This window comes from Nereida ignava (assembly GCF_001049735.1).
Taxonomy (GTDB): Bacteria; Pseudomonadota; Alphaproteobacteria; order Rhodobacterales; family Rhodobacteraceae; genus Nereida; species Nereida ignava.
This window is the reverse complement of record NZ_CVPC01000005.1, coordinates 226,667-340,390: the sequence shown is the minus strand read 5'-3', so window position 1 is coordinate 340,390 and position 113,724 is coordinate 226,667. Positions and strand designations below refer to the sequence as shown.

Genomic DNA, 113,724 nt, shown 5'->3' with positions numbered 1-113,724 from the left:
AACGTGGCGCTGCAAGTCGCCGATCAAATGGCCAACTACCTGCTGACCGGCGCGGTTGAGAATGCGCTTAACACGCCATCCATTACGGCCGAAGAAGCCAAAGTCATGGGCCCTTGGGTTGAGCTGGCGTCACACTTGGGTAACTTCACAGGTCAGATGACCGACGAGCCGATCAAAGCGATCAACATTCTGTATGACGGCACCGTTGCACAAATGAACCTCGAAGCGCTGAACTGCGCTGTCGTGGCTGGCATCATGAAAAAGGCCAACCCAGATGTGAACGTCGTATCTGCACCCGTTATTGCCAAAGACAAAGGCATCCAAATCAGCACCACAAACCAAGACAAAACCGGTGCGTTTGACGGCTATATCAAAGTGACCGTTGTTACCGACAAACGTGAGCGCTCTGTAGCCGGTACGGTCTTTAGCGACGGCAAGCCGCGCTTCATTCAGATCAAAGGCATCAACATTGATGCAGAGATCGGTCAGAATATGCTCTACACCACAAACGAAGACGTGCCGGGCATCATCGGTCTGTTGGGTAACGCAATGGGTAAGAATGGCGTGAACATCGCCAACTTTACATTGGGCCGCTCGGCGGTTGGTGGTGAAGCAATCGCACTTCTATACATCGACCACCCGATTCCAGATGACGTGATCGCTGCTTTGAATACTACCGGTATGTTCAAACAAGTACGGCCTCTTGCGTTCGACGTAAAATAGCAGCCATTTCACAATTGTACGACAAAGGCCCGCGCTTAACCTCGCGGGCCTTTTTGTGTCCAAAGTTTCCAACCAGCCCAAACCGCCGTACCGCCAAAGAAAATGGATGACAGACCAACAACTTCTACCCACGCCATGCCGGACACGCCGCGAATACTCACCGCGATGACCATGAACGCCAGCCCAGCAATTGACGCGAGCAGCCGAAACCAAAGTTCTGAACGTGAGGGACCAAACATTGCGTACTCCTATTTGCAAAAAGAACTAGGGGGCACGCCGCAACTGGCCAGCCGCTAACGCTTTTTTCATCACTTTGACCGTACCGTTAGCCAACACGAAGCACCAAACGAGGACGGGGATGGATATCAACCAACGGCTTTCCGAAGAACGACGCCTGCGCCTTAAGGCGGAGCATCTGCTTGAACACAAGCAGGGCGAGCTGATGGCTGCCAATCGCAAACTTGGCCTTTATGCACGCCGACTTTCAGATGAGATTGTTGAAACGCGCAAAGCGGTTGTGTCCGCAGTCGGCGAAACCACACGGGTCAAATTGGACCTGACGATCGCTGAAGAAAAAGTTGACCGCACCGAACGCCGGCTTTGGGACAGCATTGAAACAGTTCGCGACGGTTTCGCGATTTTTGACACAGACAACCGCATGATCCTGTCAAACCCCGCCTATGTACGGCTGTTTGACGGGCTGGAAGAAGTCCAACCTGAGATCATGCTGCAACTCCCTTGCGAAGAAGGGTTGATCGACACGGGCGAGATGACGCCTTCTGACTGGCGCACAATGATGCTGCAACGCTGGATGCGCGATGAAATGGAGCCAGTGACCGTTCGGTTGTGGAACGGCGAGTATGTGCGCGTGATGGACCGTCGCGGCGCTGACGGGGACATCGTATCACTGGTCATCAACATTACCGAAACCATCACACATCAGCGCGAGATTGAGGTGGCCCAACGCAAAGCGGAAACAGCCAACCGCACCAAGTCGGCTTTTCTTGCCAATATGTCTCACGAGATCAGAACCCCCATGAACGGCATCGTCGGCATGTCCGATTTGCTGCGCGATACACAGCTTGATGACGAACAAAAACTGTTCGTCGACACAATATATAACTCAGCAGAGGCGCTGCTGGTCATCATCAATGACGTGCTTGATTTTTCCAAAATGGAAGCCGCGCGTCTTTCACTTTTCCCTGAGCCTTTCGACCTGCAAAAATTGCTATCCGAAGTCATTATGCTGCTGCGGCCTGCTGCGGAAAATAAAGGGATCGAGCTTGATCTTGATCTAAACTCCTACGTGCCGAATACTCTCATCGCGGATCCTGGGCGGCTGCGCCAGATCATCACGAACCTCGTAGGAAATGCGATCAAGTTTACCTCCGAAGGGGCCGTTTCAATTCGTGTGAGCGGAAGTTTTGCAGTATCACCCCCAACGCTCAGCATCGAAATTGAAGACACAGGGATCGGCATTCCCGCCTCTAAGTTATCTAAAATCTTTGGCGAATTTAACCAAGTAGAGGCAACTCAGAACCGCCAGTTTGACGGCACGGGGCTTGGCCTCGCCATTAGCAAACAATTGGTAGAACTGATGAACGGCACAATTTGGGTCAACTCGATTGAGGGCGATGGATCGGTTTTTGGCGTAACCCTGCAAGTTGAAACAGCCAACGATCAGCCAGTTTCCGAGCGACGAAAAATGCGGATTTTGGCCGCCGAAGACAACGCCACAAACCGTCTTGTCTTCTCCAAAATGGTAGAGCCGCTGAACGTGGATGTGACATTCGCCAATGACGGAAAAGAGGCCATCGAAGCCGCGGCCAACATTGATCCCGACCTAATCTTTATGGACATTTCGATGCCAGAAATTGACGGAAGAGATGCGACACGCGCGATCAGGGCAACTGATTGGGGTGCTCAGACTCCCATCTGCGCCCTTACTGCACACATCATGAACGGTGACGCGCAAGAGCTTTTGGAATGCGGCCTTGATCACTACCTTGCCAAGCCGCTTAAGAAAAACCAGATCGTTGAAATGATCAGCCGCTATCGACCGGACGACGCACTCCCCCTAAGCGGAGATACTGCACAAGATCAGCTAAGGTAAGGACGCACAAAGGTGAGCGTCTTGTCATCGCTTTCGCTTGGCTCAAAAACATAACCACCACTGTCGAACTGTTTAACGCCATCCAAATCTGTCACGCGGTTTTCAATCACAAAACGCGCCATCGCCCCACGCGCACGTTTGGCGTAAAAGCTAACCATTTTTGAACGACCGTCTTTGTTTTCCAAAAACTTGGGCGTGATGATGTCGATGTTAAGCGTCTTTTTGTCTACGGCCTTAAAATACTCTTGGCTGGCACAATTGACCAAAGCAGTCGCGCCAACTTCTTCTGCTTGCGCATTCAATGCTTTTGCGATCCGCGAACCCCAATAGGCGTAAAGCGTGGCGCCATGATCCGTTTTTAAACGGCTGCCCATTTCAAGGCGGTAGGGCTGCATCCCGTCAAGCGGACGCAAAACGCCGTAAAGCCCCGACAAAATACGCAGGTGGTTTTGCGCATATTGCACAGCGTCTTCGTCAAGCGTTTTGAACTCAAGGCCCTGATAAGTATCGCCATTGAACGCTAGCGCTGCAGGCCGAACCGCGTCCGTAGCGGGGTTCTTGGAGTAGGCCGCAAACCTGTCTGCGTTCAACTGTGCCAAATCTTCACTGATGTGCATAAGCTTGCGCAACTCATCAATCGACAGGTCACGTGAGACCTGAGCAAGCTCAAGCGCTTCATTGGGAAACTGTAGATCGGTCATGGCAACGCCATCTTGTGCGTCCCAGTTCAGGGCCTTGGCGGGCGAAATTGTAACCAGCATTGCTGCACTCCTCGTCGTTCATGAATGATTTAGAGGAAACTCCGCTAATCTCAAGCCTCGCGCAGCACCTCAAGAAACGCATCGCCAAACCTGTCCGCACGCTTATCGCCAAGCACCCGCTCGACACCGCTCAGATCACGCGGACGCTGCTTTACCAAACGTGCAAGCAGGGATGCAGAACAACTTAGCGGTTTGGCCGTACCATCTTCGCCGCGCATCAAATCACTTTGCACCTCAAGCAATCGATCATAAGTCGAGCCTTCGGATTTACCTGCCATCTTGCGCCGCTGCGGATGCATTGCGGCGACTTCACCCGCGATTACTTGCAAAAATTCAGCGCCGTACCGCTCAAGCTTTTTGGCACCCACGCCGCCAATTCGCGCCATATCATCCAAAGTTTGTGGCCGTGTTTGCGCCATCTCTATTAGGGTTTTGTCATTGAAAATCACGTAAGCTGGCGCATTGGCGCGCTCAGCCAAGCCACGTCGCTTAGCTTTTAGGGCGGACAAAAGCGGCGCGTCTTCTTCGCCAACCAATGTTCTTACCGCCGGACCCATACGTGTTGCTTGGATCGTGTCACGACGCAGGGTGATACCCTCCTCATCGCGCAAAATCGGGCGTGCACGATCGGTCATCGTCAGTGCACCGTGGCGCTCGGGGTTTGGGCGTACCAAATCATGCCCCATCATTTGCCGGAAAATGGCCTGCCACTCGCGCTTGCTCCACTCGGTCCCGACCCCAAAAGTTGGCAGGGTATCGTGGCTACGCGCTAACACTTTTTCGGTTTTGTCCCCGCGCAAAATATCGATCAGGTGACCCGCGCCAAACCATTCACCTGTGCGCAAAATTGCCGACAGGGCCATGCGTACGGGTGTCGTGGCGTCAAATGTATCCGCAGGGGTGTCGCAAAGATCACAATTGCCACACGGCTCGGACGTTTCCCCGAAATAAGCCAGCAGTTGAACACGGCGGCAACCGAGCGCTTCTGCCAAACCCATCAGCGCATTCAGGCGACCATGATCTGCGATGCGCCGTTCAGCTGGGGCAAGCCCCTCATCAATTTGTGTGCGGCGAAAACGAACGTCATCGGGACCAAAAAGTGTCAACGTGTCAGCCGGTGCCCCATCGCGACCGGCCCGCCCAATTTCTTGGTAATAGCCTTCGATCGACTTTGGCAAATCCGCGTGCGCGACCCATCTAATGTCAGGCTTGTCGATACCCATGCCAAACGCAACTGTTGCACAAACGATTAGCCCATCTTCTTGTTGAAATCGGCGTTCCACCTCGCGGCGGGCCTCAGGCTCCATACCGCCGTGATAATTGCACGCACTGTGCCCAGCGTCGCGCAACGCATTCGCAAGAGTTTCCGTCTTGGCGCGGGTCCCTGTGTAGACAATGCCACTCAGCCCTTTACGCGCAGCAACAAAGTTCAGAATTTGCTGTCGTGGGCTGTTTTTCACATCAAAAGCCAAGGCAATATTGGGCCGGTCAAAGCCGTGCAAAAACGTCTCTGGGGCTTCTTGCGCAAACAGCTTTTCAACAATTTCTTCGCGTGTTTCTTGATCGGCGGTCGCCGTGAACGCAGCAAGAGGTACATTCAGACCCTGCCTCAGCTCCCCAATCCGCAAGTAATCAGGCCTGAAATCATGCCCCCACTGGCTGACGCAATGGGCCTCGTCTACCGCAATGAAAGAGACATTAGACCGCTGCAACATGTTGAAAGTTGCAGTTCCCGAAAGCCGTTCTGGTGCCATATAAAGCAGCTTCAGGCGGCCCTCGGACAAGGCATCAAATACAGCCTGCGTTTCTTCTTCGGTGTTGCCTGAGGTTAATGCACCCGCCGCGACACCAGCTTCTTGAAGCGCACGAACTTGGTCACGCATCAACGCAATCAACGGTGATATCACAACAGTTAACCCGTCGCGAACCAAAGCAGGAAGCTGAAAGCACAGCGATTTTCCTCCACCTGTTGGCATAATCGCCAAGGTGTTTTTGCCCGCTATCACGGCGTCTACAATCTCGTGCTGTCCCACGCGGAAATCATCGAATCCAAACGTGTCACGCAAAATGCTCTGCGGGTTTTTCATTGAAGGCCTGTCTATATCTGCTGCTGCCTACAATGTGCCATGCCACTGCCAGTACCACAAGATATAGAGGTGCCCCGCCGCCACCCAATGAGTGCATACCCAGCAAAAAAACCAAGTGCCGTTGCGGCCACATCCAAAGGATCAAAAAAACCGTGGGCACTGTATGCGCGCAGCATATTTGGAAGCCAAACGGGCAAAATCATACTTTGTGCCAATTCAAAGCCAATACCGATCGCTGCCAGAAAAACACACCACACAAGCACCGCGATACGGCGCTCAAACAGCAGCCAACCCGCCAAAGCAAACGCCAAACTATGCAGAAACGCGGGGGCTATGCCAACAAGCAAACCACCAAAACCAAAGTCCCGCAGCACATAAACGCCACAGCCCAACCCAAATATAAAACAGACACACAAACTAACGATTAAGTAATTCATCTCTCTTATTTCACAAAAAAAACCTAATTTGCTCCTAAGAAAGAGATGCTCTGATGAGAGTTTTATTGAGTAATTGAGTATCGAGATGAAAACACAGCCAATTTCCATGAAGGAAAGGGCAGACGCGCTGCACTTGTCAGGTAAATGGCAAGAGGCGATGCCCCTCTATGCGCGCTATCTGGCACGGCATCCGGCGGACGCGGGCGCGTGGACCAACTTTGGTATATTGCTGCGGAAAACGAAGAATTACGAACAGGCTTTGCTAGCTCAAAAGCGGGCCTTCGCGCTCGATCCCCATTCGGGCGATATGCACAACAATCTGGCGAATATTCTGGGGGATATGGGTGAGCTTGAGCAGTCATGCGCGCTGCGACTTGAGCTGATTGCAAAGGCGCCAGACAGCCCCGATCAGATCGCCCTCGCCGGACGAAGCATGCGCATCGCCGGTGATCTGGACAGGGCAATCACATACCTAAGCAAGGCCGTTGAAACCTACCCCGATGATGCTGAATTGCGGATGCAGTTGGCTTTTTCACACCTAACAGCGGGAAATTATGCGGAAGGCTTTGCCCATTATCAGGCACGGTGGGAGCAAGCGGAAATAACCCCACCAAAAGTTGCAAAGCCCAAGTGGGCAGGTGAAGATATCGCCGGCAAAACGATCATGGTTTTCCCCGAACAGGGCTTTGGTGATTGCGTTTTATTCGCTCGATTTATGCCATGGTTAGCCTCGCTAGGTGCGCGCGTCATATTACTCGCAAAGCCCCAAATCGCGCCTATGCTCGCTAAAATTAAAGGTGTGGATCTGCTCATCTCGGACCCGGCTGATGCGCCGGAATTCGACGTTTGGACCAGTATGCTCGACATACCCATGCATGCTTTCGCAAGTGGTATTGGTATTCCGGAATGTACGAAACTGTCTTTACCAGATGACAGCGTCAGCCACGCCAAGCGCGATGTTTCCCCGCACCAAAACCTGTTCAAAATTGGTGTCGTTTGGTCCGGCTCTGCCACATACAAGGGCAATGACTCTCGCAGGTTTGATCATAAACACTTGCTCCGTCTGGCCGCCATTGATGAGGTGCAATGCTACTCGCTTTACAAAGGCCCCTACCTTGATGCGTTTCACAGAGATGGCACCTCAGGTCTAATTGTTGATCTCGCTTCGTCTGATCGCAGCTTTGCTGACAGTGCCGCGGTCATTGCCGAGATGGATTTGATCGTAACCATGGATACCGCCATCGCGCATATTGCAGGCGTCCTTGGGAAACCCGTCTGGAACCTGCTGCATTGGGACGGTTTTTGGCTTTATGGCAAGAGCAGCACGACAACGCCGTGGTACCCCAACATGCGCCTTTATCGCCAACCAAAACCCCGGGATTGGGATGCGGTATTCGATGAGGTTGTAAGTGATTTGAAGAGTTTAATGAGTAGCTGGAAAACCCCACATGGATAACATACTCACCCCCGTTTCGCCCGGTGAAGTACTGGATAAAATAACGATTTTGCGCCTTAAGCTTGAAAAAATCGCTGATGCAGAAAAACTTAAAAACGTGGCGTATGAACTGCGTATTTTAGAGGATACAGCGGCGCAACACATAGCCCCATCAACGCAACTCACCAAGCTGACGGACGCGTTGCAGAAGGTGAATGCCAAGCTTTGGGACATTGAGGATGACATCCGCATTTGTGAGCGCAACAGGTCGTTCGGCGATGCATTCGTTGACCTTGCCAGAGCCGTCTACGTCACGAACGATGAACGCGCGCGCCTAAAGCGCGAAATCAACGTTCACCTCGGCTCTGCAATTGTTGAAGAAAAATCCTACGCCCCAATGAGCAAAAGCGCATGAAGCCTTCAGAACACCTCCGCGAGGGGAAACGCAATCTTGCAGCAGCAGAGGCGGCCATCAACGCCGCCTTGAAAAATCGCAAGGACCGCTCGCGGGCAACACTTAATCGTCAACTGCACGAAATTCGGCTGCATTCCCCTGACTACCGCTACACGTCGCAAGCGGGCCAAGACGCAGTCATCGATAGGTTGTTTGGCGGCAAGCCTGGGACATTCGTTGATGTAGGTGGCTTTGACGGCATCACCGGATCAAATACGCTGTTTCTGGAGGTGTTTCGGGGCTGGACCGGCGCATTGGTAGAGCCTGTTCCACGCAATTTGCAAAAGGCCAAAACAGTGCGCCGCTGTCCGTGCCTTGGGTTTGCAGTGAGCAAAAATGATGGCGCGGCCAGCTTTATAGAGGTGCAGCAGGGCTATACCCAGATGAGTGGTCTCGCCGAGAGTTACGATACCAATATGCTGGCGAAAGTTCGCGCCGATCAACGGCACAAAGAAGAAGTGATTGAGGTCGAAACGCGGCGGCTGTCCACGCTTCTTCTGGACCTAGACATCCCTCACCCCGACTTCGTCAGCCTTGATATTGAAGGCGGCGAGGTCCAGTGCCTAGAGGATTTTCCATTTGCAGCGCACCGCGTCAAAAGCTGGAGTATTGAAAACAACACCAGCGGTCCCGAAATTCCTGCGATCATGCGGGCTAATGGCTACGAGCTTATTGAATTTTGCGGCCCCGATGATCTGTTCGTGCATCGTGATTTTATAAAAATCTAGCGCCGCAAATCCACTTAGAACCCGTAGAAGAAGCCCGCGTTATTTTGCAACACAATCCGTGCCGCAATCAAACCGATGAACGCCACCAATGGAGCAAGATCAAGCGCGCCCATGTCCGGCAGAAAACGGCGGATCGGCGTGTAAATCGGCTCAAGCAAACGGTTCAGCCCGTACCAGATTTGCGCAACGATCGGCTGGCCCATATTCAACACTTGAAAGTTCAAAAGCCACGACATCAAGATGTGCGCAATCATAACAAACCAAATCACATCAAGGATCAGCATCAGAATTTCGTAAAGCGATTGCATGGGTAGCGGCCCCTTTGTTTCTCTTGTTTGTGCATAGGTAAGCGCGCATCAGTTCAAGAACAACTGCTTTCCGTGACGTTAGGCACTGAAATTACCCCGTGACGCGCCTGTAAAGATACCTATCTAAGGGATGAAAGGTCGTAACCCATGTATCCCATCATTCGTGTCATCAAAGAACTTATTGCCCATCGAAACGCCGCGCCAATTTCGGTGACAGGCACGCACACCAGCACGCACCGCTGTTGGCCACAGGACATCGATTACTACTTTGAGATGAACAACGGCCGCATCCTTACGCTGCTTGATCTGAACCGCACGGTGCTGGCAAAGCGCACGGGACTGCTTAAAGTTCTCCGCGCAAACAACTGGGGCCTGACCATGGCCGGAGTGTCCGTGCGCTATCGTCGCCGCATCAGACCGTTTGAAAAGTTCGAAACCAAAGGCCGCGCGCTGTGCTGGGATGAGCGGTTCATCTATCTTGAGCAAGTGATGATCAAAGCGAATGGCGAAACCGCCAATCAGGCGCTCTATCGGTCTGCAGTAACAGGCCCTAACGGGATTGTGCCGCCCGCTTTGGTTTTGCAGCAGCTCGGCCAGGACATAACTACATCCCCGACACCACCCGAATGGGTGCAAAACTGGATCGATGCAGACGCAACCCGTCCTTGGCCACCGAAAATTTTGTCTGAGCCCTGAAAACCAAGGGTTGCCAAACGCCCCCCGTCCCGCGTCTTATTCTTTGTGATACATCTGCGGAATGTGCGGGCCTATGGCGAACACCGAATTGAAGAAGCGCGTTTGGGGCTGGATGGCTTTCGACTGGGCCGCGCAGCCCTTCTACACACTTGGGTGGACCTTCATTTTTGCACCATATTTTGCAGTGGTCGCCACGCAATACTTCATGGGGGCGGGACTTGATGAAGCAACCGCTGATGCGCAATCCCAAGCGCTTTGGTCTTGGGGACAAACTGCCACAGGCCTGCTAATTGCCATCACTGCCCCGTTCATTGGCGCCTACGCCGACAGCTCTGGCAGGCGCATACCCTATGTGGTTGGATTTTCAATTTTGTTCGTGCTCTCCGCGTGCTTCATGTGGGTTTTGCAACCTGACGGCACGGGGCTTTATTTGGCTTTGGCAATGTTTTGTGTGGCATTCATTGCCGCCGAATTTGCGCTTATCTTCACCAATGCATTGCTGCCAAGTCTTGGGCCAAGCGACGAAGTTGGCAAGATCAGTGGCGCGGGATTAGCAATTGGCTATGCCGGTGGTGTGGTCTCACTTGTGATCATGTTGCTCTTTTTTGCCGAGGGCGATGCGGGCAAAACATTCATTGGCCTTGATCCGATCTTGGGTCTTGATGCTGATGCCCGCGAAGGCACCAGATCCGTTGGGCCGTTCACAGCCCTTTGGTTTGCGCTGTTTATGATACCATTCTTTTTGTGGGTTCGCGAGGACACGTCACAACATCAGAAAACGTCTGTTTCTGCCGCCTTGAGTGAGCTGCGCTTGTCTTTTGGGGCAATCGTGAAAAGGCGTAGTCTTGCATGCTATCTCGGCTCGTCCATGTTCTACCGCGACGCGCTTAACGGCCTTTACAGCTTTGGTGGCGTCTACGCGGCATTGGTGCTCGACTGGTCCATCACAATGATCGGCGTGTTTGGCATCACAGGCGCATTAGCCGCGACATTGTTCACCTATGTGGGCGGTGTGTGCGACAAACGATTTGGTCCAAAACCCGTCATCATCTTTTGTATTTTCGCGCTCGTTTCAGTCTGCATCAGCTTGGTTGCTATGTCCCGCGAGATGTTCTTCGGAGTGCCCCTGCCCCAAGGCAGCGCAGTTCCCGACATCGTCATGTATATCTGCGGCGCGGTTATTGGTGGCGCGGGCGGTGCGCTGCAAGGGGCAAGTCGATCGCTGATGGTGCGCCACGCCGACCCAGAGCGCCCGACCGAGGCCTTCGGCTTTTTCGCCCTGTCCGGCAAAGCAACAGCATTTCTGGCCCCTGCATTGATCGGCATCACAACGACGATTACCAACTCTCCGCGTCTGGGCATCGCGCCTGTCGTGGGGTTGTTCCTTCTGGGGCTTATCTTGCTAAGGTGGGTCAATCCGAAAGGGGAAGTGTATGAGACGAGTACTTAGCGCAATTGCAGCAACAACATTTTTAGCTACCTGCGGGGCAAGTTCAGACCGTGATATTTCAGGCGCACAAACAAAGCGGCCAACCCTGACACAGGCCGAGCGCACCACACTTGCCAAAGTGCAATTCGGAGCCGCGAAAACGCCAGCAGCCACGACACCACAAGCGATCGGCGGATACGCAAAAGGCTGTTTAGCAGGTGCCGAGGCATTGACCGAGACAGGGCCAACATGGCAAGCAATGCGCCTGTCGCGCGGTCGAAACTGGGCGCATCCCAACACTATTGATTATGTTCAGAAGCTATCACGCTTTGCAGCTACCCAACCTGGTTGGGAGGGTCTTTACATCGGCGATATGGCGCAGCCCCGTGGTGGCCCAATGCTGACGGGGCATCGCAGTCACCAAACGGGACTTGGCATTGATGTCTGGATGCTTCCGCCCCAGCGGTTGAACCTCACAGCCTCCGAGCGGGAAAATATATCGTCAATCTCTACACGGCGCGCGCGAGGCGCCTATACCAACGACAACTGGACGCCTGCGCATATGAACATCCTGCGGGCTGCGGCAAAAGATAGCCGCACTGCGCGGATTTTTGTCTTTCCAGGTGCAAAAGTTGCCATGTGTGATGCTGAAACCGGTGACAAATCGTGGCTCAATAAAATTCGGCCTTGGTCGGGTCACCACTATCATTTTCACGTCCGCTTAAACTGTCCCAAAGGCGATACCGCGTGCGTTAGTCAGCCGGCACCGCCTAAGGGCGACGGTTGCGATGACGCGCGCAAATGGGTCCGCGACATCCTTGATCCGCCACCCCCTGATCCCAACGCACCGCCACCGCAGAAACGACGCGAATTAACGCTGAACGATCTGCCCGCGCAATGCACCGCGGTCCTACGCGCGGACTAGCCAACATTTAGGTTTTTCTTGCAAGGTTTGCACAACGCGCCTAAACGCAGCGTGTCCATCGTGCACGCGCTTGGGCCGAGTCTCCGCAACCTTGTAAAACGGATCTACATTATGCAACGTTCTTACCTGCCAGGCATTCTGGCTATGGCCGCTGTCGTGGTCGCTTCAAACATTCTTGTACAATTTCTTCTCGGCGATTGGCTAACTTGGGGTGCATTCACCTACCCTATCGCCTTCCTTGTCACCGACCTGATGAACCGCCTTTATGGCCCAAGCGCTGCGCGCCGCGTAGTGTTTTCAGGCTTTGTCGTTGGCGTCATTTGCTCACTGGTCGGCACGCAAGTAATGCTTGAATTCGGCCCTGCCGTAACCCTACGCATCGCGCTTGGATCAGGTACAGCTTTCCTGGTCGCACAATTGCTTGATGTCGCAATCTTTGATCGCCTGCGCAACGGCACTTGGTGGCGAGCCCCGCTGGCATCGACTGTGATTGGATCATCCATTGATACGGCGCTGTTCTTCACCATCGCATTTTCGGCAAGCCTGTCGTTCATCGAGCCTGCCAACGATGTATCATGGGCTGGCGATGTTTTGCCCATCTTGGGCGTCGGTGGACCTGCGCCGCTTTGGGTCTCGCTGGCCGTAGCTGACTGGATGGTGAAACTATCACTTGCCTTGATCGCACTTATCCCGTTTCGGCTGCTTGTCGCTAGCTTGGGCAAAGGACCGCAAAAAACTGTTTGAGATTTTAGATAGCTGTGCAAACATTCAGTTATCGGAAACAAAACGGAAGGAGGTGATCCAGTGATCAGAGAAGCATTGGAGACAGGTAACGGGACAATTCGGGAGGCGCGCCTCTAACGGCAGACCTTAGGGCGATAGCCCCGAAGTGGGACCAGCGCGACGCTGGTATCTAACCTACCCACCTCCTTGATCTCGAAAGGGCTGCTCACCAATTGGGCGGCCCTTTTTACTTTTACAACAAGACCCGAACTGGCTGCGTTTATCATGATGATTAGCAACAAAATCACCCTGCAGGATTGGGAGTTGACCGAGAGCTTTACGCGCTCGTCCGGACCGGGCGGGCAAAATGTGAACAAAGTTGCAACGGCGGTTGAGTTGCGTTTTGAGGCGGCCCGTTCGCCCAATCTTGCGCCACCTGTCAAGGCACGGTTAAAGCGGCTCGCCGGTCAAAAGTGGACGACCGAAGGTGCCATTGTGATCCGCGCAGAAGAAACCAGATCACAGGCGCGCAACCGCGAGATTGCCCGTGAACGGCTACGTGATCTGATCCGAAAAGCACTTGAAACGCCAAAAAAACGCGTTGCAACAAAGCCCACTTGGGGCAGTCAGAAACGTAGGCTTGCCGCCAAAAAGAACCGTGGCGAGGTGAAGTCTTTGCGCGGTAAAGTCAGTACTGATGATTAAACTTCGACACTCTGCGCGACTTGCTCGCCTACGTTGAACACACGCTTATACCGCGCAATTTCATCCGCCGGGCCCATCGCCTTGTTGGGATTATCTGACAGCTTCACGGTGGGCTGGCCATTGGCCTCAACCGCTTTGCAAACCATCGAAAACGGCGCAAGCCGATCACCGTCAGTCAGGCCTCGGAAGTCGTTGGTCAAAAGCGTACCCCACCCGAACGAGACGCGACAGCGCCCGTCAAACTGTTTGGCCAGTTGCACGATTTTATCTTCGTTAAGACCATCGCTAAAGATGATTAGCTTCTTGGTTGGGTCCTCGCCACGCTCTTTCCACCACGCAATCGCAGTCTCGGCGGCCGTAGCGGGATCACCGCTGTCGACGCGAATACCCGTCCACCCCGCAAGCCAATCAGGAGCACGGTCAAGGAACCCTTGCGTGCCGTATGTGTCAGGCAAGATCACACGTAAATTACCTTCGTGCTCATCATGCCAATCCGACAAAACCTGATAAGGCGCTTGGGCCAACTCTTCATCCGTTTGAGCAAGCGCCGAATAAACCATCGGCAATTCATGCGCGTTGGTCCCAATCGCCTCAAGGTCCCGGTTCTTGGCGATCAAACAGTTCGATGTTCCCAGAAACGAATTGCCCAACCCTTCGGTCATCGCCTGTACACACCAGTCCTGCCACAAAAATGAGTGGCGGCGGCGCGTACCAAAATCAGCAATCATCAGGTTGTCTACTGTGCGCAATTTTTCAATTTTGCCCCACAGCTTAGTCATGGCGCGGGCATAAAGGACCTGTAATTCAAAGCGACCCATCTCGCCCAAAACCGCGCGCCCGCGAAGCTCCATCAAAACAGACAGCGCCGGGATTTCCCACAACATGACCTCTGGCCATGACCCCTCAAAGGTCAATTCATACTGATCGCCGATACGCTCAAGATGGTATTCCGGCAGCGTGAGGGATTCAAACCAGTCCATGAAATCAGGGCGGAACATCTGGCGCTTGCCATAAAAAGTATTGCCGCGCATCCATGTGCTTTCACCGCGCGTCAAAGACAGACTACGAATATGGTCAAGCTGCTCGCGCAACTCCCCTTCGTCGATCAGCTTTGCAAGCGGCACATCCTGTGAACGATTGATCAAACTAAACCGCACTTGGGTGTCCGGCTTGTTGCGGAACACAGACTGGCACATCAGCAATTTATAAAAGTCAGTATCAATCAGGGACCGAACGATAGGGTCAATCTTCCATTTGTGGTTCCAAACCCGCGTCGCAATATCAACCATCGACCTGCACTCCCGCCTCTTTCATCCCAGCAAGGGCCGCCGCAAGCGAGCCGTCCAAATCAATCCCACGGCACAGATCAAGATCAACACGTACATCAAACCCAAGCCGTGCCGCATCAACTGCAGAAAAGTTGACGCAAAAATCAGTCGCCAAACCAACCATTGTCAGCTTCTGAATGCCGCGCGTGCGCAGGTATCCCTCAAGGCCCGTTGGCGTTGTTTTGTCGTTTTCAAAAAATGCCGAATAACTGTCGATGAGTGGGTTGGTACCTTTGCGAATGATCAGATCAGCACGCGCGTCATTAAGGTCTGCATGAAACGCACCCCCGCGGCTGGCCTGAACGCAGTGGTCTGGCCATAAAACTTGCGCGCCATAGGGCATATCAATCAGGTCATAAGGCGCACGTCCACCGTGACTGCTGGCAAACGATGAATGCCCTGCGGGGTGCCAATCTTGGGTCAACACAACACACGAAAACTCATCCATCACTGTGTTAATTCCTGCGACGACAGCCTCGCCATCTGGCACGGCCAAAGCCCCGCCTGAACAAAAATCGTTCTGCACATCAATCACGATGAGCGCTTCATTCGGCGCGCGGGTCACAGGCAATCCTTCCCATTCATACTTAAGGATAATGGGTAAAAGGCCCATCCGGCCCCGTCAATGCCAAGCCGCCTTGAAAGCCGCCATCGCCCGCCCCCAATGGCATACTTGCGCGATGCCAGCCTTAGGCGTAAATGCAGCTTTATGTATACGATTGCTGCACTCTACCACTTCACCCGCTTTGCCGATCACCAAGCCCTGCAAGCGCCTCTTAAATCCGCGTGTGACACAAACGGCATCATGGGCACGTTGTTGTTGGCCCCCGAAGGGATCAACGGCACAATTGCAGGCTCGCGCAGCGGTATCGACAACATCGTCGCATACCTCAAATCATTGCCCGGCTGCGCCGATCTTGAATGGAAAGAGTCGACGTCCCGAGACGCGCCGTTCGGACGCATGCGCGTGCGTCTTAAACGTGAGATCGTCACGATGGGCCAACCAAACGTGGATCCAAAAGCCCATGTTGGCCACTATGTTGCACCGCAAGACTGGAACGAATTGATCGAGCGCGACGACGTGGCAGTCATTGATACACGCAACGATTATGAAGTGGGCATCGGCACATTCAAAGGCGCAATTGACCCGGAAACGACCAGCTTTGGCGAATTTCCAGCCTGGTGGGAGGCCAACAAGGACCGCTTGCACAACAAGAAAATCGCCATGTTCTGTACGGGCGGTATCCGCTGCGAGAAATCAACGAACTATTTGATGAGCCAAGGTGTAAACGATGTGTTTCACCTCAAGGGCGGCATCTTGAAGTACCTCGAGGAAGTGCCTGAGGAACAGAGCACATGGGAAGGCTCGTGTTTTGTATTCGACGGCCGCGTATCGGTTGAGCACGGGCTGCGTGAAGGCCCTCACGAGATGTGTCACGCGTGCCGCAAGCCTGTTTTGCCAGAAGACAAAACACGCGCAGAATGGGAAGAAGGCGTTTCTTGCCACCAGTGCATTGGTGAGACCTCGGAAGACGATAAAACACGCTTCCGTGAACGCCAGAAACAGATACGGCTAGCCCGCGAACGCGGGATCACTCATATGGGTATTCACGGAATTGAGTGAATATTGCGGTTCTTCCGTCATATATTTATTTAGACGGATAGGCCGGTTAAGCCGTATTCATTGTTTGACATGGATTTTTTACTATTGACTCAATCTTTTTGATTGTGACGTATTGATGACACGAAGGACAATGCAATGATTGTCATACCAACTCCGCCTGTTATCAGTTCGTGGACGTGAAAAATTGACTGCATGAACATCACGAGCGATAATGCAAATATGGAGTAAAATGCTCCATGTTCCAAATATCGAAACTCCGCAAGTGTGCCTTTTTCAACGAGCATAATCGTCATCGCCCTCACATACATGGCGCCAATACCAAGACCAATCGCGATCAGGAGTATGTTGGTCGTTAGCGCAAAAGCACCAATAACGCCATCGAACGAAAAGCTAGCATCTAGTACTTCAAGGTACAAAAATGCCCCTAAACCACCTTTAGCACCAATTTCAGCGGTCCGGCCTGCTATATTATCTAAAACTGTACCGAGCCCATCAACTGCTACAAACACAAGCAGACCCATGATTGCTGACGTAACAAATTGAGCTGAATAATCATTGGGAATAATTCGTGAAATGGTAAGTACAATAATCAAAACTAACGCAATTTCCAAACCTCGGACAGAACTACAGTAGCGTAGACCTCTTTCAATTGGACCAATCCAATCAATAGTTTTTTCGCCATCAACAAAAAACTTAAGTGCTACCATCATCAAGAAGGTTCCCCCAAATGCTGATATTGGACCATGTGCTTTGCCAATAATACGCGAGTACTCATCTGGATCAGCAAGCGCTAGATGCATTGCCGCGAAAGGATTTATCCAAACAAAAATCGCAACAATGGCCAGAGGAAAAACGATGCGCATACCAAAAACTGCAATTAAGATGCCCCACGTCAGAAACCTCTGACGCCAGACCGGTGTCATTTCTTCAAGTTTGTTGGCGTTTACAATTGCATTATCAAAAGAAAGTGCGATCTCAAGTGCTGCCAAAACAATGCCAACGATTAAAAACGATATAAGGCCCGAAATAGTGCCTTCAGTAGCCCAACCAAGCCAAGCAGAGAGAAGTAGCCCGACAACAGTAGTAGCTAAGGGCCATTTTAAATATGAAGTTACGGTACGTTCGCTATTCATAAATTAATTCCCTGACATTATTTCGGGCAGCCACAGTACTAACTGGGGGAATGCAAAGATTAAGCTTAGGCCGAGGAGCTGTACCAACATGAATTGCATCATTCCTAGGTAAATGTCCTTCAAGTCCCAATTTGGCACCACTCCCTTTAGAAAATAAGCTGAAAGCGCAACTGGAGGCGATAGCCAAGCTGTTTGAAGGTTTACAGCAACCAAAATTCCAAACCACACCATGAGATCATATCTCGATAACCCATGAATATCTAAAGCCTCTACAGTAGGTAACAAGATTGGCACCACAATCAATACAATTGGAACCCACTCAAGTGGCCAACCCAGCAAGAAAATAAGAGCCATTACTAAAAGCAGAATTAGATACGGAGACATATCTAGTCCAAGCAATATTTCTGTCATCATCCGAGGCGTTCCTAGAGCACTAAATTGCGCGCCAAAGAAGTTGGAGGCAGCGACCAAGAACATGATCAGAACAGTAATTTCTAAAGCTTTGATCAAGCTGTCAAAGAAGCTAGGCAAGGTAAACTTTCGGTAGCCAACTGACAAAAGTATTGCACCAAATGCGCCCATAGCGGCAGCCTCCGCTGGCGTTGCAAGGCCCAAAAGTATCGAGCCCAACGCAAACGAAATTAAGATTGTCGGAGGCATTAGGCCCGCAAAAAACTCATCCCACAACGCAGAGAATTCAAATGTAACATTGGCATCATGAGAGTAAATATGACGCCCAAGATATGTTAAAATGAAGATAAATCCTGTAAATATCAAAGGCCAGGCTGGCGTTGCTTCACTTAGAGCAAAGTTGCTCACGAGCATATAAACGTGAAACAACACAGCTAGCGGTACTACGATCCGTAGTGCAGCCAGGCTCCGATAGGCGCGATGAGATATGATTATTACTAAAATCATGATAAACAGTCCGCCGAAGGGCATGACTGAAGCAAATTGGCCGCTAATGGATAGCCCAAAAATTCGACAGATAGTCAGGACGCCGAGACATACCAACGCAACTTCAGCACCATAGTGACTAGAAGTTCTTGGTTGGTCTTCTTTAGACAGGATTGGCCCCAGTGCGGGGTTTAGCCAACAGCGACCCAATGTGTACAATAAGTAAAGAGAAGCTAACAAAGCGCCTGGTACGAATGCTCCTCTAAAGAGATCAAGTGTAGAGACTTCAAGCACCGGCCCCATGACAATCAACATAATTGACGGAGGGATCAGGATACCCAACGTGCCACCAGCGGTGATCGTTCCGGCTGCAAGTTGCACATTGTAGCCGGAACGACTCATTGTTGCACCTGCCATAATTCCTAAAAGTGTGACCGAGGCACCAACGATACCAGTGGCAGCCGCGAAAATCGTCGAAACGATTAAAACTGCAACAAAGAGTGATCCTCGTACTCGCGCCATTATCATCTGTATCGAGGAAAAAAGTCGCTCCATAAGACCAGCCGACTCCATCACAATGCCCATAAGGACAAAGAGCGGCACGGCCATCAATTGGTCGTTCAGCATTGTAGAGTTGGTATTCAAGGTCATTAGAAGCGTAGTAAGTTTAAAGTTTGCTCCCCAAATTCCAAAAACAAAGCCTAGAAAAATCAGGGTGAATGCAATTGGGAACCCAATAAAGATCACAAACAACATTGAACCAAGCATTATTAGACCAATAACCGGCTTACTAATGCTCGATTTCGCCACCATTAAACTTTCAAACCAGGCCCCACCTGGCACAAAATCAGGCTGGAAAACTGCCAGGATTAGCCAAGCCAGAGTTATTACATAAATTGGTAACGCTTTAACAAACCAAGTTTCACGTTCTTTCCCCATCTTATGGAAAGCTCTGAAAATCTCTGGAATTCCTTGTAGCGTCAATAAGATAGCGCCTATTGGCATAGCTATTCGAGCTGGCCAAAGAAGAGGTCCCCAGGCACTGTCAACTTGCATAGTCTCACCAGTGACAAACGACAGCCACCAATATTGCGAAGCTACAATAGTAAAAAATATCATCGAAGGTATAAAAAATACTAGGTACAAAATCGCATCAACCGTGGCTTGGGTCTTAGGGCTCCAATTTCTGTATAAAAAATCAGCGCGGATGTGTACTCCGCGCATCAATCCGTAGCCTGCGGCACCCATAAACAAGACACCTGCAATCATCCTGCTTGTATCATAAACCCAAAGGGTTGGACCCAAACCAAGACTTCGAGCAAATTCTTCAAAACCTGCGTTCGAAAGAATTGAGAAAGAGTTTCGAGAGAAAACCTCGAAGACCACCGCTGCAATCAAAGGTACCATTAATACTGCTATTATCTGACCTGCACGATAATTCAGGACGTCAATGGCCGCAGTTATTGGGCGCTGCCAAGCTGTCATATCTTTGGGTGTATCACCGGGAGCTTCCGCGCGACGCTCGGCAATCAGCTCATCTGCAATTTCGAGCTCTTCTATGTTCACTTGATCCGCGGCCATAACCGTTCCCATCCTTAAGAATAATTGCAGTAATATTTTCAATTTTGATGAACGGTTTCTGCGTCACATGAACCGTTCATCAAAATTGAAGCGCGGAGCAATGATGCCCCGCGCAACTAATTAGGTTATTTTAGGGTGTCTGCGTGTGCCTTACCCAAGCTAGCATTAGCCGCTTGCGCGCCAGCCCAGAAAGGTACTGCAATGTCAGCAAAATCTTTTTGTGACTGCCAGACTTCCGCAAAGAATTCATTTGAGTCAGACGCCTCTTGAAGAGCGTTTTTCGCTGCAGCCATGTACTCAGTGAAATAGTCCGCAGGTGTATCTTCAAGGATAACACCATGGTTTTCAGTCAGGTCTTTCAACGCTTTGCCGTTTTCATAAATCCGGTAAGACATTGATTTTGATAAAGACGCTGTCGAAGCGACCTCAAGCGCTTTTTTCTCTAAATCGCTAAGGCTGTCGTAGAAGTCGCCATTGATATACATATCAGCGTTTACAACGACCTGGTGGAGACCCTGCAGGTAGTAGTGCTTCAATACCTTCTGAAAGCCAAATACACTATCTGGCTTCGGGCAACACCATTCGGCCGCATCAATGGTCCCTTTTTCGAGTGCGGGTAGAATGTCTCCACCGCCCATCGCTACTGCAGGAACACCAATATCCGCGTAAGCTGCACCAACCATGCCTGGAGGAGCTCGGAAGCGCATCTGACGGAAGTCATCCATAGATTCGATTGGCTCAGGGAACCAACCCAGGGCCTCAGGGCCAACTGGCTGCAACATGAAGCCTTTGACGTTCACACCCATCTCGTCCCAAAGGCGATCGTACAATTCCTTGCCACCACCATATTGGAACCAACTTAAGAAAGCGATGTTATCCATGCCAACGCCTGCACCAGCGACTGGTGCACCAAACAAGTTAGCCGCTACGTGCTTGCCGCCCCAGTAATGGGTCCAAGCAAAGCCGCCTTCAACAAGACCAGCGTCTACCGCGTCCATGATGTCTCGCGGACCAACAACGGCACCAGCTGGAAGTATTTCTACAGTAAGCGATCCACCGGTCAATGCTTCGACATCTTTGCCGAAGTCAGCCAGCATAGTCACTTCGTCAGATGACGTTGCAAGTACAGATTGGATCCGCAAGACTTTTTCCGCCATCGCTGACGACGCCATTAGCGCAATTGCAGTAGCACCAGCAGCTACGTATTTAATATTGAACATTTGGTTCCTCCCGTTAGTTCAAGCCCTCTTATTATTAATGACCACTCTGAGTTGAAGGCTTCACAACAGAGGGTGTAGATTACTTACTCGTCGAAATTTTCTACAAGCAAGTAAGATCGATAAGCATCAAAGCTTTGCATCCTCTAGTATGAGTTCAGCAGCTCGTTCGCCAATCATTATGCAAGGTGCATTTGTGTTGCCACTGACAATGGTAGGCATAATCGAAGCATCCGCGACACGAAGGCGATTTATTCCTCTTACCTTTAGCTTCGGATCCACCACAGAAAAATCATCAATGCCCATTTTGCAAGTTCCAGTTGGGTGGTAGATGGTAACTGCCGTTTCTCGCGCCCAAGCCAACGTGGCTTCATGATCATCAAAAGCAACACCAGCTCCCGGCGCATATTCTTCTGTAATATGGTCTTTAATCGGCTGACTTTGGGCAATCGTTCGAGCTATTTGGATCCCTTTTACAATTGTTTGGCAGTCGTTGTTTGTCGCCAAGTAATTTGGATAAATGAGTGGGTGATCGTCCATATTCGCGGACTTCAACGACAAATGTCCGGTACTTTCAGGCCGCAGTTGTAAGACTGAAGCAGTGAAAGCAGAAAACCGATGGGGCCCATCTGCTGGTTTATCAGCGCTCCAAGGTTGAATATGAAATTGTATGTCAGGTGTTTCTAGTCTTGGATCTGTTTTCAAGAACGCCGTTCCAAGGCTAGCCGCCATTGTCATTGGACCACGCTGAGACAAAGCATATTGCATCGCCATGATGCCTTGTTTGAAGATATTATTAGCTTCTACGTTTATCGTGCTGAGATTGGTTTTATATACTGGCCTCGCCTGCAAGTGATCTTGAAGGTTTTTGCCGACGGCTTTAATTTTTATTTTAGTTTCAATCCCATGCTTCATAAGTTCATCGGGGTCACCGATCCCGGAAAGCATAAGAATTTGCGGTGAACCAATGGCACCAGCGCTTAAGATTACCTCTTTGCGGGAAAAAAAATCCTCCATCAATCCATGATGCTTGACACGGATGCCTACTGCCTCACCACGTTCAACGATGACTTTTTCCGTTTGAGTATCAGTGATTATATGCAGGTTTTTTCTCGTTCGAATAGGCCTGAGATATGCAGCCGCTGAAGAGCATCTTCGACCCTTCTTCATCGTCAACTGAAAGTAACCAACCCCTTCTTGTTCACGCCCATTATAATCGGGATTACGTTTGTATCCGGCATTAACTGCCGCATCCAACCATTTATCAACAACTGGACGTGTCAGTCGCGATTTTTGCACGGAAAGCGGGCCGTCGGTGCCCCTGTCATCATCAACATGGTCTCCATTCCAAGTTTCAGAACGCTTGAATAGAGGCCCAACTTGCTCCCAACTCCAGCCATTACAACCTAACTGAGCCCAGTGATCGTAGTCTTGCCTCTGACCTCTCACATATAACAAACCGTTTATAGAACTGGAGCCACCTAGCACTCTACCGCGAGGCCACGAAATTGAGCGCCCTGCAATACCTGCGTCCGCCTCCGTTTTGTAGCACCAATCGGTTTTTGAATTACCCATGGTTCGAAAGTATCCAACAGGTATATGGATCCAGAGATTCCGATCCATTGATCCAGCTTCGACCAACGCAACTGAATAACGCCCATCATCCGACAGCCTGTTGGCGAGCGCACATCCTGCGGAGCCAGCTCCCACGATTATATAATCAAATTCACTAGACATGTGATCAGTTACACCTTAGTATCAAAAAATGAGACTTTTATTCTCTATTTCCTCTCACGTTACACCTTTTATTTTTAATTGCATCAATTTTTTGAATTTGTTGATTTGCAAGGCGAAGAAATGACGAAATCCCAGCGTATCCCCACAAATCTTAGAACCCTGAAAATCCTTGAAGTTTTGGGGAGCAGCGAGAGCGCTATGACCGCAACAGAAATCAACGCCCAATTGGACTTACCCAAACAAACGGTTCATCGACTTTGCGCAACATTGGAGCAAAATGGCTTTATCAACAGAAAACACATGAGCAAGAAATACCAGATTGCGAGGCGATTGCGGATCATGGGCGCAGGCCTTTTGCACAGTTCTCGGGATTATATCGCTCGCCATCAAATTTTATTGGGAGTCAACGAGCAAATTGGTGAAACCGTAAACTACGCTGTTCCGGGGGCAGACGGAATGAACTACCTGGATCGCGTAGAGACAGATTGGGCTTTTCGAATTCAGCAGCCAATTGGCTCTAGCGTTCCTTTCCACTGCACAGCTAGCGGCAAGTGTTTTTTAGCCAATCTCCCGAAGAGGCATCAATTAGCTCTTGTCGAAAGCCTTAACCTTACTGCAATGACGGTGAATACTATAACCGATAAAGCCGTACTCATAGATGAACTAAGCGAGATAAGAGCCAACGGCTACGCCCTTGATAGAGAAGAATTCATGCCCGGTTTGATAGCAATTGCTGTACCGATTTTCGACCTTGAAAATCGATTTGTCGCGGGGTTAGCTTATCATGGACCAACCCAACGACTGAACCTTTCATCCATGATTGAGACTAGAGAAGTACTTATAACTGCAAGCCAAAAATTAGAAAAAATACTTTTTCTGGAGTGATTTTTTGTTGTGTATCATGTCTGCCTCAAGCAAGCTTCAACGGTATTTTAGGACAAAATATACGAATTTCTAACCCACTGTTTAAGCGCTAATGGAGAACTAAGACATTATGAAAATATTTCGTTATTCAATTATATTTTTATACTGTCTCACGCTATCGGCGTTCGCCAGTCCTCGGTACTTTCTTTTCCCAGGCGAAGCTATTGAATTTTCTTCTAAATATGATCAAAATTTGAACATCTTCGGTATCGTCAACAGCATAAAAAGCTCGGACAACAGCGAGATCGGTTACGAGTTCAAATTATTAGACCGATCAAATAGCGTTACGGTAATTTACGATAGTTATCTGCCTGAACTCTTCGGACCCGGGATTCCAGCCGTCATCAGCGGTAAATTTAAAAACGACATCTTCGTTGCCACCACCATTTTACTTGAATTTAGCTCAGATTTTTTTCCAGAAGCCGCCCTTAACGAGCTCAAATCTTATGGAGTAATGATTGAAAATTAAACTGTTTGAAGAGTTAGCCCGTTAGTCTGATTGTGATCCTTTAATTACCGTATTTTAAGAGAAAAATTCAAAGATTTTAACTTAATCAAAGTAATCTTTTACATCCTAATTGGGATATCAGAACTCTAAAGTAGCCGGCCGGAAAATTTAAAAATCGAGGTTTTCAACCGACAACGCGTTGTTCTGAATAAAGTCGCGACGCGGCTCAACGACGTCCCCCATCAGCTTTGTAAAGATGTCATCTGCATCTGCCACGTCTTCAATTTTGACTTGCAACAGGGTCCGCGCATCAGGATCCAGAGTCGTCTCCCAAAGCTGATCAGGGTTCATTTCCCCTAGACCTTTGTAGCGCTGCAGCGACAGACCTTTTTCGCCCTCTTCAAGGACAGCAGCCAACAGATCAAGCGGACCGTAAATTGGTACGGTACGATCTTTGCGATACAACTTGGCAGGCAGGCTATATACTTCTTGAAGCGCCTCAGTCATCGTGCCGGTCCGACGCGATTCACCGCTGCGCAGCATAGGCCCGTCTAGAACCCGCGCTTCCTCAACGCCGCGTAAAATTCGGGTCAAACGCATGCCTTTGTCTTGGGTTGGGCGGCCCGTCCAGCCGCGCTCGTACTCAAGCGCAATCAAGTTCAAACGCTCTGCGACTTTGTCCGCAACGCCCTGCAAATCGGCGTCCAGAACGCCCGGCACAAACGCCCCAGCGATCGCAGCTTGCTCAAGAATATGACGCGGATAGTGGGTTGGGAATGCCTCCAGCACTCGGCGCACTTGACGCGCATCTTCGACGACACGGCGCAAATCTTGACCTGAAATCTCTTCACCCGATTGTAACTGCAAAACAGCACCGTCGATCCCTTGGTCAATGAGGTAATCATCCATCGCCGCTTGGTCTTTTAGGTAAACTTCGGACTTACCGCGTGCCACTTTGTAAAGCGGTGGTTGCGCAATGTAGAGGTAACCCTTTTCGATCAACTCAGGCATCTGACGGAAGAAGAACGTCAACAAGAGCGTCCGAATGTGGGCACCATCAACGTCCGCATCGGTCATGATGACGATTTTGTGGTAGCGCAACTTTTCAATGTTGAACTCGTCACGGCCAATGCCAGTACCAAGCGCCATCACAAGATTACCAATCTCTTGGCTGCCAAGCATGCGATCAAAACGCGCGCGCTCAACGTTCAAAATCTTACCTTTCAGGGGCAAAATAGCTTGCGTCTGACGGTCACGGCCAGTCTGCGCTGAGCCCCCCGCAGAGTCACCCTCGACGAGGAAAACTTCAGTTTTTGACGGGTCTTTTTCCGAACAGTCTTTCAGTTTACCCGCAAGGAAATTTACATCCATGGCCGTCTTGCGACGCGTCAGTTCACGGGCTTTGCGCGCAGCCTCTCGCGCCATTGCCGCCTCAATGATTTTGCCGACAACAATCTTGGCCTCATTGGGGTTCTCGCCGAACCACTCGAGAAGTTTCTCTCCCACAAGGCTTTCAACTGCAGGGCGGACTTCGGACGACACAAGTTTGTCTTTGGTTTGGCTAGAGAATTTCGGATCCGGCACTTTTACCGACAAAACGCAGGTCAGCCCTTCACGGGCATCATCACCCGTAAAGTTCACCTTTTCACGTTTGGCGATGCCTGTATCTTGGGCATATTTTTGAATAGTCCGCGTCAACGCACTACGGAAACCCGCCATGTGGGTGCCACCATCACGCTGCGGAATGTTGTTGGTGAATGGCAGCACATTCTCGTGATAGCTGTCATTCCACCACATCGCGACTTCAACGCCGATGTCGTCTTTTTCACCTTTAACGTAGATGGGCGTGTCCATCACAGAAGACTTTGAGCGATCCAAATATTTAACGAATTCTTTCACGCCACCGTCGTAAAACAACTCACTCTTCAATGCTTCTGCAGGACGCTCATCAACCAAGATGATCCGCACACCCGAGTTCAAAAACGCCAGTTCGCGCAGCCGCTTTTCAAGGGTTTCAAAACTGTAATCAAGATTGCTGAACGTCTCTAGAGACGAAAGAAAACGCACCTCAGTACCTGTCTCTTCAGAGGGGCCTACCCGCTCAAGATGTTTGACTGTATCGCCGCGCTCAAACCGTGCGATATGCTCGGACCCATCACGCCATACACGCAGCTCAAGCCAATCCGACAATGCATTTACAACCGACACACCAACACCGTGAAGGCCGCCCGAAACCTTGTAGGAATTGCTGTCAAACTTACCGCCTGCGTGCAGCTGTGTCATGATGACTTCTGCTGCAGAAACACCTTCTTCTTCGTGCATTCCAACAGGAATGCCGCGGCCGTTGTCACGAACCGAAATGCTCGAGTCATCGTGAATTGTAACCGTGACATAATCCGCATGACCGGCCAGCGCCTCGTCAATCCCGTTATCAACGACCTCGTAGACCATGTGGTGCAGACCAGAACCGTCATCGGTATCGCCGATATACATTCCAGGGCGCTTACGAACAGCCTCTAACCCCTTGAGAACCTTAATAGAATCGGCACCGTATTCCTGCGGTGTGACTGGCGTGTCGGACATGCGATTGTTACCTCGTATTTTCACACTTTTATACGAGGTTTAGCGCTGATTGTCACGCCTCACCGCTATATTTTGCGTCAGGTAAACGGAATGACCAACCCAACCAAAATCAGCAATACTCCACTGGTCAGATTGATCCGTTTTAGGCCTGTTTGAGAGGTCAAGACTGCGCGGATTCGCTCGACAAATACGGCCAAAATTATGTTGCCTGTCAGCGGAACAACAAACGACAATGTACAAATCATAAACGCATCGCGCCACGTTACCTGCGTCAGATCAAAGAACCCCGGTAAGACGCCAACATAGAACAAGATCGCCTTGGGATTGCCGATGATCACCGCAATACCGGCCACAAACCCCGCCATCATGCCGGGTCGAGTTAACCTGCTGTCTGAGCCAAGGGCGCGGTCATAATTACGGATCAGAGAGTATCCCATAACAAAAAATATGATCGAAGCCGCATATCGCAGGACAATCATAAATTCCTCAAACTGAGTGACAAAGACAGACACGCCAAAAATGGCCACGATTGGCCACAGGAAGTCACCCAAAGCCACACCAAGGGCGAGCGGCCAAGCGGACTGAAATCCACCAGATAACCCACGGGCAATCAAAGCCACCCAAACGGGTCCGGGCGTCATGAACAAGACAAGCAGCGAGCCCGCATAAAGAAGCGCGCCCGCCAAATCGATGGTCATGCAATGTGCCCTTCGTCATTGAGCGGCCAAAACGGATTACACGCGACCTCCCAAACATGGCCATCTGGATCAGCGAACGCCCCAGAATAGCCGCCCCAAAAGATAGCCGCTGGTTTCTTCACAGGTTTGGCGCCTGCACTTAATGCCAAGTCATACGCCGCATCGACTTCGGCCTCGGTTGGGTAGTTTTGTGACAGATTTGACGCGCCACACCCCAAATCGTCGATGCTCAAATCAAGATCTTCAGCCATTTTCCCAAGACTGTAGAGCCCAAACTTAGCGCCGCCGATATCGTAGAAAGCGACATCATCCGTCGCTTCTTCCAAAACCCAACCAAGCGCCGCGTAGAAAGCTTTCGACACAGCCAAATCGGCGACACCTAAAGTGATTAACGTAACTCTGTTTGCCTGCACTGCACCCACTCCATTACTAAACGCTCGCTTCGCGCACTGTATCCGCGTCAACTTCAAGGTACGTTGCCCGCTCTCCCAATGCATCAAACAAATGTGGTTCTGTCCCCGTCATCCACGCCTGCGCGCCCAAGGCAGTTATTTCATCATAAAGTGCCGCACGGCGTCCTGCATCAAGGTGTGCCGCTACTTCGTCCAACAACAGTAGAGGCGGCGCACCAACATCGGCAATAAGCGCCCGCGCATTCGCTAAGATCAGCGAGATTAACAGCGCTTTCTGCTCACCTGTTGAACAATCTCGCGCAGGAACGTCTTTGACCGCATAAACCGCATCAAGATCACTGCGATGAGGACCCACCAGCGTGCGCCCTGCCCGTAAATCTTGCGCACGACTGCCTTGAAATGCTTGCAGCAAGTCATCCTCATTGCCAATCGGCGCGTCCTCGACCTCAAGCAACGATAGCGTCGCTGTCGGAAAACTTGTCTGCGCCGCTTCCTGTGCTGCCGTCAGCTTCATGACCGCATCACGCCGATTGCGCATAATGGCCATGCCGCTATCCGCCATCTGCACTTCAAGCGCACGATACCAATGTGGATCCTGAACCATATCCTTCAGAAGGCGGTTCCGCTCGCGCATAGCTTTTTCATATGACAGGGTTGCTTCCGCATGTGTCGGGTGGAAGCTCATGGCCATGCGGTCTAGAAAACGACGACGCCCATCTGCGCCCTCAATCCAAAGACGGTCCATCGCTGGGATCAACCACAAGACCCGTGCAATCTGTCCAAGCGCTATCTGGGTGGCCGCTTTGCCATCAATTTTAACTTGGCGGGCAGCGTGATCTTTTGACCACGTCTCTACCTCATAACTTTGACCCGAAGCAGATAGTTCACCAGTCACCTTCCAGCCCAATGCCTCTGGACGGCGGGTCATGGCCTCGGCAGATGCGCGGCGCAAACCACGTCCTGGCGACAGTAAGCTTACCGCTTCAATCAGGTTAGTTTTTCCGGCACCGTTTGCGCCAAATATTGCCACAGGCCGCGCATCACACTCAACGACAGCGCGTTTGTGCGATCTAAAATGGGACAGGCTCAGGCGTGAAAGATGAAGTTCACTCACACGCGCATCGGCATGACGACGTAAATCGCCGATTGGTCATTGCCTTCGCGCATCAGCGTGGGATCGCCAGCTGAATTGAACAAGAAGACAGCATTCTCGCGGTCTACCTGACTAGCGATTTCAAGCAGATATTTTGCGTTGAAGCCAATCTCAAGACGCTCATCCCCATACGCAACGGCAAGCTCTTCTTCGGCCGCGCCCGCATCGGGGGCGTTCACTGACAGAACCAAACGGTCTTCATCAAGCTGCAGCTTCACAGCACGGCTCCGCTCGGAGGATACAGTTGCCACACGGTCAACAGCCTTTGCAAAGTCCGCTGCATCAACTTCCATCTTGCGCGTATTTCCCTGTGGGATAACGCGCGTGTAGTCAGGAAATGTGCCGTCAATAACTTTGGACGTCAGCGTAATCGCAGGTGTCGCAAACCGGATTTTTGTCTCCGAGACAGACACCGCGATCTGAACTTCGTCATCATCCAGAAGTTTGCGCAGCTCGTTAACAGTTTTGCGCGGCACGATAACGCCAGCCATGCCAGACGCGCCCTCAGGCATATCCGCATCAATTCGCGCCAGGCGGTGACCGTCAGTCGCGACTGCGCGGAGCACATGACCCCCATCACTGTCCGCGATATGCAGGTAAACACCGTTCAAATAATACCGTGTTTCTTCGGTACTGATCGCGAACTTTGATTTATCAAACAAACGGCGCAGCACAGGTGATGGAGCGCCGAAATTCGTTTGATACTCAGACGACGCCATAACTGGAAAGTCTTCTTTCGGCAGGGTCGCGAGATTAAAATTGGAGCGTCCAGCTTCAACGGTCAATCGGCCAGCGGCACTGTCATCCGTCAAAGTAACCATGGCACCGTCAGGCAATTTGCGAACGATTTCATGCAATGTCACGGCAGACACAGTCGTCGCGCCAGCGCGCTCAACCATGGCATCCGCTTTATCAACAACCTCGATATCAAGATCGGTCGCACGGAAAGAAACGCTGTTTCCTTCAGCCTCGATCAAAACATTCGCAAGGATCGGAATTGTATTGCGCCGCTCAACAACCGATTGCGCTTGGCTCACTGCTTTTAAAAGCGTGGCCCGTTCAATGCTGAGTTTCATCGACTCACTCCTGCCGCCAATTCTGACCGCACTAAGCACGGTGCTAGAGCGGGCAGATTACCTCATAACAGGCTCGCAGCAAGTGCTTTTCTGCTACGCTTCCAGAGTACGACGTAGCATTTCCAGATCATCAGCAATATGGCTATCAATCTGACAAAGCTCGGTGATTTTCTTAACCCCGTGCATCACTGTTGTGTGGTCACGGCCACCAAACTTGCGTCCGATTTCAGGCAATGAGCGTTGTGTCATGGTCTTGGCCAAGAACATTGCCACCTGACGAGGCCGTGCAAAAGCACGTAGGCGTTTGGGACCCACCAAGTCGGATTGGCGGAGATTATAATGATCACAAACGACACGCTGGATTTCTTCGATGCTTACTTTGCGATCACTTTCCCGAAGAGTATCAGTCAAACATTCTTGCACCAATTCAAGATCAACAGGGCGGCCCACGAGATGCGCAAAAGCGAACAAGCGCGTTAGCGCCCCCTCAAGAACGCGGACGTTCTTTGAGATACGGTGCGCCAGAAACTCTAGCACATCATCGTTGATTTTCACGTCAGGATAAGAAGCGCCATACATCTCGGCCTTGGACTGCAGAATACCAAGGCGCAGCTCAAAGTTCGTGGGGTGCAAGTCCACAATCAAACCTGACTGAAGGCGGGACTTGATACGCTCTTCAAGGTCTTTAATTTCACCAGGCGCACGGTCTGCAGAAATAATGATCTGTTTGTTGGCACTGATCAACGCGTTGAAAGTATGGAAGAACTCTTCCTGTGTGCTGTCTTTACCCGCAATAAACTGCACGTCGTCAATCATTAAAATATCAACGGAATGCAGCATGGCCTTAAAGTCCATGGTTTTCCGGCTACGGATCGCTTGGATGAAACGGTACATGAATTGATCGGCTGATAGATACAGCACGCGCTTCTCAGGCTGACGGGCTTGCAACTCATGGGCGATCGCATGCATCAAGTGGGTCTTACCTAGACCTACGCCACCGTATAAAAACAGTGGGTTAAAAGTAACATCGCCACCCTCTGCGACACGGCGCGCAGCAGCATGAGCCAACTCGTTTGGCTTGCCCACAACAAAAGTATCAAACGTGAATTGAGAGTTGAGGGGATTGCCCTGCATATCCATTTTTGGCGCTGCGGCAACGGGGCGATCCGTAGGGGTAGGAGCAGGGGTGGCACGAGGGGCGCCGCGGCTGACCTGAAAGCTCAGACGGTCAGCCTGCAGGCCGTTCATGTTCAGCTGGTACAGAATAGCATCTGCATAGTTGGATTGGACATAGTTGCCCATAAAAGCAGTTGGAACAGTGAGGGCGGCAACGCCATCATCAAAACTGGCAAAACCGATCGGCTCGATCCAGGTTTTATAATTGTTTTGACCGACAGTCTGCGCCAGCGCTTCTTGCGCCATACCCCACGTTTGCTTCGTCATTCCATTATGCCCCTTCATTTTTTTAAGCAAGCGCCTCCCACAAGCGCTCACACCGCAACTACCATCAAAACAAAGCTACGCTATTCGCGAGAACAACGCCCTCGCGGCATGCCTAACTGCGTTTCGGTTGATGAAGGACACGCACATACGACGTATGTGGCAAAGCAGGGCAAAGCCCCACTTTTTCTACGCTACTGACACCTAAATCCGCTGCTTACTGCACAACGTAAGGTCTTTGTCAGATGCGCTGTCCCCCCAGACAGTGAATCGCTGCACTAGTAGTAGCGCCCGAAAACCGGTGCTTTCAATAAGCCTTTAATATTGACAGCACGTAATTCGAAAAAGAATCTATCGCGTGTCTCCTTAATTATTTGAAAACAAAAAAGGCGCCCCAGAGGACGCCTTTCAAATCACAGTATGTGCGAAGCTTACGCGATTGCTTTAACGCGTGCGTTAAGGCGTGATACCTTACGTGCCACAGTATTCTTGTGGAAGATGCCTTTAGTAACACCGCGCATCAGCTTTGGCTGCGCGACTTTCAGAGCTTCAGCAGCTGCTGTTTGGTCACCAGAAGCGATTGCTTCTTCAACGCGACGCAAGAAAGTACGGATGTTCGTACGGCGTGCTTTGTTTACGGCTGCGCGGCGTTCGTTTTGACGGGCGCGTTTTTTTGCTTGTGGCGTATTGGCCATGGATCTTCGTTCCCTTCAAGGGTTCGGTTAAAACTAGAAGCCGCTCTTTAGGACCGAGTCGCCTTCAAGTCAACAGGGTTATCATTCTATTTGTCTCGGAATTGGGCTTCGCGCTTTTCAATAAACGCCCGCATTCCTTCTTTTTGATCTTCGGTCGAAAACAAGGCCTGAAAGAGAGACCGCTCATAGGCACAGCCCGCAGACAAAGACATTTCATCAGCAGCATGAACCGCTTGCTTGGCCGAGGTCACCGCTAATTGGGATTTATCAGCAATCTTACCCGCTACACTTAATGCCTCATCCAGTAGCTTTTTGGCGGGAACTTTACGGCTGACAAGGCCGGAAACCAAAGCTTCTTCCGCATCCATAAAGCGTCCTGTTAGATGCATATCCATCGATTTTGAACGCCCTACCAACCGCGTCAAACGCTGTGTGCCGCCGATGCCCGCGACGACACCAAGGTTGATTTCAGGCTGACCAAACTTTGCAGTATCAGCGGCAATAATGAAATCGCACATCATAGCCAGCTCACAGCCCCCGCCCAAACAATAGCCCGCGACCGCGGCGATAATTGGTTTACGAACCTGCAAAAATTGCTGGGTCTCGGGACCAAAGAAATTACTGACGTACATATCGACAAAGGACTTATCGGCCATTTCAGTGATATCAGCGCCAGCCGCAAAAGCTTTGTCAGAACCAGTCAGAACGATACAGCGTACTTTTTCATTGTTATCGGCGAGCGCAACAGCAGCGGCCAATTCACGAAGTAATTGACCATTCAACGCATTCATCGCCTCAGGGCGATCAAGTTTAATTAGTGCAATTCGATCTTGGATCGTGACGTTGATCGTCTCATAAGCCATGAAATTTTAAGCCCCATTGTTTCCCGAGTTGTAACCGCTAGAACCTTAACCCGTATCGATCAAGCTATCTTTGACATTTCGGGCAATAGAACGACGAACGTCCAGATTGAACGATGCGAGTGATTTTCCCGGTGCAGTCCTCGGTCACACAAGGCGCATCTTCGCGTCCATAGGCACGGAACGTATGCTGAAAATATCCAAGCTCTCCATCGGCTTGCCGGTAATCGCGCAGGGATGATCCACCTGCCTCGATCGCCTCACCCAACACATCACGAATAATCGGAACCAAGCTTTCAATCCGCTTTTTGGATAAATTGGAGGCCCTGCGTATGGGTGAGATCTTTGCGCGGTGAAGGACTTCACACACATAAATATTGCCCAAACCCGCAACAACGCGCTGATCAAGAAGTACTGTTTTGATTGGTGACGCACGATCCTTGATGGCTTGCACCAAATAGGATTCGTTGAACCCGTTACCAAAAGGTTCGGGTCCAATTGATGACACCAGCCAGTGATCTTCAAGGGTCGCTGTCTCACCCAGATCCATGTGTCCAAAACGGCGCGCATCATTGAAAGTAACACGCGCGCCATTCTCCATATTTAGAACGACATGGTCGTGCTTTTGTGGCGCAGGGTGCTCGTGAACGAATTCACCCACCGCAACGCCACTGATCAGCATACGACCAGACATCCCAAGATGAATAATAAGTGTCTCACCGCTATCGAGGTCCGCCAGAATATATTTTGACCGGCGCCGCAGCGCAGTAACCGTGGCACCAGTCAACCGAACCGCCATATTTTCAGGTAACGTCCAGCGAAGATTTGGACGATTTACTGCCGCATCCACAATCTTCACGCCCTCCATTGCCGGCAATAATCCGCGACGAACGGTTTCGACTTCTGGTAATTCTGGCATTTCGCTCCATCTCCCTGACAGGTGGACGCATTGTAACCACCAAATAGCAGCCTATAAGAACAAGTGCCGCAGCAAGGAAAAGACAAGCCCCATGGCCGACAATACTGAAAAAACAACGCATTTTGGCTTTGAGACTGTCCCAGAGGGCGAGAAGGCTGGCCGCGTTCAGGGCGTCTTTACGAATGTTGCGAGTAAATACGACATCATGAACGACGTGATGAGCGTTGGAATCCACCGTGTCTGGAAAGATGCGATGATGGATTGGCTCGCACCGCGTGCAGGACAGCGACTTTTGGATGTTGCCGGTGGTACTGGTGATATCTCGTTCAAATTTTTAGGGCGCGCAGGCAGCGGGCACGCGACAGTTCTGGATATTACCGAATCTATGCTGGTCGAAGGGCGTCAGCGCGCTGAAGCCAACGACATGGCCACGCAGTTGGATTGGGCTGTCGGGGACGCAATGGCGCTTCCCTTCAAGGATAACACCTTTGACGTCTACACAATCAGCTTCGGCATCCGAAACGTCACCCGCCCACAAGAGGCGCTAAATGAAGCGTATCGGGTCCTAAAACCCGGTGGCCGCCTAATGGTTTTAGAATTTAGCCAGCTCCCCAACCCGATGATGCAAAAAGCGTATGACCTGTATTCGTTCAACGTCATCCCACGCATGGGCAAACTGATTGCTAATGATGCGGACAGCTACCAATATCTCGTGGAATCGATCCGACAATTCCCCGATCAGGAAACGTTCTTATCGATGGTCAAGGCAGCAGGCTTTGAGAACGCAAGTTACCGTAATCTAAGCCTTGGCATCGCGGCTCTGCACTCTGGGTGGAAGATTTAAAATGCGCGGGCCTCACAACATTATTCGCCTCATCCGCATGGGTGCCACGCTGGAACGCACGGGTGGGATGAACGTTGTTCTTGACGCGTTTCAAGCCCCTGCCTCGCTGCGTATTGTGGCTAAATTGCTGGGCTGGCCGTTCAAATGGCTGGGTCTTAAAGGCGATCCTGAAATGCCATCTGCGGTACGCGCACTGGTTGCTCTTGGGCCAGCGTATATCAAGTTTGGACAGGTGCTTTCTACACGCCCCGACGTGGTGGGCGATGAGTTGGCAATCCAACTGCGTGTGCTGCAAGACAAGCTGCCCCCCTTCTCGATTGAGCAAGCCAAGGAAATGGTTCGAACAGAGCTTGGGCGCCCCGTTGAAGAGGTTTTCTCAACATTTTCTGAGCCTGTCGCGGCGGCTTCTATTGCTCAAGTGCACAAAGCACATTTAGCAGAAACCGGCGAAGCCGTTGCGGTCAAAGTTCTCCGCCCGGGTATTGAAAAGCGTTTTGGTAAAGACATTGATGCGTTCTATTTCGCTGCCCGCATGGTAGAAATTTTTGCACCCGGTGCGCGCAGGCTGCGCCCCCGTGAAGTCATTGAACACTTTGAAGGTGTCGTGCGCGGAGAGCTCGATTTTCGTCTTGAAAGCAGTGCCGCAGGAGAGTTTGCGGCAACCACAAAAACCGATCAGGGCTTTACAGTTCCGCAGGTCAAATGGGAACACTCGTCCCGCCGCGTCATGACCCTTGGCTGGGTTGACGGCATTCCGGCCGGCGATGTGGACGCTATTGATGCGGCCGGTCATGACCGCCACGCGTTAGGCGAGCGGGTGTTACAACTCTTTTTGCAACATGCTTTGCGTGACGGGTATTTTCACGCGGATATGCATCAGGGCAACCTGAAGATTAACGCCGAGGGTGAGATCGTTGCATATGACTTCGGCATTATGGGTCGTATTGATGAATATACCCGCCGCGTTTATGCCGAGATTCTATTCGGCTTTATCCGCAAAGATTATCGCAGGGTCGCTGAGGTACATTTTGAGGCGGGGTATGTTCCTGCTGACAGAGACATTGACGAGTTCGCACAGGCGTTGCGTGCAGTCGGTGAACCCATTTTTGGGATGGACGCTACGCGCATATCGATGGGTCGACTTCTCAACTACCTGTTTGAGGTAACAGAGCGCTTTGGCATGGAAACGCGAACAGAGCTGATTTTGCTGCAGCGTACTATGGTCGTTGTGGAGGGGGTCGCACGGACGCTGAACCCTCACATCAATATTTGGCAGGTATCTCAACCGATTGTTGAAGATTACATCAAGCAAAGCATTGGACCGAAGGCGCTTGCCCGCGATTTATTTAAGACGGCACGTGTTCTTGCCCGCTTTGGCCCCAAGCTACCGCAACTCGCTGAGGCCGCGCTGATCGCTCAGACAAACTCAGGTAGCGGTGAGGGCGAAAGAAAGCGTACTTACCTTGGCCCGCTGTTATGGGCATCTACCGGTGGTGTTATTGCACTCACCGCAGCAGCGGCAATGATGGCATTTCTAGCTTAAGCCGCGTTTGGCTCACGAATTGCGCGGACTGCACCTGCATCAACCACGGTCCCGCCACGCAGCACTAAATACGTGCCACCCTCTTGATTGCGCGCCTCCGTTACAGGCGCATAGACTTCCGCAGGCTTGGTATCCAAAAAATCGCCATTATGCTGGCTCTCAATTTCAAATGCATAAAGCCCTTTGGGCAGCTCAGTATTATCAGAATCGCGCCCGTCCCACTCTAATGTCGCCTCAGTCACTGGAATCTCACGGCGGTCAACTGTGACGCCTGATTGGTCTCTAACCACCAAAAAAGCACGATTTGCTGTCGTGACCGGACTGGCTGCGACCGAAATTGCACCCCCATCAAAAGAGGCGGGAGCCGCAACGCGTGCCTCCATGCCAACCCAATTAGCCAGTTCAGCCATCCCCATTTGACCAAACTGCGCGTTCAGCGCCTCGAGCAAATCATTCGTTTTTGTCTGCTGCTCAACAGCCGAAGATTGCGCAAGCTGCGTTGCGCAATCTTCGGATTTAATCGGGTCGAGCGGATCTTGATTTTCGACCTAAGTCGTCAGCATTTTCAAAAACGTATCAAAATCTGAATTGATCACACGATCAGAGCCGGACCCAGAACCTGAACCGTAGGCAGGTTGGATTGTTGGCGTTGGGAGAACATTCATATGAGCACCTATAATCTAATGTCTAATTGTGAAGTTCGAAGCAAACTTGGTCTAGCGGGTACATCCACCTCGGAAGCAGCATCGGTGGTGTGGATGTGAGGACCGCCGCCATCACGCTCATTCGACGTATCTGATCCGCCCTCTGAAAAATCAAAGCTAGCCATGCCAAATCCAGCACTCTGAAACTCTTGACTCAGATCTTCGATATGGCGTTTCATCAATTCCAACACCCCGGGGCGCTCAACTGAAAGCACAACCATCATACCTGCTTCGGTTGGTGAAAATGACATGCGCACACGCCCCAGTTCCGCAGGGTTGAGCGTTATCTCTGTGGTTCCATCTGACGCATTCTGCTTCGCTGATCTGTCGGGCAATGTTCAACGGTAGGTTTTGAGGTGTCGCGGCCGGTAAAATCTGTTTTGCATCGACAGGCGGCAGCGTTGAGGCGCTACTGGCTACAGGCGCAAACTCCGAAACTTCGTCAATAAAATCAGGTGCCATGCTTTGTGCTTCGGTGACTACGGAAGCCAAGAATGAAGGCCCGGCTGAAGGCAACGAAGCTGACGAAGGCGGTGTTTGGCGTGTTTACTGCTTCACCGCTTCAATTTGATCTAATTTGGGCGTCAAGCTACCTGCTTCTTCACCTGCCTTAAGGTCAGCGCCTTCAGTGCTCGGAAGAGCCGCGGCATTTATTAGAGTATCTGACTGATGCTGTTTTTGTATTTCACTCACCTTCACAGGCTTTGACGGCTCTAAAGCCTGCTCAACAGACTGAGCCTGGTACCACAAACTAGATTCTGTTCGGGTCAATTGCTCTTGCTTTGCAGCGTTCAGGGGTGATTGCTGCGCGGTTAATGGAACTAAGGCCAAGTCAGTGGCCGGGCCACTATTCTTGACCGAGGCAAAAGTAGCATCTCCCGAGCCCGCAGCAGTGCGCAAAGCTTCGGGCGGCGGAGTTGCAATTGCCACATCACTCTTGATTGCTACAGCCGTACTATCGCCGACGAGTACCTCTGACTGCACGCCAGTGCTTCTCGCTTCTGTTCCTATCATTGAACTGTCAGAAGGAGTTACTGCTACACCTAAAAAACTGTCTGACTTGTGCCTACCAAACCCATTTCTAATTGAGCAGAGACTGGCGTCAAAAGCACATCTAATCCCATCGTTTGCGAAAAGACGGGCTCATTATCATCTAACTCTGGCGCGCCAGCATCGCCCTCAACTTCGAGCAAGTTGCCAAACTCAAACCGCGCTTCGCCCATCGGCAAAGCTGTTGCTTTTTTCGTTAGGTCACCTGAGGCCGTCGGTAGTACGGAATGAAGCTGTGTGTGCATTTTTTGCCCTTGGAAGTTCGTTCTGAACCACCGCAATTAAACGCTAAATGGTTACGACATCTTTACGATTGTCGGTCAGACAAGGTGAAAGTTCTGACAATTTGAAAGGTATGTTGATGGAAATTTCATCTAGCTCATCACGTATGAATACGTGCGCCCCCCAGATTAGATGATCCACTTTGGCAGGCAGCTGTCGATCTTGAGGCCAGCTTTTTGTCTGAAATGCTAAAATCAGCCGGCTTGGGAAAAACATCAGAGGCATTTGGCGGCGGTGAAGGCGAAGACCAATTCCAGTCACTCCTCATTAAAGAGCAAGCAAACGCCATGGCTCGGTCGGGCGGAATTGGATTGGCGGAACAAGTTTTTAACAGTCTGAAAAAAAGTGAGGCACAGCAAAAATGAAGCCGGTATTGCAGGATCTGTATGATGCGTTGGAAGCCGAACGCCGCGCTTTGTTGAGCCACAACTTTGCAGAACTCGATGAGATTATTCCCATCAAGACTGCGCTCATTGAGCGACTAAACAATCAGACAGAAAATCCAAAATTATTAGCGCAAATCAGAGAAAGCAGCATGTCAAACGCACGCATTCTTAAGGCCTCTCAGCGCGGGATTGAAATGGCGATAAGGCGCGTTTCGCAGCTTCGAAAAGCGAGTTCAGGCTCAACAGTATACGGGCCAAAAGGAACGACGCAGACTATTGGCGCCTCACCTGTGGCACCTCAGAATAGATAATAAAATTTACGTAAAATCAGATAGATAAAGAGATACGGAATTAAGCACTCGTTAGCAAATCTCGCACCATTCTGGCGATGCATCTCATGATGAGGTGGCATGGCTTGATGAAAGCCATTTGGTCCAGAAGGCTGACACGTTGGGGCGACCCGGCATAACTCGCCGTGTAAAATGCGGCGCAAACGAGAGAGTGGCACATGGCAACTTTCCAAGCGCCGCCATGGTGACCACCACCACTGATAACCTTTTTACGTTTGATGATGACCGGCGCCATGTTTTGCGCAGCCATACTCACCACCTTTTCTTTCACCCAAGGCCTCTCTTAAGCGATACAACTTACTGGGGGCTTAACACCTAAATTTGTAGCTAAATGATGATCACAAATGCGCCGCAAAGCTCACGAACCAGAGAGGCTCTCTATGAAATGAGACTGTTTTCTGCATCAGTGCGATTAGTATTCTTAGCTAAGTGTATCACGAAAAAATTTATTCTATTTTGCAGCCGTTGCGCTTCACTCATCCACCGCTTCTGCAGGGCCCCAGTATATTGATGAAACAAATTTTGCTGCCTCGGGGCATAACTTTGTAGCGTATTTCGGACTTGAGCAATCAGCAGTCGGAGCACCGGAATCCAAAGCGGTTGCAGGCAGAATGGATATAACAGCCGACTATAATGGTGCGACTTTCGCATTCTCTAAAGCAGCCAACTGTGATGCATTTATGGCTAACCCTGAACAATATATCCCGCAATTTAATGGGCATTGCGCCTACGGGGTGCCCAAGGGCGGCAAGGTGCCAGAAAACCCCAATTTATGGCGTATTGTAGATGGCAAACGGTACCTCAATATCACCGAAAATATTGTGTCATTTTGGGAAGAAGACAGTACACAAAACATAAGTCTGGCAAACAGTAATTGGAATGATCTTGAACCCAAACGCGCATCTAACCGTACAATTCCAAGTTATACATCTAACGCCTCAACGGTGAAGTGAACAAAAGGTATTTCGTTACCAACTCTGGAAGCTTTTGGCCAAATCAATCGGCATAAAGTCGAACGCGAAACCGCAAACACTCGAGATTACTCAGCAGCTACGACTTGAGGCACATCAGACAGCAAAGAAGCCTTAATGGCCACTCTTTCAGAGCGGGCGAGCCGAACAATTTCAGGCTCAATGAGGGAGTTGGGGTTATCCAAGCGCAACGATCTGGAGCCCCGCCCCACGACTTTTACTCAGCTTAGTTTGGACAATATAACGGCCCCAACCAAGCTGAGCGCGATGAGGAGCAGCCAAAGTGATAACCCGCCCAAAATAATGCCGGTGGTCATCAAAACCCCCACCAACGTTTCGATCTGGTGAAAACGAAGCATCTCAGGCCATGTGTAGCCAACAACGTTCCGCCGCTGTGGGGACCATCCATTCGATCTACCGAGCAAGGCACGAATTGCGCTGCCAGAGACCCAAATACCTAACGCCTCGCACCATAAAGTTTCGTGGCGATTGGCCCCGCCTAAGCGCAACTTTTCCTGCACCGTGGTATTTGCCTGATGCCCGACTTCAATGATCTCACGCCGTCCCATCATCATGGAAAAGAGCCCGCGGACAGCATGCCCCATAGCAAAATCAGGTTCGGCCGTTAGCACAGCCTTCAGGTATTTTGGTGCCGTAGTGCCATGGGACAAGAATGCTTTGATCAAGCCATTCCAGTCCCTGACCGCTTGTGCATCAGCAGGGTCACTTGGCATTGGCAGATATCATAGGTCATCGTTACACCCTGTATGGTCACTACTTGCATGACTTTGGTCGTCACGGGCTAAGGCATCACATACACTTCACTTACACGCGACATTACGAAAGCGTGATTTGTGTCGACATTAATCGGGGGAGTGCGGCTCTTTGGGTGGATTTTGTCCGAAGCTACGCACAATCTGGTCTGTATCTTGGCCAAACCGCGGAGGTGGGCGGCGATATGTTACAGGTGTCTTAGAAAATTTTAGTGGATTTCCAAGAAGTCGGACTTCGCCTTGAGCCGCATCTTCGTGGGTCATAGCCACCACAGCACCGCGCGCGCGTGCCTGATCCGTCGAAAGAGCTTGGCCGACAGTATGAATAGGCCCTGCTGGCACTTTTACCTCGCGCAACCGCGAAAGAATATCGTCCATAGCTAGGGCTTGAAAACGCGCCTGAATTGCCGCCGTCAGCGCGACACGATTTTCAATGCGCAGCGAATTCGTCACAAAACGCACATCACCGCTTAATTGATCCAACCCTACAGCAGAGCAAAACCGCCCGAACTGCCCATCATTTCCAACAGCCAAAATTACATGACCATCTGCGCACGGAAAAACGTCGTAAGGGACAATATTTGGGTGCGCGTTACCGCGACGTTTAGGCAGATCACCAGAGGCCAAAAAATTGGTCCCCTCATTGATCAGCCATGCCATCTGGCTGTCTACCAACGACAAATCGATATGCTGTCCTTCGCCTGTTGCATCGCGATGTCGCAATGCCGCCAAAACACCAATAGTCGCATACATCCCGCACATCACATCAGTAATGCCAACACCAACTTTCATCGGCGTACCATCGGGTTCACCTGTCAGTGACATCATCCCACCATAGCCTTGCGCCATCAAATCATAGCCCGGTTGATCGCGGTTTGGACCGGTTTGCCCAAAGCCCGAAATCGAGCAGCACACAAGGCGTGGATGACGCTCTGTAAGTGTCGCAAAATCGAGGCCATATTTCTCAAGGCCTCCAGGTTTATAGTTCTCGATCACAACGTCAGCCTGCGATGCAATCGCCTTGATAAGCTGTTGCCCCTCAGGGCTACTCAGGTCCGCAGCTACAGAATACTTGTTGCGGTTGGCGGCCATGAAATAGGCACTGAGATCTTGCTCGCCATCTGTTGTTTGCGCGTAGGGTGGCCCCCACGCGCGGGTATCATCACCATTGGTTTTCGGGTTTTCGATCTTAATAACGGTCGCGCCCAAATCACCCAAAAGTTGGGTCGCAGTGGGACCTGCCAAAATGCGAGTTAAATCGAGAACGACAAGGCCGTCTAATGCACCTTTTGGTTCAGATACGGCCATCATAGGCGCCTTTCTCAATCTCTACTGCTATGACCGTGAGTGTGTCAGCCATTTGCGCTGTGTTCAACGCCTCGGTCAATTCGTTGGTACTGCGGACACAATGGCCAGCCCCACCGAACGCGCGGGCAATCGCTGCAAAGTCGGATCTACCAAAATCAACACCACGGTTTTTCATCTGGCGACCTCGCTGCTTCAATTCAATCAACGCAAGACTGGCGTCTACAAAGACAACAAAAATTGTTTTTAGCCCAAGATCAGCTGCAGTTGCTAATTCACCGGCCACCATCAAAAAGCCTGCATCGCCCGAAAATGACACGACGGTTCTATTCCGTTCAACGATACTTTGGCACATCGCCAACGGCACAGCACAGCCCATCGTACACAGTCCTGATGACTGAACTAACGCACTCGAAAACTCACATTGCCACACTTGCGACAGCAGTATCCTGCGGGCCCCACTGTCGGCTGAGGCCAATGTATCAGGCGGCAACACACGCTGGCACGTGGCAATCGCAGGCGCTGGACCCCACTCGGGTTCGGGCGCAAAAACGTGAGCTAAATCAGCCTTCACTTGCGTCAAACGTCCATCTGGCCAGTTCGTTTAAGAATACTCGGGTAGCAATTCAGACGCTGTCTAACGACAACTATACACCACATTATAAAAGCCGCGTCATGGACCCCACAGCCAATCTTTACCCCCGTGCGGAAGACGGCTTGCGATCTATGGCGGCTGTGTTTTCTGTCGCACAATCGGGCAAAGATGATGGCAAATGGTTGGATGCAAGGCCGCCATCAATGCGCTAAGTTAGGGGGCGGGGCGCAACGTGCCCCGCTCAACCACATGACAATAAAAAAGCTGCGCTTGTGGTTTACGTGTATCATCGATCAGCATCTCCTCAATAACGTCGATCGAGGTACGAATAATCTGCTTAATTGGGTTATGAATTGTCGTCAGATTGATGTTTTGCCAACTGGCCATTTCCATGTCGTTTAACCCGATCAATCCAATATCATCAGGCACTTTTAAGCCCGCTGACTGAATTGCAGAAAGCGCGCCAATAGACAGCACATCGTCCCCGCAGAAATATGCTTCTTTCGGTGTACCCTTCAAAAGCGCAACCATCTCAGCACGGCCAGCATCGAATGAATACTGCTTAGCGAAGCTTTGCGACATAGCCACGCCTTCGGCGCCAGCTACCTCTTGAGCGAATCCACTTAAACGGTCTTGCGTGGACGTTGCCCGCTCAGGCCCACCCAAAAAGCCCAAGCGTTTATAGCCCCGTTTGATCATCTCGCGCGCGGCCATACGACCCGCTTCAATGTTATCAATTCCCAGCGTATCAACTTTAGGCGAAAGCGAATGACGTCCAAACGAATTCACAACAGGCACACCTGCATCGCGAAAGGCCTCTGAAAAACTTGGCGGCAGCGTGGAAGAAGCAACAATGACCCCATCAACCGAGTAAGTACGCATCATGCGCAATGATGTCTCAGTATCCATTTCATCACTAAGGTTAAGCAAAAGTGGCCGCAGACCGCGCTCCTGCAATCCTGCGGTGAACTGGTCAAATACACTTAGAAAAATTGGGTTATGGAAGTTATTGGAAATGAGCCCAATAAGTTTTGTTCTGCCAGTTGTAAGCGACGACGCCAGAGCGTTTGGACTGTAGCCCAATAAGTCTGCTGCAGACATAACCTTGGCACGGGTTTTCTTGGAAACTGACGCGCCTTCCGTGAAAGTCCGCGACACCGCCGAACGCGAAACGCCGGCTTTCTCTGCAACATCTTTGAGCGTTACGGCCATGATCTGACCCCCTACTTATTGCCCCTATCGTCGTCCGCCACTTGGGACCAATCGGTCTGGCCAAACTTCCACGTGGCTATACTGCCCATGCCGACAAACACAATACCCCAGAAAAAATGGCCATTTGCGAACTTAAAAAACCCCCAAGCGATCGCTACGACAACCACCAAAACACGGCGCCAGACGGGCAGAAAGAAAGGAACGTCTAAATTGAACACCGCTTACGCCGCGCCTTCAAATTCGGCACCAGTTTTGGCACCCGTGATATAAGCCACAACGTCCTGACCATCGGTGTCTTTCACATCAAGGTTAGCCACAATCCGACCACGACGGAACACGACGATACGGTCAACAAGATCAAATACTTGCCGCATATTATGAGACACGAAGGGTTCTATCTGACAGCACTCTTTTCGGCGCATGTTCGTTATCAATGTTCTTGGATAGGTATTGATAGCCAACGACAGCTTGATGTCCATCGCGATCAGCAAAAGAACCCGAATATCGCAAAAATCGCTATGCAGCGGACCAACAAACCTGCTGGCGCGCTGCACAAATTTATCGTGTTACTTGGTGCCGTCGTTTTGAAGGCGCTTGAACAAAGCGGATGTGTCCCAACGGCCACCACCCATTTTCTGCACATCTTTATAGAACTGGTCGACCAAAGCTGTGATTGGTAGTGACGCGCCATTTTCCTCGGCGGTGCTTAGACAAATCGCCAGATCTTTGCGCATCCAATCAACGGCAAACCCATGATCAAAATGATCATCCAGCATAGTCTGATAGCGGTTGGACATTTGCCATGAACCGGCAGCGCCCTGACTGATCACCTCAACAACAGAAGCGCCATCGAGTCCCGCTTTGGAAGCAAAGTGCAACGCTTCGGACAATCCTTGCACCAGTCCAGCAATTGCAATCTGGTTACACATTTTGGTCATCTGACCTGCGCCACTTTCGCCAATACGACGACACAGTTTTGCGTAGGTGTTGATAACAGGCTCAATCCAATCGTAATCCGCTTGCGCACCACCACACATGATCGAAAGCTGCCCGCCCTCTGCGCCTGCTTGTCCGCCAGACACAGGCGCATCGACGAAGGCAATGCCCTTAGCTTTCGCAGCGGCGTGAAGCTCGGCTGTGACTGCTGCGGATACGGTGGTGTGATCAACAAAAGTGCTACCTTCGGACATCGTGGCGAATGCCCCATCGGGTCCAAGACAAACCGAGCGCAGATCATCATCATTACCGACACAGGCCATAACAACTTCTGCGCCCCGCGCTGCTTCTGCCGGTGTCTCACCCAAGCTGCCGCCATGCTCATCCACCCACGCCTGTGCTTTTGCCGTGGTACGGTTATAAACGGTGACGGAGTGACCTGCTTTTGCCAGATGGCCTGCCATTGGATAGCCCATGACGCCAAGGCCGAGAAACGCGAGTTTGGTGATTGATTTATCCATCATTTGGTCAAGATATCCTTTGGTGTCTGGCCCGCGAAAAATGCATCGAGATTGTCGAGGGCGCGGAACCCCATGGCATCTCGTGTTTGTCGTGTTGCACTCCCGATGTGGGGCAACATGAATACGTTATCGTAGGACGAAAACTTGGGGTTGCCACCCGGCTCAACTTTAAAACAATCAAGACCGGCGGCAGAAACATGCCCGCTATCAAGCGCTGCAATCAGAGCGTCTTCATCAACCAACGCCCCACGTGCCGTATTCACAACGACGGCCCCTTTTGGCAGCATTTGAAAACGCTCACCATTCATCAGGTCGACCGTCTCAGGCGTTGCAGGACAATGAAGCGATAAGAAATCAGACACCAACAAAAGGCTTTCGACGGTCTCGTGATAGACAGCCCCGTGCTCAAGATCAGACGAAAGCGGGCGGCGGTTGTAGTAATGCACTTGCATCCCAAAACCTCGTGCCTTTTGAGCAAAAGCCTGCCCAACGCGACCCATCCCAATAATGCCTAAACGCGCACCGGTTACCTGTTTGCCAACCATAAAAGCCGGTGACCAGCTGTCCCAATTGCCGGTCCGCACAATCCGGTCACCAGCTACAGCATTGCGCGCAGCACCAAGCATCAACAACATAGCCAACTCAGCGGTCGCATCAGAAAGCACATCGGGCGTGTTCGTGACTGCGATGCCGCGCGCGTTAAGCGCAGGAATATCGCAGTGATCGACACCAACCGAATGATTGGCCACAATCTTCAAGCGGTCAGAAAACTGGCTCACCACATCCGCAGTAAAGTGCTCAGAGTGGCAGGGAATAACAGCGTCGAAATCCGCACTTGCCGCGATTAACTCCGCAGCCGTCCCCGGGGTATCTTCATGGTTTATAACAACGTCATAATCACGCGCAGCCCGTTCAAGCGTTGCATCAGATAGGCGGCGCGTAATCCAGAGACGTTTCTTACTCATTTCTTACGTACACACTCGTCCCAGAAATCGTAGACGGCCATGCCGCACACGAGAATAGCGATAAGCATGAACGGTGCACCACCGACAAAGCCGGCAAAACCGCTTGAGATACTTTGGGACAGGCCCCCGATGAAAATGCACAAAAATGCTGTGCCAGTCAGGCCGGCGATTAACTTAACCATATATGACATATTGTAGGTCCTCTCAGTTACTCGGCTGTTTCAGATAAATAGGTTTGTAGCCATCGCGCCGTGCGCAAAAGCCGGTCATCTTTTTCAGGTGGCCCAATAAGTTGCACACCGATCGGTAGCCCATTGTCACCAACCAGAAGAGGAAGGCTGACACATGGCAGCCCCGCAAGCGTCCACAGGGTACAAAAGATCGGATCGCCCGTGCCGTCTCCAAGCTTTGGAGCCTCGCCAGCAGCTGATGGCGCAATGACCGCATCATAATCCAAAAAGAAGTTCATAAAGAACGACTCAGCGGACCCTTTTACAGCTAGCGCGTCTTCATACTCAGTTTTTGTGATTTTACGCGCACGCTCAATGATGGGTTTTAACGTATCACTGATCTGATCCCAGTGCGTATCAAAGACCTCTGCTTGGTGATGGGCAATTTCATATTCATGGATACGCGCTTGCACCATGACGAGATCAGACAGGGTATCTGCGGGCTCCATTTTGGTCACTTTAGCGCCAAGAATGTCTAGTACCGCCTCCATGCCCTCACGCGCATCGCCGGAAAGGCGCTCGTTAAAGGGCAGATCAAACCATGCAAACTCGGGCGTGACCAATGCCTCGGCCTGCGCTCCTTCAAGCATCTTTGGACGCGGGCGCGCAAAGCTAACTTGATCATTTTGGTCGTAGCCTCCGATTGCATCGGTCAACAGCGCAACGTCTTCAAGACTGCGACCAAAGCACCCCACTTGATCAAGCGAAACTGACGTCTGCAAAACACCACTGCGGGAAATCACACCGCGTGTAGGTTTGAACCCAAATGTTCCGCAGAATGATGCGGGACGGATAACGGAACCATTTGTCTGGGTACCAATGGCCAGCGGCACATGCATCGCTGCAACCGCAGCTGCCGAACCGCTCGATGAACCACCAGGGCTGTGGTCAGTGTTGTGGGGGTTACGGGTTTCGTTTTCGTGCACAAAAGCCAGTTCAGTGGTCACGGTTTTACCCATGATCACAGCACCTTCTTCGCGCAAACGTTCAACCAAACGGGCTACGTGTTCCGTTTGCCGTCCGGCAAAGATCGATGTTCCGCGCTGTGTTGGCATTTTGGCGGTATCGATGATGTCTTTCAGGCCAACCGGAATGCCATGAAGACGACCCGTTGCCATACCTGCTCTGCGAAGTCGGTCACATTCAGCCGCTTGGGCAAGTGCTGCATCAGGATCGAGAAAAGCCCACGCTTTGATAGCTTCATCAGTTTCCGTAATGCGCGCCAAGCAAGACTTGACCAATTCAACAGAACTAAGGCGTCCCGAGGCGATGGCATCCACCGCCTCGGTTGCAGTTAGTTTATAACTATCTGGGATCATGGAATGTATGGTCCAAAGAGATAGTCAGGGAACCACAATGCGATGCCTGGGAAGTTATACATCAAGACCATCGTCAAAATCACAATGCCCAAGTACGGCATGATACCGCGGAAGATGTCCATCAACTCAATTTTGTCCTTGAGGACCCCTTTGAGATAATAGGCGGACATCGCCATGGGTGGTGTCAGGAACGAAGTCTGCAGGTTCAACGCAATCAACATCGCAAAGAAGTAAGGGTTTACACCAAATACCTCGAGAAGCGGCAAGAAGATTGGCACGAAAATGATCAGGATCTCAGACCATTCCAGCGGCCATCCCAGCAAGAAGATGATAATTTGAGCAAGGATCAAGAATTCCCACGGCTCAAGATCAAGGCCACCAACCCAATCTGCGATGATGTCGTGTCCCCCCAAGTACGAAAAAACCGATGCAAACGTCCACGAACCAACGAACAACCAGCACACCATCGCGGTTGCTTTTGCGGTCAGGAAGACGCTTTCCTTCAGCTTTTCCCACGTCATGGAGCGATAAAGTACCGCCAACACCATACCCCCTAAAGCACCCATTGCAGCGGCTTCAGCAGGTGTCGCAAGACCACCAAGGATTGAACCAAGAACCAGCGCAATCAAAACAGTCAGCGGCACAAAACTTACCAACAGGTCTTTATAAATTTCGCGGGGTGGCGGCACATTTTCCATGGTCGGTTTTGGCGCCAATGCAGGATTAAACCAAACACGTGTGATCACGTACACAATGTAGAGGCCCGCCAACAATAAACCGGGGAACACCGCAGCTGCGTAAAGGCGCAAGGGCGACAAATCTGCAATCGCCGCATAGACGATAAGCATGATGGATGGCGGGATCAAAATACCCAACGTACCACCGGCACAGATCACGCCAGACGCAAAGCTTTTGTTATAATTGGCATTTGCCATCGCGGGAAACGCCAACAAGCCCATCAGTGTTACAACCGCACCAACGATTCCAGATGCTGTTGAGAACACCGCACAAGTAAGCAAGGCGGCAATTGCAAGGCTACCCGGCAAGTTGCGTGCGGCCATGTACAAAGAGAAGAACAACTTATCGACGATGTTCGCCCGTTCAACCACGTAGCCCATAAACAGGAACAACGGGATCGCAACCAGGATCGGGTTTTCCATCACAGAATACGTGTTCTGGTTCAGTAGGTAGAAAATGTTGTTGTTGAAAATATCCGAGAACGTCTCGATCGGACCACCTTGGTGGTACGCGTAATATCCAAATGCCACACCCATTGCGAGGAGTGTAAAAGCAATCGGAAAGCCAAGAAGTACAAGGAAAATGAACAGCCCAAGCATCAACAGGGCGACTTCAGGATTTGACATCTTTTTATATCTTTCTATTCGCTCTTATGGCGGTTCATTTATTAGAAGGCGTAGCTGACTGGATCGCGTCCAGATCAATACTCGCCAACAAATCTTCAGTTTCTTTGACGTCAGCCAAACGCTCGGGCCAAGCACCGGTGCGCATCGCCATCACGCAGCGCGCAAGCTCCGCACAGCCTTGGAGCACCAACAGCGCACCAGATAGCGGGATCAAAGATTTGAAGAAATAAATTTGAATACTAGCAGGGCTGTTAAAGCTCACTTCTTTGTAGCGCCAGCTATCAGAAGCGATCTCGTAACCATACCAAGCAAGGGCAATGACGCCCGGAAAGAAGAATAGGAAATAAAGCACAAAATCCAACGAGGCTTGTACTTTGATCGGTAGCAAACGGTACACAACATCAGCACGTACGTGCGTGTCCTGCGCCAGTGCATACGCACCACACATCAAGAACAAAGCACCGTACATCTGGATCATCATATCAAACGCCCAAACAGTCGGCGAATTCAGGACGTATCTTACGAATACTTCGTACGATACGGACAGTGTGAGGATGAGAATGCACCACCCAAAGGCACGTCCAACCCACAGGCTCAGTCCCTCAATGGCATAAACGATTTTCATGTGTCTGTCGCTCCCCTACAGATCATGTGAATTATTGGCGCTCGTCAATTGATTGAGCGCAAATGTCCGGGCGCAATAAAGCACCCGGACACACCATTTCTAAACTAAGCGATCAACCGAAGTAGTGGTTGTACGCCAGTTTGTAATCAGGCTGGTTCATGTTGAGGTAGTTCATCACATCTTTGGCGTATGCCTTCTGTGACTCCATAACCTTCGCGAAGAATGGATCGTCGTCCGCAATGCGGTTTGCAACTTTGTCCCATGCTTCCAGCTGCGCTGCCATAACAGAATCTGGTGTACGGTATACGTTCACGCCGTCCTGCTCTTGCAGTTTGATCAGATCGTCTGAGTAACGCTTTGTGTTGCCCCAGTAGAAGCCGGAGTTTTCAGCCATTGACGCGTTACGGATGATCGCCTGGTGCTCAGGTGACAGGCCGTTGAACTTGTCTTTGTTGAATGTAACTTCAAAGCACTCTTGGCTCTGGTGGTATGATGCCAAGTGGTAGTGCTTGGAAACGTCCTGCATACCAAAGTCACGGTCAGATGTTGGGTTGTTAAATTCAGCCGCGTCAATCAAACCAGATTTCATCGCTGGCTGGATTTCACCGCCAGGCAGCTGCACAACTGACATGCCCATTTCGAGCAGAACGTCAGCAGCAAGACCAACAGTACGGTACTTCAGACCATTCATCTGGCTTGCGTCTTTGATTTCTTCTTGGAACCAACCAAGTGGCTGTGCTGGCATTGGTGAGTTGAAGAAAGACACAACGTTCAAGCGCAGGCTGTCCATCAGCTCATCAAAGAGCTCTTGACCACCACCTGCGTGGATCCAGCCAAGCATCTCTTGGCTTGACCAGCCAAAGCACGGGCCTGTGCCAAAGAGTGATGCAGCTTTGGACTTGCCGTACCAATAGGCTGATACGTAGTGCGCTGCATCAAGAACGCCGCGGTGTACCGCGTCTTGCATCTGGCTTGTCTTAACAACTGAGTCGACAGACAGCACTTCAATGGTCAATGAACCACCAGACATTTCGTTAACGCGGCTTGCAAACGATTGTGCATTTTCAAGGAAAATACCGCCGCCCCAAGCAGCTTGCATTTTCAGTGTTGTGCCGTGGTTGGCCGCAACTGCTGGTGTCGCCAAAGCAGCAGCGCCGGCAACAGCCGAGCCGCGCAAAAACTTTCTGCGGTTAAGTGTATTTGTCATAGTCCCTCCCAAGGAATCGATCAGCGCAACCCATTATGGGGTCGCTTATTTTTTCGGCTTCACATCACAGGATAACGAAACTTACTAACCTCTGATAACGAAGCTATGCTTCTTGGCATTCCAAGAATGTTAAGGAGACTAGAACAATTATTTCCCGAAACAAGCCCTTGATTAACCTAAAGTAACTCTGATGGGGCTAATCGCTAAAATTTAATAAGGAGCACGCCGAAAAATAGTTTGAACGCGGTCAGTATTTCTCTGGCGCATCTACGCCCGTTGACGCCTCATCAATGACTTCGGCATCATCCACATCGGATGCTGAGGGCGTGCCAACAAGCAAAGGCAGCATTTCCGTAGATGACGGCATCGTTGCATCAGAAGTCGTTGGAGTACGCCACGCAAGCGTATCAAAAGCACCGCAATTTGAGCAGGTTGGCGCCCATTCTGCGTGAATATTTTGACAGTTCTCACAAACCCACTGTGGGCCACGCGGGGCAGTTAGCGTCTTCGTCAACCAACCGCGCACAACATCATCACTGGCACCTTGGCCACGCTCAATCGCCGCTAGAATTGTTAGACTGCGCGTTGTCGCGTTTCTTTCCGCCAAATCACCCATCGCAGCACGCGCTGCTGGAAAATCTTCAGCTGCGATATGAAGCTCAGCAAGCAGCATTTTTGTTTCGGCATGATCAGGGGCAACGCGGGTCAATGCTTTGAACCGCTTGAGGCGCTCAGCCGGAGTTTCTTCGGGCGCAATTCGTGCAAAAGCAGCCGCTAGATCAGGGTGAGGGTGCGCGCCCCACGCCTTTTTCAAAACCCGCGCCGCGTACTTTCCTTCACCGGCTGCGATATAAGAATCCGCCGCCAAGACGGCCGCCGGGATTAGATCTGGCGATAGCCGGTTTGCCTCAATCGCCGCCTCTTTCACTTCGATCGTGCTATCATCTGCAACAATCGCTTTTGCTTCTGACAGCGCCAGAACCGCATCGCGGCGTTTGTGCACATCACGAGGCAACGACCCATGCTTCAACTTAGCGGTCAAGGTTTTGCGCGCGCCGCTCCAATCCTCTTTCTGAGCCTGAAGTCGCAACAAAACGTCCTGCGTTTCTTCATGCTTAGGCTTCAAAGCAAAAGCCTTTTCCGCCAAGGCCAAGGCCGTATCCGTATCACCAGCAGCCAATTTCTGGCGCATAATTCCACGTACACCCACAAAGCGGGTCTGATCATTCTGCAAAAGCTCTTTGTAAACTTGGTCCGCTTTTTTGGTATCACCAACCATCTCTGCCGCTTGCGCGGTGATCAGATTTGTAAGCTCGGGTTTACGTAGATACCGTTCCGCTTTGCTGGCCTTTGACATCGCCAAGCGCCCCTCGCCTGACGCAAGCGCCATCATGCCTTCGGACAAGGCATCAAACCCCTTACGCTCGCGGTTACGCACAAAATAACGAGACAGCGCTGTTTCATCCCCATTAATGAACCGAAGCACAGCACCAATCAGGCCTAACACTTTCAATACGATGTAAAGCGCGGCGACCAACACCGCAAAAGCAATGGCCGTTTGAAGTGGGCCAAATGTCCGCTCAACCCCGTTGAAGGTGATCTGAACGCCGCCTTCCATTTCCAAAAGCTGAACCGCGCCAAACGCAAGGGCGGCCACACATGCAACAAAAACAAGAATTTTAGTAAGGGACCAAAGCATAATGCGTGACCTCAGTTCGATTTAAGGGATGCCGCCAATTGAGCGGCAGCAGTACTGGCATCAAGCCGGCGCTTTACAGCTTCGGCCCACGGCGACAAAACGGATTTAGACGTATCTGGGAGCGTATCCAACTCGGCCAGCGCATCGTTTAACGCACCTTTGCGCACAGCAGCTTCAACACGCGACAGCACAGCATCGGCATCCGACCCTTCACGCGGCGTCACAGAGCGCGCTTCGGTCTGACGAGCCAGAAAAGCTGATAGCTTTCCAACAGTGGTTTCGGGAACTGGCGTTTCCGAGCGTGCAGCGGCAAGCGCCTGACGTGCAAGTGGTGGAAATTCATCCTGCAAAGAAGCCAGCGCCGGAACACCAGTGCTTGAGACAGCTTGCAAAACTTCCGGCACAGTAGCCGTGCTCGCTTCTGAAAAATCAGCCAAAGCCGAACCAAAAGGCGCACCAGTTTCGATAGCCGCCTGAACTCGGGACAATGCAGCACGCGCCTGCGCAAAAAGCGCCTCTTCAACGGCGGCGGCTTCAAGCTGCGCCACACTTGTTTGAGTTTGCTCTGTTTGTGCCTGAAGCTGTTCAGTCAGTGCTGCTATTTTCAAATTCTGCGCGTTGATCAAATCTTGTACCGCTGCAATATCAACGTTCGCTGTGCTGTCTGTCACAACGGGAAGATTAGCAATTTGATCCGCTAACGCGGCACGCGCAGCCGCGCCATCTTCCGCCGCTTCGGTCAATTGGGATTGAAGTGCGGCGATGTCATCAGCCGTCGCAAACTCGGTCAAGCGTTGCTCAAGGTTATCCAAAGCCACCTTTTGGTCCGCAACTGTTTCTGCAAGTGTGCTATCGCGTTGTAAAAAATCAGGAAGCGCATCGTTCGGGATAATATCTGCACGCCCCGCGACAAAACCAAGCAAAGCCACCACAACACCTGCACCCAGCATCGGCAAAATACCGCCCTTTGGACTGGTTTTCGTATCGCTTGGCTCTTCTTTTGGCGTCTCATCCCGCTCAACGACCGCTTCGTCAGAACCTGCCTCGTCGGATGTACTGTCCGTTTCGTGAGTATCATCGGCAGCTGCGTCTGCGACCGTTTCATCCAACACAGGGTCAACTTTTTCAGTGATCGGTTCTTCTTCAGATGTCTTTTCGGCCACCTAGTTAACTCCCTCGAATCTTGCTTACGCTCAACAATACACTAATCAATCGCGTCACATCAGCCGGATGTCTGCTTACTCAAGTCATCGCAGATCACTTGCACCGCCGCAAGAAGACCCGCCGCATCCATCGTCGATGCCACCACGGTCTTCGCAAAGCAGCCCGTCAACGGCGCCGCAGCAGATGAACTAATCGCCACAAGCGTTGAGGCCGCTTTGTTTCCCGCAACATGCTTTGACAGAACCTCGGCTGCATTTGCAGAGAAAGCGGTCACAATAGTTCTTTGCTCACGAAGTATCTTAGACACAACATCTACGGGCAGCTCTTTGGCCACCTGTCTGTACGCCACGATATCACGAACGACCAAACCCAACGCTGCCAAAGCATTTGAAAAGCTGAGCGTCGTCTGTTCGCCGCGGACATGAACCAAAGGTCCTGATGACTGAGCCTTGAGCAAGTTTATTAAGTCAGATGCATCGCCATCCGCAGACACAGCGCGATAGCCGGCGTCCAATGCAAGATCTGCGGTGCGCTGACCAACACAAAAAGCCGTTCGACCCACACCATGCGGCGCAAGACGCACAGCGTTGCGCGAGGTGAAAATTACCTGCTCATCATGGATAAACTCTATTACTTGAGAAAGCGGATCAATCTCTACAAGCGGTGCACAAACAATCTCTACGGCTGCGCCAAGCGTCACGCGCGCCCGCTCTGCAAACTGAGCCGCGTCAGGCTCAGGGCGGGTGATGATCACTGTGGGGCGAGCAGAAGGCATTGTTTGCATATCAAGCAGATGGTAGCTGGCAGCATGATGACACGCAATGGCCCCCCTCTGACCATCTTGGGTCTTGAAAGCAGCTGTGACGATACCGCAGCGGCAATCGTACAAGTGGGCACTGAAGGGCCAAACATTCTGGCGCAGGTAGTTGAAGGTCAGACGCAGCTTCACAATGATTTTGGTGGTGTCGTTCCTGAGATTGCCGCGCGCGCGCACACCGAAAAGCTGGATGGCTGTGTGGCGAAAGTACTGGAACAAACGAGTAAAAGTTTAGATGATATCGACGCAATCGCGGTAACATCTGGACCGGGTCTTATTGGTGGGGTCTTAGCCGGTGTCATGTGCGCAAAAGGGCTTTCGGCAGGATCAGGAAAGCCGCTGATCGGCGTTAATCATTTGGCGGGTCACGCCTTAACACCACGCCTAAGCGACGGTATTGCGTACCCCTATTTGATGCTGCTTGTCTCGGGTGGGCATTGTCAGTTTTTGGAAGTAAAATCACCAACAAGCTACAGGAGACTTGGCGGCACAATTGATGACGCCCCCGGTGAGGCGTTCGACAAAACGGCGCGTCTTTTGGGACTGGCACAACCGGGCGGACCATCGGTAGAAAACGAAGCAAAAAACGGCAATCCCAAAACCTATAAATTGCCGCGCCCACTTTTGGACCGTAACGGCTGCGACATGTCATTTTCTGGTCTCAAGACTGCTTTGTTGCGCGCGCGTGACGCGATTGTTGAAGAACACGGCGGGTTGCCGCAAGCGCATCGACGCGATCTTTGCGCCGCGTTTCAAAACGCCGTCACAGATGTGTTGGTGGAAAAAACACGGCGCGCCATCGCGCTTTGCCCAGATGCTACGGCCGTTGCGGTTGCCGGAGGTGTAGCTGCCAACATGACCATTCGTCAGGGCTTGGTTGCGCTTTGTAATGCCCAAGATCTGCCATTTGTAGCGCCGCCGCTAAACCTGTGTACGGATAATGCAGCCATGATCGCCTATGCTGGAGCAGAACTTTTTGCACTAGGCCACTACGACGATTTGACCTTATCAGCGCGCCCCCGATGGCCGCTCGATCAAACCGCGGCACCAATGCTTGGCTCAGGCAAAAAGGGAGCAAAAGCATGACCATCACCATTTTAGGTTCAGGCGCTTTTGGCACCGCACTTGCCATTACTTTGGCTACAAACGGCGATATTATTTTGGTGGCGCGGGACGCTAAAACGGCAGCGCAAATCGATGCTGATCGGGAAAACAAACGTCGGCTACCTGGCTACAAGCTGCCGCCCAATGTGACCGTTACAGACAAGCTGACTGGCGAAGGTACAATACTGATTGCAACGCCCACACAGCAGCTGTCGACGATATTACTTCAAGAGCAGGCAGCATTGCGAAACAGGCCACTGATAGCTTGCTGCAAGGGCGTAGATTTAAAATCGGGACTTGGGCCAGTTGGCTTAATGCAAAAGGCCGATCTTGGTGGGCCCATTGGTATTTTGAGCGGGCCAAGCTTTGCCAAAGACATCGCCGCAGGCCTTCCCACAGCACTTACCCTTGCCATGAGCGATGACGGAACAAACCTGCAAAATGCTCTAAGCACGCCAACGCTTCGACTGTATCTTACAGATGATTGGCGCGGTGTTGAGTTGGGTGGTGCGCTAAAGAACGTAATTGCAATTGCATGTGGCGTGGCCATCGGATCAGGCCTTGGCGAAAGCGCGCGCGCGGCAATTCTGACACGCGGGTTCTCTGAAATGCGGACCTACGCAGAAGCCCTTGGGGCCAGAACTGACACGCTGATGGGCCTGTCTGGCTTAGGTGACTTGACCCTAACCGCGTCGTCAGAAACCTCGCGCAATTTTAGGTACGGACTGGGGATTGGCGCGGGTAACACTTGGACATCTGAGGAAACTGTCGAAGGGGCAGCAACTGCGAAAGCAATGGCATCCTTAAATCATGGTAAAATGCCGATTATTGAAACCGTAGCGGCACTTGTAGACAAACAAATCACCGTCCAAGATGCGGTCAAATCACTTTTGAATAGAGCCTTAAAGAAGGAAAGCTAATGCTTGTAAGCCTGATAGCTAAAGACAAAGACGGCGCACTTGATGTGCGCAAAGCGAACCGGGATGCGCATCTTGCGTACATCAAGTCGACCGGTGTCGTGCAGCAAGCGGGTCCAATTTTAAGTGACGCGGGCGAGATGATCGGCTCTGTCGTTATTCTGGACGTGCAAAGCATGGCTGACGCCAAGGATTGGGCAGCATCAGACCCCTATGCCCTTGCTGGTCTGTTTGACAGCGTGGAATTACTTCACTGGAACAGGGTCATTGGTGGATGAACTACTGGCTATTCAAATCTGAGCCAAGTGCGTGGAGTTGGGCGGATCAGGTCGCCAAAGGCGACACTGGCGAAGAATGGGACGGCGTGCGCAATTATCAGGCGCGTAATTTCATGCGTGAAATGGCTGTTGGTGACCGCGGCCTCTTTTATCATTCGCAAGATGAAAAGGCGGTCGTGGGGATCGTTGAGATCATTTCAGAAGCACACCAAGACAGCACAACAACGCAAGACCGCTGGCAATGCGTGGACATCAAGGCGATCAAAGAACTTCCCCGCTCTGTTTCACTGGCCGAGATCAAAGGTGATCCGTTCTTTGATGATATGCCACTGGTGAAATCGCCAAGGTTGTCCGTACAGCCAGTAGCGGAGGAACATTGGACGAAGATTTGTCAGATGGCTGGGTGCAAAACATAAAATGAGGGGTCCAACCCCTTGGACCCCTCATTCACCACACGTGTTCAAATATAAAAGGTCCAAACCATTCTTGGTTCGTATTGATCGTCTACCTACTCGAACCTTTCGGTGCAAGCTTTTGATATATAAAATATCTTTCAAATTCAGTGCATTAAGAGACTATTAACGCAAAAAGGGCGCCCTAAATACGGCGCCCCTTCATAACCAATCAGCCGTATACAGCTTCTTTTCCAAAGTGCTTGGTCAGCATGTAGTAGACTACCGCACGATATTTGCTGCGCTCGGACATACCATAAGTTTCTAAAACTGATGTAATCGCCGCATCAAGTTCGGGACTATCTGCAAGGCCCAGCTTTTTGATAAGAAAATTGTTCTTGACCGTCTCAAGTTCTGCTGGCTGACCTGCGGCTACTGTGGACGCATCGGCGTTATAGATCGCCGGACCACAGCCAATTGTCACTTTGGTCAACAGATCAATGTCAGGTGTCATCCCGCACTTGTTCTTCAAGTCATCAGCATATTTCGCAATTAAATCGTCGCGCTTACCCATACCGTAAGTCCCCTCGTTAAAATACTACCGGACAACCACCGTGGCCCCCGTTTGCGTAGGGTAAGCGCTAAGTCAGCCGCGTCAAAGGGAAAATTTGAGTGCTGTCTGACGCCGCGCATTTCACGCAGACCTTAAGCGCAAAATGCCGCCGGTTTGACCCGGCGGCGTTTCAAATACTTTTCATCGTAAGTTTAGTAGCGGTAGTGCTCTGGCTTGAATGGACCATCTGGTGAAACACCAATGTAGGCTGCCTGCTCTGGATCCAGTTGGGACAGTTTCACGCCAATACGCTTAAGGTGCAAACGCGCTACCTTCTCGTCCAAATGCTTGGGCAAGATGTAGACGTCGTTTTTGTATTCATTACCGCGCACCCACAACTCAATCTGTGCAAGCACTTGGTTTGTGAATGATGCTGACATCACAAAAGACGGGTGACCCGTTGCGTTACCAAGGTTCAACAAGCGGCCCTCTGAAAGCAGGATAAGACGGTTGCCTGACGGCATCTCGATCATATCCACCTGCTCTTTGATGTTTGTCCACTTATGGTTCTTCAGAGATGCAACTTGGATCTCGTTGTCGAAGTGGCCGATGTTGCCAACAATCGCCATGTCCTTCATCTCGCGCATATGCTCAATGCGGATCACGTCTTTGTTGCCAGTTGTGGTGATGAAGATGTCAGCGGTGTCTACAACATCTTCGAGCAGAACCACTTCAAAGCCGTCCATTGCCGCTTGGAGCGCACAGATAGGATCAACCTCTGTGACTTTTACGCGTGCGCCCGCACCCGCAAGCGATGCAGCTGAGCCTTTACCAACGTCGCCGTAGCCCATGACAACCGCAACTTTACCGGCCATCATTGTATCGGTGGCCCGGCGGATGCCATCAACAAGGCTCTCTTTACAGCCATATTTATTATCGAACTTCGATTTGGTGACAGAGTCGTTCACATTGATCGCGGGGAACGGAAGCTGTCCTTGCTTCACCAGATCGTAAAGACGGTGAACGCCAGTGGTTGTTTCCTCGGACACGCCTTTGATTTGGCCACGCATCTTTGTGAACCAGCCTGGGCTTTCCTTCATGCGCTTTTTGATCTGTGCAAATACAGCGACTTCTTCTTCGGATGTCGGCACTTCGATGAGGTCAGTTTCGCCGTTCTCAACGCGGGCGCCCAGCAGAATATACAAAGTCGCGTCGCCACCGTCATCAAGGATCAGGTTCGGCCCATCTGGGAACATGAAAGATTTATCGAGGTAGTCCCAGTGCTCCTCAAGAGACTGGCCCTTGATCGCAAACACAGGCGTACCACCTGCAGCAATTGCAGCCGCCGCATGGTCTTGGGTGGAGAAGATGTTGCACGACGCCCAGCGAACGTCCGCGCCAAGGTACACAAGCGTCTCAATCAGAACCGCCGTTTGAATGGTCATGTGCAGAGAACCGACGATACGCGCACCCGCTAAAGGCTTGGTATCACCATACTCTTCCCGTAGCGCCATCAGACCCGGCATTTCCGTTTCAGCAATATCAAGCTCTTTACGGCCAAAATCAGCCAAAGAGATATCTTTAACAATGTAATCGTTCGCCATAATGGCCTCACTTTTCGTTTTGAATTTAACGGGCAGATAGCACTCCAGACCCATCTCGACAATGCGTAGAAGGGTCCTTAGTTTCGAGCCGTGATCTTACGGGGCGTATCTGATGAAACAACCACGAGCTTGGCAGCGTATGCTATCGGGACGACGACTTGACCTGCTTGACCCGACACCAGTCGACATTGAGATCGAAGATATCGCTCACGGGTTGGCGTTTGTTGCCCGCTGGAATGGACAGACGATCGGTGATTTCGCCTATTCCGTTGCTGAACACTCACTGCTTGTTGAGACAATTTTTTCCCGAATGAACCCCAGCGCCCCCGCAAAATGGCAGCTAGCTGCGCTTTTGCATGATGCACCTGAATACGTGATTGGCGATATGATTAGCCCCGTTAAGGCCGCCGTTGGACCGGGTTACAGTGCTTTGGATGAACGCCTTGAGGCAGCAATCCACATTCGCTTTGGTCTACCGGCAAAAATACCAGTAGCTGTTAAGAAAAAGATCAAAAAGGCTGACCAGATCAGCGCATGGATGGAAGCAGTTCAGATCGCAGGATTTTCCGAGGCGGAGGCAGATAAGTTCTTTGGCAAACCAAATGGAGCATTGATTGGCGATCTTGAAATCGTACTTCGCCCCGCACCCGTTGTACGCGCAGATTACACCGCGCGCTACAACGCACTTATTGAGAAGCTTTAGCTTATCGCGGGCTACGTTTTGCCAAAATGCGCTGCAACGTGCGCCTGTGCATGTTCAAGCGGCGTGCTGTCTCGGAAACATTTCGGTCACAAAGCTCATAGACACGCTGAATATGCTCCCAACGAACACGGTCCGCTGACATCGGGTTTTCTGGTGGTGGGGGCAATTCGTCATCGCCCGACAAAAGTGCGTTGGTAATGTCATTCGCATCAGCTGGCTTTGATAAATAATCAGTAGCTCCGATCTTTACCGCAGCAACAGCAGTCGCAATTGCACCGTATCCCGTCAACACGACGATACGGCTGTCGGGGCGGCGCGCGCGCAGAACCTCAACCACATCCAGACCGTTCCCATCACCTAACCGTAAATCCACAACGGCATATGCAGGCGGACGCGCAGTGGCGATCGCCTTGCCCCCTGCAACACTGTCAGAAGTCTCAACCGCAAAGCCGCGCTTTTCCATTGCTTTCGCAAGACGCTTTAGAAACGGCTCATCGTCATCGACCAAAAGCAATGTCTTGTCTTCGCCAATTTCATACTTTGCTTCAGCCGACATGGTGATCTCCCAAACTGGTCTATGAGTGATGATATGGAGTGAACTGTTATGCGGTCAATTTCTTAGACAGCATCCATCATGCAAGCCATCTGCTCTGCCATGCGGTCTGGTCGAATTTGCCTACCAAAAGGTTGAACGATGCCTTGCTCAGGAAGCACAAAATAGCTCTGCGTAGAATGGTCGACCAAATAGTAATCTGGGTCACCTTCTTGGCGTTGGTAGAAAGTTTTGTACGCTCTGGATGCTACTTTCACCTGCTCAGGCGTACCCGTCAGTGCCGTCATATCTTCGCCAAAATTAAAGACGTAATCTGCCAAAACTTCAGGCGTATCACGCTCAGGATCAATGGAGATGAAAACAGGTTTCACGTCTTTTCCCTGATCGGCCAAGACATCAATCGCATCAACGTTTCGCACAACATCAAGCGGGCAAATATCAGGGCAAAACGTGTAGCCAAAATAAACCAGCGAAGGCTGTGTTAGAACATCCTCGTCAGTGACTGTCTCACCGTTATGATTTACCAAAGTGAACGGTCCACCAAGCTGACCACCGGCAACAGCCATAACGTTGCACTGCTCAAACCTGTTCGATGGCGCCAAAATAGTTGTCGCCAAAACTCCAGCAATAACCAGTGCTGTTGTCGAAACACCCGCAGCAATAGCGAAACCCTTAGCCATAATTAACGCCCTCTCACATTCCAAAAGTAGTCTTGCCCGCTAAGTAGCAGGATATGGTAGGCTTTGATAAGCGACCATGGGTCACATTAAGGACAAGTCAACGTGCCAACAAAACACGCATCCGAGATTGCTCTTTTTGAGGAAAGTGCGCGCGCCAACTGGATCAGGATACGGACACTGATCGGCTTAAGGTGGCTCGCCATTACCGGACAACTTGCTGCGATGGCGGTGGGGAAAATCTACTTCTCGCTCAGCCTTGATTTGAGGCTATGCCTGATGGTTGTTGGCGCAGGTATCATATTTAATCTGATCGCGACGTTCGTACTCCCGGAAAACAAGAGGTTGGACGAGAACGAAGCGCTTTCCATGATCATGTTTGATCTTGGACAGTTGGCGCTTTTGCTCTTTTTGACCGGGGGTATGAACAACCCGTTTGCTGTGTTGCTGATCGCGCCCGTGACCATATCGGCCACAGCACTTAGCACCCGCTCAACAATTGCTGTTGGTGGACTGACGTTGCTAGCGATTACCGCTCTCACAACGTTTTACGTACCGCTGAGAACCGCGCAGGGCTTCATCCATGAGATGCCGTCTATTTTGCTCTTCGGTTTCTGGGTATCCATGGGTGTTGGCGTCATCTTTATCGGACTTTACGCACGCCGCGTCACAGTTGAAATGAACACAATGTCCAATGCGCTAGTCGCTACTCAAATGGCCCTCGCCCGTGAGCAGAAATTGACAGACTTGGGGGGTGTTGTTGCTGCAGCCGCACATGAGCTTGGAACACCGCTCGCCACCATTAAACTTGTAAGTGCCGAGTTGATGGAAGAGCTTTCCGAACAACCTGACCTTTATGATGACGCTAAACTAATCCGCGAGCAGTCGGAACGCTGTCGCGAGATTTTGCATTCGATGGGGCGCGCCGGAAAAGAAGATAAGCACCTGATGACAGCACCAATTTCAGCCGTTCTTCAGGAGGCCGCGGAGCCCCACATGAACCGTGGAAAGGCCGTTAATTTTGACGTTTCAGCAATTGATGACACGCACGACATTCCACAACCTCACATCAATCGTCGGCCCGAAATTATTCACGGACTGCGGAACCTTATCCAAAACGCGGTGGACTTCGCCGATACGCAAGTTTGGATAGATGTGCAATGGAGCGATACCGAAATAACACTGCGGATCACTGATGATGGCGACGGGTTTTCACAGCAGGTGTTTAACCGGATTGGCGATCCATTTGTTAAACGCCGCAACTCACAACCCGATCAGCAAAAAAGACCAGGTTACGAGGGAATGGGACTTGGTCTATTTATTGCTAAAACACTACTCGAAAGATCGGGCGCGACCCTGCGTTTTTCAAACGGATCAGGTCCTACCATTGAGTCATCCACACCACTCAACCGAAGCGGCGCAATCGTCGAAGTGTCATGGCTAGCCTCCAAAATAATCAGCAACAAAACAATTTCACTTGGCGAAAATGAGCAATTTCACGTCTAAAATTTTGGCTTGTTAATATTTTCTTTAATTTCGTTTTCTACATACTCTGTTAGTAGTTCGACGGAGTAACGATGGCGTCTTTTGTATTTTTTTCCGCCTGCCTTGTATTTTTTACGGCAGCCAATTGGTGGATTAATTCATCCACCCTAACAGCCCAAAAACCAACTTATTCACTCGGAACAAATGACGAAAGGCGAACGATTTTCCTTTTTGAGGACGGGTATCTGGTTGATGCAACAAACACCGCTAAGGCATTGTTAAAGGACATAAGCCAGCCCAGTAACCTTGATGATTGGGCCCACTTCAAATCAGCCGTTACTGATGATTTTGCTGATCTAGATGCGCACGCTGAAACTGCCGTGTCTTTGGGTCACTCAACACTGAAATCACATAGGGACGAACGGCTGTTGCTTACCTTCGAGGCTATTCACACCCTCATTCGTGTCGAGCTTCAAGGCACAAGCGTCACACAGAAAACATCAGCAGATCGAACTTTGTCAGCACCTTTTCTCGTTTGGGAGGAAAATGAAGCAGGTGAGATCGTTTGGGCTAACGCGGCGTACTTGAAGCGTTGCGAACATATTGAAACTTGGCCCCTACCGAGGTTGCTCGACACCACCGGCTTGAAGCAAAAACCTTCGGGTGCTCAGCAGCGAATATCACAAGTTCAAAACCAAAAATTAGTAGAGTGGTATGACGTTTCACATGAAGTCTTGGAAGCAGGGTTTCGGTTCTATGCCACACCAGCGGATCAAGTTGTTGAAGCAGAAGCAAAACTGGATCTATTTCGCCAATCCATGGCAAAAACATTTGCCGCACTATCATGTGGGCTGGCTCTTTTTGATCGTGATGACAGGCTTACCGTCTTCAACCCAGCACTAGCCGATAAATATGCGCTTCCAATCGATTTTCTATTGCGACGCCCATCACTTGATATGTTCCTTCATAAGCTACGCGAACTTCGGCTCACCCCTGCGAACACCCGCTTTGAGGACTGGGCGACAGCCCTCACACCCAACGAAAAAAATGCGGTGGCGACTACCTCGTGGACCACAACAAAAGGTCGCAAATTAACAGCCGCGGTGATGCCTCACGCGGAAGGGTCGCGCGTGATCTCGATTGAAGAGACACCGGACATGAGCGAGATCATTCAAGCACTGCAGGCCGAAAACATAGCGCTGAAAGAAGCTCTTGATCTAATTCCTGAGCCAACTTGCATTATTGATCAGGGCAAAAAAGTATGCGCCGCCAACTCAGCCTTCCGCGTGCAATGGGAAGACAAATTAAACTACCCAATCAGTGCGGCCACAGGCATCGGCAAGCGTGCGAAACATACAGATAAATGGGACCAAGTGCGTGCAGCCCTCAACAAACCAATGTCCGTTCATCATTGGAAAAGCCAATTAGCTCTAGAAGGTAACAACTCAGTCGCGCTGAATATTGATCGAAAGGCAAGTGGGCACATGCTCGTGCAGTTCTCAGAGCGACCAAGCGACACATCCGCAGTAGAGAATACAAGCAGGGCCGCACTTTAACGCCTTGCTACTATAAGGTGACGGTTTAATGTGCGAGGTATGGCCTCAATCCTGTATCACACTGAGACAACCTCACCCGACCAGACGGCAGACTTAGCCGTCAGTATTGGTCAAGTTCTAAAGGCTGGGGACTGCCTGCTTTTGGTTGGGTCAGTCGGGGCCGGAAAATCACTTTTCGCCCGCGCGCTAATACAGTCTTTGCAAGACACGCCAGAAGATGTTCCAAGCCCAACATTCACAATTGTTCAGACCTATGAAACCAAACTGGGTGATCTTTGGCATTGTGATCTTTACCGTATTTCAAGTCCTCATGAAGTGATTGAGCTTGGCCTAGATGATGCGATGGCTACTGCCGTCACGCTCATCGAGTGGCCCAAAAACTTGGCGGATCTAACACCGCCAGATGCACTTACAATCCGAATTAACGATCTTGGCGGTGATGTTCGAAAATTATCATTCGAAAGTACAGATGCGGATTGGGCGGCATCTCTTGAGAAAGTTTTCGAAAATGCGGTCTAAACTAGCATCTGAATTCATCGCCAAAACACAATGGTCAGATGCAGAAATGGCTATAATCGCAGGCGATGCTTCAAATAGAAAATACTACCGCCTCAAAAAAACCAGTAGTGCTGATACCGCCATTTTAATGGACGCACCACCTGATAAGGGGGAGAATGTTGTTCCCTTCGTTCTTATTGCCCAACATTTGGAGAGTATTGGACTGAAGCCACCGTCCATATACGCCAAGGATGAGGTAAACGGATTCCTTCTGCTCGAAGATTTAGGCGATGACTTACTGGCAAAACTTGCACCCAACGGGTCAGAGTTTGATCTATACAAAGCCGCCGTCGATGCGCTCCTTCACCTGCACCGATCACCACTGCTAGAGACAGCGCTAGAAAAATATTCCGCAGCGGAGATGGCCCCCCTCGGGTGTCTTTCTATAGAGTGGTACGCTCAAAATGCCGGTGGAACGGGTAATGCCAAGGCTCAGCTGGAAACGGCTTTATTTACTGCGATAGAAGCAACTGAAACCGCCACGCCAGTTCTTGTTTTACGCGACTACCACGCTGAAAATCTACTCTGGACGCCGATGTTTGAGGCCCCGAAAAACATCGGCCTTCTAGATTTTCAAGACGCTCGGGTTGGCCAGCCAACATATGATTTAGTCTCACTGCTCGGCGATGCCCGCCGCGACGTATCAATACCAGTGCGTGATGACCTACTGCAATATTATCAATCCGAAAGCGGCATCGACCCTGATAAATTTAGCGCCAACTGTGCTGTACAAAGTGCGCAACGAAACCTGCGCATTCTTGGTGTCTTCGCGCGGCTTTGTATCCGTGACGGAAAACCATCCTACCTAGATTTTATTCCACGCGTTTGGGCCAACCTAAAACAGGATCTGCAACATCCAAGCCTTTCGTCGGTAGCACGGATTGTAATCCAAAATATCCCTGAACCAACGCCCGAAACCCTAAATCTATTGAGACGTAAATGCCCAACAAACCATCACTGATGTTATTCGGTGCGGGCTTTGGCACACGTATGGGCGATCTTACAAAGACAACGCCAAAGCCATTGATTTCCGTGGCGGGCAAGCCGCTAGTAGATCATGCTATCGAAATTGCGCATGAAGCAAAAATCGAAAACATCGCCATAAACACTCACTATCTTGCTGAACAGATTCAAGATCACTTTCTCGGAACCGGCATCAAGGTCGTTCACGAAGTACCAACTATTCTTGAAACGGGCGGCGGGTTAAAAAATGCCTTAAGCATTCTGGGCAATGACTCCGTTATCACCATGAATACCGATGCTGTTTGGCGAGGGAACAACCCGATTAATGAACTACTGTCCCACTGGAAACCCAACAAAATGGATGCACTTCTACTTTTGTGTGACCCCAGTCGGACCCACGGCCATCAGGGCGGAGATTTCACCCTTGATGACCACGGCGTAATCTCTCGCGGTGGGCCTTTTGTCTACAGTGGGCTACAGATCATCAAAACAGATGCTCTATCCCAAATACAGCAAACCGCCTTTTCGATCAGCAAACTTTGGGACATATTTAAGCAGTCTGGCACCCTAAGGGGTCATGTATACTCGGGCAAATGGTGCGATGTTGGCCACCCCGAAGGCATAAATATTGCAGAACGAATGTTAGCCAAATGATGTTTCCCCAATCCCCGACGCCCAGAGTATTTCATCTGCCCCTTGGCTGTGACTTTCCAAAAACTATTGCACGCGGGCTTGAACAACGACTGCATGGACATGATCCGATGTCATGGGCAAAGACCACGTTAATATTCAATACCCGTCGTTCGGAACAGCGTGTCACAGAATTGCTTGCCTCTGGCCCAGCGCGCCTTTTACCAAGGATCAAGCTTCTTTCAGGTCTTGATGATACACCAGAAACACGCGCCATACCCCAACCTGTATCACGCATTCGCAGACATCTTGAGCTTGCCCAACTGATTGATGCACTGCTCACTGCTTCGCCAGAGCTTGCGCCCCGCTCTGCCCTGTTTGACCTTGCAGATAGCCTTGCCCGTCTCATTGATGAGATACAAAGTGAGGCGGTTGACCCAGAAGCTATAAGAAACATTGATGTGTCGGATCACTCTGCACATTGGCAACGTACGCAACAATTCTTGACTATTGCACAGCAGTATCTGGCAGAAACGTCTCTACCCGATAAAGAAAACCGTCAAGGCATGGTCGTCGATGCGCTTATTGGGACTTGGCTCAAAAATCCGCCAGAGCATCCTATCATTCTTGCCGGCTCAACAGGATCTCGCGGGACAACGGCAAGGTTGATGCGCGCCATCGCAAGCCTGCCACAAGGCGCTGTCATCCTGCCGGGTTTTGACACCTCAATGACCACTCGCGATTGGGCAAACCTATCATCAGAGAAACACAAAGCTGAAGACCATCCGCAGTACCGCCTGAAGGCGTTTATGGATGAGGTCGATGTAAGTCCGGATCAAGTACAGCCGTGGGATGAAACAGTTGCAGCAGAGCCGACCAAACGGACGCAACTGATATCACTGGCCCTGCGCCCCGCGCCGATCACGGATCAATGGCTTAGCGAAGGTCCAAAACTTGGTGATTTGGAAGAGTGCTGCGAAGATATCACGCTTCTCAACGCCCCATCGCCACGGCTTGAGGCGCAAGCGATATCGATCGGTATTCGAGACGCCGTTGAGCAAGGCAAAACGGTAGCGCTTATTTCGCCTGATCGTACCCTGACACGCCGCGTTAGTGCTGCGCTCGACAGGTGGCGCATTCGGGCTGACGACAGTGCTGGCATCCCGCTACACCTCACAGCACCGGGCCGACTGCTAGATCAAACAGCACGCCTAATGGGCGAACCTGTTACCGCCGATACGCTATTAGCATTACTTAAAAACCCTCTGGTCTTTTCAGGCGGGGATCGCGGTAACCACCTTAGGTGGACGCGGAACCTTGAGATCTACATCCGCAAATACGGCATGCCTTTTCCCACTGAAGAACTGCTTGTGGCATGGGCAAACGGTGAAAAAGACGAAGGTGTTGGTACGTGGGCCAGCCTTATAGGGCGTGCAGTTTCTGTTCTCTCAGCCACCAGCACACAACCTTTACCCCATCTCATTAAGGTACACCTCAAATACGCCGAATTACTATCAACGGGCGACAGTTCTCAGGGCGATGGCGCACTTTGGTTGCGCGACGAAGGTAAGAAAGCGCTGCAAACCGTGACGCTTCTCCAGCAAGACGCAGTCTATGGAAACGATCTATCCCCCCACGATTATCAGGCCCTATTCCACCGTATTTTAGCAAATGAAGAAGTCCGCGACCGGGAACAACCAAGACCAGACGTTTTTATTTGGGGTACCCTCGAGGCACGTGTTGGCGGCGCAGATATTGTTATTCTTGCTGGCCTCAATGAAGGAAGCTGGCCGGAAGCTGCGGCTCATGATCCATGGCTCAACCGCAAAATGCGAAACGAGGTTGGCCTGCTATCTCCTGATCGCAAACTTGGCTTATCTGCGCACGACTTCCAAATCGCAGCGGCAGGGCCAAAAATATGGCTGTCGCGGTCAGCCCGCAGTAGCGATGCCGAGACAGTCCCATCTAGATGGTTGAACAGGATTACAAACCTTGTTCAGGGCCTACCAAAGCAAAACGGTGAGGCGGCTTATAAAGGAATGTTGGCGCGCGGTGATAAGTGGCTCCGGCTCGCTATTGAATTGGAAAAACCACAACAGAAAGTTGAACCGGCCAAACGTCCTGCCCCGCGCCCACCTGTAGGCGCCCGACCCCGCCATTTGTCAGTCACTCGGTTCAAACACCTGATCCGCGATCCCTACAATGTCTATGCGCGCGACATCCTCAAACTAAAGCCGCTCCATTCTCTGCGACGATCCGCTGACGCATTGCTGCGTGGAACCGTAGTTCACTCTGTATTTGAGGAGTTCATCAAACAGAACGGGATACAGACGCCAGATCCCGTCGACACAATTCTCAATATTGCCGAGGAGGTGTTGGCCCAAAAAGCGCCTTGGCCAACGGCTCAACGTCTGTGGCTGGGGCAGCTAAGCCGCATTGCGCACGAGTTTGTTGAACAGGAAAAAGTCAGGCAGCAATACGGGGCGCCAACCCTTCTAGAGCAAAAGGGAAAGCTTACGTTTGCCGACATATCGTTCGACCTCACGGCCCAAGCGGACCGGATCGACATGACCGAAACGGGTAGTGCGATTATCTACGACTACAAAACAGGTACCCCGCCACAGAAAAAACCACAGCTTCTGTTTGACCGTCAGCTTTTGCTTCAAATGCTGATGATTGAAGAAGGTGCGTTTTCTGAATTAGGGCCTGTGCCCGCTGAAAGCGGTGTGTTTCTAAAAGTCGGTTCATCACTACAAAGCATGCCAGCCCCTATTGATGCGACCTCAATTACAGAGATCAAAACAGAACTACGCGCGCTTATTTTAGCCTATGATAATCCGGATCAGGGATATCTTGCGCGCAGGCAAACTGAAAAAGACACCTATGCAAACGAGTACGATCACCTCTCGCGATTTGGGGAGTGGGACATCACGGACGAACCGAACCCAGAGGTACTGAAATGATTATCCCGAACGACGCAAGCCTTCGGCAAATTCAAGCCGCCCGCCCCGATATGTCAACCTGGCTTGCGGCTAATGCTGGCTCTGGTAAAACCCGCGTTCTCACAGATCGGGTCGCACGCTTGCTTCTGTCTGGTGTTCCGCCAGAGCGCATTTTGTGTCTGACCTACACCAAAGCCGCCGCAAGTGAGATGCAGAACCGGCTGTTCCAAAGACTGGGGGATTGGGCAATGAAGCCAGAACCCGACCTGCGTAAGGAATTAATCGGGCTTGGTGTTGATGATGCGTGGTCAGATCATGATCTGAACAATGCGCGGCGCCTATTCGCCCGTGCGATCGAAGCACCCGGCGGGCTCAAAATTCAAACAATCCACTCGTTTTGCGCCACACTTTTACGGCGGTTCCCCCTTGAGGCCGGTGTGTCGCCCCAATTCACCGAAATGGAAGACCGTGCAGGCGTGCTACTACGCGAAGCTGTTTTGGACGATATTGCGACCGGCCCAAATCGGCACCTTCTTGATGATTTGGCGATGCAAATTACCGATCAGGATTTTGAAAAACTCTCGCGCGATATCATCAAGAACAAGGCCCTGTACGCAACTGATATATCGATTGAAGACGTATTGGACCTGCCTTCTGGAACGACCGAAAAGTCATTAGTTGATCAAGCTTTTGACGGGTCTGAAGGCGATCTCTTTACCGCCCTAATTCCAATTTTACGCACATCGTCAGCCAACGATACCAAGCTTGCTGACGCGCTGGATGCCATAAAAACGTTCGATTACGCAGCTATTTCAGAGCTCGCAAAGCCGCTTCTTTTTCATAGTGGCGCCAATAATCGGCGCGCTAAAATTGGACGCGCTCCAACAAAGGCAATCGCGGAAAAGCATCCTGAGCTCACTGCACAACTTCATGATCTGATGGAGCGTATTGAAGGTGCGCAAGAGCTGAAATTAAAGCTCGACACCGCCCACAAAACCAAAGCCCTAAATGCTTTTGCGCGTGTCTTTCTACCAAAATATGAGGCTGCCAAAACGGTCCGTGGATGGCTTGATTTTGACGACCTAATTGAGAAAACAAACGATCTTCTTTCCAATCAAAGTATGGCGTCATGGGTTCTGTTTCGTCTCGATGGCGGAATTGACCACATCCTCGTGGACGAGGCGCAGGACACCAGCCCGACACAATGGAGCGTCATTGAAAACCTCGCCTCAGAATTCACCAGCGGTCTTGGCGCGCGTGATGATGTAGAGCGGACTATTTTTGTTGTCGGTGATCCCAAGCAGTCAATCTATTCGTTCCAAGGGGCCAAACCTGCCGGCTTTTCTGAAATGCGTGATAGCTTTCAAAGCAAGCTGGAAAGCATCCAAAAACCTTTTCAACCACTACAGCTTGAATACTCGTTTCGCTCATCGGCAGCAGTTTTAAACAGCGTCGACAAGGTCTTTTCAAAAGGTGACGCGACAAGCCTAGGCGGCACAGCTTTACACAAGGCGTTCAAGACTGAACTTGCTGGCCGCGTAGATATTTTTCCAGTTGTTGAGCCACAAAAGACCGAGGATGATCTGCCCTGGCACACGCCCCTCGACCGTAAATCACCACAAGACGCAACAGTGATCTTGGCCAAACGCATTGCAGCGCGAATTCGCCATATGATCGATACGAAAGTTGGTATTCCTGACGAAGAAACACCGAACGTATTCCGTCCCGTTCACGAGGGCGATTTTCTAATTCTCGTTCGTAAAAGGTCAGCAATTTTTCACGAGCTGATCCGTGCCTGCAAAACAGAAGGCCTTAAAATTGCGGGCGCTGACAAACTGAAAATTGCGGGCGAGTTGGCGGTAAAAGATCTCACTGCGCTGCTTGCCTTCTTATCGACGCCCGAAGATGATCTCGCGCTTGCGGGGCTGCTGAAATCGCCCCTGTTTGGCTGGAGTGAACAGGACTTGTTCGATCTGGCCCATCGCCGCGCTGCCAAAAAATATCTTTGGCAAGAAATGCGGGACAGGCGCACTGAGTTTCCTGAAACCATGGAAGTGCTGGATGATCTGCGAAATTCATCGGATTTTCTTCGCCCGTTTGATCTTCTGGAACGTGCCCTTACCCGTCACGATGGTCGGCGAAAGCTAATCGCCCGCTTGGGTGAAGAGGCCGTTGACGGCATTGATGCGCTGCTCGACCAAGCACAGTCGTACGAGCAAAACGACGTACCAAACCTGACCGGCTTTTTGACGTGGCTCGAGGCAGAAGACGTTGAGATCAAGCGACAAGCCGAAAGTGCAGGTGACCAAATCAGGGTTATGACCATCCATGGCGCTAAGGGGCTGGAAGCGCCGATTGTTATTCTTCCTGAAACAGGCTCGCAGAAAAGCCAGTTCCGCGACCCAACCATCAACAAAGACGGCACCGCTGTTTGGAAGCCTGCCACTGCAGACATGCCCGAATGTCTTGAGGCATCCGTGGAGGAGGCAAAGCGCCTGTCTGCCGAAGAAAGTGACCGATTGCTGTACGTAGCAATGACCCGCGCTGAAAAGTGGCTCATGATTGACGGCGTGATGGACCCTGCGAAAACGACGGATACGTGGTACGGGCGCATCGAAGACGCGGTAACTGAACTTGGTGCAAAGACAGCGCAGCTTGGCGATGAAACGCCTTTCCGTTTTGAGGTTGGCACTTGGGCCGCCACAGATGCGCCCACAACAGCTAAGCATGCAACATCCGTTTCTATACCAACCCACCTAACGCTCAATCCAACAGCGCCTGATGCGAAACAACGCCCACTTTCGCCGTCCATGCTGGGTGGCGCAAAGGCTCTATATAGCGGATCAGACACTCATTTTGACGAAGAAGCCGCGATGCGCCGCGGCACACTCATACACTTGCTTCTCGAATATTTACCCGACGTGCCTCGGCCTGCATGGCAGGAACAGGCGAAACAAATATTACTGACAAACGATGCCTTTGCTGTCGGTCCGCTTGCTGATGAAATCATTCAAGAGGCCATAAACGTCTTAACCGCACCACACTTAGAGTTCTTGTTCTCTGATCACGCAATGGCAGAGGTTGGTATTACATCGCCGCTTTCTCAGCTTGCGGGTAAGCAAGTGTTAGGAACGATTGACCGACTAATCGATCAGGGCGACCACATTCTTGCGGTCGATTTTAAATCAAACGCGATCATTCCCGAAAACCCTCAAGATACGCCCCTAGGCCTGTTGCGCCAAATGGGTGCCTATGCGGCAGCCCTAGAGGCGGTTTTCCCCAACAAACCAATCAAGACGGCTCTTCTATGGACAAAAACAGCCGAGTTGATGGAGCTTCCCCACGATATGGTGATGCAAGCGTTGGAAACGACCCCCATATCTTGACGCTGTGCCCGCCCACTCTTAGGTTCACCGCAACGCAGATCTCAAGGAGAGACCCAATGGCTACCGTTGCAGCAACAGACGACACATTTGACGCAGAAGTCCGCAATTCAGACATCCCCGTTGTGGTAGATTTCTGGGCAGAATGGTGTGGCCCCTGCAAACAAATCGGCCCATCACTTGAAGAACTTTCCGCCGAAATGGACGGCAAAGTGAAAATCGTGAAAGTCGATGTAGACAGCAACCCGAATGCAGCCGCACAAATGGGTGTTCGCGGCATTCCTGCTCTGTTCGTTTTCAAAGACGGCGAAGTTGTTTCAAACCGCAACGGCGCGGCACCAAAAGCAGCGCTGCAAAGCTGGATTGAAGAGTCCATCTAGCAGACGAGGCCAGACGAAAAACAAAGGCGTGCCAAGCAAGGTGCGCCTTTTTTCGTACGCACATCGCCTTGTGAAACACTCGGCCGGCAACCATATTATTTCCACGCACAAAAGCGGGAGCGCAAACATGAGCAACTCAGATTTTCCGGGCTGGCACGGCACCACAATCATCGGCGTTCGCAAAGGCGGCAAGGTCGTCATTGCTGGCGATGGTCAAGTAAGCGTTGGCCAAACCGTGATGAAAGGGACCGCGCGCAAAGTCCGCCGCCTTTCTCCGGGTGGGTATGATGTGGTTGCAGGCTTTGCAGGCTCAACCGCTGATGCTTTTACATTGCTTGAACGCCTCGAGGCAAAACTTGAAGCAACGCCAGGCCAGCTAGCCCGCGCATCAGTAGAGCTTGCGAAAGACTGGCGCACAGACAAATACCTCCAGAAACTTGAGGCGATGCTGATTGTGTCAGACGGAACCGACTTGTTTGTCATTACTGGCGCGGGTGACGTTCTTGAACCTGAGCATAATATCACTGCAATCGGATCTGGCGGTAACTACGCCCTATCCGCAGGCCGCGCGCTTATGGATAGTGATCATGACGCGGAAGAAATTGCGAAACGCGCAATGGCAATTGCCGCAGATATCTGTGTTTACACCAACGGAAACCTCACGATCGAGACGATAAAATCATGACTGACTTAACACCTCCACAGATTGTTGCAGAACTCGATCGTTTCATCATTGGCCAAGCAGACGCAAAGCGCGCCGTTGCTGTTGCCATGCGCAACCGGTGGCGCAGACAGCAATTGCCCGATGATTTACGCGATGAGGTGTATCCCAAAAATATCCTGATGATCGGGCCGACTGGTGTCGGCAAAACTGAGATTAGCCGCCGCCTCGCCAAGCTCGCAAATGCGCCTTTCATCAAAGTTGAAGCTACAAAGTTTACCGAAGTCGGCTATGTCGGTCGCGATGTTGAGCAGATCATCCGCGATCTTGTGGACAGCGCGATCACCCTGACCCGCGAAACAATGCGCGACGAAGTTAAATCAAAAGCAATGAAGTCCGCCGAAGAACGTGTGATCACTGCAATCGCCGGTGAAGATGCAAGAAGCGGCACACGCGAAATGTTCCGCAAAAAACTCATCGCCGGTGAGCTTGACGACACTGTGATTGAGCTCGACGTGGCTGCACCGATGCCGCAAATGCCATCGATGGATATTCCCGGACAACCCGGTGGCGGCCAAATGATGAACCTTGGTGACTTGTTCGGCAAAGCGTTTGCAGGCCGCACCGAGCGTCGGAAAATGACAGTAGCGGAAAGCTATGACGTGCTCGTTGGCGAAGAAGCAGACAAACTGTTGGACGATGAGACGGTGACACAAACCGCGCTTGATGCAGTCTCATCCAGCGGGATCGTTTTTCTGGACGAGATTGATAAAGTCTGCGCCAAAAGCGAAACAAGAAGCGGTGATGTCAGCCGCGAAGGCGTTCAACGCGACCTGCTGCCGCTCATCGAAGGAACGACAGTCTCGACAAAACATGGGCCCGTCAAAACCGATCATATTCTGTTTATCGCATCTGGCGCATTTCACATCGCTAAGCCCTCTGATCTGCTACCCGAATTGCAGGGCCGCTTACCTATTCGCGTTGAATTACGCGCGCTAACTGAGAGCGATTTTGTGCGCATTCTGACAGAAACAGACAACGCGCTTACGCGTCAGTACACCGCCTTAATGGCAACGGAAAATGTGACTGTTTCGTTCACCGCCGAAGGTATTGCTGCCCTTGCCAAAATCGCTGCGGAAGTGAACGAAAGCGTCGAAAATATCGGGGCGCGCAGGCTCTACACTGTGCTGGAGCGGGTGTTTGAAGAACTGTCCTTCACAGCATCTGACCGTAGTGGTGATGAGATAACCGTGGACGCTGCATTTGTTGAGAAACACTTAGGCGAGCTGTCTCGTTCAACAGACCTCAGCCGCTACGTACTTTAACGTTTACGCCGTAGATAAACATAATACGCGCCGCCACCACCGTGTTTTAAATGGGCTTCGCTGACCTGCAAAACAAGTGACGCAACGGGCGCCATGCGCAGCCATTCAGGCACCTGATGACGAAGAACGCCCATCCGTACAGGCATCGGGCCACCCTCGTCTTTGTGTTTGCCTTTGCCTGTGATGACCAAAACCAACCGCTTCCCAGCGCGATGGGACGACATCACAAACCCTATTAAGGCAGGGTGGGCTTCTACAAGCGTCATACCATGCAGATCGATCCGCCCCTCGGGCTTTAGCTTCCCACGCCGTAGGTTCTGAAACGACTTTCTATCCATGTTTACAGGGGCTTCTGCGACCTGCTGCCGGATATCTTTTTGAATGTCATGCTTTCGCGGCAAAGGAGCCGCCCGCGCACCAACCTTGAAGTGGGAAATCGCGGGGTGCTGCTCGGCACGGATTTTCTTTGGGGGCTTTTTGTCAGCGGGCCTACTTACGGGCGCGTGTTGAATTGGCACAGCTGTTTCCGCGACACGCTGCCAAATGGAGCGGTCGTCAGAAGTTAAGCCTTTGGGTTTCTTTGCCACTTCAAATTTACCGCGCCCATCTACGTTTATTCGCCAGTCGCTACCAATTGCCAGTTTGGATCGTCTGACGACATCACGCGTGCAAACGTCCATGTGTCTTTCTGGCGTTTGATCTCTTTGGCGCTACCTTCAACCACTTCACCTTCGGCATTCGTCACAACTGAAGTAAGCTCGGCCACGAATTTCACCGTCACTTCACCTTCGGTTGTAGAAGCATTGTACGTCGCATCCTTCAAACGCATCTCACGGACACCAACAAAAGTGGCGTCTACAGAAAGCCCCTGCTCTTCGCGCATTTTGACAACGCTATCAAAGCTTTCGAAAACATCATCGGACAAGAACCCTTTGATGCTGTCCATGTCGCCAGCCTCAAACGCCATCAAGATCATCTCATAGGCACCACTGGCCCCGCCCAGAAACTCGTTCACGCTAAAGCTTGGATCAGCAGCCTTCATTTGCGCCAATGCATCAGCTTGGGCGCTACCTTCTTCGGCATGATCCGTGATATCACGGTCAGGTCCGCCTTCGATCACCTCAAACTCACGGCGCACAGGTGTGCTATCTTGCACAGCCTCTGGTGGCTTTTCAAAACCCTCACGTGTGCCAAGCACGTTTTTCAGACGCAAAACCAAAAAAATGGCAATGCCGGCAAGGACCAAAAGTTGGACGAGTGAGCTGTTCATGAAAGCCTCTGGCGTTGGGGGCGTGGAAAATTACTTAACTCGCACTTATGTAGGGCAGGCATAGGATCAAGTCCACTCACCGCACCTAGTTTGTGGTCTTGGCGTAAAGTTATGAAAAGGATCTTAACCATGTGGCTCTTTTTGGCATTTCTAGCGGTGCCGCTGATAGAAATTGGCCTGTTTATTCAGATCGGTGGCTGGCTTGGCCTTTGGCCAACGCTGCTTATCGTGGTCATCACAGCACTTCTGGGAACCGCATTGGTGCGGCAACAAGGCGCGCTTGCTCTGACACAAGTCCGCGGCAGCTTTGAAAACCTGAACGACCCTACAGAACCGCTGGCCCACGGCGCGATGATCCTTTTCTCTGGCGCGCTCCTGCTCACGCCCGGCTTTTTCACTGATGCAGTTGGCTTTACCCTTCTCATTCCCGCTGTGCGCACATCTGTATTTGCCGCACTCAAATCGCGGATCAAAGTACAAAGCTTTTCAAACGGCAGGCCCCGCCAGCCCCACCAGAATACGGCCGGTGGAACAACCATTGATGGTGACTTTGAGGAGGTGCCCCCACCTGCAAATCAACCTTCTGGACCGTCAGGGTGGACCAAACACTAACGGATTGAGGCCACCGCCCCGACCTGTTACGAAACTGCGAGTATAAGTTAATTGGAGATGCCCCATGGCTGACGAAACCCCCGCACAAGAAGCACCCGCAGGCATCAAGATGTCCGTGCTGGCGCAATATATCCGCGACATGTCATTTGAGAATATTCTCGTTCAAAAAGGCGGCGCAGGCGATGTAACCCCAGACGTTTCTGTTCAAGTGAACATCGACGCGAAAAAGCGTACTGTTGAGAACCAGTTTGAGGTCATCATTAAACTGATGATCAAATCAAATGACAAAGCTTCAGAAGCGGCGTTGTTCTTGATGGAGCTTGAGTACGGCGGCGTTTTCCAGATCGAAAACGTTCCAGAAGACCAGCTTCACCCGTTCTTGCTGATCGAATGCCCACGGATGCTGTTCCCGTTTGTGCGTCGTGTTGTTAGCGACGTCACTCGTGACGGTGGCTTCCCGCCGCTTAACCTTGAAACCATTGATTTCCTTCAGCTTTACCGCGCAGAGCTTACACGACGCGCTGAAGCAGAAGCAAAGAACGCGACTGTTTCTTAATAACCTAAGTCTCAGACCGCCAAAGCACTGTGCCGCCCATATTGTCGAGAAATTCGGCGTGGGCGGCGTTTTCTTTTTCAGTTAGCCGTGATGGCAACCGGGTCGGACGTCGTGAAGGACGCCATTCTGCGGCTTGATCCGAAGATGTATTATTTGAACTGGTGCTTAGCGCGAAATCCGGCTGCTTGCCGCCGATCAGTTCAAGATAAACTTCCGCCAAAATTTCACTATCAAGCAACGCTCCGTGCAAAGTCCGCGACGAGTTATCAATGTTGAAACGGCGGCACAGTGCATCAAGCGAAGCAGGCGAGCCTGGAAAACGCTTACGTGCAATTGCCAGCGTATCAAGCGATTGCGACATCGGGAGAGCAGGGCGCCCAAGCCAACCCAGTTCTGCGTTCAAGAACTTCATATCGAACGCCGCGTTATGAATGACCATCACATCAGTACCGACAAAATCAACAAAATCCTGCGCAATATCCTTAAAAAATGGCTTATCACGCAGAAAATCATCGCCAAGCCCGTGCACCTCAAACGCCCCTTGGGGCATTGAGCGTTCCGGATTGATATACTGGTGATAGGTCTTGCCCGTCGGCATGTGGTTCCACAGCTCTACCGCACCAATTTCAACAATGCGGTCGCCCTCGGCAGGCTCAAAACCGGTGGTTTCCGTATCCAAAACGATCTCACGCATCGCTTAACTCCCGCTTAATCTTGGCCAAAATCGCATCAACAGCCGCCTCAGCAGCGTCTAACGAAGTTGTCTCAATAACGTAATCCGCTTTTGCGCGCTTTTCGGCATCTGGCATTTGTTTTGATAGGATAGTATCGAAAAGCGTTTCTGTCATGCCGTCGCGCGCTAAAACACGATCGCGCTGAACGTCATTTGGCGCGCTTACAACAACAATCGCATCAACACTGTCATCGGCACCTGTTTCAAAAAGCAAAGGCACATCTACCAGCACGATTTCACTCTTAGAAGTCTGTATAAATCGCGCGCGGTCGGCGGCAACTTGCGGATGAATGATCGCCTCAATCTTTGCTAATGCTGTCTGATCTTGATGGATGATCTTGCGTAATAGGTCACGCTCTATCATCCCATTTTTCACTGCTTGCGGGAACGCGGTCGCCAATTCACCACCGCCGCTTTGATAAATCCGGTGCACAGCCGCATCCGCATCCCACACGGGTATGTAACGCTTGGCAAACATCTTCGCCGTGGTCGATTTGCCCATCCCGATTGAGCCAGTCAAGCCTATGACAAATGTCATGACAAAACAGCGTCGCGCAGTTCATCATCCACAATCGGTTTTTGACCAAACCACGCCTCAAAACCGGGAGCGGCTTGGTGCAACAGCATCCCAAGCCCATCAACAACAGCGCACCCACGCGCAGCTGCATCAATCAAAAGTTGGGTTTTCAAAGGCGCGTAAACAATATCTGTAACAAGCGTTTCAGAACCCAAATGATCAAGCGAAACGGGCAGGGCGGGTTGGCCATCCATCCCAAGCGAGGTCGTATTTACCAGCAGGTTCGCACCCTTGATGGCATCACCAACGTCATCCCACGCAGAAACCACAACCCGTGTGCCGAATTCTGACTGAAGCGCAGTTGCCCGCTCAACAGTTCGGTTGCTCAGAATGATGTGTGGCGCACCAGCATCAAGTAGCGCCGCGACAACACCACGTGCCGCCCCGCCAGCACCCAGAACCACCGCTGGACCCATGTCAGCCCGCCAGCTAGGCGCGCCAGCGTAAAGATTAGCCATAAAACCGTAGCCATCAGTGTTATCGCCCAAAACACTGCCATCTTCTTGAAAAATAACAGTATTAACAGCGCCAACAGCCTTAGCGCGGGGTGTAATTTCATCACACAAAGCCATCACAGCCTCTTTATGTGGCAACGTTACGTTAATCCCCGCAAACCCAAGCCGGGGGAGTAATTCTATCGTACGCGCCAAATCATCCGGTGCGACGTCCATCGGAATATAATGCCCATCAATCCCGTAACGCTTTAGCCAATGCCCGTGCAAACGCGGCGATTTTGAATGCAAAATTGGATGCCCAATCACACCCGCAAGCCGTAGTTTTCCACTCATCCGTCAATATCTCCGCGCAAGGTTAAGAACGACAAAAGCTCCACCAAAGGCAGGCCTAACACTGCAAAATAATCGCCCTGCACCTGAGAGAACAGCCGCGCACCTTCCGCCTCAAGCATGTAACACCCAACCGTATGCTTAATGTCATCCCAATTTCGCTCAACGTAGGCATCAATATAGGCGTCACTCAACTGGCGCATGCGCAACGTTACACGTGAAACGTGCCGCCACGTGGGTTTGCCATCCTGATATAAACAAGCCGCCGTGTGCAAATAATGAACCTGCGCTGACAATGCCCGCAGCTGCGCACGCGCATCATCTGGTGAGGTCGGCTTTGAATAAATAGCGCCTTTAAAGTCCAGAACCTGATCACAGCCCAAAATCGGCCCCTCATGTCCTTTATCTGACAATCGCCGCGCTTTCATTTCAGCCAGCGCATCCGCGACATCCCGTGGGGGCGCACCTTCAGCAACCATCGCGCCTTTGATCAACTCCTCATCAATGGGCATAGGTCGAATCGTTATAGGAATGCCCGCGTTTTCGAGCAGCTGAGCCCGAATTTTCGAGGACGAAGCGAGTGTAAGTGAAAAAGAGATGTGGATAACCTTTTGGACAAACCAATGAATGCCTTAAGGACAGTCACCGTGAGATTTCAGCGCCATTCCCATCACAGCGGAGCAAAGCACAATTCTACGACAATTTGCCGATTTTATACGCCTGTGGAAAGGATAAATGTGTCGAATCTACGCTGTGGATAGTTTTGCTTTACGTTAATTAACAAGACGTAAAGATATGCTCAACATATTGATTTTAAACAATTATCTAAATATATTTAGGTGTAAATCCACCGATACACTGTGGATAAAGAATTGGATAAAAAGTAATCCACAGATATTCTTAACACTTCATCATCATCATTTTTTAATCTTTCTTATTATTAGAAGAAGCATTGAACCTCTAAAATCGAAGTTTGACTAACCCATTCATGTTAGCTACGGCTTAGGTGTTCATCCGAACACTTTAACTCCTTTAAAATAATGCGTTCCAACGCATGACGGTGAAAGTATGACCCAAGAGCGTCTGTCATTGGCTGAGCTGAAAGCTCAAAGCCCAAAAAACCTCCTGTCTTTGGCTGAAGAGCTTGAGATCGAAAACGCATCCACGATGCGCAAAGGGGATATGATGTTCTCGATCCTGAAGGAACGGGCGGAAGACGGCTGGGAAATCAGTGGCGACGGCGTCATGGAAGTGCTTCAGGACGGATTTGGCTTTCTTCGCTCAACAGAGGCAAACTATCTGCCGGGCCCTGACGACATTTACGTCTCACCTGACATGATCCGCCAATATTCGCTACGCACGGGTGATACGATTACAGGCGTTATGCGCGCCCCTGGCGATAACGAGCGTTATTTTGCACTGACAAGCATTCAACAAATCAATTTTGAAGAGCCCGAAAAAGCGCGCCACAAAGTCGCATTTGAAAACCTGACGCCGCTCTATCCTGATGAGCGCCTGAAAATGGAGCTTGAAGACCCAACAGCCAGTAAAGATCGCTCTGCGCGGATTATCGACTTGGTTGCGCCAATTGGTAAGGGCCAACGTTCATTGATTGTAGCGCCTCCGCGCACGGGTAAAACGGTTCTGCTGCAAAACATCGCGACCAGCATCGAGAAAAACCACCCAGAATGCTATTTGATCGTCCTTTTGATCGATGAACGTCCAGAAGAAGTTACGGACATGCAGCGTTCCGTGAAGGGCGAGGTTGTATCCTCAACGTTTGATGAACCTGCAACGCGCCACGTGGCTGTGTCAGAAATGGTTATCGAAAAGGCGAAACGTCTTGTTGAGCATAAACGCGACGTTGTGATCCTTCTCGACTCGATCACCCGTCTTGGCCGTGCGTTCAACACTGTTGTTCCTTCCTCTGGTAAGGTTTTGACCGGTGGTGTGGATGCCAACGCGCTTCAACGCCCTAAACGGTTCTTTGGTGCTGCGCGGAACATTGAAGAAGGTGGTTCTTTGACCATCATCTCAACGGCCTTGATTGATACTGGGTCGCGGATGGACGAAGTGATCTTTGAAGAATTCAAAGGCACAGGTAACTCTGAAATCGTGCTTGATCGTAAAGTCGCAGATAAACGCGTCTTCCCAGCAATGGATATTCTAAAGTCAGGCACACGTAAGGAAGACCTGTTGATTGATAAAGTCGATCTGCAGAAAACCTATGTGTTGCGCCGTATCTTGAACCCAATGGGAACGACGGACGCCATCGAATTCTTGCTGTCAAAACTTAAGCAAACAAAGAGTAACGCAGACTTCTTCGACTCAATGAACGGCTAACACCCGCTACAAAAAGGAGGCTGAATAATGGACATTATTTTCGCCTTTGCGACGGCTGTCGGCCGTGCGGGTGTCAGTGTGCTGCGGCTGTCGGGACAGGGTGTCTTTGACGCTTTAAAGCCCGTGATGCCTAGAATTGATGGAGATCGGCGGACGCCTTATTTGGCGGATTTCCATAAAATAGGTGGTGAGGTAATTGATACGCCGCTTATTTTGGGTTTCGCCAAAGGAGCAAGCTTTACAGGCGAAGAAACTGTAGAGCTGCACCTTCATGGTAGCCCCGCCATTCAAAAAGAAGCGATTTTAATCCTCTCTCAGTTGCCGAACATGCGCATGGCTGAACCCGGTGAGTTTACTCGCCGTGCTTTGATCAACGGTCGAATGACGCTTGAAGAAGTTGAAGGGCTTGCTGATCTGATTGACGCAGAGACGGAAAGCCAAGCAATCCAAGCGCGTAAGCTATTGAACGGACATTTGAAAACAGCTGTAACGGATTGGCGTGCAAAGCTAATTCACGCGGGCGCGTTGCTTCAAGCGACAATTGATTTTGCTGACGAAGAAGTTCCCGTGGATGTGTTCCCCGAGGTGTCCGAAATATTACTGCCATTGCGTGCTGAGCTTGAGGCACAGGCCCGCGGCGTAGTTGTTTCTGAACGTGTAAGATCAGGTTTTGAGGTTGCCATCATTGGTCAACCTAATACTGGAAAGTCTACATTTATCAATGCGTTAGCTAGACGTGATGTAGCTATCGTTACGGACGTGGCTGGTACAACGCGCGATGTATTAGAGGTCGATCTTGATCTGCGGGGTCATTCAGTGCGGGTTCTTGATACGGCGGGCATTCGCGCCACTGACGATAGTGTAGAAAAAATTGGTGTTGAACGTGCTTTGGATCGCGCTGCCTCTGCTGACCTGCGCATTTGGCTCAAGACGCCTAATGATGATGTTGAGCCAGTCGATATGACGGCTGATGATTTGATCGTGACGGCTAAAGATGATGAAGGTGTGTATGACAATGGGTTGTCGGGAAAGACCGGCCACGGCATCGACCGCATTCTTAATCATATCGGAACGGTTTTAAGTGATCGCGTTTCAAGGGTTGGCGTAGCCACATTAGAGCGGCACGGGATTGCGATTACGAACGCTGTGGGCTATTTGGATACAGCGCTTCTTGGCTTGGAAAATGGCCAAGAAGTTGAGTTGGTCGCAGATGATTTACGCGCAGCAACACGACAACTTGATCAATTGATCGGTCACGTTGATGTTGAAGATGTACTGGATAAAGTGTTTTCGTCGTTCTGTCTTGGAAAGTAAGGAGTGTTTCACGTGAAACATTTTGACGTAATCGTAATTGGCGCAGGTCATGCAGGTGCTGAAGCGGCGGCAACTTCTGCACGGTTAGGGGTTTCAACAGCGCTCATTACAATGACGGAGGCTGGCATCGGTGCAATGTCTTGCAATCCTGCAGTTGGTGGTTTGGGTAAGGGTCATCTTGTACGCGAAATAGATGCGCTTGACGGTATTCTTGGGCGTCTTTCGGATCAAGCCGGCATTCAATTCCGCTTGCTAAACCGTCGAAAAGGACCAGCAGTCCAAGGTCCACGTGCCCAAGTTGACCGGCTTCTTTACGGGGAGCTTATGAGGCATGAGTTACGGAATACATCAAACCTTGAAATTATAATTGGTGAAGTCGCTGACCTGACGATGCAAGGCAATATCGTTAATGGTGTGATTTTCGGTGATGGTTCCGAAATCACTGCTCAAAAGGTAATTCTGACAACCGGAACCTTCCTGAATGGGAAAGTGCATATCGGTGACGTTTCCTACAGCGCTGGCCGAATGGGTGAGAATGCTTCAACCAAGCTCGCTGATCGTATTTTGAATTTAGGGCTTCCTATTGGACGCCTAAAAACAGGTACACCCCCTCGAATTGCTAAGGGATCGATAAATTTTGAGGGGTTGGAAGTTCAGCCTGGGGATGACGTCCCTGCGTTTTTCTCATTTCTAACAAAAGATGTTTCCGCTCAACAGGTTAGTTGCGCCATCACTCATACTAATGAGCAAACACACGAAATAATTACGAAGAACCTTGATAAATCAGCGATGTACGGTGGACACATTGATGGTGTTGGACCGCGGTATTGCCCCTCTATTGAAGATAAAGTTGTTCGTTTTGCAGACAAAACATCTCATCAGATCTTTCTTGAACCAGAAAGTCTGAGTAGTGACTGGATTTACCCAAACGGTATTTCTACGTCGTTGCCTGAGGATGTTCAGTATCAGTACATTAGGTCCATTAAGGGCCTTGAGAGTGCAGAAATACATCAGCTCGGTTACGCTATCGAGTATGACTACGTAGATCCCCGGGCGCTTAAGCAGACGCTCGAATTGAAGAACGTAAGCGGCCTGTATTTCGCAGGCCAGATTAATGGTACTACAGGATATGAAGAGGCTGCTGCACAGGGGCTAGTCGCAGGCCTAAATGCTGGCCTTAGTGTTTTGGGTAGAGAGCCAGTAATTTTCAGCCGTCGGACCTCTTACATCGGCGTCATGATAGATGATTTAACAAGTAGAGGTGTTCTGGAGCCCTATAGAATGTTTACATCTCGTGCGGAGTATCGTCTTTCGCTAAGGGCTGACAATGCTGATCAAAGGTTAACAAAATTTGGAAAAGAGCTTGGCCTAATTTCACAGGTCCGTTGGGCCTCTTATGATGAGAAAAAACGGTCCATCGATGATGGGATGGATATTCTGACTGCAAAGGTCTTTACGCCAAAGCAAGTTGCAGAGACGGGCGTGAAAATTAACCAAGATGGAACCAAACGTACTTTATTTGATCTTTTGTCGATGAATGGGTTTGATATCAAGTGTGCCGCAAAGTTGGCACCGGCAGTAGATAGTATCGATCCAGATATTCAACTCCAGCTCGCTAACGACGCGATGTATGCACACTATATTGCGCGGCAAGACCGAGACGCTGAGGGCTTAAAAAGGGACGAACAGACCGCACTTGACGTTAACTTTGACTACTCGGCGGTTAGCGGTATTTCCAATGAGATGCAGAATAAGCTTTTGAAGGCAAAGCCAGAGACCATTGCAAAGGCAGCAAAGATTGACGGTATGACGCCCGCATGTCTATCGATCTTGATGGCTATTGCTAAAAGCAGTCAGCGAAAGTCGATTGCGTAATGGATGTTTCACGTGAAACATCAGAGCGACTACAGGCGTATGAAGCGCTTATTCGTAAGTGGAATCCGAAGATAAATCTTGTCTCACCGGCAACTTTGGGATCTTTGTCAGATCGTCATATCAACGACAGTTTGCAGATATGCAGTCATATCAGTGAAATTACGCAAACAGTAGCAGACCTCGGAAGTGGTGGCGGCCTACCTGGTATTGTGATCGCCATTCATAATCTTCAGGCCGCGCCCCAACGAGCTACGGTTTTAGTGGAAAGCGATGCCCGAAAGTGTGCATTTCTTCGTACGTGTATTCGCGAACTTTCCTTAAATGCCCGGGTTGAAACGGCGCGGATAGAAATACTCGAACCGCTTTCCGCGGATGTGATAACAGCCCGAGCTCTCGCAAGCCTTAATGTACTGTTTGATTGGGCTCATCCCCACGGGCACAGTGATACAGAATATTTGTTCTTAAAAGGGCGTATGGTTGAAGCGGAGCTTGCAGTTGTGCGGGATAAGTGGTCGTTTGAGTTAGACTTGGTTCCAAGCAAAACCGATCCCGAGGCGAAACTGGTAAAGATTAAGGCGTTGAAACGTGCATAATGTCGATCCTGCAAAGATTATTGCCGTTGCCAATCAAAAGGGTGGGGTTGGTAAAACGACGACCGCGATTAACCTTGCCGCAGGGTTGTCTGAACTGCACCTATCGGTTTTGCTGATCGATCTTGATCCACAAGGAAACGCGACAACGGGCCTTGGGGTGCAAAAAGAAGAAGCGACCCAGACGGTGTATGATCTTCTTGTTTCAAATGCGCCGATTGACGAGGTTATTGTTCCGACGGCCGTCGAAAACCTTGATATTGTTGCGTCAACGACCGATCTCAGTTCGGCCGATATTGAGCTTATTTCTAATGAAAAGCGTAGTTTTTTACTGCGGGACGTGTTGCGTTCTATAGATATGACTGCGCTTGGCTATGATTATGTCATCATTGATTGTCCGCCCTCACTTAACCTTCTGACTGTTAACGCAATGGTCGCAGCACATAGCATCCTCGTGCCGCTACAAAGTGAGTTTTTCGCGCTTGAGGGACTATCTCAGCTGATGATTACCATCCGTGAAGTTCGTGAGGCAGCAAACCCCGCGTTGCGTATCGAGGGTGTTGTGATGACGATGCATGACCAGCGTAATAACTTGGCCCAGCAGGTCGAAAATGATGCCAGAGAAGTGTTGAAAGATCTTGTTTTCAAAACGGTTATCCCGCGGAATGTGCGTGTAAGTGAAGCGCCGTCTTATGCGCAATCTGTTCTAGAATATGACCCGCGTTCGAGCGGGAGTCAGGCGTATCGTGCGCTGGCCAAAGAATTTTTGCGCCGGCAGCGCGCCCAAGAAGGAGTTTAGATCATGAGTAAGTCACCAAACAAAGGTCGCGGGTTGGGCCGTGGGTTGTCTGCTTTGATGGCTGATGTTCCTACGCAATCAGAAGCGCCGTCGGAGGATGTGGTGAAAAGCACCACGTTAGTGTCAATTGATCTAATTTTTCCGAATCCTAACCAGCCGCGGAAATCGTTTGATGAGGGTGATTTGGATGAGTTGGCAAGTTCGCTTCGCGAAAAGGGAATTATTCAGCCGCTGATCGTCCGTCCGGATACCACAGGGCAGAAGGGTGCTTATCAGATTGTTGCGGGTGAGCGGCGTTGGCGAGCTGCTGCGCGGGCGCAAATCCATGAAGTGCCTGTGATCGTTCGGGACTTCAACGATACTGAAGTACTCGAGCTAGGCATAATTGAGAATATTCAGCGCGCCGATCTGAACGCGGTTGAAGAGGCTTTAGCCTACAACCAATTGATCCAACGACATGGACACACACAAGATGCAGTTGCCAAGGCGATGGGAAAAAGCCGGTCGCACATTACTAACTTGCTGCGCTTGTTGACCCTTCCTGACGATGTGCAAGACAAAGTGGTAACGGGTGCGTTGAGCATGGGTCACGCACGCGCAATGATTAGCGCGGATAATCCAAGTAATATTGCGCAGACTGTTATCGCAAAGGGTTTGTCCGTTCGACAGACCGAAGAGTTGGTCAAAAGCGGCTCTAACAAAGGCAAATCGGGTGGTTCGAGTGGTGGGCGCAGCGATGGCTCTAGTGATAAAGACGCTGATACGCGCGCGCTTGAAGGCGAATTGTCGGCCCAGTTGCGGATGGGCGTTTCGATTTCTCACAATCCAGGCAATGATGGTGGACAGATCGTGATTAAATACAAAGACCTAGAGCAGTTAGATGACCTTTGCAGATTGCTTGCGGGCTAATCAGCAAGCAATTCGCGTAAGATGCCGTTAATCAGTGGTCGTCCCTTGGGGGTCACCGCTAACGTGTCTTCGTTCGCTGTGATCAAACCAAGGTCTGCTAGGTGGGTAATTGCTATTTCTGGCAGTGTTAGACCCAATATTTCGTTATAGCGAGTTGGCGAGATGCCTTCTGATAATCGCAGGCCCATCAGTAGGAATTCTGTTCCTTGCTCTTCGCGTGATAGTGGGACGGTCGTGGTTTCGCCTGTTGCGTTTTGTTCAACTGATTTGAGCCAATTTAAAGGACTTAATTCCGTTTCTGTTGCGTGGCGGGTCCCGTTAAGAGTTACCCTTCCATGCGCGCCAGGCCCGATGCCGATGTAATCGCCGTAGCGCCAATAGATTAGGTTATGGGCGCTTTCATGATCCGATTTGGCATAATTAGACACTTCATATGACATATATCCTGCGTTTGCAGCGATTTCCTGCGTTGCAAAATACATGTCTGCTTCTGTGTCTTCGGTCGGCAATCCCTTTAGCAGGCCTTTTTCATAACGATCCCCAAAGGCTGTATTAGGCTCAATCGTCAGTTGGTACATTGAAAGGTGGCCAGCAGCGATTGTGAGTGCCTCTTTCAGTTCAGACTGCCAATCAATGAGTGTTTGATTTTGGCGGCTGTAGATCAGGTCAAAGCTGCATTTTTCAAAAGTTTTTGCCGCAAGTTCAAAGGCTTGGATGCCTTCGCGAACTGTATGAAGGCGGCCGAGGCGTTTAAGATCATCATCGTTGAGGCTTTGAATGCCAACGGAAATACGGTTCACACCTGCATCTTTGTAGCCGACGAAACGGCCTGCTTCGACAGAAGTTGGGTTCGCCTCCATCGTGATTTCGATTGTATTTGCGCATGACCAATTGGCGCGCACGGCTGTGATGATCTGTTCAATGGCGGAAACGGACATCAAACTGGGGGTGCCACCGCCAAAGAAGACTGAATTAAGCACCCGCCCTTGTGTCAGTGAAGCTGTACGTTCAATTTCCACAATATAGGCTCTAACCCAGCGGTTTTCGTCTATTTTATCTGCAACGTATGAGTTGAAATCACAGTAAGGGCATTTTGCGCTGCAAAAGGGCCAATGAATGTACAGGCCGAACCCGCCATTTTGCCAGTCTTCAGTCAAGGCAGCCTGCTATCAGTTTTGCGAATGCATCGGCGCGGTGTGACATGGCGTGTTTTTGTGCGGGATCCATTTCGCCGAATGTTTCAGAATGGCCAAGGGGTTGGAACATGGGATCAAAGCCAAACCCGTGTTCACCACGCATTGGCCAGACGACTTCGCCTTTGACGGTGCCATCAAAGATTTCGTCGTGTCCATCGGGCCAAGCGATGCAGAGCGTGCAGTTAAAGGCGGCGAGACGCGGGTATTCTGCGTCGCGTTCTTCAAGTGCGTTCCAGACTTTGCTCATTGCGAGGGGGAAGTCGCGGCCTTTTGGCGTTTCGGCCCAGTCTGCGGTGTAGACGCCGGGTGCGCCGTTAAGGCCGTCAACTGTAATGCCGCTGTCATCTGAAAGCGCTGGAAGGCCTGCATTTTTGGCGGCATAATGCGCTTTGATGCGGGCGTTTCCGTGGAAAGTGCTTTCTGTTTCTTCTGGCTCATCAAGCCCAAGCTCGCCCGCCGAGACCACTTCGATACCAAAAGGTTTCAGCAGTTCAGAGATTTCGCGCAGTTTTCCTGCGTTATGGCTGGCGAGGACGATCTTGGGCTCGGTGAGTTTGCGCATTTATGCACCAACCGCCGCTAGTTGGGCTTTGGTCAGCTCAGCGCTTCCTTTGATCGCAAGGTCAAGAAGTTGATCCATTTGTGTGCGGCTGAAGATAGAGCCCTCAGCGGACATCTGGATTTCGATCAGACCAGCGTCGCCAGTCATGACAAAGTTGCCATCTACGCCTGCTTCGCTGTCTTCGGGGTAGTCCAGATCAAGAACGGGCTGGCCCGCGTAGATGCCACAACTTACCGCTGAGACGGGGCTGATTAGCGGGTTTGTTTTGATGTCGCCTGCTTTCATCAGTTTTTGGACAGCCAATGATAGTGCAACCCAACCACCTGTGATTGAGGCACAGCGCGTGCCACCGTCCGCTTGGATAACGTCACAGTCCACTGTGATTTGACGCTCGCCCATAGCGACACGGTCAACACCGGCGCGGAGGCTGCGGCCAATCAGGCGTTGAATTTCTTGGGTGCGTCCGGATTGTCCATTCTTGGCTTCACGGCGCATACGTGTGTGTGTTGCACGGGGCAGCATACCGTATTCTGCAGTAACCCAGCCGAGGCCAGATCCCTTGATGAAGGGGGGGACGCGCTCGTCAACAGATGCGGTGCACAGCACGTGGGTATCGCCGACTTTGATCAGGCAGCTGCCTTCCGCGTGGCGGGTCACGTTGGTTTCGATCTCAATAGACCGCATTTCATCAAGTGCACGGTTGGAGGGGCGCATCATATCATCCTTTGTTTTTCTGGAGATTGGATCACATGGCGGCAAACTGAACGCAACCCCTTGCAACATTGGGTGGGGGGGATCAAATTACCGTCTATGACAGAGATCGAGAGCCCTTTTGACAATATGAATGACCGGTCGCGCGAAGTGTTTCGCCGCGTTGTGCAGTCATATCTTGAGAGTGGCGATCCTGTTGGGTCGCGGACGCTGACGCGGGAAATGTCGGAAAAAGTAAGTGCGGCGACCATTCGTAATGTCATGCAAGACCTTGAGCATCTTGGTCTATTGGATAGTCCGCATATTTCAGCGGGTCGTGTGCCGACGCAAATTGGTTTGCGGATGTTTGTGGATGGTTTGCTTGAGGTCCGTGATCTTGATGCGGTGGACCGTGACCATTTGCAGAATACGATGTCGTCTAATTCGGACGGGGTGCCTGCACTGATGGACCGCGTTGGTGGGGCGCTTTCGGGTCTAACACAGGGCGCATCGCTGGTTTTGACGCCAAAAACGGAAGCGCCGATCAAGCATATTGAGTTTGTCTCACTTGGTCCTGATCGGGCTTTGGTGGTGCTTGTGTTTGCGGACGGTCAGGTGGAAAATCGCGTGTTCACACCGCCGATGGGCCAGACGCCTTCGTCTATGAGAGAAGCTGCCAACTTTCTAAATGCCGTTGCTGAAGGTAGGACAGTTTCAGAGTTGCAGCGCGTCGTGAGCGGCGAGATTTCAAAGCGCCGCCAAGAGATTGATACGCTGGCCAAAGATATGGTCGAAAGCGGGCTGGCGCTTTGGGAGAATGAAGGCACCGCAAGCGAGCGTCTTATTGTGCGCGGGCGGTCCAATTTGATTAACGAGGGTGGTGATCCTGCAGAGTTGGATCGCATCAAAACGCTGTTTGATGATCTTGAACGCAAGCGTGATATTGCCGAGTTTCTTGAGTTGACCGACGAAGGCGAAGGCGTGCGTATTTTTATTGGCTCTGAGAACAAGCTTTTTTCACTTTCGGGTTCCTCTTTGGTGGTTTCTCCTTATATGAACGCTGACCGAAAGATTATTGGTGCTGTGGGGGTCATTGGCCCGACGCGATTGAACTACGGACGTATTGTCCCGATCGTTGATTACACTGCCCAATTAATCGGGAAACTGATGGCCGACCGCGGATAAAGGGTAAAGATATGGCAGAACAGGAACCAACGAACTTCCTCGATGATTTGGCAGAAGCTGAGGCGGAGCTGGATCAAGAGGCGGATGTCGATTTCTCTGACGAAGAGTTGGAGCTTGATGCGTTGAAGGCTGAGCGTGATGACTATCGTGATCGCTTCATGCGTGCGCTGGCTGATGCTGAAAATGCGCGCAAGCGTTCGGATCGTGATCGTCGCGAGGCTGAGAATTACGGCGGTTCAAAACTGTCGCGGGATATGTTGCCAGTTTATGACAACATGAAGCGCGCGTTGGAAACCGTGACTGACGAACAGCGCGAGGCGAACAAAGCGCTGCTTGAGGGGATTGAGCTGACGATGCGTGAGTTGATCAGCGTCTTTGGCAAGCACGGTATCGTTGTGATTTCACCTGAAGTCGGTGACCGGTTTGATCCGCAAAACCATGAGGCGATGTTTGAAGCGCCTGTTCCGGGCACCAAAGCCGGTGACATCATTCAGGTAATGGCTGAGGGCTTTATGCTGCACGATCGTTTGCTGCGTCCCGCGCAAGTTGGCGTTTCTTCTACGCCGGCTTAGTCAACGCTTTGAGTTGGTAAAGGGCGTCTAGCGCGTCCTTTGGTGACATCTCATCTGGTAAAATTTCAGCCAACGCGGCTTCAACTGCGTTGGCTTTTTCTTTTGTAGGCGCTGGGCTGGCAGGTGTTGCAGAGAAAAGAGGCAAGTCATCAACGATAGCCTTTTGGCCCGCTGTTCCTTCGCGCTCACCTTTTTCAAGCGCCTCTAAAACTGCTTGTGCACGGGCGATGACCATTGGCGGCAGCCCTGCGAGTTTTGCGACCTGCACGCCGTAAGACCTGTCTGCTGCGCCTTTTCGGACTTCGTGTAAAAAGATGACATCGCCGTCATGTTCGCGCACAGCGACCGTCGCATTGCTGACGCCGTCCATCTTGTCTGCAAGTTGTGTCATTTCATGGTAGTGGGTCGCAAATAATGCGCGGCATTTGTTTTGGTCGTGCAGATATTCCAGCGTTGACCATGCAATCGATAGACCGTCATAGGTTGCTGTGCCGCGACCGATCTCGTCCAAAATAACCAAGGCGCGGTCATCGGCTTGGTTCAAAATGGCGGCCGTTTCGACCATCTCAACCATGAACGTTGAGCGGCCCCGCGCCAGATCATCCGAGGCACCGACACGGCTGAAAAGTTGTGAAACGGCACCGATATGCGCACGGGCAGCGGGTACGAACGACCCCATTTGTGCCATCAATGCAATCAGCGCGTTTTGGCGCAGGAATGTAGATTTACCCGCCATGTTTGGCCCCGTTAGCAACCAAACGGCAGCATTATTTTCCGATTTAGTCAGCGTGCAATCATTGGCCACGAACGCGGCGTTTTGCGCTTTGAGCGACCTTTCAACAACTGGGTGGCGGCCCTGTTCAATCTCAAACGCACCAGAGGTGTCAACGGTGGGTCGGGTCCAGCCTTCACCACTTGCAATATCGGCGAGCGCGGCAAACACGTCCAGTTCTGCAAGTGCAGCTGATGTGGTGGCGACTGTCGCTGCGGTTTCTAAAATCGCGGTAGTTAGGCTGGAATAGACCCGCTTTTCGATTTCAAGCGCACGACCGCCTGCATTTAGGATCCGCGTTTCAAGATCAGACAATTCCACAGTTGTGAAACGCACTGCGTTTGCTGTGGTCTGGCGGTGGATGAAAGTTTCAGACCAAGGCGCAGACAGCATTTTTTCAGCGTGAATAGCGGTAGTTTCAATGAAATAACCCAAGACATTGTTGTGCTTGATTTTGAGCGATGAGATGCCCGTTTGCTCAGCAAAATCGGCTTGCATTGAGGCGATCACGCTACGGCCCTCGTTGCTAAGCTTGCGAGCTTCATCCAGTTCAGCGTCATATCCTTCTGCGATGAATCCGCCATCGCGCGCCAAGAGTGGTGGCTCAGCGATCAGGGCGTCATCCAGAAGTGCGACCAGTTCGCCGTGGCCGCTAAGTGCTGTGCGTGCGGCGTCGATATCACTGGGCAGGCCAGTTTCAGGCAGGTTTGTGAAAAGATCTTCTGCTTGCTGAAGTCCGTTACGAATAGCAGCAAGGTCGCGTGGTCCAGACCGGTCCAGAGAGATGCGAGATAGGGCGCGCTCACTATCAGGGCATTTGCGCAGTGCTTCTCGGACCGTGTCACGCAACAATGGATCAGATAGAAAATGCGCAACGGCATCCAATCGGTCATTGATCAGGGTAACATCACGGGAAGGGGCGTTGATGCGCCGCTCTAGCAAACGCCCGCCTGCCGACGTTACGGTGCGGTCGACGGTTTGCAATAATGTGCCGTCACGCCCGCCGTTCATGCTGGTGGTGATTTCAAGGTTTCGGCGGGTGGCAGCATCAATCTGAACCAAGCCCCCTTCGTCTTCCCGAATGGGCCGTTGCAGCAGGGGCATGTTCCCTTTCTGCGTGATGTCGAGATAATCAATAATGGCGCCAAGTGCGCCAAGCTCTGCGCGATTGAAGGTGCCGAACGCGTCCAAAGATGCGACCTCAAACGCCTCCATTAGCCGCTCTTTACCCCGTGTGCTGTCGAAACTTGATGCACCAAGAACAGTGAGCGCACCGCCAATATCAGACACTATTTCGGCACAATCGCGTTCAATTGCATCGGCGATGAGCACTTCTTTAGGCAGCAAGCGCGCTAATTCAGGGGATAAGCGTGAACGTTTGCATGACAAAACGCGCACTTCGCCCGTTGAGATATCGACCCACGCAATTGCACCGTCCGATCGAACTTCGTTATAGGCGCAGAGAAAGTTGTTACGGCGCGCTTCTAGCAGGCTGTCTTCGGTCAATGTCCCCGGTGTAACAAGCCGCACGACACCGCGCTTGACGACAGATTTATGGCCGCGCTTTTTCGCCTCGGCTGGGCTTTCAAGCTGTTCGCCCACGGCAACGCGAAACCCCTTGCGTATAAGTGTCAGCAGATATCCTTCAGCTGCATGAAACGGTACACCGCACATCTGGATATCTTCACCGTTGTGTTTGCCGCGCTTGGTAAGTGCGATATCCAAAGCAGAGGCCGCCTGAACCGCATCATCAAAGAACAACTCGTAAAAATCGCCCATGCGATAGAACAATAGCGCGTCAGGGTATTCTTCTTTGATGCCAAGATATTGGGCCATCATCGGTGTGGTTGTGTGCGCAGACGCCGCCATCGGATCCCCCAAGGTCAAACGGTGTTTGTGAAAACTAACCGCAGGGAGAAGTCGCCGAAACCCCAAAACCGTTGTTTGTGTCAATCCAGAGCGCTATCACTTCTGTAATCAAAACAAAGGCCTAAAAACGATGTCCAACACCAAAGTCACCGATGCCGAAGCTTTAGCGTTTCATTTACAGCCAACTCCGGGCAAATTTGAGATTTCCGCGACTGTTCCAATGACCACCCAGCGGGACCTGTCGTTGGCGTATTCACCTGGTGTTGCTGTGCCGGTTCAGGCCATCGCGGACTCGCCTGAGGCTGCGTATGATTATACGACCAAGGGCAACTTGGTGGCGGTCATTTCCAATGGGTCAGCGATTTTGGGCCTTGGGAATTTGGGTGCGTTGGCAAGTAAGCCAGTGATGGAAGGGAAAGCGGTACTGTTTAAGCGGTTTGCGGATGTAAACAGCGTTGACATTGAGCTGGATACCCAAGACGTGGATGCATTCGTGAATGCTGTGAAGCTAATGGGTCCTACGTTTGGTGGTGTGAACCTTGAAGATATCAAAGCACCCGAGTGTTTCATCATTGAGCAGCGTCTGAAGGAGGAGATGGATATCCCCGTCTTTCACGACGACCAACATGGGACAGCGGTGATTTGTGCAGCGGGTCTGATTAATGCGCTGCATCTATCGGGTAAGAAGATTGAGGACGTAAAAATCGTCCTGAACGGTGCGGGTGCTGCTGGCATCGCGTGTCTTGAGTTGATCAAGGCGATGGGCGCTAAGCACGACAACTGCATTATGTGCGACACAAAAGGTGTGATTTACCAAGGCCGCACCGAAGGCATGAACCAATGGAAATCTGCACACGCCGCGCGCACTGATGCGCGCAGCCTTGAGGATGCGATGGTTGGCTGTGACGTGTTCTTGGGTGTTTCTGCAAAAGGTGCTGTTACACCACAGATGGTTGCGTCAATGGCGGATAACCCTGTTATTTTTGCGATGGCAAACCCTGATCCGGAAATCACGCCTGAAGAAGCGCATGAGGTGCGCGTTGATGCCATCGTTGCTACGGGGCGCAGTGACTACCCGAACCAAGTGAACAACGTGTTGGGCTTTCCATACTTGTTCCGCGGTGCACTGGATATTCATGCCCGGGCGATTAATGACGAAATGAAGCTTGCCTGTGCGCGTGCGCTGGCGGAGTTGGCCCGCGAAGATGTGCCTGATGAGGTCGCCGTTGCATATGGCCGTAAGCTAACATTTGGCCGTGATTACATCATTCCAACACCGTTTGATCCACGCTTGATCCATGTGATCCCACCTGCTGTTGCGAAGGCAGGTATGGACACCGGTGTAGCACGCCGCCCGATTGTGGATATGGACGCGTACACACTTAATCTGAAATCAAGAATGGACCCAACCGCGTCTATTTTGCGGGGCATTCATGCGCGGGCAAAACGTGCGCAAGCGCGGATGATTTTCGCCGAAGGAGATGATCCACGGGTATTGCGTGCTGCTGTTCAGTATCAGCGGTCTGGCCTTGGCAAGGCGCTGGTCGTCGGGCGTGAGGCTGATGTTAAGGACCTGTTGACTACAGCAGGGATGGGCGATGCCTACCGAGAGCTTGAGGTGGTGAACGCCAAAAACTCTCCGCATTTGCCGATGTATAAATCATTCTTGTATGAACGGCTGCAGCGCAAAGGGTTTGATCAATCTGATGTGCACCGCCTCGCTGCGCGTGACCGCCATGTGTTTTCCGCACTTATGCTTGCCCATGGGCACGGAGATGGACTTGTTTCCGGTGCCACACGAAAATCTGCCCATGTTCTGGATTTGATGAACCATGTGTTTGATCTGGGCCCTGGTGATGGCGCGGTGGGCATTACCGCCATTTTGCATAAAGGGCGGATTGTATTGATCGGTGATACGGTTGTTCATGAATGGCCAAACGAGGCTGATTTGGCAGACATCGCCATTAAAGGTGCGGGTGTTGCGCGGCAGCTTGGTTTGGTACCTCGCGTAGCGTTTGTCAGCTTTTCTACCTTTGGCTATCCGGTGTCAGAGCGTGCTGAGAAAATGCATTTGGCGCCTATGTTGCTGGAAAAAAAGGGCGTTGATTTCGAATTTGAGGGCGAAATGGCCGTTGATGTGGCGCTTAATGCGGAAGCACAAAAAAGCTATCCATTCTCACGACTTACTGGACCTGCGAATGTGTTGGTGGTGCCTGCGCGTCACTCAGCATCCATCAGCGTGAAACTGATGCAAGAGATGGCGGGGGCTACTATTTTGGGGCCTATCCTGACAGGCGTTGATCACCCGATCCAGATTTGTTCGACGGTGTCATCCGAGACAGATATTTTGAACATGGCAATTATTGCTGCCTGCAATGTGGGGTGATGCATGACCATCTGGAATTTGGGGTCTATTAACGCCGATCATACCTACCGCGTCGATAAGCTGCCCGTTGCCGGAGAGACGTTGGCCTCTCGGTCGTTGACTATTGGGCTGGGCGGCAAGGGCGCAAACATGTCAGTGGCTGCGGCGCGCGCTGCGGCGCGTGTTTGTCATATCGGTGCTGTGGGTGAGGACGGTACAAAATGGCGTGACCGGCTTTTGGAGTACGGTGTGGATACGCGTTTTATTGCGGTCGCGGATGAACCAACGGCCCACGCGATTATCACTGTTGATGATGACGGCGAGAACCAAATCATACTCTATTCAGGCGCAAATGGGGTTATTCCTGAAAATCTCATTGGCTCTGCGCTGAGTGAGGCGAATGCCGGTGATATTTTCGTAACGCAGAATGAAACCAATGGTCAGTATGAAGCGGCTAAAATTGCAAAAGAACTTGGTCTGCGGGTGATGTATGCTGCCGCGCCGTTTTCGGCCGACGCAATTATGGCGCTTGATGGGCTGATCGATATTCTTGTGTTGAACGAGGTTGAGGCAGGCCAGCTCCAAGATGCGACTGGCAAAGATGTGTCCGAGTTGGGCATTGCACAGGTGCTGATCACCAAGGGTGCAGACGGCGTTACAGTTTATGACAATGGCACAAGGCTTGATGTGCCTTCAGTCAAGGTTGATGCAGTTGATACTACGGGTGCGGGCGACACGTTTACTGGGTACTTTGCGGCTGGGCTTGATCGTGGTTTTGGTCTGGAACAGTCCCTAAATTTAGCCGTTCAAGCCGCTGCGATCATGGTGACACGTCATGGTACGGCTGATGTGATACCCGACCTTAAAGATGTGCAGGATGCAAAATTATGAATGAGCGCGTAACAACCCACCAAGCCGAAGAAGACGCCCGAAATGAAGCGCTTTTGATCTATTTGAATGATCGTGTTGTGCCAAAAGCCGAGGCTGTGGTCAGCGTTTACGACAGCGGCTTTATGCTGGGCGACGGTGTTTGGGAGGGCTTGCGTCTTTATAACGGTGTTTGGGCTTTTCTGGATGAGCATTTGGACCGTCTGTTTGAGGCCGCAAAAGCGATTGATCTAGATATCGGCAAAACCCGAGAAGAAGTGCGTACTGCGCTGGAACAGACCCGCATTGCTAATGAGATGACCACGAACGCTCACGCGCGGCTTATGGTGACAAGGGGTCCAAAGACGCGGCCATTTCAGCATCCAAGTCTAAGTCAAAGTGGTCCGACATTCGTGATTATTATGGAGCACTCACAACCCAAAATTCCGCGACCAATCAAGCTGGCGACCGTGCCTCATCTACGAGGCTTGCCAATGACCCAAGATCCGAAATTGAACTCGCACAGTAAACTAAACTGTATTCTTGCGTGTATCGCTGCCGAAAAAGCCGGTGCTGACGAAGGGCTGATGTTGGATGTTAATGGCTTTGTGAACACGACTAACGCCTGCAACTTTTTCATTGTCCGTAAAGGCGCGGTTTGGACTAGCACGGGCGATTACTGCATGAACGGCATTACGCGGCAGAAGGTGATTGATCTGTGTCGCGCCAATGACATCCCCGTATTTGAACGCAATTACTCACTTGTTGACACTTATGGCGCGGATGAAGCGTTTTTGACGGGTACATTCGGCGCGCAAACTCCGGTTAGTCATATTGACGGACGCCAGATTGGGACAGGTGAGATGGGGCCTATGACCATGCGCTTGCGCGAGCTTTATAAGAAATTGGTTGATCAACAATGACGCGTATCGCCATGTGGTCAGGTCCACGCAACCTGTCGACGGCTATGATGTATGCGTTTGGAAACAGGTCAGATTGCATCGCGGTTGATGAGCCGTTGTATGCCGCCTATTTGGCGCAAACAGGTTTGGTTCACCCGATGCAGGACGCAATATTGGCAAACCAGCCAACAAACGCGCAGGACGCGCTTATGGCGCTGAACCAACCTCAAACGCTGCAGTATGAAAAGCATATGACACATCATATGTTGCCGACGTTTTCACGTGACTGGCTTGGCGATGTGAGGAATGCCTTTCTTATTCGACATCCAGCGCGGGTGATTGCCAGCTATCAGGCGAAACGGGAAAGCCCCACGTTTGATGACCTTGGGTTTGCGCAGCAGCTTGAGTTGTTTGAGACGTTTGGCGGCGTCGTGATTGATAGTGCAGATATTCGTGCTGATCCGCGGCAAATGCTTGGTAAGCTTTGCGATGCGCTGGGTATTCAGTTTGATGAGGCGATGCTTTCGTGGCCGTGCGGCCCCAAAGATTTTGATGGCGTCTGGGCGGAGCACTGGTACGGCGCTGTGCACAATAGTACCGGATTTTCTGGTGCTGAGGGGCCATTGCCTGAAGTCACAAAAGAAAACGCGTCCCTGTTGGAGCGCGCTTTGCCAATTTACGAGACACTGTCAAAGTACTGCCTCAAACCTGATTGATGTATCTTACTTGAGACGACGGTCGCGCGCGGCGAGAAGTTTCAGGCGAAGTGCATTCAGTTGAATAAAGCCTGCTGCATCTTTTTGATCGTAAGCGCCTGCGTCATCTTCGAATGTGACGTGTGCTTCAGAGTAAAGCGAGTGATCAGACCAGCGTGCAACTGTGCGCACGGAGCCTTTGTAAAGCTTCAGCTTAACAGTGCCGGTCACGTGACGCTGCGAGTGGTCGATTGCAGCTTGAAGCATCTCACGCTCTGGGCTGAACCAGAAACCATTGTAGATCAGTTCTGCGTAGCGTGGCATCAGTTCGTCTTTGAGGTGCGCTTCGCCACGGTCCAGCGTGATCTGCTCAATGCCGCGGTGTGCTTCAAGCAGGACAGTTCCGCCCGGTGTCTCATAGATACCGCGTGACTTCATGCCCACAAAGCGGCCTTCAACCAGATCAAGGCGACCAACACCGTTGCGGCCACCAATTGTGTTCAATTCGGTCAGCACTTCGGCAGGCGACATTGCTTTGCCGTTGATGCTTACTGCGTCACCTTTTTCAAAGCCGATCTCGATGAATTCAGGTGTGTCCGGCGCGTCTTCTGGGTGGACCGTGCGTTGGTAGACATAATCGGGGGCTTCTACGGCCGGGTCTTCCAGAACCTTGCCTTCAGACGAGGTGTGCAGAAGGTTTGCGTCAACGCTGAATGGTGCTTCGCCGCGCTTGTCTTTTGCGATTGGGATTTGGTTTTTCTCAGCAAAGTCGATCAGTTTGGTGCGGCTGGACAAGTCCCATTCACGCCATGGAGCGATGACTTTGATATCAGGGTTCAGCGCGTATGCAGCCAGCTCGAAGCGAACCTGGTCATTGCCCTTGCCGGTTGCGCCGTGTGCAATTGCGTCTGCGCCAGTTTCTTCAGCAATTTCTACAAGGCGCTTTGAGATCAGTGGCCGCGCAATTGAGGTGCCGAGTAGGTAAAGACCTTCGTAAACGGCATTGGCACGGAACATTGGGAAAACGAAATCGCGAACAAATTCCTCACGAACGTCTTCAATGTAGATGTCAGAAGCGCCCATCATTTCAGCTTTGGCGCGCGCTGGCTCAAGTTCTTCGCCTTGACCCAAATCTGCAGTGAAAGTCACCACTTCGCAGCCATATTCTGTCTGCAGCCACTTCAAGATGATGGATGTGTCGAGGCCACCTGAATAGGCAAGGACGACTTTTTTGGGTGCAGACATTGGCGTTCTCCTGATCACGTATGGCGGCGGGATAATCCGTTTTGTTACCTGCGGCAAGGGATGCTGCTTTCTGAAACATTGTTCTGTGATAGGGTGGCGCGACCAAAGGGAATGCACATGACCGATTTTGTACAAAGAGCTAAAGCATCCGAGGCAGAAATGCGCGCCTTGTTCGAGGCATCGCCACTTCAAAGAAATGCGCATCTTAGCGAAATGTACGATGCTGATATCTGGCTAAAGCGAGAAGATCTGACGCCTGTGCGCAGTTACAAAATTCGCGGTGCATTTAATGCGATGCGCAAGTGTTTGGCGCAGACCCCGGATCAGCAGTTGTTTGTGGCCGCGAGTGCGGGAAATCACGCCCAGGGCGTTGCTTATGTATGTAAGCATTTTGGGCGACGCGGCGTGATATTTATGCCTGTAACAACGCCGCAGCAGAAGATTGATAAAACACGTATTTTCGGTGGGGATGCGATCGAGATTGTGTTGGTTGGAGATTATTTCGACAGTACTCTGGCTGCCGCACGCGCTTATTGTGATGAACAGCGCGCGCATTTTCTATCGCCCTTTGACGACCCCGATGTGATTGAAGGACAGGCGTCAGTTGCAGTTGAGATGATGCAACAGCTTGGTGCTGCGCCTGACGTGATTGTCTTACCTGTGGGCGGCGGCGGTATTTCATCGGGCGTGATTGCTTACATGGCCAGTCAGGGGTCTGATGCTGATTTGTACTTGGTTGAACCCGAAGGTGGAGCAAACCTAACGGCAGCGCTTGAGGCGGGTGTGCCGGTTGCGCTGGATCATGTTGATACTTTTGTTGATGGTGCGGCGGTTGGGCAAATCGGCGATGCAACGTTTGATGTTCTAAAGGACACACCGCTGAATCGCGTCATCAGAATTGCCGAAGACCGTATTTGCACAACCATGTTGGATATGTTGAATACTGAAGGTGTCGTGCTCGAACCTGCGGGCGCGTTGGCGCTTGATGCACTTAAAGACATTTCGAACGATATTCGGGGCAAACGGGTGGTTTGTATCGCTTCGGGCGGCAATTTCGATTTCGAAAGGCTACCGGAAGTGAAAGAGCGGGCGCAGCGATCGGCTGGTTTGAAGAAGTACTACATTCTTCGGATGCCCCAACGACCCGGCGCCTTGAAAGATTTCCTTCACATGCTTGGACCCAGTGACGACATTGCACGGTTTGAGTATCTCAAAAAGTCAGCGCGCAACTTTGGGTCTGTCTTGATTGGTATCGAAACTACTGATCCATCCAGCTTCACACGTCTTACGGATTTGATGGAGCAGGGTGGCTTTGGCTACCGCGACATCACCAACGATGGTGCGCTAGCCGAATTCCTGATTTAGGCGCTTGGCACCAAGGTTGGTTAGAAACACATCGATCGTGCTGTCATAGGCCTGTCGCAGGGTAGCAACGTGAGCAACATTTTCGGGCTGTTGTTCGATCTGTTTTGCGGCTTCAACCACATCGGACATGCCGAAGTTAACCGCACTTCCGCGAATACCGTGCGCAATTTTAGAGCGCTCAGCATCTGTTGTACTGCCCTCAAGCGCGCCAATAAGCCCGCGCGTTTCAATGTCAAAAATTTTAACGACTTCATCAAATATCTCGTCGCCGACATCGCTTTGCAATGCCCTGACTTGCGCCCAATCAATCATTTTATTCCCCCGGTATTACACCAGATATCGGCAAAGAGTTTTAATTTAACATGACTGAAATCGAGGAAATCTTAACTTAATCTTCAAGCCTTCGTGACACGCGTGTCAGATGATTTTGGAACAGCCAGAAAACGCCAAGAATGTAGCCAAACGCGTGCTGGTTGCTGATGATAGTGCCCTTCAAAGGCGTATCTTATCAAAAATTCTAGAGGCACGTGGTTATAATGTAACTCAGGCGACGGATGGCGCAGAGGCGCTTGAGATGTGCCGCAGCACGCAGTTTGACGTTATCATCAGCGATTGGATGATGCCGCAACTAACAGGGCCAGAGTTTTGCCAAAAATTTCGCGCTATGGAAGACGGAACCTACACGTATTTTGTGCTGCTCACCACCAAGGGTGATGCGGCAGATATTGCGTTTGGGCTTGAAGCAGGCGCGGATGATTTCCTGACAAAGCCTGTGGACGGTTCTGAACTTCAGGCGAGGTTGGGTGCAGGCCACCGGATTGTTGAAATGCAACGTGAGCTATTTATCCGAAACGCTGAAATCGCTGGTGCGTTGAGCGAAATTCAGCGCCTATATGATATTTTAGACCGCGACTTACAGCAGGCGAAAACGCTTCAAATGTCGCTTTTGCCAGAGCCAAATGTAACCTTTGGTCGTGCCAGCATTTCGCTTGGATTACGGTCCAGCGGTCATGTTGGCGGCGATCTAGTTGGGTACTTTAAGATTAACGAAAATCAGGTGGGTCTGTTTGGTCTTGATGTGTCGGGTCATGGCGTATCAAGCGCGTTGATGACGGCGCGCCTTGCGGGGTATCTCTCGGCTGGTGATCCTGTACAAAACGTCGCCATTGATAACCAAGCGGGCAGGCCAGTGGCTGTCTCTCCGGAACGGGTTGTCCGACGTCTCAATGAAATGATGTTTTCAGAAATTGCGACAGAACATTATTTCACCATTCTTTATGGGGTGATTAATACTGAAACGGGAGATTTTTCATTTTGCCAAGCAGGCCATCCGCACCCAATCCTGCAGCGAAGTGCGGGCTCGGTACAGCTTCTTGGCGCTGGTGGATTGCCGGTGGGATTGATCCAGGGTGCGTCATATGAATTGTCTCATATTCAACTTTATGCCGGTGATCGGGTCTTTATTGGGTCAGATGGGATCACCGAGGCGCTGAACAAAAAAGGTGAGATGTTCGCAGAACATGGGCTTTGCGAGTTGCTACAGCGAAGTCGCGCCCTCAGTGGCGACCGCCTTTTGAATCAAGTCGTTGATGAGGTCACGCGGTTTACTGGCTCAAATGACCTTGAAGATGATTTGTCGGCAATTTCGCTGGGGTTCAGAGCTGCTCAATAAGGCTACTCAAAAACATCCGGTCACCATCATTACCCAATGCGTCAACTGCCTCGCTCATTGGCATCCAGACCGCATGGTGGCCTTTTTCAATAGGGTCACTCAATTTTAAAACAGGTGTTCCCACGTAAACGGAACACAGCTTTTCGGCCCAAAGATCGTACTCGGGCATAAACGTGAACCGACGAAAGGCGCCCAGTTTTCGAAGATTAGCAGCGCGCCAGCCGGTCTCCTCAAAGATTTCACGGTGCAGGGCGGGGATTGGATGTTCACCAACCTCAACGCCGCCGCCAGGAAGTTGAAATTCAGGTTCTGGCCGTTCTTGAAAGGTCAGAAGTATGTCGCTTCCACGTCGCAAAATAGCGTAGGCTCCGGGGCGATGAACGTAGCGCTGACCGGCCTTTGGTGTCTCTCCAATTCGCATCATCATGGCGCTGCCCCTTTTTTGCGTGCTTTACGTGCCTATATTGCCACGATATGTCGCCACGACCCGGCTTAGGAAATCACATGTCGAACACATCGAAAATTGCTTGGGACGACACTGTCCTACCGTTCCAACTTGATCAATCGGATATTCGAGGCCGCGTTGCGCGTCTTGATGGGGTGCTGGATCACGTTTTGGCGCAACATGATTATCCGCCCCTGATTGAGGCGCTCGTGGCGGAAATGTCGCTGTTAACAGCGCTAATCGGTCAAACCATCGCGCTGCGTTGGAAGCTTTCTTTGCAGGTGCGCGGCAACGGTCCAGTGCGTTTGATCGCGACGGATTACTACGGCCCAACCGATGACGGACAGCCGGCACGCATTAGGGCCTATGCCAGCTATGACAAAGACGCGATCGATCTGAACGGTGATGGGTACGACCAAATCGGTAATGGTTATTTTGCGATCTTGATTGATCAAGGCAAAGGCACCCAGCCCTATCAGGGCATCACACCGATTGCGGGTGGCTCGCTGTCAGCGTGTGCAGAGGCGTATTTTGCTCAATCCGAGCAACTGCCAACGCGCTTTGCGCTTACTTTCGGCCGCTCCACAATTGCGGACGAACAGGAAAGCTGGCGCGCGGGCGGCGTGATGTTGCAGCACATGCCCAAGGCATCGCCTTTGATGGCAAAGAAAGATGCGCCAGATGGATCTGGTGAGGCGTTGGTTACAGCCTCTGATCTTCTGGAGGACGATGCGGCGGAAAACTGGACGCGCGCCAATGTGCTGCTTGATACTGTCGAGGAGCTTGAGTTGATCGGCCCCTCCGTATCGCCAACAGATTTGTTGCTGCGTTTGTTCCACGAGGAAGAGCCCCGTGTATATGAAGCCCAACCGGTTCGCTTTGGATGCACATGTTCTGAAGAGCGCGTGAAGCAAAGCCTATCAATTTATTCTGCCTCAGACATTGGTCACATGACCACCGACGAGGGGTTGGTTGAAGCGGATTGCCAGTTCTGTGGCGCACATTACGAAATGGACCCAAAGACAGTTGGATTCGAGGCAGAAGGTGCCTCTGACTGATCTAAGATCTCAAATGTTGGGGTTCCTTGCGACTGCGCAGGGGGCCTCATCCGATTTTGATCTAAACCCTGACTTGACTCACCCAACCAGCAAAACGCGTCCTGCGGGAGTGCTTGTTTTGATACGTGAAACCACGGGTGCGCAGGAAGTTTTGCTGACCAAGCGTTCTGCCAAGCTGCGCCATCACCCAGGGCAGATTGCGTTTCCAGGTGGCAAGCAAGACCCCGAAGACGCGGATGTCATTGAAACCGCCTTGCGTGAGGCGCGTGAGGAAGTTGGGTTGCCTGACGGTGTGGTGGACGTGCTTGGAACACTGCCAACACATATCACTGTAACAAGCTTCGATGTGACACCTGTTGTTGCTTTGTTGAAAGAACCTTTTGAAGTGGTCTGCGAAGCCGGCGAAGTGGACGAAGCTTTTTGGGTGCCGCTTGATCATCTTTTGGATGCAGACAAGTATGCGGTGCAGTCGCGCCGCTGGTCCGGTACATGGCGGTCTTATTATACGGTACCGTTTGGCCCTTATTATATTTGGGGGGCCACAGCGCGCATGCTAAGAACGCTCGCGGAGGCGGCGCAATGACACAATTTGACTGGCTGCAAGCAAAAGCACCGCAGACTGTTTTGGCCCTACTCAATGCCGACGGCGGCGCGGGATATGTCGTGGGCGGATGTGTGCGAAACGCGTTGATGGGGCGTGCCATAACTGACTTGGATATGGCTACGTCCCTTGTTCCAACCGAAGTAATTGCTCGCGCAGCAGCAGCAGGCCTTCGCGTTATTCCGACAGGTATTGAGCATGGCACAGTCACTGTTGTGGCACATGGCTCCCCGTTTGAAGTGACTACATTCAGAAGTGATGTTGAGACGGATGGCCGGCACGCAAAAGTGGCGTTTTCTACATCAATCATTGAAGATGCTAAGCGGCGCGATTTTACAATGAATGCGTTGTACGCCAACCAAAGTGGTGAGGTGATTGATCCGTTAAACGGTCTGCCTGACCTTCATGCGGGCCGTGTCAGGTTTATTGGTGACGCGGATGATCGCGTTGCCGAGGACTACTTGCGCATTCTGCGGTTTTTCAGATTTCAGGCTTGGTACGGTATTCCTGAGCTTGGGGTTGATGCGGATGCTCTGGCAGCCTGTGCTGGTGGTATCGAAGGGTTAGGGCAAATCGCCCGCGAGCGTATTGGCGCTGAAGTGGTTAAGCTTATGACCGCGCCTGACCCAAGCCTTGCCGTGTCTGCAATGGCGCAAACCGGGGTTCTGAATGCCGTTGTTGAAGGCGGGGTCACGAATATATTGCCGGTTTTTGTGCATCTGAGCGCGGATTTGGATGTTGACCCAATGGCGCGACTTGCTGCTGTCACAGGTGATGTTTCGACGTTGCGGTTAAGCAACGCACAGCAGAAACGGTTTGCGATTTACCGCGCTGAGATGGGATCAACGACCGCGGCTGCTGCATTGGGTCATGAATATGGATTTGAGGTTGGTGCGTTGTGCCTTGCCCTGCGCGCTGCGATGTTTGAGCAACCATTGAATGGGTTAAATGACGTCCGCCGTGGGGCAGAGGCGGTTTTCCCTTTGGTTGCTGCTGACCTTATGCCGGCGTATTCGGGCGCTAAGTTGGGCGCGGCCCTTCGGGATGCAAAAGACCGCTGGATTGCATCTGATTTTGCACTGACAAAAGATGATTTAATTGAAGGGCTGGAAAATGGCTGAAGTGACGATTGAACGGCTTGGCCATAGAGGTGACGGGATTGCAGCGGGACCGATATTTGTACCGCGTACGTTGCCAGGAGAGGTGGTGAAGGGTGATATTGACGGTCAGATCATGCCAAAGCCGGCAATTCAGACGCCCTCTGACCACCGGATCAAAGCACCTTGTTCACATTACAACAGCTGCGGTGGTTGCAGTTTACAGCACGCCCATGATGATTTTGTGTCCAGCTGGAAGAAAGAAGTTGTTCAATCGGCGCTTGCCTCACGCGGGATTGAGCGTGCGGTGGATGCCATTCACACCAGTCCAGCACAAAGCCGTCGGCGCGCTAAGCTGACGGGTAAGCGAACAAAGTCAGGTGCGCTTGTGGGCTTTCATGGCCGCGCGTCTCACACTGTTTTGGCGGTGCCTAATTGTAAAATTCTGCATCCTGACCTGCTAAGCCTCATTCCTGTGCTGGAGCAGTTGACAGTTGAGTATGGCTCACGCAAGGGGGAGGTTGAGTTTACCGCCACCGTTACCAATACGGGCATTGATCTGGATGTTGCTGGTGCAAAGCCCGCTGGCCCGCAAGAGCAAGCGGCGGTGGCACAACTGACGGTTCGGCACGGGGTTGTGCGCCTGACATGGAACGGTGAGTTGTTAGCGATGGAAACACCGCCGCAATTGACGATGGGAAAAGCGGTGGTTTCGCCACCGTCCGGCGCGTTTTTGCAAGCCACGGAACACGGTCAGTTGGCGCTTGAAGCGTTCATCATCAACAACCTCGTAGGTGCCGCGAAAGTTGCAGATTTGTTTGCAGGTTGTGGCACGTTCAGCCTGCCAATGGCGGCCCACGCGGCTGTTCACGCGGTTGAAGGTGAAGCCGATATGATTGATGCGTTGGCCAAAGGTTGGCGCATGGCCAGTGGCCTTCATTCGGTCACCACAGAGGCGCGTGATTTGTTTAGACGGCCACTGATGCCGGATGAGTTGCGCAAATTTGATGTTGTTGTGCTTGATCCGCCGCGCGCCGGTGCTGAGGCGCAGGTTCAAGAGATTATCGAAAGTGAGGTCCGTAAGGTTGTGATGATTTCGTGCAGCCCCGTGACCTTCGCCCGCGATGTAGAGGCATTGACGAAAGCTGGATTTTCTTTGGAAAAACTGGAGGTTGTGGATCAATTCAGGTGGTCTCATCACGTTGAAGTCTCAAGCGTCCTTACGCGGTAAATTTGCATCACTCTGACCGTGCGCAACATTTTAGTAGAAATCTGACACCAAAAGATATACTGCTCATATCAATAGTTAAGCGGCGCCAAAAGCCGTAACTTTTGAGGCGGAGTAGTAACCATGTCAGCGATTAGGTTCGTTGTCCGTGATGGCACGGGCAATTTACAGCGCGGAACCGTTCTGGAGGACGGTGATACCGCAACTCTCAATATTGGCAGCAGCCAAGATATTTCACTTAATTTAAGGCGATCCGAAGTTGCCAGCTTTGACCGGCAAGGGAGTGACTTGGTTGTTACACTGACGGACGGCAGCGTTCTTACGCTTGGCGGATACTTCGTTGAGGCAGGCGCCGTTTCTAATCAACTGTTTCTAAGCGACGATGGCTTCCTCACAGAGGTGCAGATTTCAGAGCAAGGTGGGGATCTGATTTCAGCATATTATTCCGAGGCAGAAGCCTTTGGAAAGTGGAGTGCTGATGACGCCCTTTTCTTCACACGCGATGACAACGTTGATTTTGCAATTGCCGATGCAATCGTAACCGAGCCGGAGGCGGGTATGCTTGGTACCGCCCTTCTGACGGGTCTCGGTGGGATCGGCGCGACCGGTGCCGGTGCTGCAGTGGCTGGCGGCGCCGCGCTGTTGGTCGGTGGTGGCGGAGGAGGAGGTGGAGACAACACGCCACCTGAGGCTTTAATTACAGCGGGTACAGTCTCGGTTGGGCATACGGTCAATGCGGTTGATCATGGAGACGGCGTTGATGTTTCCGGCGTTGGTGAGCCTGGTGCAGCGCTTCAGGTTACGGTTGACGGCAACACGCGCGAGACAATTGTGGCTGAGAACGGCACATGGACCGTCACATATGAGGAAGGTGTTCTGGAGGGCGGTGAATATACGCTTCCAGTTTCCATCTTGGCTACGGATGAAGCAGGTAACACTGCAACTTCAACGGACACCCTTCATATTGACATCTTGGCGCACGTCACGCTTGAGACTGAAACAGTTGAGCAAGATGGTGTCGTAAGTGCTGCAGAAGCCAATGACGGCATTACCATCACTGGAACGACTGAGATTGGCTCAACAGTTTCAGTGCAAATGGGTTCTGTGACGCACATGGCGACTGTTGCCGATGACGGCACATGGACTTCTGTTTTTGCCGCGTCAGAAATTCCCGCTGGGGATTATGAGGCAACCGTGGTCGCGACGGCTACCGACCCATACGGAAATACAGCATCAACCACATCCACGTTGGACATTGATACGATCACATCTGTGGCGATCACATCGACTCAGGTTGAGGGTGAGAATGTAGTTAACGGTGCTGAGCGGACTGATGGCGTTGTGCTGACTGGTACTGCCGCGCCCGGATCAAGCGTGAGTGTGGCGATTGGTGATGCAACCTACGATGCCGCTGTAGCGAACGATGGCACTTGGAGCGTAACATACCCCGCAACTGACTTCCCCAACGGTGAGTATGAGTTAACGGCAATCGCTACAGCTACTGACGCGGTCGGTAACGTGGCAACTGCAAGCCATACTTTTGACGTTGATACATATGTAAACGACCTAACCAAAACAGGTGGGCCCGTTGGTGGTGATGGTGTCATCAACATTGCTGAGGCCGCGGAAGGCGTGTCTCTGACTGGGACGGTTGAGCCTGGGTCAACGGTTCAGGTGACGCTTGGTGGAGTCACTTTGCCTGCAGTTGTGCAGCCGAATGGTGATTGGTCTGTGGCTTTCAATGGCGCGCAGATCCCTACCGGTGAAACACCTACAACACTGACGATTGATGCAACTGATGCGGCTCAAAACACGACTTCAATCAGCGAGACTGTTCAGATTGACCGTGATGCGGGTTTCCTGACGTTGAGTGCGGATCCAATCGAAGGCGATGACGTCATCAACTTTGATGAGGCCAGTGACGGCGTGGTGCTACATGGCACCGCCACACCTGGGGCTGTTGTGAATGTTACCTTCGGCGGGGTTGAGCACACGGCTGTTTCAGATGTGAACGGCAATTGGACCACGACATATCTGCAGACTGAAGTAGCCGGTGGAACGTACCCGTCCTCTATCACTGCCACTACAACTGACAGCGCTGGCAATACTTTGTCTGTGGCTGACAGTGTGCGCGTTGATACGGTGGTTGATAATCTGGGCATCCAGCAACCAATCGAAGGTGATAACATCATCAGCCAGTCGGACGCAGCAAACGGAGTTCTGATCTCTGGCACGTCCGAAGTTGGATCAACTGTGGTTGTTGCGTTTGGCACATCGTCTCTTACCACGGTTGCAGACAGTAACGGTAATTGGAACGTGACCTTCCCCGCGTCTACTGTTCCCGCCGCCGAGATCGCCTCTACGGCTGTTACAGCTACTGCCACTGATCTTGCCGGTAACGTACGCGATGTATCTGCCAACGTGCGCATCGATACGATCGTTAGCAACATGTCCATTTCCGGCACTGCGGTTGAGGGCGACAATGTTGTTAACGCAAGTGAATATTCAGACGGTGTTGTGCTGAACGGCACGACTGAAATTGGCTCGACCGTGTCCGTCGCCATTAACGGTGTATCGCAACAGGCAACTGTTGCACCAAACGGCGATTGGAGCATTTCGTTTGATCCCGCTACTTTGCCCTTTGGTGATTATACTGCGAACGTTGTCGTTACAGCGACCGATGCAGTTGGCAACGTGAAGTCGCTTAACACGTCGTTTGATGTAGATACTCAGGCACCCGATGCGCCTTTGATCCGGTCCTTTGATAAAGATGCTCGTGACGGTGTTGTTGAAATTGGTACCGAGACCACAACTGATACGTTTACCATTACTGAAATTACCGCAGGCGGTAGCGCCAATAATGTGACATTTACTCAAACCGAGAACACATTGCGTGACCGGACAGACTTTGAATTTACTCACGGTGTGCCGGATGGCTCACAGTTGGTGGTGACGGCGGATGATGCATCAGGAAATTCAAATTCAACGTTGTTTGTGTTGGACGATGTTGCGACCGATATTGTGGATCTCAATGTGGCTGCACTTGGCCAATTTGATATCGGTTCTATCAATCTGTCGTTGGCTGAGGACTCACAACTCACGATTACAGCCGATGATCTTGAAAGCCTATCTTCAAATTCCAACACAGTGCGCATCAACGGCGGCAGTGACGATACGGTCAACATCCAAGGCGCCGTTCGTGCGAACACAACTGAGACAATCAATGGCCAAACCTTTGATGTGTATTCTCTCGGTAACGAGGGCGGCAGCCTCGTTATTAACGAAGACATTAACGTTATTATCTAAACCCGTGACGGGCGCAGTGATTACTTGATCTGCGCCCTTTCGGGGCAAGGTTTACGAGTGCGTGGAGACTAAGTGGTGACTTTCAACATCCCCAAAAGACCAATAATCGTGGCAGGTATTGCCGTGGTTGTGCTGTCTGGATGTATGAACCCGCTTCCCGAAGTCACACGTGGAACCAAAGCGTTGTTTTCACCTAAAACTAATAGCGCTGATGCGGCGCAATCGTCATCAAGTAAGATCATCACAACGCTTCAATCGCGCCAGAGTGTTCTGCCAAAAAGTAGCCCGTTTTCTGAAATCAGCGATGGTGTGCTGGCAGCAAATGCACGCACAGCCGAGGCTGAGCTGCGTGCGGCCAAATTACGATCGCAGGCGCGTTCCAAGAACTGGCTACCCACGATTGGTCCGTCTGTATCGCTGACATCTTTGGGTGGTGTTGTGGCAAGTCTGCTGGTCGAACAGGTTCTTTTTGATAATGGAAAGAAAAAGGCCGAACGCGCGTTTGCTGCTGCTGATGTTGAGGTCGCTGCAGTAAATTTGGCGATAGATACCAATAACCGCGTTTACACAGGTCTCGATCTATATCTAACCGCACAAAGTGCCAAAGCCCGCGCGCGTGTGGGCAAATCTGCGGTAGAGCGGATGGCGAAATTTGAGTGGGTGATGAGCGAACGGGTGCGTGGTGGTGTGTCAAACCGCGCTGATCTTCAGGTCATTCACCAAAAAGCGGCTGAGATCCGGTCTGCCTATGCGCAAGATGTGGAGGAGGCGAACACTGCTTTAGCTGAACTTGCCGCAATGTCTGCAACCTCTATCCATGATGTGATGGGTATCTCGGGTATTCCGGTTATGAGCGATAGTGCCGAGCCGCTGTTGGTCATGCGCGCGCATGCCGAGAAAGACCGCGCAATTGCCGAGGCCACTGCGGCCCGTGCTGGTTTGTTGCCGGGGCTGACGCTAAGTGGTTCTGTCGGCAGTGACGGGTCGCGTGGCGCAGGTGTTTCAGCTGAGGCTGAAAATGGGATCGGCTTTGGGTTGGGTTCTGATCTGAAGGCAATTGATGCACAGCGGGATGCGGCGAAGCGACAGGTTGCCCAAGCCGTAGAGGATAGCAACCGCCGCCTCGCCAAGCTTGAGCAACAGCTTATCTCGGTTCAGCGCCAGCAAGCACAGAGCCAGTCTTTGCTAGATGGTGCGAACGCGAACCTTGATTTGTTTGAGCAGCAATATGATGCGGGTCAGCGGCCCGTGATGGATGTGATCAACGTTTACGAGGCGAAAATCCGCAGTGAACGGGCACATGTCACCCATCAATTCGAGGTCGCTCGCATTCAATTGGAAATCGCCAAAGAACTTGGTTTGTTGGCAGACGGAGAAGAGATTTGACCGGACCTGTTCTTGCCTTTGATATCAACGCCCGAAAAGACGGCAAGCTGCAAAAAGTGACCCGCAGCACCAAAGCGGAAGCGCAGACAGAGCCTACGCCCAATATTGATGTCACGCCCGCTGTTGATCCCTTTGCAGAGAAACTGAGATCACGGGCGCAGCTTGCAAGTGTTTATGCGGGTATTTTGGGCGTGGAAGCAGTGACCTCTGACGTTCTTGAGGCGATGGTCTCTGATGCAGATCATAATACTGGCGAAGTAACGGCAGGCGATATGGCGCGCGGGCTTAAACAGGCGGGCCTCACCACTGAGGTGGCGACGGTGAATGTTTGTACGGCAGATCACTCGCCAGCCATTGCAATGATGACGAGCGGCCAGTTTGTTTTGGTGCTGCAGCAAAGCCAAGATACCCTGACGATTTACGACATCACATGTTCAGACAATCGCGCAGAGGTCCCTCTAGAGGAGTTTGAAAGCGTCTTTACAGGCATCATTGTGCGCGGTGAGG

111 protein-coding genes and 4 pseudogenes (2 of these 115 only partly in view) are annotated in these 113,724 nt (G+C 51.4%); 57 read left to right on the top strand and 58 right to left on the bottom strand.

Features of this window, described 5'->3' with window-relative positions; genetic code table 11:
• Positions 1-723 carry the end of a phosphoglycerate dehydrogenase gene (serA, locus tag NIG5292_RS06310; protein ID WP_048598635.1) on the top strand. It extends 873 nt beyond the left edge of the window, so the window shows 723 of its 1,596 coding nt (coding positions 874-1,596); the start codon falls outside the window, past its left edge; its stop codon occupies positions 721-723.
• 35 nt (positions 724-758) lie between these two features.
• Here serA and NIG5292_RS06305 read toward each other — a convergent pair whose 3' ends face one another.
• Positions 759-962: a hypothetical protein gene (locus NIG5292_RS06305; RefSeq protein ID WP_048598634.1), complete on the bottom strand. Its 204-nt coding sequence runs from the start codon at positions 960-962 to the stop codon at positions 759-761.
• A gap of 119 nt (positions 963-1,081) precedes the next feature.
• Between NIG5292_RS06305 and NIG5292_RS06300 the strand changes: the two genes are divergently transcribed.
• Positions 1,082-2,836 carry an ATP-binding protein gene (locus NIG5292_RS06300; RefSeq protein WP_053084843.1) on the top strand — a complete coding sequence of 585 codons (1,755 nt, stop codon included), beginning with the start codon at positions 1,082-1,084 and terminating at the stop codon, positions 2,834-2,836.
• Here NIG5292_RS06300 and yaaA read toward each other — a convergent pair.
• The 3 genes from yaaA to NIG5292_RS06285 are packed head-to-tail and all read right to left on the bottom strand — an operon-like array spanning position 2,824 to position 6,229.
• Positions 2,824-3,597: a peroxide stress protein YaaA gene (yaaA, locus tag NIG5292_RS06295; protein WP_048598633.1), complete on the bottom strand. Its 774-nt coding sequence runs from the start codon at positions 3,595-3,597 to the stop codon at positions 2,824-2,826. The genes NIG5292_RS06300 and yaaA overlap by 13 nt on opposite strands.
• Before the next feature lie 50 nt (positions 3,598-3,647).
• Entirely contained in the window at positions 3,648-5,684 is a 2,037-nt protein-coding gene (recQ, locus tag NIG5292_RS06290; RefSeq protein WP_048598632.1) for a DNA helicase RecQ, read from the bottom strand.
• Positions 5,685-5,695: 11 nt separating this feature from the next.
• Entirely contained in the window at positions 5,696-6,229 is a 534-nt protein-coding gene (locus NIG5292_RS06285) for a hypothetical protein (RefSeq protein WP_143081913.1), read from the bottom strand.
• On the opposite strand from NIG5292_RS06285, the gene NIG5292_RS06280 reads away from it, so the two are divergent.
• From NIG5292_RS06280 to NIG5292_RS06270, 3 genes are read left to right on the top strand one after another with little or no spacing between them, the layout of a single operon-like run.
• Positions 6,207-7,577, top strand: coding sequence for a tetratricopeptide repeat-containing glycosyltransferase family protein (locus NIG5292_RS06280; RefSeq protein WP_048598630.1), 1,371 nt, complete (start codon positions 6,207-6,209; stop codon positions 7,575-7,577). The genes NIG5292_RS06285 and NIG5292_RS06280 overlap by 23 nt on opposite strands.
• The gene (locus tag NIG5292_RS06275; RefSeq protein WP_048598629.1) at positions 7,570-7,971 is read left to right on the top strand and encodes a DUF6165 family protein; all 402 of its coding nucleotides are present in this window, start codon (positions 7,570-7,572) and stop codon (positions 7,969-7,971) included. Before NIG5292_RS06280 ends, NIG5292_RS06275 begins: the two co-directional genes overlap by 8 nt.
• On the top strand, positions 7,968-8,738 hold the full coding sequence (locus tag NIG5292_RS06270) for an FkbM family methyltransferase (RefSeq protein WP_048598628.1): 771 nt from the start codon (positions 7,968-7,970) through the stop codon (positions 8,736-8,738). The genes NIG5292_RS06275 and NIG5292_RS06270 overlap by 4 nt, the downstream gene beginning before the upstream one ends.
• A gap of 14 nt (positions 8,739-8,752) precedes the next feature.
• On the opposite strand, the gene NIG5292_RS06265 is transcribed toward NIG5292_RS06270, so the two are convergent.
• A complete protein-coding gene (locus tag NIG5292_RS06265) occupies positions 8,753-9,046 on the bottom strand; it encodes a YggT family protein (protein WP_048598627.1) in 294 nt (97 codons plus the stop codon).
• Positions 9,047-9,193: 147 nt separating this feature from the next.
• On the opposite strand from NIG5292_RS06265, the gene NIG5292_RS06260 reads away from it, so the two are divergent.
• From NIG5292_RS06260 to arfB, 5 genes are all read left to right on the top strand, one after another.
• Positions 9,194-9,742, top strand: a complete 549-nt coding sequence (locus NIG5292_RS06260; RefSeq protein WP_048598626.1) for an acyl-CoA thioesterase — start codon at positions 9,194-9,196, stop codon at positions 9,740-9,742.
• 73 nt (positions 9,743-9,815) lie between these two features.
• On the top strand, positions 9,816-11,192 hold the full coding sequence (locus NIG5292_RS06255; RefSeq protein WP_048598625.1) for an MFS transporter: 1,377 nt from the start codon (positions 9,816-9,818) through the stop codon (positions 11,190-11,192).
• Positions 11,176-12,096 (top strand): penicillin-insensitive murein endopeptidase, encoded by a 921-nt coding sequence (mepA, locus tag NIG5292_RS06250; protein WP_048598624.1) that lies wholly within the window; start codon positions 11,176-11,178, stop codon positions 12,094-12,096. Before NIG5292_RS06255 ends, mepA begins: the two co-directional genes overlap by 17 nt.
• Positions 12,097-12,207: 111 nt before the next feature.
• Positions 12,208-12,840 carry a queuosine precursor transporter gene (locus tag NIG5292_RS06245; protein WP_048598803.1) on the top strand — a complete coding sequence of 211 codons (633 nt, stop codon included), beginning with the start codon at positions 12,208-12,210 and terminating at the stop codon, positions 12,838-12,840.
• Between the two features lie 264 nt (positions 12,841-13,104).
• Positions 13,105-13,524 carry an alternative ribosome rescue aminoacyl-tRNA hydrolase ArfB gene (gene arfB / locus NIG5292_RS06240; protein WP_370726433.1) on the top strand — a complete coding sequence of 140 codons (420 nt, stop codon included), beginning with the start codon at positions 13,105-13,107 and terminating at the stop codon, positions 13,522-13,524.
• On the opposite strand, the gene pncB is transcribed toward arfB, so the two are convergent.
• Positions 13,521-14,813: a nicotinate phosphoribosyltransferase gene (pncB, locus tag NIG5292_RS06235; RefSeq protein WP_048598623.1), complete on the bottom strand. Its 1,293-nt coding sequence runs from the start codon at positions 14,811-14,813 to the stop codon at positions 13,521-13,523. The two genes, arfB and pncB, sit on opposite strands and share 4 nt — an antisense overlap.
• Entirely contained in the window at positions 14,806-15,465 is a 660-nt protein-coding gene (gene pncA, locus NIG5292_RS06230) for a bifunctional nicotinamidase/pyrazinamidase (RefSeq protein WP_082136642.1), read from the bottom strand. The genes pncB and pncA overlap by 8 nt, the downstream gene beginning before the upstream one ends.
• 96 nt (positions 15,466-15,561) lie before the next feature.
• On the opposite strand from pncA, the gene trhO reads away from it, so the two are divergent.
• Complete coding sequence (gene trhO, locus NIG5292_RS06225; RefSeq protein WP_048598800.1) at positions 15,562-16,476, top strand: oxygen-dependent tRNA uridine(34) hydroxylase TrhO; 915 nt, start codon at positions 15,562-15,564, stop codon at positions 16,474-16,476.
• 89 nt (positions 16,477-16,565) lie between these two features.
• Here trhO and NIG5292_RS06220 read toward each other — a convergent pair whose 3' ends face one another.
• The 4 genes from NIG5292_RS06220 to NIG5292_RS06205 all read right to left on the bottom strand — a co-directional run bounded on the left by NIG5292_RS06220 (position 16,566) and on the right by NIG5292_RS06205 (position 23,041).
• The gene (locus NIG5292_RS06220; RefSeq protein ID WP_048598622.1) at positions 16,566-17,609 is read right to left on the bottom strand and encodes a DUF475 domain-containing protein; all 1,044 of its coding nucleotides are present in this window, start codon (positions 17,607-17,609) and stop codon (positions 16,566-16,568) included.
• Positions 17,610-17,612: 3 nt separating this feature from the next.
• Positions 17,613-20,087, bottom strand: coding sequence for a TRAP transporter large permease subunit (locus NIG5292_RS06215; RefSeq protein ID WP_048598621.1), 2,475 nt, complete (start codon positions 20,085-20,087; stop codon positions 17,613-17,615).
• Positions 20,088-20,212: 125 nt separating this feature from the next.
• Positions 20,213-21,307 carry a TRAP transporter substrate-binding protein gene (locus NIG5292_RS06210; protein ID WP_048598620.1) on the bottom strand — a complete coding sequence of 365 codons (1,095 nt, stop codon included), beginning with the start codon at positions 21,305-21,307 and terminating at the stop codon, positions 20,213-20,215.
• 126 nt (positions 21,308-21,433) lie between these two features.
• Positions 21,434-23,041, bottom strand: coding sequence for a GMC family oxidoreductase (locus NIG5292_RS06205; protein WP_048598619.1), 1,608 nt, complete (start codon positions 23,039-23,041; stop codon positions 21,434-21,436).
• Positions 23,042-23,161: 120 nt separating this feature from the next.
• Between NIG5292_RS06205 and NIG5292_RS06200 the strand changes: the two genes are divergently transcribed.
• Entirely contained in the window at positions 23,162-23,926 is a 765-nt protein-coding gene (locus NIG5292_RS06200) for an IclR family transcriptional regulator (protein ID WP_048598618.1), read from the top strand.
• Between the two features lie 109 nt (positions 23,927-24,035).
• Complete coding sequence (locus NIG5292_RS06195; protein ID WP_048598617.1) at positions 24,036-24,434, top strand: cytochrome c maturation protein CcmE domain-containing protein; 399 nt, start codon at positions 24,036-24,038, stop codon at positions 24,432-24,434.
• 147 nt (positions 24,435-24,581) lie between these two features.
• Here NIG5292_RS06195 and gyrB read toward each other — a convergent pair whose 3' ends face one another.
• The 9 genes from gyrB to mutM form a co-directional block, all read right to left on the bottom strand.
• Complete coding sequence (gene gyrB / locus NIG5292_RS06190) at positions 24,582-26,996, bottom strand: DNA topoisomerase (ATP-hydrolyzing) subunit B (protein WP_048598616.1); 2,415 nt, start codon at positions 26,994-26,996, stop codon at positions 24,582-24,584.
• Between the two features lie 77 nt (positions 26,997-27,073).
• On the bottom strand, positions 27,074-27,694 hold the full coding sequence (locus NIG5292_RS06185) for a LysE family translocator (protein ID WP_048598615.1): 621 nt from the start codon (positions 27,692-27,694) through the stop codon (positions 27,074-27,076).
• A complete protein-coding gene (locus tag NIG5292_RS06180) occupies positions 27,691-28,107 on the bottom strand; it encodes a VOC family protein (protein ID WP_048598614.1) in 417 nt (138 codons plus the stop codon). The genes NIG5292_RS06185 and NIG5292_RS06180 overlap by 4 nt, the downstream gene beginning before the upstream one ends.
• A 16-nt stretch (positions 28,108-28,123) precedes the next feature.
• Positions 28,124-29,221, bottom strand: a complete 1,098-nt coding sequence (gene recF, locus NIG5292_RS06175) for a DNA replication/repair protein RecF (protein WP_048598613.1) — start codon at positions 29,219-29,221, stop codon at positions 28,124-28,126.
• Positions 29,218-30,336: a DNA polymerase III subunit beta gene (dnaN, locus tag NIG5292_RS06170; protein WP_048598612.1), complete on the bottom strand. Its 1,119-nt coding sequence runs from the start codon at positions 30,334-30,336 to the stop codon at positions 29,218-29,220. Before dnaN ends, recF begins: the two co-directional genes overlap by 4 nt.
• Before the next feature lie 93 nt (positions 30,337-30,429).
• On the bottom strand, positions 30,430-31,779 hold the full coding sequence (dnaA, locus tag NIG5292_RS06165) for a chromosomal replication initiator protein DnaA (RefSeq protein ID WP_048598611.1): 1,350 nt from the start codon (positions 31,777-31,779) through the stop codon (positions 30,430-30,432).
• A 428-nt stretch (positions 31,780-32,207) separates the two neighbouring features.
• Positions 32,208-32,471, bottom strand: a complete 264-nt coding sequence (gene rpsT / locus NIG5292_RS06160) for a 30S ribosomal protein S20 (RefSeq protein ID WP_048598610.1) — start codon at positions 32,469-32,471, stop codon at positions 32,208-32,210.
• 86 nt (positions 32,472-32,557) lie between these two features.
• Positions 32,558-33,334, bottom strand: a complete 777-nt coding sequence (locus NIG5292_RS06155; protein ID WP_048598609.1) for an enoyl-CoA hydratase-related protein — start codon at positions 33,332-33,334, stop codon at positions 32,558-32,560.
• 64 nt (positions 33,335-33,398) lie between these two features.
• Positions 33,399-34,250: a bifunctional DNA-formamidopyrimidine glycosylase/DNA-(apurinic or apyrimidinic site) lyase gene (mutM, locus tag NIG5292_RS06150; protein ID WP_048598608.1), complete on the bottom strand. Its 852-nt coding sequence runs from the start codon at positions 34,248-34,250 to the stop codon at positions 33,399-33,401.
• Positions 34,251-34,341: 91 nt separating this feature from the next.
• Between mutM and ubiE the strand changes: the two genes are divergently transcribed.
• Positions 34,342-35,094, top strand: a complete 753-nt coding sequence (gene ubiE, locus NIG5292_RS06145; protein WP_048598607.1) for a bifunctional demethylmenaquinone methyltransferase/2-methoxy-6-polyprenyl-1,4-benzoquinol methylase UbiE — start codon at positions 34,342-34,344, stop codon at positions 35,092-35,094.
• A 1-nt stretch (position 35,095) separates the two neighbouring features.
• The gene (gene ubiB / locus NIG5292_RS06140) at positions 35,096-36,637 is read left to right on the top strand and encodes a 2-polyprenylphenol 6-hydroxylase (RefSeq protein ID WP_048598606.1); all 1,542 of its coding nucleotides are present in this window, start codon (positions 35,096-35,098) and stop codon (positions 36,635-36,637) included.
• Here ubiB and NIG5292_RS06135 read toward each other — a convergent pair.
• From NIG5292_RS06135 to NIG5292_RS06120, 5 genes and pseudogenes are all read right to left on the bottom strand, one after another.
• Positions 36,634-37,047, bottom strand: a complete 414-nt coding sequence (locus tag NIG5292_RS06135; RefSeq protein ID WP_158441647.1) for a FlgD immunoglobulin-like domain containing protein — start codon at positions 37,045-37,047, stop codon at positions 36,634-36,636. The genes ubiB and NIG5292_RS06135 overlap by 4 nt on opposite strands.
• Before the next feature lie 42 nt (positions 37,048-37,089).
• Positions 37,090-37,170 (bottom strand): annotated as a pseudogene (gene flgD / locus NIG5292_RS15300) (flagellar hook capping FlgD N-terminal domain-containing protein); the annotation flags it as partial.
• Positions 37,171-37,310: 140 nt separating this feature from the next.
• On the bottom strand, positions 37,311-37,676 hold the full coding sequence (gene fliK, locus NIG5292_RS06130) for a flagellar hook-length control protein FliK (protein ID WP_074841987.1): 366 nt from the start codon (positions 37,674-37,676) through the stop codon (positions 37,311-37,313).
• Between the two features lie 211 nt (positions 37,677-37,887).
• Positions 37,888-38,355 (bottom strand): hypothetical protein, encoded by a 468-nt coding sequence (locus NIG5292_RS06125; RefSeq protein ID WP_048598603.1) that lies wholly within the window; start codon positions 38,353-38,355, stop codon positions 37,888-37,890.
• 29 nt (positions 38,356-38,384) lie between these two features.
• The gene (locus tag NIG5292_RS06120; protein WP_048598602.1) at positions 38,385-38,636 is read right to left on the bottom strand and encodes a hypothetical protein; all 252 of its coding nucleotides are present in this window, start codon (positions 38,634-38,636) and stop codon (positions 38,385-38,387) included.
• Positions 38,637-38,783: 147 nt separating this feature from the next.
• Between NIG5292_RS06120 and NIG5292_RS06115 the strand changes: the two genes are divergently transcribed.
• Positions 38,784-39,038 carry a rod-binding protein gene (locus tag NIG5292_RS06115; RefSeq protein WP_048598601.1) on the top strand — a complete coding sequence of 85 codons (255 nt, stop codon included), beginning with the start codon at positions 38,784-38,786 and terminating at the stop codon, positions 39,036-39,038.
• Complete coding sequence (locus NIG5292_RS06110) at positions 39,035-39,370, top strand: flagellar protein FlgN (protein WP_048598600.1); 336 nt, start codon at positions 39,035-39,037, stop codon at positions 39,368-39,370. Before NIG5292_RS06115 ends, NIG5292_RS06110 begins: the two co-directional genes overlap by 4 nt.
• Before the next feature lie 199 nt (positions 39,371-39,569).
• Here the strand turns inward: NIG5292_RS06110 and NIG5292_RS14790 are convergent.
• A pseudogene (locus NIG5292_RS14790) lies at positions 39,570-39,659 on the bottom strand (chemotaxis protein MotB); the annotation flags it as partial.
• A 256-nt stretch (positions 39,660-39,915) separates the two neighbouring features.
• Between NIG5292_RS14790 and NIG5292_RS06100 the strand changes: the two are divergent.
• Complete coding sequence (locus NIG5292_RS06100; protein ID WP_048598598.1) at positions 39,916-40,362, top strand: YHS domain-containing (seleno)protein; 447 nt, start codon at positions 39,916-39,918, stop codon at positions 40,360-40,362.
• Between the two features lie 239 nt (positions 40,363-40,601).
• Here NIG5292_RS06100 and NIG5292_RS15035 read toward each other — a convergent pair whose 3' ends face one another.
• The 3 genes and pseudogenes from NIG5292_RS15035 to NIG5292_RS14485 all read right to left on the bottom strand — a co-directional run.
• Positions 40,602-41,114 (bottom strand): hypothetical protein, encoded by a 513-nt coding sequence (locus NIG5292_RS15035; protein WP_048598597.1) that lies wholly within the window; start codon positions 41,112-41,114, stop codon positions 40,602-40,604.
• 129 nt (positions 41,115-41,243) lie between these two features.
• Positions 41,244-42,461, bottom strand: a complete 1,218-nt coding sequence (locus NIG5292_RS06090; protein WP_048598596.1) for a CaiB/BaiF CoA transferase family protein — start codon at positions 42,459-42,461, stop codon at positions 41,244-41,246.
• Positions 42,448-43,056: pseudogene (locus tag NIG5292_RS14485) on the bottom strand (thiamine pyrophosphate-dependent enzyme); the annotation flags it as partial. The pseudogene NIG5292_RS14485 and the gene NIG5292_RS06090, both read right to left, overlap by 14 nt.
• A 65-nt stretch (positions 43,057-43,121) precedes the next feature.
• Between NIG5292_RS14485 and NIG5292_RS14780 the strand changes: the two are divergent.
• Positions 43,122-43,265 (top strand): annotated as a pseudogene (locus NIG5292_RS14780) (gfo/Idh/MocA family oxidoreductase); the annotation flags it as partial.
• Between the two features lies 1 nt (position 43,266).
• Here NIG5292_RS14780 and NIG5292_RS06080 read toward each other — a convergent pair.
• The 12 genes from NIG5292_RS06080 to NIG5292_RS06025 all read right to left on the bottom strand — a co-directional run bounded on the left by NIG5292_RS06080 (position 43,267) and on the right by NIG5292_RS06025 (position 55,079).
• A complete protein-coding gene (locus NIG5292_RS06080; protein ID WP_048598595.1) occupies positions 43,267-44,265 on the bottom strand; it encodes a LacI family DNA-binding transcriptional regulator in 999 nt (332 codons plus the stop codon).
• A 221-nt stretch (positions 44,266-44,486) separates the two neighbouring features.
• A complete protein-coding gene (locus NIG5292_RS14600; protein WP_233488181.1) occupies positions 44,487-44,639 on the bottom strand; it encodes a hypothetical protein in 153 nt (50 codons plus the stop codon).
• 192 nt (positions 44,640-44,831) lie between these two features.
• Positions 44,832-45,710, bottom strand: coding sequence for an NAD(P)-dependent oxidoreductase (locus NIG5292_RS06070; RefSeq protein WP_048598798.1), 879 nt, complete (start codon positions 45,708-45,710; stop codon positions 44,832-44,834).
• Positions 45,711-45,721: 11 nt separating this feature from the next.
• Positions 45,722-46,687, bottom strand: a complete 966-nt coding sequence (locus NIG5292_RS06065; RefSeq protein WP_048598593.1) for a 2-hydroxyacid dehydrogenase — start codon at positions 46,685-46,687, stop codon at positions 45,722-45,724.
• Positions 46,684-46,878 (bottom strand): hypothetical protein, encoded by a 195-nt coding sequence (locus NIG5292_RS06060; RefSeq protein ID WP_048598592.1) that lies wholly within the window; start codon positions 46,876-46,878, stop codon positions 46,684-46,686. The genes NIG5292_RS06065 and NIG5292_RS06060 overlap by 4 nt, the downstream gene beginning before the upstream one ends.
• Positions 46,879-46,895: 17 nt before the next feature.
• Positions 46,896-48,236 (bottom strand): amidase, encoded by a 1,341-nt coding sequence (locus NIG5292_RS06055; protein ID WP_048598591.1) that lies wholly within the window; start codon positions 48,234-48,236, stop codon positions 46,896-46,898.
• On the bottom strand, positions 48,233-49,600 hold the full coding sequence (locus tag NIG5292_RS06050; RefSeq protein ID WP_048598590.1) for a TRAP transporter large permease: 1,368 nt from the start codon (positions 49,598-49,600) through the stop codon (positions 48,233-48,235). The genes NIG5292_RS06055 and NIG5292_RS06050 overlap by 4 nt, the downstream gene beginning before the upstream one ends.
• Before the next feature lie 34 nt (positions 49,601-49,634).
• Positions 49,635-50,225 carry a TRAP transporter small permease subunit gene (locus NIG5292_RS06045; protein WP_048598589.1) on the bottom strand — a complete coding sequence of 197 codons (591 nt, stop codon included), beginning with the start codon at positions 50,223-50,225 and terminating at the stop codon, positions 49,635-49,637.
• A gap of 112 nt (positions 50,226-50,337) precedes the next feature.
• Positions 50,338-51,432, bottom strand: coding sequence for a TRAP transporter substrate-binding protein (locus NIG5292_RS06040; RefSeq protein ID WP_048598588.1), 1,095 nt, complete (start codon positions 51,430-51,432; stop codon positions 50,338-50,340).
• Positions 51,433-51,679: 247 nt separating this feature from the next.
• Positions 51,680-53,131 carry a heme biosynthesis protein HemY gene (locus NIG5292_RS06035; protein WP_048598587.1) on the bottom strand — a complete coding sequence of 484 codons (1,452 nt, stop codon included), beginning with the start codon at positions 53,129-53,131 and terminating at the stop codon, positions 51,680-51,682.
• Positions 53,132-53,142: 11 nt separating this feature from the next.
• A complete protein-coding gene (locus tag NIG5292_RS06030) occupies positions 53,143-54,294 on the bottom strand; it encodes a COG4223 family protein (RefSeq protein ID WP_048598586.1) in 1,152 nt (383 codons plus the stop codon).
• 59 nt (positions 54,295-54,353) lie between these two features.
• Positions 54,354-55,079 carry a uroporphyrinogen-III synthase gene (locus NIG5292_RS06025; RefSeq protein ID WP_048598585.1) on the bottom strand — a complete coding sequence of 242 codons (726 nt, stop codon included), beginning with the start codon at positions 55,077-55,079 and terminating at the stop codon, positions 54,354-54,356.
• A 24-nt stretch (positions 55,080-55,103) separates the two neighbouring features.
• Here NIG5292_RS06025 and tsaD point away from each other — a divergent pair, with 24 nt between their 5' ends.
• The 4 genes from tsaD to NIG5292_RS06005 are packed head-to-tail and all read left to right on the top strand — an operon-like array spanning position 55,104 to position 57,827.
• Entirely contained in the window at positions 55,104-56,198 is a 1,095-nt protein-coding gene (gene tsaD / locus NIG5292_RS06020) for a tRNA (adenosine(37)-N6)-threonylcarbamoyltransferase complex transferase subunit TsaD (RefSeq protein ID WP_143081914.1), read from the top strand.
• Positions 56,195-57,136 carry an NAD(P)H-dependent glycerol-3-phosphate dehydrogenase gene (locus tag NIG5292_RS06015; RefSeq protein ID WP_048598584.1) on the top strand — a complete coding sequence of 314 codons (942 nt, stop codon included), beginning with the start codon at positions 56,195-56,197 and terminating at the stop codon, positions 57,134-57,136. The genes tsaD and NIG5292_RS06015 overlap by 4 nt, the downstream gene beginning before the upstream one ends.
• Positions 57,136-57,411, top strand: a complete 276-nt coding sequence (locus NIG5292_RS06010) for a YciI family protein (RefSeq protein ID WP_048598583.1) — start codon at positions 57,136-57,138, stop codon at positions 57,409-57,411. Before NIG5292_RS06015 ends, NIG5292_RS06010 begins: the two co-directional genes overlap by 1 nt.
• Positions 57,408-57,827, top strand: coding sequence for an EVE domain-containing protein (locus tag NIG5292_RS06005; protein WP_048598582.1), 420 nt, complete (start codon positions 57,408-57,410; stop codon positions 57,825-57,827). The genes NIG5292_RS06010 and NIG5292_RS06005 overlap by 4 nt, the downstream gene beginning before the upstream one ends.
• 208 nt (positions 57,828-58,035) lie before the next feature.
• Here the strand turns inward: NIG5292_RS06005 and NIG5292_RS06000 are convergent, their stop codons facing one another.
• Both NIG5292_RS06000 and ahcY read right to left on the bottom strand, forming a co-directional pair.
• Entirely contained in the window at positions 58,036-58,377 is a 342-nt protein-coding gene (locus tag NIG5292_RS06000; protein WP_048598581.1) for a DUF2853 family protein, read from the bottom strand.
• A gap of 191 nt (positions 58,378-58,568) precedes the next feature.
• On the bottom strand, positions 58,569-59,960 hold the full coding sequence (gene ahcY / locus NIG5292_RS05995; RefSeq protein ID WP_048598796.1) for an adenosylhomocysteinase: 1,392 nt from the start codon (positions 59,958-59,960) through the stop codon (positions 58,569-58,571).
• Positions 59,961-60,072: 112 nt separating this feature from the next.
• Between ahcY and NIG5292_RS05990 the strand changes: the two genes are divergently transcribed.
• Positions 60,073-60,663 (top strand): HD domain-containing protein, encoded by a 591-nt coding sequence (locus NIG5292_RS05990; protein WP_048598580.1) that lies wholly within the window; start codon positions 60,073-60,075, stop codon positions 60,661-60,663.
• A gap of 1 nt (position 60,664) precedes the next feature.
• Here the strand turns inward: NIG5292_RS05990 and NIG5292_RS05985 are convergent, their stop codons facing one another.
• Both NIG5292_RS05985 and NIG5292_RS05980 read right to left on the bottom strand, forming a co-directional pair.
• Positions 60,665-61,219, bottom strand: a complete 555-nt coding sequence (locus NIG5292_RS05985; protein ID WP_048598579.1) for an ActR/PrrA/RegA family redox response regulator transcription factor — start codon at positions 61,217-61,219, stop codon at positions 60,665-60,667.
• 62 nt (positions 61,220-61,281) lie between these two features.
• Positions 61,282-61,896 (bottom strand): SCO family protein, encoded by a 615-nt coding sequence (locus NIG5292_RS05980; RefSeq protein WP_048598578.1) that lies wholly within the window; start codon positions 61,894-61,896, stop codon positions 61,282-61,284.
• Between the two features lie 102 nt (positions 61,897-61,998).
• Between NIG5292_RS05980 and regB the strand changes: the two genes are divergently transcribed.
• From regB to hslU, 10 genes are all read left to right on the top strand, one after another.
• Positions 61,999-63,399, top strand: a complete 1,401-nt coding sequence (gene regB / locus NIG5292_RS05975) for a sensor histidine kinase RegB (RefSeq protein WP_048598577.1) — start codon at positions 61,999-62,001, stop codon at positions 63,397-63,399.
• A 71-nt stretch (positions 63,400-63,470) separates the two neighbouring features.
• Positions 63,471-64,934 (top strand): hypothetical protein, encoded by a 1,464-nt coding sequence (locus NIG5292_RS05970; protein WP_048598576.1) that lies wholly within the window; start codon positions 63,471-63,473, stop codon positions 64,932-64,934.
• 39 nt (positions 64,935-64,973) lie between these two features.
• The gene (gene tsaE / locus NIG5292_RS05965) at positions 64,974-65,453 is read left to right on the top strand and encodes a tRNA (adenosine(37)-N6)-threonylcarbamoyltransferase complex ATPase subunit type 1 TsaE (protein ID WP_048598575.1); all 480 of its coding nucleotides are present in this window, start codon (positions 64,974-64,976) and stop codon (positions 65,451-65,453) included.
• Positions 65,443-66,453: an aminoglycoside phosphotransferase family protein gene (locus NIG5292_RS05960; protein ID WP_048598574.1), complete on the top strand. Its 1,011-nt coding sequence runs from the start codon at positions 65,443-65,445 to the stop codon at positions 66,451-66,453. Before tsaE ends, NIG5292_RS05960 begins: the two co-directional genes overlap by 11 nt.
• A complete protein-coding gene (locus tag NIG5292_RS05955) occupies positions 66,432-67,109 on the top strand; it encodes a nucleotidyltransferase family protein (RefSeq protein WP_048598573.1) in 678 nt (225 codons plus the stop codon). Before NIG5292_RS05960 ends, NIG5292_RS05955 begins: the two co-directional genes overlap by 22 nt.
• Positions 67,106-70,048, top strand: coding sequence for a double-strand break repair protein AddB (addB, locus tag NIG5292_RS05950; protein WP_082136638.1), 2,943 nt, complete (start codon positions 67,106-67,108; stop codon positions 70,046-70,048). Before NIG5292_RS05955 ends, addB begins: the two co-directional genes overlap by 4 nt.
• Positions 70,045-73,413 carry a double-strand break repair helicase AddA gene (addA, locus tag NIG5292_RS05945; RefSeq protein WP_048598571.1) on the top strand — a complete coding sequence of 1,123 codons (3,369 nt, stop codon included), beginning with the start codon at positions 70,045-70,047 and terminating at the stop codon, positions 73,411-73,413. The genes addB and addA overlap by 4 nt, the downstream gene beginning before the upstream one ends.
• A gap of 56 nt (positions 73,414-73,469) precedes the next feature.
• Positions 73,470-73,790, top strand: a complete 321-nt coding sequence (trxA, locus tag NIG5292_RS05940) for a thioredoxin (protein WP_048598570.1) — start codon at positions 73,470-73,472, stop codon at positions 73,788-73,790.
• A gap of 127 nt (positions 73,791-73,917) precedes the next feature.
• Positions 73,918-74,475 (top strand): ATP-dependent protease subunit HslV, encoded by a 558-nt coding sequence (gene hslV / locus NIG5292_RS05935; RefSeq protein ID WP_048598795.1) that lies wholly within the window; start codon positions 73,918-73,920, stop codon positions 74,473-74,475.
• Complete coding sequence (gene hslU, locus NIG5292_RS05930; RefSeq protein ID WP_048598569.1) at positions 74,472-75,776, top strand: ATP-dependent protease ATPase subunit HslU; 1,305 nt, start codon at positions 74,472-74,474, stop codon at positions 75,774-75,776. Before hslV ends, hslU begins: the two co-directional genes overlap by 4 nt.
• On the opposite strand, the gene NIG5292_RS05925 is transcribed toward hslU, so the two are convergent.
• Together NIG5292_RS05925 and NIG5292_RS05920 are read right to left on the bottom strand one after the other, a co-directional pair.
• Positions 75,773-76,363, bottom strand: a complete 591-nt coding sequence (locus NIG5292_RS05925; RefSeq protein WP_048598568.1) for a Smr/MutS family protein — start codon at positions 76,361-76,363, stop codon at positions 75,773-75,775. The genes hslU and NIG5292_RS05925 overlap by 4 nt on opposite strands.
• A gap of 26 nt (positions 76,364-76,389) precedes the next feature.
• Complete coding sequence (locus NIG5292_RS05920) at positions 76,390-77,046, bottom strand: Tim44/TimA family putative adaptor protein (protein WP_048598567.1); 657 nt, start codon at positions 77,044-77,046, stop codon at positions 76,390-76,392.
• A 129-nt stretch (positions 77,047-77,175) separates the two neighbouring features.
• Here NIG5292_RS05920 and NIG5292_RS05915 point away from each other — a divergent pair, with 129 nt between their 5' ends.
• Together NIG5292_RS05915 and secB are read left to right on the top strand one after the other, a co-directional pair.
• Positions 77,176-77,658 (top strand): FxsA family protein, encoded by a 483-nt coding sequence (locus NIG5292_RS05915; RefSeq protein WP_048598566.1) that lies wholly within the window; start codon positions 77,176-77,178, stop codon positions 77,656-77,658.
• A 64-nt stretch (positions 77,659-77,722) separates the two neighbouring features.
• Positions 77,723-78,214 carry a protein-export chaperone SecB gene (gene secB, locus NIG5292_RS05910; RefSeq protein WP_048598565.1) on the top strand — a complete coding sequence of 164 codons (492 nt, stop codon included), beginning with the start codon at positions 77,723-77,725 and terminating at the stop codon, positions 78,212-78,214.
• Between the two features lie 4 nt (positions 78,215-78,218).
• Here the strand turns inward: secB and dnaQ are convergent, their stop codons facing one another.
• Genes dnaQ through NIG5292_RS05890 form a run of 4 tightly spaced genes read right to left on the bottom strand, consistent with a single transcriptional unit; the run spans position 78,219 to position 80,908 of the window.
• Complete coding sequence (gene dnaQ / locus NIG5292_RS05905; RefSeq protein ID WP_048598564.1) at positions 78,219-78,908, bottom strand: DNA polymerase III subunit epsilon; 690 nt, start codon at positions 78,906-78,908, stop codon at positions 78,219-78,221.
• Positions 78,901-79,485 (bottom strand): dephospho-CoA kinase, encoded by a 585-nt coding sequence (gene coaE, locus NIG5292_RS05900; RefSeq protein WP_048598563.1) that lies wholly within the window; start codon positions 79,483-79,485, stop codon positions 78,901-78,903. Before coaE ends, dnaQ begins: the two co-directional genes overlap by 8 nt.
• Positions 79,482-80,312, bottom strand: a complete 831-nt coding sequence (locus tag NIG5292_RS05895; protein WP_048598562.1) for a shikimate dehydrogenase — start codon at positions 80,310-80,312, stop codon at positions 79,482-79,484. Before NIG5292_RS05895 ends, coaE begins: the two co-directional genes overlap by 4 nt.
• Complete coding sequence (locus NIG5292_RS05890) at positions 80,309-80,908, bottom strand: Maf family protein (RefSeq protein ID WP_048598561.1); 600 nt, start codon at positions 80,906-80,908, stop codon at positions 80,309-80,311. The genes NIG5292_RS05895 and NIG5292_RS05890 overlap by 4 nt, the downstream gene beginning before the upstream one ends.
• A 469-nt stretch (positions 80,909-81,377) precedes the next feature.
• On the opposite strand from NIG5292_RS05890, the gene rho reads away from it, so the two are divergent.
• The 6 genes from rho to NIG5292_RS05860 are packed head-to-tail and all read left to right on the top strand — an operon-like array spanning position 81,378 to position 88,139.
• Complete coding sequence (gene rho, locus NIG5292_RS05885; RefSeq protein ID WP_048598560.1) at positions 81,378-82,652, top strand: transcription termination factor Rho; 1,275 nt, start codon at positions 81,378-81,380, stop codon at positions 82,650-82,652.
• A 27-nt stretch (positions 82,653-82,679) separates the two neighbouring features.
• Positions 82,680-83,966: a tRNA uridine-5-carboxymethylaminomethyl(34) synthesis GTPase MnmE gene (gene mnmE / locus NIG5292_RS05880; protein ID WP_048598559.1), complete on the top strand. Its 1,287-nt coding sequence runs from the start codon at positions 82,680-82,682 to the stop codon at positions 83,964-83,966.
• Between the two features lie 12 nt (positions 83,967-83,978).
• Positions 83,979-85,841: a tRNA uridine-5-carboxymethylaminomethyl(34) synthesis enzyme MnmG gene (gene mnmG / locus NIG5292_RS05875; RefSeq protein WP_048598558.1), complete on the top strand. Its 1,863-nt coding sequence runs from the start codon at positions 83,979-83,981 to the stop codon at positions 85,839-85,841.
• Complete coding sequence (gene rsmG, locus NIG5292_RS05870; protein ID WP_048598557.1) at positions 85,841-86,434, top strand: 16S rRNA (guanine(527)-N(7))-methyltransferase RsmG; 594 nt, start codon at positions 85,841-85,843, stop codon at positions 86,432-86,434. Before mnmG ends, rsmG begins: the two co-directional genes overlap by 1 nt.
• The gene (locus NIG5292_RS05865) at positions 86,427-87,230 is read left to right on the top strand and encodes a ParA family protein (protein ID WP_048598556.1); all 804 of its coding nucleotides are present in this window, start codon (positions 86,427-86,429) and stop codon (positions 87,228-87,230) included. The genes rsmG and NIG5292_RS05865 overlap by 8 nt, the downstream gene beginning before the upstream one ends.
• Positions 87,231-87,233: 3 nt before the next feature.
• A complete protein-coding gene (locus NIG5292_RS05860; RefSeq protein ID WP_048598555.1) occupies positions 87,234-88,139 on the top strand; it encodes a ParB/RepB/Spo0J family partition protein in 906 nt (301 codons plus the stop codon).
• Here NIG5292_RS05860 and hemW read toward each other — a convergent pair.
• Genes hemW through rph form a run of 3 tightly spaced genes read right to left on the bottom strand, consistent with a single transcriptional unit; the run spans position 88,136 to position 90,611 of the window.
• Positions 88,136-89,296: a radical SAM family heme chaperone HemW gene (gene hemW / locus NIG5292_RS05855; protein ID WP_048598554.1), complete on the bottom strand. Its 1,161-nt coding sequence runs from the start codon at positions 89,294-89,296 to the stop codon at positions 88,136-88,138. The two genes, NIG5292_RS05860 and hemW, sit on opposite strands and share 4 nt — an antisense overlap.
• On the bottom strand, positions 89,289-89,897 hold the full coding sequence (rdgB, locus tag NIG5292_RS05850; protein WP_048598553.1) for an RdgB/HAM1 family non-canonical purine NTP pyrophosphatase: 609 nt from the start codon (positions 89,895-89,897) through the stop codon (positions 89,289-89,291). The genes hemW and rdgB overlap by 8 nt, the downstream gene beginning before the upstream one ends.
• Positions 89,898-90,611 carry a ribonuclease PH gene (gene rph / locus NIG5292_RS05845; protein ID WP_048598794.1) on the bottom strand — a complete coding sequence of 238 codons (714 nt, stop codon included), beginning with the start codon at positions 90,609-90,611 and terminating at the stop codon, positions 89,898-89,900.
• 96 nt (positions 90,612-90,707) lie between these two features.
• Here rph and hrcA point away from each other — a divergent pair, with 96 nt between their 5' ends.
• Complete coding sequence (gene hrcA / locus NIG5292_RS05840) at positions 90,708-91,772, top strand: heat-inducible transcriptional repressor HrcA (protein ID WP_048598552.1); 1,065 nt, start codon at positions 90,708-90,710, stop codon at positions 91,770-91,772.
• Positions 91,773-91,783: 11 nt separating this feature from the next.
• Positions 91,784-92,344, top strand: coding sequence for a nucleotide exchange factor GrpE (locus tag NIG5292_RS05835; RefSeq protein ID WP_048598551.1), 561 nt, complete (start codon positions 91,784-91,786; stop codon positions 92,342-92,344).
• Here the strand turns inward: NIG5292_RS05835 and mutS are convergent.
• Positions 92,331-94,985: a DNA mismatch repair protein MutS gene (gene mutS / locus NIG5292_RS05830; protein WP_233488180.1), complete on the bottom strand. Its 2,655-nt coding sequence runs from the start codon at positions 94,983-94,985 to the stop codon at positions 92,331-92,333. The two genes, NIG5292_RS05835 and mutS, sit on opposite strands and share 14 nt — an antisense overlap.
• A gap of 130 nt (positions 94,986-95,115) precedes the next feature.
• On the opposite strand from mutS, the gene NIG5292_RS05825 reads away from it, so the two are divergent.
• From NIG5292_RS05825 to NIG5292_RS05810, 4 genes are read left to right on the top strand one after another with little or no spacing between them, the layout of a single operon-like run.
• Positions 95,116-97,371 carry an NADP-dependent malic enzyme gene (locus NIG5292_RS05825; protein ID WP_048598550.1) on the top strand — a complete coding sequence of 752 codons (2,256 nt, stop codon included), beginning with the start codon at positions 95,116-95,118 and terminating at the stop codon, positions 97,369-97,371.
• A gap of 3 nt (positions 97,372-97,374) precedes the next feature.
• Positions 97,375-98,241: a ribokinase gene (locus NIG5292_RS05820; protein WP_048598549.1), complete on the top strand. Its 867-nt coding sequence runs from the start codon at positions 97,375-97,377 to the stop codon at positions 98,239-98,241.
• The gene (locus NIG5292_RS05815) at positions 98,238-99,140 is read left to right on the top strand and encodes a D-amino acid aminotransferase (RefSeq protein ID WP_048598548.1); all 903 of its coding nucleotides are present in this window, start codon (positions 98,238-98,240) and stop codon (positions 99,138-99,140) included. The genes NIG5292_RS05820 and NIG5292_RS05815 overlap by 4 nt, the downstream gene beginning before the upstream one ends.
• Complete coding sequence (locus tag NIG5292_RS05810; protein ID WP_048598547.1) at positions 99,137-99,835, top strand: sulfotransferase-like domain-containing protein; 699 nt, start codon at positions 99,137-99,139, stop codon at positions 99,833-99,835. Before NIG5292_RS05815 ends, NIG5292_RS05810 begins: the two co-directional genes overlap by 4 nt.
• 6 nt (positions 99,836-99,841) lie before the next feature.
• Here the strand turns inward: NIG5292_RS05810 and NIG5292_RS05805 are convergent, their stop codons facing one another.
• Positions 99,842-101,059 carry an argininosuccinate synthase gene (locus NIG5292_RS05805; RefSeq protein WP_048598546.1) on the bottom strand — a complete coding sequence of 406 codons (1,218 nt, stop codon included), beginning with the start codon at positions 101,057-101,059 and terminating at the stop codon, positions 99,842-99,844.
• 117 nt (positions 101,060-101,176) lie between these two features.
• Between NIG5292_RS05805 and ilvA the strand changes: the two genes are divergently transcribed.
• Positions 101,177-102,424: a threonine ammonia-lyase IlvA gene (gene ilvA / locus NIG5292_RS05800; RefSeq protein WP_048598545.1), complete on the top strand. Its 1,248-nt coding sequence runs from the start codon at positions 101,177-101,179 to the stop codon at positions 102,422-102,424.
• Here ilvA and NIG5292_RS05795 read toward each other — a convergent pair.
• The gene (locus NIG5292_RS05795) at positions 102,404-102,736 is read right to left on the bottom strand and encodes an Hpt domain-containing protein (RefSeq protein WP_048598544.1); all 333 of its coding nucleotides are present in this window, start codon (positions 102,734-102,736) and stop codon (positions 102,404-102,406) included. The genes ilvA and NIG5292_RS05795 overlap by 21 nt on opposite strands.
• 109 nt (positions 102,737-102,845) lie before the next feature.
• Here NIG5292_RS05795 and NIG5292_RS05790 point away from each other — a divergent pair, with 109 nt between their 5' ends.
• Positions 102,846-104,096 carry a PP2C family protein-serine/threonine phosphatase gene (locus NIG5292_RS05790; RefSeq protein ID WP_048598543.1) on the top strand — a complete coding sequence of 417 codons (1,251 nt, stop codon included), beginning with the start codon at positions 102,846-102,848 and terminating at the stop codon, positions 104,094-104,096.
• Here NIG5292_RS05790 and NIG5292_RS05785 read toward each other — a convergent pair.
• Positions 104,080-104,523 (bottom strand): NUDIX hydrolase, encoded by a 444-nt coding sequence (locus NIG5292_RS05785; protein ID WP_048598542.1) that lies wholly within the window; start codon positions 104,521-104,523, stop codon positions 104,080-104,082. The two genes, NIG5292_RS05790 and NIG5292_RS05785, sit on opposite strands and share 17 nt — an antisense overlap.
• Before the next feature lie 77 nt (positions 104,524-104,600).
• Here NIG5292_RS05785 and hslO point away from each other — a divergent pair, with 77 nt between their 5' ends.
• The 7 genes from hslO to NIG5292_RS05750 all read left to right on the top strand — a co-directional run.
• Entirely contained in the window at positions 104,601-105,599 is a 999-nt protein-coding gene (gene hslO, locus NIG5292_RS05780) for an Hsp33 family molecular chaperone HslO (RefSeq protein ID WP_048598541.1), read from the top strand.
• Entirely contained in the window at positions 105,592-106,182 is a 591-nt protein-coding gene (locus NIG5292_RS05775; RefSeq protein WP_370726486.1) for a CoA pyrophosphatase, read from the top strand. The genes hslO and NIG5292_RS05775 overlap by 8 nt, the downstream gene beginning before the upstream one ends.
• Positions 106,179-107,321: a CCA tRNA nucleotidyltransferase gene (locus tag NIG5292_RS05770; RefSeq protein WP_048598539.1), complete on the top strand. Its 1,143-nt coding sequence runs from the start codon at positions 106,179-106,181 to the stop codon at positions 107,319-107,321. Before NIG5292_RS05775 ends, NIG5292_RS05770 begins: the two co-directional genes overlap by 4 nt.
• Complete coding sequence (locus NIG5292_RS05765) at positions 107,314-108,528, top strand: class I SAM-dependent RNA methyltransferase (RefSeq protein ID WP_048598538.1); 1,215 nt, start codon at positions 107,314-107,316, stop codon at positions 108,526-108,528. The genes NIG5292_RS05770 and NIG5292_RS05765 overlap by 8 nt, the downstream gene beginning before the upstream one ends.
• A gap of 120 nt (positions 108,529-108,648) precedes the next feature.
• Positions 108,649-111,831, top strand: coding sequence for a BapA prefix-like domain-containing protein (locus tag NIG5292_RS05760; RefSeq protein WP_048598537.1), 3,183 nt, complete (start codon positions 108,649-108,651; stop codon positions 111,829-111,831).
• A gap of 108 nt (positions 111,832-111,939) precedes the next feature.
• A complete protein-coding gene (locus tag NIG5292_RS05755; RefSeq protein ID WP_233488179.1) occupies positions 111,940-113,217 on the top strand; it encodes a TolC family protein in 1,278 nt (425 codons plus the stop codon).
• On the top strand, positions 113,214-113,724 hold the start of the coding sequence (locus NIG5292_RS05750) for an ATP-binding cassette domain-containing protein (protein ID WP_048598536.1). The gene runs 1,739 nt beyond the window's last position; the window shows 511 of its 2,250 coding nt (coding positions 1-511); its start codon is at positions 113,214-113,216; its stop codon lies off the right edge, out of view. The genes NIG5292_RS05755 and NIG5292_RS05750 overlap by 4 nt, the downstream gene beginning before the upstream one ends.

What these genes read in the sequence shown, in the direction of transcription:
- hrcA (WP_048598552.1), top strand. Translation starts at nt 90,708, where the DNA reads ATGACAGAGATCGAGAGCCCTTTTGACAATATGAATGACCGGTCGCGC.
- NIG5292_RS06080 (WP_048598595.1), bottom strand. Translation starts at nt 44,265, where the DNA reads ATGGCCGTAACGCTCAAAGATGTTGCAGAGAAAGCCGGCGTTTCGCGT.
- NIG5292_RS05960 (WP_048598574.1), top strand. Translation starts at nt 65,443, where the DNA reads ATGCGGTCTAAACTAGCATCTGAATTCATCGCCAAAACACAATGGTCA.
- NIG5292_RS05815 (WP_048598548.1), top strand. Translation starts at nt 98,238, where the DNA reads ATGAATGAGCGCGTAACAACCCACCAAGCCGAAGAAGACGCCCGAAAT.
- NIG5292_RS06215 (WP_048598621.1), bottom strand. Translation starts at nt 20,087, where the DNA reads ATGGCCGCGGATCAAGTGAACATAGAAGAGCTCGAAATTGCAGATGAG.
- mutM (WP_048598608.1), bottom strand. Translation starts at nt 34,250, where the DNA reads ATGCCAGAATTACCAGAAGTCGAAACCGTTCGTCGCGGATTATTGCCG.
- NIG5292_RS06120 (WP_048598602.1), bottom strand. Translation starts at nt 38,636, where the DNA reads ATGCACACACAGCTTCATTCCGTACTACCGACGGCCTCAGGTGACCTA.
- yaaA (WP_048598633.1), bottom strand. Translation starts at nt 3,597, where the DNA reads ATGCTGGTTACAATTTCGCCCGCCAAGGCCCTGAACTGGGACGCACAA.
- NIG5292_RS06005 (WP_048598582.1), top strand. Translation starts at nt 57,408, where the DNA reads ATGAACTACTGGCTATTCAAATCTGAGCCAAGTGCGTGGAGTTGGGCG.
- NIG5292_RS06275 (WP_048598629.1), top strand. Translation starts at nt 7,570, where the DNA reads ATGGATAACATACTCACCCCCGTTTCGCCCGGTGAAGTACTGGATAAA.
- NIG5292_RS06090 (WP_048598596.1), bottom strand. Translation starts at nt 42,461, where the DNA reads ATGGCCGTATCTGAACCAAAAGGTGCATTAGACGGCCTTGTCGTTCTC.
- NIG5292_RS06050 (WP_048598590.1), bottom strand. Translation starts at nt 49,600, where the DNA reads ATGTCAAATCCTGAAGTCGCCCTGTTGATGCTTGGGCTGTTCATTTTC.
- NIG5292_RS06300 (WP_053084843.1), top strand. Translation starts at nt 1,082, where the DNA reads ATGGATATCAACCAACGGCTTTCCGAAGAACGACGCCTGCGCCTTAAG.
- NIG5292_RS05790 (WP_048598543.1), top strand. Translation starts at nt 102,846, where the DNA reads ATGATTTTGGAACAGCCAGAAAACGCCAAGAATGTAGCCAAACGCGTG.
- NIG5292_RS05970 (WP_048598576.1), top strand. Translation starts at nt 63,471, where the DNA reads ATGGCGTCTTTTGTATTTTTTTCCGCCTGCCTTGTATTTTTTACGGCA.
- NIG5292_RS06010 (WP_048598583.1), top strand. Translation starts at nt 57,136, where the DNA reads ATGCTTGTAAGCCTGATAGCTAAAGACAAAGACGGCGCACTTGATGTG.
- NIG5292_RS06055 (WP_048598591.1), bottom strand. Translation starts at nt 48,236, where the DNA reads ATGATCCCAGATAGTTATAAACTAACTGCAACCGAGGCGGTGGATGCC.
- NIG5292_RS06025 (WP_048598585.1), bottom strand. Translation starts at nt 55,079, where the DNA reads ATGCAAACAATGCCTTCTGCTCGCCCCACAGTGATCATCACCCGCCCT.
- mutS (WP_233488180.1), bottom strand. Translation starts at nt 94,985, where the DNA reads ATGGCGGCGTCTGCGCACACAACCACACCGATGATGGCCCAATATCTT.
- mepA (WP_048598624.1), top strand. Translation starts at nt 11,176, where the DNA reads ATGAGACGAGTACTTAGCGCAATTGCAGCAACAACATTTTTAGCTACC.
- hslO (WP_048598541.1), top strand. Translation starts at nt 104,601, where the DNA reads ATGTCGAACACATCGAAAATTGCTTGGGACGACACTGTCCTACCGTTC.
- dnaA (WP_048598611.1), bottom strand. Translation starts at nt 31,779, where the DNA reads ATGACGAAGCAAACGTGGGGTATGGCGCAAGAAGCGCTGGCGCAGACT.
- ubiB (WP_048598606.1), top strand. Translation starts at nt 35,096, where the DNA reads ATGCGCGGGCCTCACAACATTATTCGCCTCATCCGCATGGGTGCCACG.
- trxA (WP_048598570.1), top strand. Translation starts at nt 73,470, where the DNA reads ATGGCTACCGTTGCAGCAACAGACGACACATTTGACGCAGAAGTCCGC.
- NIG5292_RS05760 (WP_048598537.1), top strand. Translation starts at nt 108,649, where the DNA reads ATGTCAGCGATTAGGTTCGTTGTCCGTGATGGCACGGGCAATTTACAG.
- NIG5292_RS06260 (WP_048598626.1), top strand. Translation starts at nt 9,194, where the DNA reads ATGTATCCCATCATTCGTGTCATCAAAGAACTTATTGCCCATCGAAAC.
- dnaQ (WP_048598564.1), bottom strand. Translation starts at nt 78,908, where the DNA reads ATGCGTGAGATCGTTTTGGATACGGAAACCACCGGTTTTGAGCCTGCC.
- NIG5292_RS06265 (WP_048598627.1), bottom strand. Translation starts at nt 9,046, where the DNA reads ATGCAATCGCTTTACGAAATTCTGATGCTGATCCTTGATGTGATTTGG.
- NIG5292_RS06060 (WP_048598592.1), bottom strand. Translation starts at nt 46,878, where the DNA reads ATGTCATATATGGTTAAGTTAATCGCCGGCCTGACTGGCACAGCATTT.
- NIG5292_RS06220 (WP_048598622.1), bottom strand. Translation starts at nt 17,609, where the DNA reads ATGAATAGCGAACGTACCGTAACTTCATATTTAAAATGGCCCTTAGCT.
- NIG5292_RS05985 (WP_048598579.1), bottom strand. Translation starts at nt 61,219, where the DNA reads ATGTCGGCTGAAGCAAAGTATGAAATTGGCGAAGACAAGACATTGCTT.
- ahcY (WP_048598796.1), bottom strand. Translation starts at nt 59,960, where the DNA reads ATGGCGAACGATTACATTGTTAAAGATATCTCTTTGGCTGATTTTGGC.
- pncB (WP_048598623.1), bottom strand. Translation starts at nt 14,813, where the DNA reads ATGGTTGATATTGCGACGCGGGTTTGGAACCACAAATGGAAGATTGAC.
- hslU (WP_048598569.1), top strand. Translation starts at nt 74,472, where the DNA reads ATGACTGACTTAACACCTCCACAGATTGTTGCAGAACTCGATCGTTTC.
- rho (WP_048598560.1), top strand. Translation starts at nt 81,378, where the DNA reads ATGACCCAAGAGCGTCTGTCATTGGCTGAGCTGAAAGCTCAAAGCCCA.
- ubiE (WP_048598607.1), top strand. Translation starts at nt 34,342, where the DNA reads ATGGCCGACAATACTGAAAAAACAACGCATTTTGGCTTTGAGACTGTC.
- NIG5292_RS06245 (WP_048598803.1), top strand. Translation starts at nt 12,208, where the DNA reads ATGCAACGTTCTTACCTGCCAGGCATTCTGGCTATGGCCGCTGTCGTG.
- NIG5292_RS06195 (WP_048598617.1), top strand. Translation starts at nt 24,036, where the DNA reads ATGAAAATATTTCGTTATTCAATTATATTTTTATACTGTCTCACGCTA.
- NIG5292_RS06270 (WP_048598628.1), top strand. Translation starts at nt 7,968, where the DNA reads ATGAAGCCTTCAGAACACCTCCGCGAGGGGAAACGCAATCTTGCAGCA.
- NIG5292_RS06045 (WP_048598589.1), bottom strand. Translation starts at nt 50,225, where the DNA reads ATGAAAATCGTTTATGCCATTGAGGGACTGAGCCTGTGGGTTGGACGT.
- NIG5292_RS14600 (WP_233488181.1), bottom strand. Translation starts at nt 44,639, where the DNA reads ATGCGGCAAGTATTTGATCTTGTTGACCGTATCGTCGTGTTCCGTCGT.
- NIG5292_RS06125 (WP_048598603.1), bottom strand. Translation starts at nt 38,355, where the DNA reads ATGATAGGAACAGAAGCGAGAAGCACTGGCGTGCAGTCAGAGGTACTC.
- rph (WP_048598794.1), bottom strand. Translation starts at nt 90,611, where the DNA reads ATGCGCCCCTCCAACCGTGCACTTGATGAAATGCGGTCTATTGAGATC.
- NIG5292_RS05825 (WP_048598550.1), top strand. Translation starts at nt 95,116, where the DNA reads ATGTCCAACACCAAAGTCACCGATGCCGAAGCTTTAGCGTTTCATTTA.
- recQ (WP_048598632.1), bottom strand. Translation starts at nt 5,684, where the DNA reads ATGAAAAACCCGCAGAGCATTTTGCGTGACACGTTTGGATTCGATGAT.
- NIG5292_RS05810 (WP_048598547.1), top strand. Translation starts at nt 99,137, where the DNA reads ATGACGCGTATCGCCATGTGGTCAGGTCCACGCAACCTGTCGACGGCT.
- NIG5292_RS06205 (WP_048598619.1), bottom strand. Translation starts at nt 23,041, where the DNA reads ATGTCTAGTGAATTTGATTATATAATCGTGGGAGCTGGCTCCGCAGGA.
- NIG5292_RS05860 (WP_048598555.1), top strand. Translation starts at nt 87,234, where the DNA reads ATGAGTAAGTCACCAAACAAAGGTCGCGGGTTGGGCCGTGGGTTGTCT.
- NIG5292_RS06280 (WP_048598630.1), top strand. Translation starts at nt 6,207, where the DNA reads ATGAAAACACAGCCAATTTCCATGAAGGAAAGGGCAGACGCGCTGCAC.
- rdgB (WP_048598553.1), bottom strand. Translation starts at nt 89,897, where the DNA reads ATGCGCAAACTCACCGAGCCCAAGATCGTCCTCGCCAGCCATAACGCA.
- NIG5292_RS05765 (WP_048598538.1), top strand. Translation starts at nt 107,314, where the DNA reads ATGGCTGAAGTGACGATTGAACGGCTTGGCCATAGAGGTGACGGGATT.
- hslV (WP_048598795.1), top strand. Translation starts at nt 73,918, where the DNA reads ATGAGCAACTCAGATTTTCCGGGCTGGCACGGCACCACAATCATCGGC.
- NIG5292_RS05895 (WP_048598562.1), bottom strand. Translation starts at nt 80,312, where the DNA reads ATGAGTGGAAAACTACGGCTTGCGGGTGTGATTGGGCATCCAATTTTG.
- NIG5292_RS06155 (WP_048598609.1), bottom strand. Translation starts at nt 33,334, where the DNA reads ATGGCTTATGAGACGATCAACGTCACGATCCAAGATCGAATTGCACTA.
- NIG5292_RS06185 (WP_048598615.1), bottom strand. Translation starts at nt 27,694, where the DNA reads ATGACCATCGATTTGGCGGGCGCGCTTCTTTATGCGGGCTCGCTGCTT.
- trhO (WP_048598800.1), top strand. Translation starts at nt 15,562, where the DNA reads ATGTATACGATTGCTGCACTCTACCACTTCACCCGCTTTGCCGATCAC.
- NIG5292_RS05820 (WP_048598549.1), top strand. Translation starts at nt 97,375, where the DNA reads ATGACCATCTGGAATTTGGGGTCTATTAACGCCGATCATACCTACCGC.
- NIG5292_RS05955 (WP_048598573.1), top strand. Translation starts at nt 66,432, where the DNA reads ATGCCCAACAAACCATCACTGATGTTATTCGGTGCGGGCTTTGGCACA.
- NIG5292_RS06210 (WP_048598620.1), bottom strand. Translation starts at nt 21,307, where the DNA reads ATGTTCAATATTAAATACGTAGCTGCTGGTGCTACTGCAATTGCGCTA.
- NIG5292_RS15035 (WP_048598597.1), bottom strand. Translation starts at nt 41,114, where the DNA reads ATGCCAAGTGACCCTGCTGATGCACAAGCGGTCAGGGACTGGAATGGC.
- rsmG (WP_048598557.1), top strand. Translation starts at nt 85,841, where the DNA reads ATGGATGTTTCACGTGAAACATCAGAGCGACTACAGGCGTATGAAGCG.
- tsaD (WP_143081914.1), top strand. Translation starts at nt 55,104, where the DNA reads ATGATGACACGCAATGGCCCCCCTCTGACCATCTTGGGTCTTGAAAGC.
- NIG5292_RS06040 (WP_048598588.1), bottom strand. Translation starts at nt 51,432, where the DNA reads ATGACAAATACACTTAACCGCAGAAAGTTTTTGCGCGGCTCGGCTGTT.
- NIG5292_RS05795 (WP_048598544.1), bottom strand. Translation starts at nt 102,736, where the DNA reads ATGATTGATTGGGCGCAAGTCAGGGCATTGCAAAGCGATGTCGGCGAC.
- NIG5292_RS05990 (WP_048598580.1), top strand. Translation starts at nt 60,073, where the DNA reads ATGAAACAACCACGAGCTTGGCAGCGTATGCTATCGGGACGACGACTT.
- NIG5292_RS05915 (WP_048598566.1), top strand. Translation starts at nt 77,176, where the DNA reads ATGTGGCTCTTTTTGGCATTTCTAGCGGTGCCGCTGATAGAAATTGGC.
- NIG5292_RS06035 (WP_048598587.1), bottom strand. Translation starts at nt 53,131, where the DNA reads ATGCTTTGGTCCCTTACTAAAATTCTTGTTTTTGTTGCATGTGTGGCC.
- pncA (WP_082136642.1), bottom strand. Translation starts at nt 15,465, where the DNA reads ATGGGCCTTTTACCCATTATCCTTAAGTATGAATGGGAAGGATTGCCT.
- mnmE (WP_048598559.1), top strand. Translation starts at nt 82,680, where the DNA reads ATGGACATTATTTTCGCCTTTGCGACGGCTGTCGGCCGTGCGGGTGTC.
- NIG5292_RS06000 (WP_048598581.1), bottom strand. Translation starts at nt 58,377, where the DNA reads ATGGGTAAGCGCGACGATTTAATTGCGAAATATGCTGATGACTTGAAG.
- NIG5292_RS06065 (WP_048598593.1), bottom strand. Translation starts at nt 46,687, where the DNA reads ATGAGTAAGAAACGTCTCTGGATTACGCGCCGCCTATCTGATGCAACG.
- NIG5292_RS05785 (WP_048598542.1), bottom strand. Translation starts at nt 104,523, where the DNA reads ATGATGATGCGAATTGGAGAGACACCAAAGGCCGGTCAGCGCTACGTT.
- arfB (WP_370726433.1), top strand. Translation starts at nt 13,105, where the DNA reads ATGATGATTAGCAACAAAATCACCCTGCAGGATTGGGAGTTGACCGAG.
- NIG5292_RS06285 (WP_143081913.1), bottom strand. Translation starts at nt 6,229, where the DNA reads ATGGAAATTGGCTGTGTTTTCATCTCGATACTCAATTACTCAATAAAA.
- NIG5292_RS05920 (WP_048598567.1), bottom strand. Translation starts at nt 77,046, where the DNA reads ATGAACAGCTCACTCGTCCAACTTTTGGTCCTTGCCGGCATTGCCATT.
- rpsT (WP_048598610.1), bottom strand. Translation starts at nt 32,471, where the DNA reads ATGGCCAATACGCCACAAGCAAAAAAACGCGCCCGTCAAAACGAACGC.
- coaE (WP_048598563.1), bottom strand. Translation starts at nt 79,485, where the DNA reads ATGACATTTGTCATAGGCTTGACTGGCTCAATCGGGATGGGCAAATCG.
- NIG5292_RS06200 (WP_048598618.1), top strand. Translation starts at nt 23,162, where the DNA reads ATGACGAAATCCCAGCGTATCCCCACAAATCTTAGAACCCTGAAAATC.
- addB (WP_082136638.1), top strand. Translation starts at nt 67,106, where the DNA reads ATGATGTTTCCCCAATCCCCGACGCCCAGAGTATTTCATCTGCCCCTT.
- NIG5292_RS05835 (WP_048598551.1), top strand. Translation starts at nt 91,784, where the DNA reads ATGGCAGAACAGGAACCAACGAACTTCCTCGATGATTTGGCAGAAGCT.
- NIG5292_RS06110 (WP_048598600.1), top strand. Translation starts at nt 39,035, where the DNA reads ATGAAGCCGGTATTGCAGGATCTGTATGATGCGTTGGAAGCCGAACGC.
- secB (WP_048598565.1), top strand. Translation starts at nt 77,723, where the DNA reads ATGGCTGACGAAACCCCCGCACAAGAAGCACCCGCAGGCATCAAGATG.
- addA (WP_048598571.1), top strand. Translation starts at nt 70,045, where the DNA reads ATGATTATCCCGAACGACGCAAGCCTTCGGCAAATTCAAGCCGCCCGC.
- NIG5292_RS05770 (WP_048598539.1), top strand. Translation starts at nt 106,179, where the DNA reads ATGACACAATTTGACTGGCTGCAAGCAAAAGCACCGCAGACTGTTTTG.
- ilvA (WP_048598545.1), top strand. Translation starts at nt 101,177, where the DNA reads ATGACCGATTTTGTACAAAGAGCTAAAGCATCCGAGGCAGAAATGCGC.
- dnaN (WP_048598612.1), bottom strand. Translation starts at nt 30,336, where the DNA reads ATGAAACTCAGCATTGAACGGGCCACGCTTTTAAAAGCAGTGAGCCAA.
- NIG5292_RS06135 (WP_158441647.1), bottom strand. Translation starts at nt 37,047, where the DNA reads ATGGCTGAACTGGCTAATTGGGTTGGCATGGAGGCACGCGTTGCGGCT.
- NIG5292_RS06255 (WP_048598625.1), top strand. Translation starts at nt 9,816, where the DNA reads ATGGCGAACACCGAATTGAAGAAGCGCGTTTGGGGCTGGATGGCTTTC.
- gyrB (WP_048598616.1), bottom strand. Translation starts at nt 26,996, where the DNA reads ATGTCCGACACGCCAGTCACACCGCAGGAATACGGTGCCGATTCTATT.
- NIG5292_RS05805 (WP_048598546.1), bottom strand. Translation starts at nt 101,059, where the DNA reads ATGTCTGCACCCAAAAAAGTCGTCCTTGCCTATTCAGGTGGCCTCGAC.
- NIG5292_RS06015 (WP_048598584.1), top strand. Translation starts at nt 56,195, where the DNA reads ATGACCATCACCATTTTAGGTTCAGGCGCTTTTGGCACCGCACTTGCC.
- NIG5292_RS05980 (WP_048598578.1), bottom strand. Translation starts at nt 61,896, where the DNA reads ATGGCTAAGGGTTTCGCTATTGCTGCGGGTGTTTCGACAACAGCACTG.
- NIG5292_RS06305 (WP_048598634.1), bottom strand. Translation starts at nt 962, where the DNA reads ATGTTTGGTCCCTCACGTTCAGAACTTTGGTTTCGGCTGCTCGCGTCA.
- tsaE (WP_048598575.1), top strand. Translation starts at nt 64,974, where the DNA reads ATGGCCTCAATCCTGTATCACACTGAGACAACCTCACCCGACCAGACG.